The organism is uncultured Merdimonas sp. (assembly GCF_963929015.1).
GTDB lineage: Bacteria > Bacillota > Clostridia > Lachnospirales > Lachnospiraceae > Merdimonas.
The window spans coordinates 57,672-173,014 of the sequence record NZ_CAWVHE010000012.1 but is presented as its reverse complement, the minus strand read 5'-3'; the positions used below and the strand labels follow the sequence as shown (position 1 = coordinate 173,014).

The 115,343-nt window shown below is 51.3% G+C and carries 81 protein-coding genes (2 of these 81 cut by a window edge); 8 read left to right on the top strand and 73 right to left on the bottom strand.

The window, feature by feature from the left end:
• Positions 1-1,298 carry the 5' portion of an S-layer homology domain-containing protein gene (locus ABGT54_RS06920; protein ID WP_346663422.1) on the bottom strand. Its footprint begins 568 nt before the window's first position, so only the first 1,298 of its 1,866 coding nucleotides appear in the window; its start codon is at positions 1,296-1,298; its stop codon lies off the left edge, out of view.
• Positions 1,299-1,513: 215 nt separating this feature from the next.
• Here ABGT54_RS06920 and ABGT54_RS06915 point away from each other — a divergent pair, with 215 nt between their 5' ends.
• On the top strand, positions 1,514-3,367 hold the full coding sequence (locus tag ABGT54_RS06915) for an SGNH/GDSL hydrolase family protein (protein WP_346663421.1): 1,854 nt from the start codon (positions 1,514-1,516) through the stop codon (positions 3,365-3,367).
• 79 nt (positions 3,368-3,446) lie between these two features.
• Here the strand turns inward: ABGT54_RS06915 and ABGT54_RS06910 are convergent, their stop codons facing one another.
• The 24 genes from ABGT54_RS06910 to ABGT54_RS06795 form a co-directional block, all read right to left on the bottom strand.
• Complete coding sequence (locus ABGT54_RS06910; RefSeq protein ID WP_346663420.1) at positions 3,447-6,251, bottom strand: leucine-rich repeat protein; 2,805 nt, start codon at positions 6,249-6,251, stop codon at positions 3,447-3,449.
• A gap of 98 nt (positions 6,252-6,349) precedes the next feature.
• Positions 6,350-9,298: an Ig-like domain-containing protein gene (locus ABGT54_RS06905; protein WP_346663419.1), complete on the bottom strand. Its 2,949-nt coding sequence runs from the start codon at positions 9,296-9,298 to the stop codon at positions 6,350-6,352.
• Positions 9,299-9,464: 166 nt separating this feature from the next.
• A complete protein-coding gene (locus ABGT54_RS06900) occupies positions 9,465-13,133 on the bottom strand; it encodes an S-layer homology domain-containing protein (protein ID WP_346663418.1) in 3,669 nt (1,222 codons plus the stop codon).
• A 226-nt stretch (positions 13,134-13,359) separates the two neighbouring features.
• Positions 13,360-15,810: a hypothetical protein gene (locus ABGT54_RS06895; RefSeq protein ID WP_346663417.1), complete on the bottom strand. Its 2,451-nt coding sequence runs from the start codon at positions 15,808-15,810 to the stop codon at positions 13,360-13,362.
• Positions 15,811-15,846: 36 nt separating this feature from the next.
• Positions 15,847-16,614 carry a hypothetical protein gene (locus ABGT54_RS06890; protein ID WP_346663416.1) on the bottom strand — a complete coding sequence of 256 codons (768 nt, stop codon included), beginning with the start codon at positions 16,612-16,614 and terminating at the stop codon, positions 15,847-15,849.
• A gap of 516 nt (positions 16,615-17,130) precedes the next feature.
• A complete protein-coding gene (locus ABGT54_RS06885) occupies positions 17,131-19,029 on the bottom strand; it encodes an S-layer homology domain-containing protein (RefSeq protein ID WP_346663415.1) in 1,899 nt (632 codons plus the stop codon).
• A gap of 319 nt (positions 19,030-19,348) precedes the next feature.
• The gene (locus ABGT54_RS06880) at positions 19,349-20,554 is read right to left on the bottom strand and encodes a glycosyltransferase (RefSeq protein ID WP_346663414.1); all 1,206 of its coding nucleotides are present in this window, start codon (positions 20,552-20,554) and stop codon (positions 19,349-19,351) included.
• A gap of 5 nt (positions 20,555-20,559) precedes the next feature.
• The gene (locus ABGT54_RS06875; protein WP_346663413.1) at positions 20,560-21,573 is read right to left on the bottom strand and encodes a rhodanese-like domain-containing protein; all 1,014 of its coding nucleotides are present in this window, start codon (positions 21,571-21,573) and stop codon (positions 20,560-20,562) included.
• A 41-nt stretch (positions 21,574-21,614) separates the two neighbouring features.
• Positions 21,615-22,493: a nucleoside hydrolase gene (locus ABGT54_RS06870; protein WP_346663412.1), complete on the bottom strand. Its 879-nt coding sequence runs from the start codon at positions 22,491-22,493 to the stop codon at positions 21,615-21,617.
• The gene (locus tag ABGT54_RS06865) at positions 22,474-23,526 is read right to left on the bottom strand and encodes an ABC transporter ATP-binding protein (protein ID WP_346663411.1); all 1,053 of its coding nucleotides are present in this window, start codon (positions 23,524-23,526) and stop codon (positions 22,474-22,476) included. The genes ABGT54_RS06870 and ABGT54_RS06865 overlap by 20 nt, the downstream gene beginning before the upstream one ends.
• A 73-nt stretch (positions 23,527-23,599) precedes the next feature.
• The gene (locus ABGT54_RS06860) at positions 23,600-24,415 is read right to left on the bottom strand and encodes an ABC transporter permease subunit (RefSeq protein WP_346663410.1); all 816 of its coding nucleotides are present in this window, start codon (positions 24,413-24,415) and stop codon (positions 23,600-23,602) included.
• Entirely contained in the window at positions 24,412-25,287 is an 876-nt protein-coding gene (locus ABGT54_RS06855) for an ABC transporter permease subunit (protein WP_346663409.1), read from the bottom strand. Before ABGT54_RS06855 ends, ABGT54_RS06860 begins: the two co-directional genes overlap by 4 nt.
• 30 nt (positions 25,288-25,317) lie before the next feature.
• Positions 25,318-26,586 (bottom strand): ABC transporter substrate-binding protein, encoded by a 1,269-nt coding sequence (locus ABGT54_RS06850; RefSeq protein ID WP_346663408.1) that lies wholly within the window; start codon positions 26,584-26,586, stop codon positions 25,318-25,320.
• Positions 26,587-26,677: 91 nt separating this feature from the next.
• Entirely contained in the window at positions 26,678-27,685 is a 1,008-nt protein-coding gene (locus ABGT54_RS06845) for an aminoglycoside phosphotransferase family protein (protein ID WP_346663407.1), read from the bottom strand.
• Between the two features lie 70 nt (positions 27,686-27,755).
• A complete protein-coding gene (locus ABGT54_RS06840; protein ID WP_346663406.1) occupies positions 27,756-29,159 on the bottom strand; it encodes a TIGR04283 family arsenosugar biosynthesis glycosyltransferase in 1,404 nt (467 codons plus the stop codon).
• On the bottom strand, positions 29,160-29,588 hold the full coding sequence (locus ABGT54_RS06835) for a C-GCAxxG-C-C family protein (RefSeq protein ID WP_346663405.1): 429 nt from the start codon (positions 29,586-29,588) through the stop codon (positions 29,160-29,162).
• A gap of 85 nt (positions 29,589-29,673) precedes the next feature.
• Positions 29,674-30,741 carry a (Fe-S)-binding protein gene (locus ABGT54_RS06830; protein WP_346663404.1) on the bottom strand — a complete coding sequence of 356 codons (1,068 nt, stop codon included), beginning with the start codon at positions 30,739-30,741 and terminating at the stop codon, positions 29,674-29,676.
• A 283-nt stretch (positions 30,742-31,024) separates the two neighbouring features.
• Positions 31,025-33,520, bottom strand: coding sequence for a L,D-transpeptidase family protein (locus ABGT54_RS06825; RefSeq protein WP_346663403.1), 2,496 nt, complete (start codon positions 33,518-33,520; stop codon positions 31,025-31,027).
• A 27-nt stretch (positions 33,521-33,547) separates the two neighbouring features.
• A complete protein-coding gene (gene rfbB / locus ABGT54_RS06820; protein WP_346663402.1) occupies positions 33,548-34,627 on the bottom strand; it encodes a dTDP-glucose 4,6-dehydratase in 1,080 nt (359 codons plus the stop codon).
• Positions 34,628-34,719: 92 nt separating this feature from the next.
• A complete protein-coding gene (locus ABGT54_RS06815; RefSeq protein ID WP_346663401.1) occupies positions 34,720-35,559 on the bottom strand; it encodes an NAD(P)-dependent oxidoreductase in 840 nt (279 codons plus the stop codon).
• Positions 35,560-35,564: 5 nt separating this feature from the next.
• On the bottom strand, positions 35,565-36,428 hold the full coding sequence (rfbD, locus tag ABGT54_RS06810; protein WP_346663400.1) for a dTDP-4-dehydrorhamnose reductase: 864 nt from the start codon (positions 36,426-36,428) through the stop codon (positions 35,565-35,567).
• Between the two features lie 82 nt (positions 36,429-36,510).
• Complete coding sequence (locus ABGT54_RS06805; protein WP_346663399.1) at positions 36,511-37,530, bottom strand: acyltransferase; 1,020 nt, start codon at positions 37,528-37,530, stop codon at positions 36,511-36,513.
• A 31-nt stretch (positions 37,531-37,561) separates the two neighbouring features.
• The gene (locus tag ABGT54_RS06800; RefSeq protein WP_346663398.1) at positions 37,562-37,963 is read right to left on the bottom strand and encodes a GtrA family protein; all 402 of its coding nucleotides are present in this window, start codon (positions 37,961-37,963) and stop codon (positions 37,562-37,564) included.
• Between the two features lie 7 nt (positions 37,964-37,970).
• Complete coding sequence (locus tag ABGT54_RS06795) at positions 37,971-39,545, bottom strand: glucosyltransferase domain-containing protein (protein WP_346663397.1); 1,575 nt, start codon at positions 39,543-39,545, stop codon at positions 37,971-37,973.
• Positions 39,546-39,718: 173 nt separating this feature from the next.
• Between ABGT54_RS06795 and ABGT54_RS06790 the strand changes: the two genes are divergently transcribed.
• Positions 39,719-40,660, top strand: coding sequence for a glycosyltransferase family 2 protein (locus tag ABGT54_RS06790; RefSeq protein ID WP_346663396.1), 942 nt, complete (start codon positions 39,719-39,721; stop codon positions 40,658-40,660).
• A 108-nt stretch (positions 40,661-40,768) separates the two neighbouring features.
• Here the strand turns inward: ABGT54_RS06790 and ABGT54_RS06785 are convergent, their stop codons facing one another.
• The 32 genes from ABGT54_RS06785 to ABGT54_RS06630 all read right to left on the bottom strand — a co-directional run bounded on the left by ABGT54_RS06785 (position 40,769) and on the right by ABGT54_RS06630 (position 87,138).
• Complete coding sequence (locus tag ABGT54_RS06785; protein WP_346663395.1) at positions 40,769-41,944, bottom strand: S-layer homology domain-containing protein; 1,176 nt, start codon at positions 41,942-41,944, stop codon at positions 40,769-40,771.
• 100 nt (positions 41,945-42,044) lie between these two features.
• Positions 42,045-44,183: an S-layer homology domain-containing protein gene (locus ABGT54_RS06780; protein ID WP_346663394.1), complete on the bottom strand. Its 2,139-nt coding sequence runs from the start codon at positions 44,181-44,183 to the stop codon at positions 42,045-42,047.
• A gap of 155 nt (positions 44,184-44,338) precedes the next feature.
• The gene (locus tag ABGT54_RS06775) at positions 44,339-46,378 is read right to left on the bottom strand and encodes an S-layer homology domain-containing protein (RefSeq protein WP_346663393.1); all 2,040 of its coding nucleotides are present in this window, start codon (positions 46,376-46,378) and stop codon (positions 44,339-44,341) included.
• Between the two features lie 252 nt (positions 46,379-46,630).
• Entirely contained in the window at positions 46,631-51,808 is a 5,178-nt protein-coding gene (locus ABGT54_RS06770; protein ID WP_346663392.1) for a leucine-rich repeat protein, read from the bottom strand.
• 183 nt (positions 51,809-51,991) lie between these two features.
• Complete coding sequence (locus ABGT54_RS06765; protein ID WP_346663391.1) at positions 51,992-53,776, bottom strand: S8 family serine peptidase; 1,785 nt, start codon at positions 53,774-53,776, stop codon at positions 51,992-51,994.
• A gap of 48 nt (positions 53,777-53,824) precedes the next feature.
• Entirely contained in the window at positions 53,825-55,168 is a 1,344-nt protein-coding gene (locus tag ABGT54_RS06760) for an S-layer homology domain-containing protein (protein WP_346663390.1), read from the bottom strand.
• A gap of 211 nt (positions 55,169-55,379) precedes the next feature.
• Positions 55,380-57,344, bottom strand: a complete 1,965-nt coding sequence (locus ABGT54_RS06755; RefSeq protein ID WP_346663389.1) for an S-layer homology domain-containing protein — start codon at positions 57,342-57,344, stop codon at positions 55,380-55,382.
• A 25-nt stretch (positions 57,345-57,369) separates the two neighbouring features.
• Complete coding sequence (locus ABGT54_RS06750) at positions 57,370-58,569, bottom strand: glycosyltransferase (RefSeq protein ID WP_346663388.1); 1,200 nt, start codon at positions 58,567-58,569, stop codon at positions 57,370-57,372.
• On the bottom strand, positions 58,562-59,671 hold the full coding sequence (locus ABGT54_RS06745) for a polysaccharide pyruvyl transferase family protein (protein WP_346663387.1): 1,110 nt from the start codon (positions 59,669-59,671) through the stop codon (positions 58,562-58,564). Before ABGT54_RS06745 ends, ABGT54_RS06750 begins: the two co-directional genes overlap by 8 nt.
• A gap of 68 nt (positions 59,672-59,739) precedes the next feature.
• Positions 59,740-61,611 (bottom strand): sulfatase-like hydrolase/transferase, encoded by a 1,872-nt coding sequence (locus ABGT54_RS06740; protein ID WP_346663386.1) that lies wholly within the window; start codon positions 61,609-61,611, stop codon positions 59,740-59,742.
• A gap of 102 nt (positions 61,612-61,713) precedes the next feature.
• Positions 61,714-62,802, bottom strand: coding sequence for an InlB B-repeat-containing protein (locus tag ABGT54_RS06735; protein ID WP_346663385.1), 1,089 nt, complete (start codon positions 62,800-62,802; stop codon positions 61,714-61,716).
• A 111-nt stretch (positions 62,803-62,913) separates the two neighbouring features.
• Positions 62,914-63,669 carry a glycoside hydrolase family 25 protein gene (locus ABGT54_RS06730; protein ID WP_346663384.1) on the bottom strand — a complete coding sequence of 252 codons (756 nt, stop codon included), beginning with the start codon at positions 63,667-63,669 and terminating at the stop codon, positions 62,914-62,916.
• 104 nt (positions 63,670-63,773) lie between these two features.
• The gene (locus ABGT54_RS06725; protein WP_346663383.1) at positions 63,774-64,037 is read right to left on the bottom strand and encodes an HPr family phosphocarrier protein; all 264 of its coding nucleotides are present in this window, start codon (positions 64,035-64,037) and stop codon (positions 63,774-63,776) included.
• 40 nt (positions 64,038-64,077) lie between these two features.
• Entirely contained in the window at positions 64,078-65,334 is a 1,257-nt protein-coding gene (locus ABGT54_RS06720) for a CdaR family protein (RefSeq protein WP_346663382.1), read from the bottom strand.
• Complete coding sequence (gene cdaA / locus ABGT54_RS06715; RefSeq protein WP_346663381.1) at positions 65,312-66,196, bottom strand: diadenylate cyclase CdaA; 885 nt, start codon at positions 66,194-66,196, stop codon at positions 65,312-65,314. Before cdaA ends, ABGT54_RS06720 begins: the two co-directional genes overlap by 23 nt.
• A 44-nt stretch (positions 66,197-66,240) precedes the next feature.
• Positions 66,241-67,281 carry a hypothetical protein gene (locus ABGT54_RS06710; RefSeq protein WP_346663380.1) on the bottom strand — a complete coding sequence of 347 codons (1,041 nt, stop codon included), beginning with the start codon at positions 67,279-67,281 and terminating at the stop codon, positions 66,241-66,243.
• A gap of 24 nt (positions 67,282-67,305) precedes the next feature.
• On the bottom strand, positions 67,306-67,707 hold the full coding sequence (locus ABGT54_RS06705) for a hypothetical protein (protein ID WP_346663379.1): 402 nt from the start codon (positions 67,705-67,707) through the stop codon (positions 67,306-67,308).
• 58 nt (positions 67,708-67,765) lie between these two features.
• Positions 67,766-68,473: a ComF family protein gene (locus tag ABGT54_RS06700; protein ID WP_346663378.1), complete on the bottom strand. Its 708-nt coding sequence runs from the start codon at positions 68,471-68,473 to the stop codon at positions 67,766-67,768.
• Positions 68,470-70,680 (bottom strand): ATP-dependent RecD-like DNA helicase, encoded by a 2,211-nt coding sequence (locus ABGT54_RS06695; RefSeq protein WP_346663377.1) that lies wholly within the window; start codon positions 70,678-70,680, stop codon positions 68,470-68,472. The genes ABGT54_RS06700 and ABGT54_RS06695 overlap by 4 nt, the downstream gene beginning before the upstream one ends.
• Entirely contained in the window at positions 70,680-71,669 is a 990-nt protein-coding gene (locus ABGT54_RS06690) for a rod shape-determining protein (protein ID WP_346663376.1), read from the bottom strand. The genes ABGT54_RS06695 and ABGT54_RS06690 overlap by 1 nt, the downstream gene beginning before the upstream one ends.
• 123 nt (positions 71,670-71,792) lie before the next feature.
• Positions 71,793-74,633: an excinuclease ABC subunit UvrA gene (gene uvrA, locus ABGT54_RS06685; protein WP_346663375.1), complete on the bottom strand. Its 2,841-nt coding sequence runs from the start codon at positions 74,631-74,633 to the stop codon at positions 71,793-71,795.
• A gap of 78 nt (positions 74,634-74,711) precedes the next feature.
• The gene (gene uvrB, locus ABGT54_RS06680; protein WP_346663374.1) at positions 74,712-76,691 is read right to left on the bottom strand and encodes an excinuclease ABC subunit UvrB; all 1,980 of its coding nucleotides are present in this window, start codon (positions 76,689-76,691) and stop codon (positions 74,712-74,714) included.
• The gene (locus tag ABGT54_RS06675) at positions 76,673-77,212 is read right to left on the bottom strand and encodes an NADAR family protein (RefSeq protein WP_346663373.1); all 540 of its coding nucleotides are present in this window, start codon (positions 77,210-77,212) and stop codon (positions 76,673-76,675) included. Before ABGT54_RS06675 ends, uvrB begins: the two co-directional genes overlap by 19 nt.
• 198 nt (positions 77,213-77,410) lie before the next feature.
• Positions 77,411-78,406 (bottom strand): virulence RhuM family protein, encoded by a 996-nt coding sequence (locus tag ABGT54_RS06670; RefSeq protein WP_346663372.1) that lies wholly within the window; start codon positions 78,404-78,406, stop codon positions 77,411-77,413.
• A 302-nt stretch (positions 78,407-78,708) separates the two neighbouring features.
• The gene (locus ABGT54_RS06665) at positions 78,709-79,035 is read right to left on the bottom strand and encodes an alpha/beta hydrolase (protein WP_346663371.1); all 327 of its coding nucleotides are present in this window, start codon (positions 79,033-79,035) and stop codon (positions 78,709-78,711) included.
• An 87-nt stretch (positions 79,036-79,122) separates the two neighbouring features.
• Positions 79,123-80,271: a sporulation integral membrane protein YtvI gene (gene ytvI, locus ABGT54_RS06660; protein ID WP_346663370.1), complete on the bottom strand. Its 1,149-nt coding sequence runs from the start codon at positions 80,269-80,271 to the stop codon at positions 79,123-79,125.
• Positions 80,272-80,275: 4 nt separating this feature from the next.
• Positions 80,276-80,878: a ribosome biogenesis GTP-binding protein YihA/YsxC gene (gene yihA / locus ABGT54_RS06655; protein WP_346663369.1), complete on the bottom strand. Its 603-nt coding sequence runs from the start codon at positions 80,876-80,878 to the stop codon at positions 80,276-80,278.
• Positions 80,868-83,216, bottom strand: coding sequence for an endopeptidase La (gene lon, locus ABGT54_RS06650; protein ID WP_346663368.1), 2,349 nt, complete (start codon positions 83,214-83,216; stop codon positions 80,868-80,870). Before lon ends, yihA begins: the two co-directional genes overlap by 11 nt.
• Before the next feature lie 84 nt (positions 83,217-83,300).
• Positions 83,301-84,560, bottom strand: coding sequence for an ATP-dependent Clp protease ATP-binding subunit ClpX (gene clpX, locus ABGT54_RS06645; protein WP_346663367.1), 1,260 nt, complete (start codon positions 84,558-84,560; stop codon positions 83,301-83,303).
• Between the two features lie 28 nt (positions 84,561-84,588).
• The gene (gene clpP / locus ABGT54_RS06640; RefSeq protein ID WP_346663366.1) at positions 84,589-85,170 is read right to left on the bottom strand and encodes an ATP-dependent Clp endopeptidase proteolytic subunit ClpP; all 582 of its coding nucleotides are present in this window, start codon (positions 85,168-85,170) and stop codon (positions 84,589-84,591) included.
• Positions 85,171-85,203: 33 nt separating this feature from the next.
• The gene (tig, locus tag ABGT54_RS06635) at positions 85,204-86,490 is read right to left on the bottom strand and encodes a trigger factor (RefSeq protein WP_346663365.1); all 1,287 of its coding nucleotides are present in this window, start codon (positions 86,488-86,490) and stop codon (positions 85,204-85,206) included.
• 99 nt (positions 86,491-86,589) lie between these two features.
• Positions 86,590-87,138 (bottom strand): DJ-1 family glyoxalase III, encoded by a 549-nt coding sequence (locus ABGT54_RS06630; RefSeq protein WP_346663364.1) that lies wholly within the window; start codon positions 87,136-87,138, stop codon positions 86,590-86,592.
• Positions 87,139-87,255: 117 nt separating this feature from the next.
• Between ABGT54_RS06630 and ABGT54_RS06625 the strand changes: the two genes are divergently transcribed.
• Both ABGT54_RS06625 and ABGT54_RS06620 read left to right on the top strand, forming a co-directional pair.
• Entirely contained in the window at positions 87,256-87,699 is a 444-nt protein-coding gene (locus ABGT54_RS06625; protein WP_346663363.1) for a CYTH domain-containing protein, read from the top strand.
• 132 nt (positions 87,700-87,831) lie between these two features.
• Positions 87,832-88,236, top strand: coding sequence for a helix-turn-helix domain-containing protein (locus ABGT54_RS06620; protein WP_346663362.1), 405 nt, complete (start codon positions 87,832-87,834; stop codon positions 88,234-88,236).
• Here ABGT54_RS06620 and ABGT54_RS06615 read toward each other — a convergent pair.
• The 10 genes from ABGT54_RS06615 to ABGT54_RS06570 all read right to left on the bottom strand — a co-directional run bounded on the left by ABGT54_RS06615 (position 88,233) and on the right by ABGT54_RS06570 (position 101,047).
• Complete coding sequence (locus ABGT54_RS06615) at positions 88,233-89,441, bottom strand: aspartate kinase (protein ID WP_346663361.1); 1,209 nt, start codon at positions 89,439-89,441, stop codon at positions 88,233-88,235. The two genes, ABGT54_RS06620 and ABGT54_RS06615, sit on opposite strands and share 4 nt — an antisense overlap.
• Positions 89,435-90,646: a cofactor-independent phosphoglycerate mutase gene (locus ABGT54_RS06610; RefSeq protein WP_346663360.1), complete on the bottom strand. Its 1,212-nt coding sequence runs from the start codon at positions 90,644-90,646 to the stop codon at positions 89,435-89,437. Before ABGT54_RS06610 ends, ABGT54_RS06615 begins: the two co-directional genes overlap by 7 nt.
• A 15-nt stretch (positions 90,647-90,661) precedes the next feature.
• A complete protein-coding gene (locus ABGT54_RS06605; protein ID WP_346663359.1) occupies positions 90,662-91,891 on the bottom strand; it encodes a homoserine dehydrogenase in 1,230 nt (409 codons plus the stop codon).
• A 28-nt stretch (positions 91,892-91,919) separates the two neighbouring features.
• Positions 91,920-93,027, bottom strand: a protein-coding gene (gene prfB, locus ABGT54_RS06600; protein ID WP_346663358.1) for a peptide chain release factor 2 whose coding sequence is annotated in 2 segments (ribosomal slippage) — positions 91,920-92,951 and positions 92,953-93,027 — 1,107 coding nt in all. Because the reading frame shifts where the segments join, the coding sequence is not laid out codon by codon here.
• A gap of 44 nt (positions 93,028-93,071) precedes the next feature.
• Positions 93,072-95,639, bottom strand: coding sequence for a preprotein translocase subunit SecA (gene secA, locus ABGT54_RS06595; protein ID WP_346663357.1), 2,568 nt, complete (start codon positions 95,637-95,639; stop codon positions 93,072-93,074).
• A 90-nt stretch (positions 95,640-95,729) separates the two neighbouring features.
• Positions 95,730-96,521, bottom strand: a complete 792-nt coding sequence (gene hisA, locus ABGT54_RS06590; RefSeq protein ID WP_346663356.1) for a phosphoribosylformimino-5-aminoimidazole carboxamide ribotide isomerase — start codon at positions 96,519-96,521, stop codon at positions 95,730-95,732.
• Between the two features lie 48 nt (positions 96,522-96,569).
• Positions 96,570-98,522, bottom strand: a complete 1,953-nt coding sequence (locus ABGT54_RS06585; RefSeq protein WP_346663355.1) for a fructose-1,6-bisphosphatase — start codon at positions 98,520-98,522, stop codon at positions 96,570-96,572.
• Positions 98,523-98,557: 35 nt separating this feature from the next.
• Positions 98,558-99,316, bottom strand: a complete 759-nt coding sequence (gene dapB, locus ABGT54_RS06580; protein ID WP_346663445.1) for a 4-hydroxy-tetrahydrodipicolinate reductase — start codon at positions 99,314-99,316, stop codon at positions 98,558-98,560.
• A gap of 21 nt (positions 99,317-99,337) precedes the next feature.
• Positions 99,338-100,228 (bottom strand): 4-hydroxy-tetrahydrodipicolinate synthase, encoded by an 891-nt coding sequence (gene dapA / locus ABGT54_RS06575; protein WP_346663354.1) that lies wholly within the window; start codon positions 100,226-100,228, stop codon positions 99,338-99,340.
• Positions 100,229-100,414: 186 nt separating this feature from the next.
• A complete protein-coding gene (locus ABGT54_RS06570; RefSeq protein ID WP_346663353.1) occupies positions 100,415-101,047 on the bottom strand; it encodes a single-stranded DNA-binding protein in 633 nt (210 codons plus the stop codon).
• 157 nt (positions 101,048-101,204) lie between these two features.
• Here ABGT54_RS06570 and typA point away from each other — a divergent pair, with 157 nt between their 5' ends.
• The 3 genes from typA (at position 101,205) to raiA (ending at position 104,095) form a co-directional block, all read left to right on the top strand.
• Entirely contained in the window at positions 101,205-103,031 is a 1,827-nt protein-coding gene (gene typA, locus ABGT54_RS06565) for a translational GTPase TypA (protein WP_346663352.1), read from the top strand.
• Complete coding sequence (locus tag ABGT54_RS06560) at positions 103,028-103,438, top strand: hypothetical protein (RefSeq protein ID WP_346663351.1); 411 nt, start codon at positions 103,028-103,030, stop codon at positions 103,436-103,438. Before typA ends, ABGT54_RS06560 begins: the two co-directional genes overlap by 4 nt.
• 123 nt (positions 103,439-103,561) lie before the next feature.
• Positions 103,562-104,095, top strand: coding sequence for a ribosome-associated translation inhibitor RaiA (gene raiA / locus ABGT54_RS06555; protein WP_346663350.1), 534 nt, complete (start codon positions 103,562-103,564; stop codon positions 104,093-104,095).
• Between the two features lie 70 nt (positions 104,096-104,165).
• Here the strand turns inward: raiA and ABGT54_RS06550 are convergent, their stop codons facing one another.
• Positions 104,166-104,831 carry a YigZ family protein gene (locus tag ABGT54_RS06550; RefSeq protein ID WP_346663349.1) on the bottom strand — a complete coding sequence of 222 codons (666 nt, stop codon included), beginning with the start codon at positions 104,829-104,831 and terminating at the stop codon, positions 104,166-104,168.
• A gap of 145 nt (positions 104,832-104,976) precedes the next feature.
• Between ABGT54_RS06550 and ABGT54_RS06545 the strand changes: the two genes are divergently transcribed.
• Positions 104,977-107,691, top strand: a complete 2,715-nt coding sequence (locus tag ABGT54_RS06545; protein WP_346663348.1) for a PBP1A family penicillin-binding protein — start codon at positions 104,977-104,979, stop codon at positions 107,689-107,691.
• Positions 107,692-107,853: 162 nt separating this feature from the next.
• Here the strand turns inward: ABGT54_RS06545 and ABGT54_RS06540 are convergent, their stop codons facing one another.
• The 5 genes from ABGT54_RS06540 to ABGT54_RS06520 all read right to left on the bottom strand — a co-directional run.
• On the bottom strand, positions 107,854-108,783 hold the full coding sequence (locus tag ABGT54_RS06540; protein ID WP_346663347.1) for an ROK family glucokinase: 930 nt from the start codon (positions 108,781-108,783) through the stop codon (positions 107,854-107,856).
• 32 nt (positions 108,784-108,815) lie between these two features.
• Complete coding sequence (gene hprK, locus ABGT54_RS06535) at positions 108,816-109,742, bottom strand: HPr(Ser) kinase/phosphatase (protein WP_346663346.1); 927 nt, start codon at positions 109,740-109,742, stop codon at positions 108,816-108,818.
• Positions 109,743-109,784: 42 nt separating this feature from the next.
• The gene (gene uvrC, locus ABGT54_RS06530) at positions 109,785-111,629 is read right to left on the bottom strand and encodes an excinuclease ABC subunit UvrC (RefSeq protein ID WP_346663345.1); all 1,845 of its coding nucleotides are present in this window, start codon (positions 111,627-111,629) and stop codon (positions 109,785-109,787) included.
• Between the two features lie 66 nt (positions 111,630-111,695).
• Positions 111,696-113,597 carry an ATP-dependent zinc metalloprotease FtsH gene (gene ftsH / locus ABGT54_RS06525; RefSeq protein ID WP_346663344.1) on the bottom strand — a complete coding sequence of 634 codons (1,902 nt, stop codon included), beginning with the start codon at positions 113,595-113,597 and terminating at the stop codon, positions 111,696-111,698.
• Positions 113,598-113,909: 312 nt separating this feature from the next.
• Positions 113,910-115,343, bottom strand: partial view of a DUF1846 domain-containing protein gene (locus ABGT54_RS06520; RefSeq protein ID WP_346663343.1) — the 3' portion only. 60 nt of this gene lie beyond the right edge of the window; 1,434 of the gene's 1,494 nt are visible here — the last part of the coding sequence; the start codon falls outside the window, past its right edge; its stop codon occupies positions 113,910-113,912.

Here is a 115,343-nt window from a genome sequence, read left to right as displayed (position 1 = left end):
TCGGCAGGCGCAAGACTGTCAAGATCCACCGGCGCAGCTATCTTTTCTCCCTCCATCCAGGGATCCTGTTTGATCATATATTCCAGCGTCCCACCGGAAATGTGGCTTCCATATACATAACCGTCACTGGTATCCGGCCGGTAGACCAGCGTATTGCCGGCCCCGTTCAGCGCCATTTTGCGGATCTCGGTACTGGTATTGTAATACAGCTCTCCCCTGTAAATGGAGAGCCCTGACTGAGGTTGTTCGTACCATCCGTCTGACCCCCATGTGTTCCAGATTCCTACATCTGCCAGCTTCTGCTCCCGGCCATTGGACAGATCTCTTCGATAAACACCGTCTGTCTTCATATAATAGGAACTTCCGTCCAGCTGGATTACTCTGGAAAACGCCTGTTTCCAGTACGCATTTTCATACGACTTGCTGGTACAGGGGAGCATGGTCAAGTCCCAGCCTGTATGAACCTGGCTGGTAGCCTTTTCATCTTGCATCGTTTCATCGCTTAATAGAAAATACTGATGACTGACCGCTCCGAGGGTATCTTCTACCGGGTCATCCCAGGTGCAGTCCACATGATAATAATTTCCGTCCGCCTTTACAATATTCCAGGCATGCCCCATTTCAGGACTGTTGGCAAAATAGCACTCTATCCCCAGCTTATTCATAATGTACAGATATCCATAAGCATAAGCCTGGCACACGCCGGTCCGGTTGCGGAAGATGCCTCCGCACTGGTAGGCTTCTTCTCCTTCTCCTCCGTAGAGATCATAGGCAAAATCCGCCACAAAATAATCATGCACAGCCAAAAGCTTTTCTGCGTCTGTCATATCGTCCGTTACCCAGGAGAGAATATCTGCCACCTTGGCGTCCGCCTCCTCCACATGGCTGTTCCGCTCTTCTTTCGACAAGTCCGTGATAATCTCAAGATCCGAATAATAAGAACCGTCATACCAGATCTGAAGCGTCACATCACTATTGCAGTAGGGCGAGATGTATTTCAGTTTATTGATATAATCATCCCTGCCCACCTCCAGCTCCATGCCAGTGAGATCAACAGATATCTCCTCATCCTCCGCATCCAGCAACACTTCCCGCACTGTCTGGTCCAGCTCCATCAGGATCTCATTTTGTTCTTTCAAATCTGCAGCAGAAATGTCCTGTATCTCTTTCCCCTCCCAGGGCCGCGTCTGAGACGCCTGCAACAGCTCCCGCTCCGGCTCCGCCGCGATCGCCATCTGCGGCAGCAGAAGCGCCGCCGTCATAACCGCCGCCAGTCCTCGTTTCATCTCCTTTTTCATGGTCTCTTCCCTCCTCTTTTCACACGTTACCGACCTTGCAAAGTTATTCGTTTGTACAAATAATTATACCAAACTATTGTATATTATACCATTTATTTTACTACTATTTCACAATATATTTTCAAAATCCAGATTTCCTGAACCCTCATGGACAAATAGCTGCCAGCGTGTTACCATATGGTCTGGAATATTTTTTAACAAAGGAATGACTGACATTGCAAACAAAGCGAACTACACATCTAAGAGTACTATTCGGAGCCTTTTTTATCTGCTGCCTTCTTGGACTTGCACTTCCGGTCCGCACGGCCCTGGCAGCGGAGACTATTCCGGCAGGAGAATGCGAAGACGGATTCTCTGCCGCAGATCCAGCAGGAGCTGCTCCCGCGGAAGATCATGCAGGAGCTGATTCTGCGGATCCCGCAGGAGCTGATCCCACGGAAACGCCTGACGAGGCTGACGCTCTGGATCTTTCCGGCATCTCACTTCCTTCCTGGATGCGCCAGGGGGATTCCTCTGTGCCGGACAGAGAGACAGATTCCACTTCTGGAAAGAAAATTGTTTCTATCCTGGGCGACAGCCTGGGAACCTTTGAGGGATATAACAGTCCCTGGAACCTTTACTACTACTATTACTGCGAGGACTACATGCGGGTCTTTGAGACCTGGTGGATGAGTTACATTTTAAATAATGACATGCAGCTTGGCATCAACGATTCTCTGGGCGGATCCAAGGTCGGCTGGTGGGAAGGCGACCCAAGCGGCTACAACAGTAAACAGTGTATGGCTGCAGAAGAACGCATTGTCAGGCTGGATGACAATGGCACGCCTGATGTGATCCTCTTCTTTGGCGGAACCAACGATATCGCCAGTACCAAACTGGGCGAGTTTCGTCCCGGCGAAGGTATCGGAGACGTCTCCACCTTCTGCTCCGCGTACCAGACTGCTCTGGTACGCCTAAGAGAACACTATCCGCAGGCAGAGATCATCTGCCTGACCCCCTACTACAGAGACATCAGTTCCTGGAGTAGCACTACCGATAAAGATGTTGATCTCTACGCCGACAGTATCCTGGAAATCTGCCAGTACTATGGCATCCGAACTGTGGATCTGCGGCAGGCGGCCATTGACGTACGAAAGGACATGTGTGAGCCGGATTATCTCCATGTAAATGAAACAGGCCACTATAAGATCTGGCATATGCTCCAGTACGGCGCCCCGGCCCTCTCCTCCCAGGGGATCCGGCTCCTGCAGAACAACACTTCAGAAATCCGCGCACGGTACCAGGTGGCAGGCCAGACGTCCGATACCCAATACCAGTGGCAGGTCTATGACTGCAGTAAAAACACCTGGATCTACGCTTCTGAATGGAGCAGCGACGACACATTTTCCTATCAGCCGGAAGCAGGCGGCTCTTACTGGCTTTACTGCGCTGCCAAAAACGCAAGAGGAGAACAGGCATCCGACATGATCACCGTCTCCGTAGGAGCGCCCTCCATTTCCCTGGACGGACTTTGCTGGATCACAAAAGAAGAGGAGATCCAGGTGGGCGCGGCGTATTCGGGATGGGAATCCGCGCCGGAATTCCGGTGGACGTCCTACAACCTGGACACAAAAAAATGGGACCTCATCGACGACTGGCGTCAGGGAAACTGGTCCTCCTGGCAGCCAAAAAAGGGAAACTACTGGCTCCACGTCGAGGCAAGAGATTCCAGCGGCAACATCGTTTCACGGACCATCAACTTCGCAGTGGGCCGGAATTACCCGGTCTACATCAACGGGAAATACCAGGGGCCCAATCCCTATGGGGAAGGCTGGCTGATCGGCGTCAGCTCCAATATCAATCCACAGCAGAAATACCGCTACGAACTGCTGATCCTGGACTGCAATAAATATCTGGCAGGCGATCCCCACCCGTGGATCTATACCACCAATCCACAGGCCCTCTCCGCCGGAAATACATTCTGGACCACCTGGACGCCGCCCCACAACGGATATTACTGGACATATTTCCGCATCTATGATGAAAATGGGGATATTGTGGAAGACCAATGTTATGGCGCAGTATTTTAACCGAAATGGGGACGGGGGATTTCTGAAAATCCCCCGTCCCCATTTCGGTTCAATTTGCTTTTATCCACATTTTCCACATTTATTTTCCGTACTTTTCCACGAACCGCATTATGATCGTCGCACATTCAGCTCTGGCTGTATTGCCCAGCGGATCCAGCCTCGTCGGATTCTCTTTTCCGGTAACGATGCCGTTGCCCACTGCCCAGCTCATGGAATCTTTGGCAAATTCCTGAACATTTGCCGCATCCGGATAACTGCTGTAGTCCGCTCCGCCTTCCAGGGAATATTCCTGATATTTTGCATAGCGGTACATCATAGTCGTGATCTCCTGGCGGTTGATCTCTTTGCCGGGCTTAAATGTGCCGGTATCTGAGTATCCGGTAACGATGCCTTTCTCCTGCGCCCAGATGACGGCGTCTGTATACCACTGTCCATCCGGCACATCCGGGAAGATATCTTCATACGCCACTTCCGGCGAGCCGCTCAGCCGGTACAGGATCACGGCCAGCTGTGCTCTTGCCAGGTTCTCTCCGGGGCCAAAGGTGGACTCATTAAGACCGGTCATCAGGCCGTTGTTATAGACATACTCAACAGAGGAATAATACCAGCTGGACAGTCCGACGTCCGAGAAAGGCAGCTGGGAGCTTCCCACCATCACTTCCGCAGAAGCCGTATAATACCCTTCTTTGGTCTTTGCGGTGATGGTCACTTTTCCAGATTTGGACATCGTCCGAACCATGCCATTTTCTACAGTGGCTATCTCCGGGTCGCTGCTCTCCCATATCAGCGAGTCGTCATTCAGGATCATACTCATATCAGCTGTTACATCCACCAGATAAGCATGGAACTGCGTATGCGTATTCAGCCCAAGCTGCAGAAGTGGCGCCTGGATCCCCAGTTCATAAGAATAAGTAGCAACCTCTCCAAAAATAACGTCTGAAGTATTTTGCCCCTCCTCAAAGACCTCTGTCGCTATGGCAATCTGTTCCGTCACCGCCTGATCCGCAGGTTTGCTGCAATCAACGCTTCCTTCATCGGTCCCGAAGCACTGTACCCAGTGGTATCTTCCGCCTACTTCCACACAGCCAATGCCAATAGACGTGTACCCGTCTCTAAGCATATTTTCCCTGTGTCCGGGCGACCTCATCCAGGAATCTACCACACCGGCCACCGTTGACTGGCCGCATGCAATATTCTCCCCCCTCATCTGATCATTCAGATCAAAGCAAAGAGAACTGTCCGGACGGGTGTGAGAAAACAGAATGGCAATCTCCGCCGCTCTTTGCATGGCAGTCTCCAGCAGGGACTCATTCATCACCAATTTGCTCCGTCCGTTTTGTGCGCGGATCTCATTGACGCTTTCCAGCACTTCAAATGCGTTGTTGTAACTGCGCCGGGCGGATATCGCCACTGTGTCAAGTTCCCGGTATCCATTGATGCCGTAGGCATCCATAGCAGGATTCAGGCAGGTAATCTTTGTCTCCTCCGGAAATGCGATGGAGTGCACCAGCTTCACCGACTTCGGAAGCTGCACCTCTGCCAGAGAAGTACATCCCAAAAAGGAAGCTCTCGCGATCTCCTTCACACCTTCATTCAGCTGAAGCGTTACCAGCGAAGAATCATTTAAAAATCCCTGGAACGGAATCATCGTAAGCCCCGCCGAAGTAAAGGTGGTCAGCTCACTGCAATTTCCAAAAACCCCTGATCCAAGCTCTGTAATATTGGCCGGAAGGGATACCTCCTTCAACGCACTGTTATTGGCAAAGGTGCGGCTCCCAAGGGCGGTCAGCCGGCTGCCAAAATGAATGTCGCTAAGATTCCAGCACTTTTCAAACATCTGATAAGAAGTCGATGTCAGTCCATTTCCAAATGTCAGGGACTGAAGGTTCCTGCAACTGTAGAAAGTATAATCACCCACTTCGGTCACGCTATCCGGAATCGTCACCACCCGAAGCCCGTTACATTCCTGGAAAGCAGACGCTCCCAGATGTGTCACCTGATTTCCTAAAGAAATGTCTGTCAGATTGCTGCTCTGTAAAAAGGCACCATCTCCAATCTTCGTCACGCCGTCCGGAATGGTATAGGAAGCGTCCGTCCTCCCTGCCGGATAGGCAAGCAGCGTCGTTCCCTGGTCGGTAAACAAAACGCCGTCCTTTGCCTGATAGACCGGATTGCCCGCCTCCACCTGATAAGCAGTAACCGGCGTCAGATAAAGGGCTATTCCGGACAGAGAAGTCAGTTTACTGCTGACTGTAAATGTGGTAAGTCCGGTATCCTGAAAAGCATAGTCCTCAACTGTGGTCACTCCCGGCATGGTCACCGACGTAAGCTGATAGCACTGATAGAAAAGCCCTGCAGGCAGAGTGGTCACACCTGCCGGGAAATCCACCTGTTTCAAAGAGCTGCAGTTATAAAACGCCGCCTGCCCCAGACTGGTGACAGTATCCGCAATCTGGATTGTTTCCAGATTGGTGCAGTTCAAAAATGCACATGCGCCGATGGAAGTCACACCATCCTTAATTTCTACAGATGAAATGCTGTTTCTTTCCGCATACCAGGGCGCCGGTTCACTACTGCTGTAGTCCGGCATGGCGCCGGATCCGGAAATCGTCAGGACTCCTCCTTCCAGGTTCCAGTTCAGATTCCCGGTGGATGCGTCCAGCCCTCTGTCTTCCTGAGGCGCCACATATCCGGACGGAGCCGCAGGCTTTCCATCCTCTCCCTGTAATACCGCGTCTTCCTCACTACGCTCAAGCGCCCCATCCTCTGTTGTCTGCACTTCTGTATCTTCTGCGGCCCTTGCCGGCGCTGCCGGCAGGACTGCAAATCCAATCAAAAGGATCAGGCCCAAAATGCCTGTTTTTACATAGCTTGCAATTCTCATTTTTCAGTATTCCTCCTGACTCGTCAAAATCTTTTGTCTCACTTTTCCGCCACAGCCTGCCTCACAGGCCAGGCGATCCCCCGGACTATTTCCAGGAACTATTCCCCGTACTTTTCCACGAACCGCATCATGATCGTCGCACATTCAGCTCTGGCTGTATTGCCCAGAGGATCCAGCCTCGTCGGATTCTCTTTTCCGGTAACGATGCCGTTGCCCACTGCCCAGCTCATGGAATCTTTGGCAAATTCCTGAACATTTGCCGCATCCGGATAACTGCTGTAGTCCGCTCCGCCTTCCAGGGAATATCCCTGACATTTTGCATAGCGGTACATCATAGTCGTGATCTCCTGGCGGTTGATCTCTTTGCCGGGCTTAAATGTGCCGGTATCTGAGTATCCGGTAACGATGCCTTTCTCCTGCGCCCAGATGACAGCGTCTGTATACCATTGTCCATCCGGCACATCCGGGAAGATGGCTTCATATGTCACTTCCGGCGAGCCACTCAGCCGGTACAGGATCACTGCCAGCTGTGCTCTTGCCAGTGGCTCTCCGGGGCCAAAGGTGGTATCGTTAAGGCCGGTCATCAGGCCGTGTCCATAGACATACATTACCGAATCATAGAACCAGTCCCCTTCTCTTACATCTGTATAGGCCGGGTGATCCGGTTCCGGTGTGGGCTCCGGTTCCGGCTCTGGCTCAGGCGTGGGCTCCGGTTCCGGCTCCGGCTCAGGCTCCGGTTCCGGTGTGGGTTCCGGCTCAGCCTTAGCAGTGACTGTCACCTTGCAGGAAGCGCTCTTCCCATTTGCCGTAGTTACGGTAACGGATGCTTCGCCTGCGCTCACTGCTGTTACCTTGCCCTGGGATACCAAAACCACTTTTTCATCACTGCTCTTCCAGCTTAGTTCCTTGCTGTCTGTGGTATTCTCCGGTGTGATCGTGGCTGTCAGCTGATGGCTCTCTCCCTCGGTCAGAGTAAGTTCCTGCTGATCCAGCGCTACTCCCTGGATGGGAACCACCTTTTTCTTTACCGTTACTTTACATAAAGCTTCCTTCCCATTCTCGATGCCTGCATAAATATCTGCCGTACCTTCTGCTACAGCCGTCACATTTCCTTTGCTGTCCACAGTGGCAACCTTCTCGTTACTGCTTCTAAAAGTCACGGCGCCATCATAAGTATCAGGAGTGATGGTCCAGCTAAGCTGTGCTGTCTCCCCTTCTGTCAGGGTCAACGCACTCTGGCTCAGAGCAATGCTGGTTTTGTCCCGGATATCCACATCAAGGTAAGTGTAGATATCTCCTGCCACATGCCTGTTCATTCCCGTGCTGTAGTGAGCAATGCGATCGTCCTGGCTGATGAACATAATTACCGGCGTTGTCACAGATCCTGTAATTCCCACCTGCGACAGATAATTCCACATGACGCTATTGGCTTTATAACAATATGTCATGCCCTCCCGGCCATATTCGTCAAAAAACGGTTCTGCAGCTTCCGGGGTGTCCGATTGAATGTCACAGACATAAACGTCCACTCCATCCATGCTAAGCCCTTTGTCCTGGAACGTCCCCATCACTGTCTGACAGTTGTAGCAGGTGGGCTTGATAAAAATCAGCACCTTCGGTTTTCCTTCTGCACTGGTAGTCACAGTCTTTCCATCCAGTGTGGTCAGGGTATACTTCGGATTCCCGGGATCCAGCGACACCGGCGCGGTCTGCACATCGGAAGCTTCTTCCGGCTTCCACTTAAGTACATACTGGAGCGCGCCGTCCGTGATCCGGCTGCCAAACACATTTCCATACTGAGTATCCGGCTGGTAAACGACTACGTCGCCTGTGCCATCGGGGAAAATGCTCCTAAGCTCCTTGCTGGTGTTATAATACAGCTTCCCATTATACAGGGACAGGCCGGAAAATGCGCCGACATAAAAACTGCTTCCAGATGCGGGCCAATGTCCCAGATCTTTGATCTTTCGCTCTGCACCGGTCTGGGAATCTCTCGCATAGATCCCGGATCCCATACTTCCCTCATCTTCTTTGATATAGTAAGCCTTCCCGCCGGTCTGAACCACCGGAGAAACCGCCCCGCTCCAGTAGGCATCCTCATAAGCCTTGCTGGTGCAGGCCAGATCCTGAAGATCCCAGCCTGTATAATAGCCGTTCCCCATTTCCATTTTCCGAATGGTTTCATCACTTAGCAGGAAAAAGTCATGATAAGCTCTTCCCACCTGATCCACCAGCGGATCATCGGAAGTGCAGTCCACATGGTAATAGGCTCCGTCGATATTTACGATATTCCAGGCATGATTCATAACCTCGCTGCTGGTCACATAACACTCGATGTCCAGCTTATCCAGCAGATACTGATAGCCATAGGCATAAGCCTGGCACACGCCGGTTCCATTCATAAAAAGACCGCCGCTTCTGTAGGAATCATCCGGAATCTTTCCTGCCGTATAGTTATCCACATCGTAATGGAACTGGCTCACCAGATAGTCATGGATAGCCAGCGCTTTGTCTGCATCCGCAGTAAGGCCATCCGCCTGGGACAAAATGGAGGCCACCTTCCGATCCACTGCGTCAAAGTATTCTTCCGTTTCTGTAACAGACATCGGATTGGATATCCTGGCCTCCAGGTAACTGCCTGCAGAAGAAGTAATCATATAAAACTCGATCTGGATCCCGTTGCTAAAATACGGAGAATAATAGATAAGAGATGCGATCTGGCCGCTCAGACCTGTGGATATCCCATCTAAAACCACCTGGGACTCCCCTTTTAACAGAGCTTCCTTTATGGTGGTTTCCGCCAGATTCCACAGCCTGGTCTCATTTTGCAGGGACTGCGCGGAAACGCTGTCTGCGTCCCTCTGCCTGATCTCTCCCTTCTCCACATCTGCCGTTTCGATCTGTCTGACAGCATCCGGCTGTTCTGCCGCCTTGCTGTTCCCGCCGTTTTCTCCGGCGTCAATTTCTCCGGCACAGACGCCCTGCGGGAGAAGCAGCATGGCTGCCGCCAGGAGAGCGAGCCATCTCTTCCTTTGCTTCTTTTTCATCCCGATCCTCCTTTCCTGATTCTGTTGTAATCCTGTTGTAATCCTGTTAGGAACCTGTTACGGGGACAGCCCCATAACAGGTGCTTCCCTGTTCGCGCGCCTGCTGGCATGCGATTCTCAAAAGGAGCCTCAGATTACTCTGAGGCTCCTTCCTTTGGTCTACCTGTTACTTACCAAATTTTTCCACGAACCGCATCATGATCGTCGCACATTCGGCTCTGGCTGTATTGCCCAGCGGATCCAGTCTCGTCGGATTCTCTTTTCCGGTAACGATGCCGTTGCCCACTGCCCAGCTCATGGAATCTTTTGCAAATTCCTGAACATTTGCCGCATCCGGATAACTGCTGTAGTCCGCTCCGCCTTCCAGGGAATATCCCTGATATTTTGCATAACGGTACATCATAGTCGTGATCTCCTGACGGTTGATGTTGTTGCCAGGCTTAAATGTGCCGCTATCTGAGTATCCGGTAACGATGCCCTTCTCCTGTGCCCAGATGACAGCGTCTGTATACCATTGTCCATCCGGCACATCCGGGAAGATGTCTTCATACGTCACTTCCGGCGAGCCGCTCAGCCGGTACAGGATCACCGCCAGCTGTGCTCTTGCCAGGGGCTCTCCGGGGCCAAAGGTGGTATCGTTAAGGCCGGTCATCAGGCCGTGTCCATAGACATAGATCACGGAATCATAGAACCAGTCTCCTTCTCTTACATCTGTATAGGCGGGTGCGTCGGATTCTTCGTCAAACACAATCACATAGGCAGATGCGTGACTGAAGTTCAGGGACAGTTTGCCGTCCGCTGCAATCTCTCCGGCATTCATAAATACCAGTTTGCCTTCACTGTCATAATAGTACAGGTTGCCGTACTTGCCGGTGTGCTCGGCTCCCACATTCAGCGTCAGTTCTGCCTGGAATCCGAAGTCTCCTTCGTAGGCCAGATCCAGCTGTGTGGTCGGGTTGTCGCCTGCAATCTCTTTGATCACATCCGTTGGGATCACTTCTGCATCCATCTTGACTGCAAGGTTTACATCTTTAAGCTCGGACGCGTTGATCTTCTCGCCACTGATAGTCCAGGTGTAGTCGCCCATGTTCAGCTGGACTGCTACATTTTTCCCTTTGGCTGCTTCCAGGACTTCTTTGGGAACCACGGTAGCTTCGCCCATATCCACCTGGATCTTTTCGCCTGCCTGTGCATTGGTCACCGTCTCAACGATGGTGTTGATCTGCTGCTCCGGAAGCGGAGTCCCCTCATCTGTGCCGGGCTGCGGCGGATTGACAACCGGACCGTTCAACTCGCCTGTTAAGGAAAAGCTATCCTCGAGCACCACTTTGCCACCCTCCGGATAATTGTACCAGACAACATCTTCAAATCCTTCCACGGTCTCCGGGAACTCTACGGTCTCGCCCTTTTCTGCCACATAGCAGTCCAGGTATGCAATACTTTCCTCGCTTTCCGAACCATATCCAACTCCAGGCTCCCAAATTACAGTCCGCACCATACAGTTGGAATAATTTGCACTCACATAATAATAGGAACCGCTCGTTTCAATGGTTAGGCCATCAATATAGCCGCTGCGCTCCCAGGATTCAAACTTCAGTCCTTCAAAGAACTGGGGCAGTTCCATCGCCTCCAGCTTTTCAAAAATAGTTTCGACCGGAGTTCCTTTGTCTACAATATATGGCTCCATATCAAATACATGGTAGCCTTTGGCATCAAAATAATCTCTTTCACCGATCGCCACACATTTATCACCATAGTCAGCGGTAAAATACAGATGACTCCAGTCCGTAACCAGCTCATCTTCCAGATAGCCGCCAGTAGGGATCCATTCCTTCAGGCTCACTTCCCCGGATAAATCAGACGGGGTATATTTCAGTCCCTCATCATACAGATCTCCGTATGTGACGCCCTTTTCCTTTTCAAAAAGCAGCGGCGTCCCTTCCGATGTTTTCCACTTTCCTTTGTCATTCAGGTATGTATAACTGCCAAAAGCAACGCCCTTATCATACTCTGCATACAGAGTCACATAAGTAGTCGCAGAAACAGGCGCATCCGGATTTTGATATTGACCAACGCTCCATCCCTGGAAAGTCAGTCCCTTATAGGTGCTCTCCGGCGTATACTGATCGCCCACATATTCCAGAACATCCGCATAGGTAGTTCCTGCCTCAAAAAGCACAGACTCTGCAATCTTTTCATTTACCTGATTTCCGTTTGCATCGACAGATACTCCCATAATCGTGACAGGGGTTTTGTCATAGGTGGCATATACATAAAATGTTCCGTAAGAACCTAAGATCTGAGTATTCTCATCAATCTTTTCCTGCTCATAGGTCGCCCATCCGGTCTGGGTAACGCCCGGATATCCATCGGTAATCTCCGGGAATACAACGCCTGCTTCCTTAAAGGTAGCGCGCTTTGGCACTTCTTCCTCCTGGAAAAGGGAAACCTGCTTGTACTGTCCGTTCTCGTCCAGCGCATAGAAATAGATGTTCAGATCCATGGTCTGCTGCACAAAGTTGTCCCCAATGACTACATTGACATACCAGGGATAGGTGCTGTAAAAGTCCTCATCAAAGTCAGTAATACTGGCATAATTATTCTGGGCATCCCGGATCGTGACACTGCCAATATGCCACTCGCAGGGATAGGTATCCTCGGTAACTGTAAAGACGCCCTCAAAGGTGTCGGTCTCCTCATTGTAGATAAGCTCAACATATTCGCTGCCGTTATAAATATCTGCGTCTGCCTCCATATACAAATACGCACTCTCTGTATCCAGAGCCACGTTATCCTTTGCCTGAATGCGGATATTTATCTGATCGCCGGGACGTACGATTTCCCCATTCTTGTCCATCTCAATGGAGGTGATCACCGGAGCTTCCTGATCCTCTGCCTGCGGCAGTTCCTCTACGTTGAACCAGTAATCTGCGGCATTGATCTGATCCAGCTGGATGGGAACGCCGTTGATCCGCAGATCAAACTCCATCCGGTCAAGTACCCATTTCCCTCCGCTCATGGAAGTGCTGGTCGTCGTATAGGCTGTATAAGTATTTCCTTCCTCATTGTAGAACCAGAAGTCATCATCTTCACCGGTCTCCTCATTCTTAAACCAGACGTAGACTCCGCTACTGTTCGTAGCTTCATAGATCTTGTCCACAGACAGGCTCATCTGCAGCTCCCCGCCCGCCTTGATCGTCTGATGATTCTGGGTGATGTCAAAACTGGTGGCATGATACTCGCCCACTTCCTGTGCCGCTACGCTAAAAGTGTACAGGTGGCCGCCCTGTTCACTCATACAATTCCAGGACGCATAATTTCCTCTCTGGTCAATGACTTTGATCTCTCCGATATAGCCGTCTGTGTCGCTGATCTCATACAGATCAAGCGTTCCCACCCAATAACCGGACTCCTCATCGTAAGAAAAATCAAACCCGAAGCCACTATAATACCCGTCAGCCTCGTCATAAAAGTAAGCGGTGGACCTTACGTTTGCGATCCCGCTGTCACTGTCGTAGGCCTTCACCCGCAGCTCCAGGGTGTCGTCCCAGGTCATCTCCTTGCCATTCTGATCAAAGATCACTTCTTCGATCACCGGCTTGTTCACATCATACTGGTCGTCCGCCTGCAACTGTACATCAGACTGCGCGGGCTCCTGCGGCGCCGCTTCGTCCTGCGCTTCCGCCTGGACTGCCGCCTCGCCCTGCGCTTCCGCCTGAACTGCCGCCTCACCGCCAGTCTCTTCCGGCTCTGCCGCATAGACTCCCATAGACGAAAACAGCAGCACAAAAGCCGTCAGAATGGCTCCTCCTCGTTTCCAAAACTTCTTTTTCAAATAGCTCTCCTCCTTTCGTCCTGTCATAGACGTAATATCTAAAAATAATTATAATCAATTCAGACGAAATGTACAATGATTTATTTTTGACACTTTGTATTTTATGCAAAATATACAAAAATTTAACATAAAATTAAAACAGGGTACAGGGTAAAATGCGATTAGGTACAGGGCAAAATGGAAATTGGGACGTAGTCCTTTTGCATTTTACTACGTCCCAATTTAGCTATCTGTTCTTTCTGCGGTAAATTCCCGCGCCTGCCAGCACTGTTCCCATAGCCAGGACTCCCACAAGCCAGATCAGCGGGTTGCCGTCATCGCCTGTGGCCGGGCTCTTTGCGGGGGGCGCATCCGGGTGGTCTTTTACGCCGCTGGGAGCGCCGGTGCCTGCCGGTACTTCCTGTTCCGGCTTTTCACCTCCAGCCGGTGGATCCGTCTCCGGTCTTTCTATGACTGGCGGATCGTCCTGGTCGCCTGTGGCCGGAATCTCTACCGGATCTTTGGCATATCCGCAGACCTCGCATTCCTCATGCTTTGCGCCGGGCTCTGTGTCGGTCGCTTCCTGGTCTGTTACCCACACGAAGCTGTGTGCTGCCTTATTGAATTCTTCTCCACATTCGCAGGTATTCCAGTGGCTGTTCGCATCAAAGTGCCAGCCTGTCCCGTCAGCGGCGTGCTCCGGCAGTTTCGGAACTACCGTATCCTCAGATGCGATCTCTTCTGTACCCGCTTCGTCGCTGAAATATTTCTTACAGCCATCGCAGTACCAGTATGCCGTGTTTCCTTCTTCCATATGAGTCGCCGGTGTTTCTTCTGTTTTCACAAGGTTTGTATGATGATCAGGATCTAATTCCCCGTACAGGCTTCCGCACAGTTCGCAGACTGCATACTGTGAACAGGTGGCTTTCCCGCCGCTGTGGACACACGGGTAATTGCAGACCGTACATTTCCCGTCTGCCCAGATATGTGCTTCCTTTTCTCCTGCGTCCGCGCTGCAACAGCTGTACACCTGCTTATGTGCATCCGGAGTCTGCACCCAGACCAGGTCTCCGGTGTGGTGATTTTTGTCTTTCTCGCCGTAGGACTGCCCGCATACCTGGCAGACTGCCTGCGCCGTACAGGTGGCCTCCCCGCCGCTGTGAGCGGCTTCATTGATTTTCACACCACATTCGCAGATATTCCAGTGGCTGTTTGCATCGAAGTGCCAGCCTGTGCCATCCGGAGTATGTTCCAGCATCTCCAGTTCTTCGTAAGTGGAATACTCGCATCCGGTACAATAATCATAAGCTTTCCATCCCACCTCCGTGCAGGTAGGGTCTTTTGCCTCAACATGACTTAACGTATGATCTTCATAATTTGCAGTCACCGTAAAATCTGTCGGCGGGATCGTAACTGTTGTTGTCGCCTCATCGGCAGATGCCAGGATCGTACCCTTATAGCCAGTGACGCTCCAGCCCGCAAAATGACCGTCTGTATTGTAGGTTTCGGCAGAAATCTCTACTTTTTCTCCGGCCATATAAGAGCCGCTGCCCTCCCCGTTTTCCACCGTCAGCGTATACACTGCGTCAAGCGGCTCAATTCTTACATAGGAATCTTCCTGATTGTATACATAAGGAGTCACTACGCTGCTGACCGGCTTGCCAAGCTCTGTATTGGTCCACTGATACCAGTTCTGTCCGCCAAAGCTTAGCTCGCCGCCATCCTTCGATACATAAACCGCTTTGCCGCCATCCAGGGTGATCGTCCCGCCGGTGAACTCGATCTTTCCATTCGACATCATGGCGCGTGTTGTCGTATTTTCACCGCCTGTAATCTTTGCCGTCAGCTTTCCTCCGCTGACAGAAACGCCCTGATCCGCAAAGACCGCGGCCATCACGGATTCATCTGGATCTGCGCTTATGTTCACATCAATCGTCCCATCCTCAATGTTGATCCTCTTCCCGTTAATAAACCAGGCTCCCGTCGCTTTTACTTCCGTATCCTTGCCCTCAAACAGCAGCGTTCCCGCCTTCGCCATGATTGGACGGTCTTGTGCGTCAACGGTTACTTTTGAATCGATGACGGAAAGGTTGTTCCAGGCATAGAGCGGTTCAACCCCGGTTATCTTTAGCTCGGAGTTTTGAATGGTGACATCATTTTCTGCATTGACAGCAAGATCTCCGTTCAAAGTCAGCTTATTACAGTTGGTGAACGATATATCATCGCCGTGACTGTATATGCTTGAACTATCGTCGCCATCCTTTGCAAGAATCTTTCCCGCAACATCCTCAAGGGTGATCGTATTTCCGCTGATCCCATTGGCGCCGGTTATATCAAGTATCGTATTCTCGTTGATATCGAGGTTTTTATATGCCCATATGGCAAAATCATCTGTTGCCCCGGCCGTAATCCTGCTGCCGGAAATCGTAATATCCGAATAATCCGAATACAGAGCTGGGTATTTTGTTTTCCCTGTAAACGTGCTGTCAGACACCTTGATCTCCCCGTCGTAGGCAAAAACACCATTGCTTTCGTCAGCATTCGCCGTTACGTTGCTGCCCTCGGATATGAAAACATTATCCATGGCATACAAGGTTGGATAATCACCGGTGGATGTCCCCATAAACGTACTGCCGGATATCGTAATATCACCGGTATCCGTATAAATATTATTACTGATGGTATCGTGGACGGTCACTTTGCTGCCGCCTGATATGGAGACTTCCTTTCCGGCCTAGATGGCTGGGTCTCCATATTTCGACGCAGTGCTTGTGTCAATAACTGAATTGGTGATGGTGATACTATTATCAGAAACAATGGCCTGATAACCTTCTGTCTCCGTTGCATAGGCATTTACCGTACTGTCCGAGATATAAATGCCCGCATTTCCATTCACCCCTGTATCATCTCCTGTCGCTTCCACAGAAGCGCCGTTTTTAATCTGCAGACTGCCTTCTGCCTGGATCCCTGTTCCTGCGAAGCTCCCCTCTCTGGCCACATCAATATCCAGCTTTGCTCCGTCAATGACAATCTCTGCCTTGCCGCCGCCCTGTGAACTGTTGATGCCGCCTTCTCTGATCCCGAAATACTTCGCATCAATCTTTAATGTCCCTTCTCCTGTTACCGTCAGGGTTCCGGCATCTGTGCTGACGATCCCGCAGGCGTCGGACTGAATGGTATTGTTCCCATTCAGAATGATATTGAGATCGCCGTCAAATTTCACCGCTCCCTGATCATTCACACTTTCCTGCGGACTCCCCTGACTTGCCTGCGTCAGCTCTGCATTCGTCAATGTCAGTGTATTGTCTGCCGGATCATAAACTGCCGTTCCCTTGCCGCAGGCCAGCGTGTAATCTTCTGCTGCCAGAATATCTTCTCCGTTTACGAGAATCTCTGTCGGCCCGGCTGCCGATACAGTCGCCGGGATCATCTGCCAGATCATGCAGAACACCAGCAGCCCAGTCAGCAAATGATGTTTTTGCCTTTTCTTTTTATGTAGCATCCCTCTTCCTCCGTTCTGACGTATTTATCTATAATAAAAAGGCGTACTCTGCCACATCATAAATGCGGCAAAATACGCCTTATAAACCAATATCATATTTCTGTTCAGGGCACCAAAATCAGACAGACAAACTATTGCCTGCCTACCTGCGTGCGTGCGTAAGGATTATGCGCCCTCTATCCATCCCTGTCTAAACTGTACCCATAAAAATGGACACATCCCTTTCATTTATTTCCAGTTTTCGGACATTTTTCGATTTCAGGATCCCTTTTACCGGACACTGAATTTCGATCACATCCCCGTTTTCTGGACGCGGTATTTTCTGTCTCTATAACCTTATCATAAAATCAGCCTGTTTTCAATCTGGCATCCTGCATAAAGCCCGGGATCACTGCGGAAATTTGCTCCCCGCGTTCAGACACTGAACCGTTTCAAGAAAAAAAGAGTTCCATTAGGTACAGGGCAAAATGCAAATGGGGACGTAGTCCTTTTGCAATTTACTACGTCCCCTGTTAATTATTTACCAAATGCTTCTACAAAACGCATCATGATTGCCGCGCACTCGGACCGGAAGGTTACTCCCTGTGGATCCAGGCTGACCGGATCGGTCTTGCCGCTGATGATGCCGTTGCCCACTGCCCAGCTCATGGCTTCTTTTGCAAATTCTGCAACCATTCCTGCATCTGGATATTCGTCAAAGTCTGTTCCGCCTTCCAGAGAATATTCTTTATATTCTGCATAGCGGTACATCATTGTCGTGATCTCCTGACGGCTGATATCTTTGTTCGGTTTAAATTCGCCGGTGTCGGTGTATCCGGTTACTACGCCGGTCTGCTGTGCCCAGATAACCGCGTCTGTATACCAGATTCCTTCCGGAACATCGGAGAATACATCCGTATACTCTACTTCCGGAGATCCGCTGAGACGATACAGGATAACTGCCATCTGTGCTCTTGCCAGTTTCTCATTTGGTCCGAAGGTTGTCTCATCAAGACCGGTCATCAGACCATTTTCGTACACATAAGCAACATAGTTATAGAACCAGTCAGCTTCTGCTTCCTCTGTACCGGCATTTACGTCTTCAAAGGGAAGCTCTTCCCCGGGTTCTTCTGCAGGTGTTACCACAACTACTACATCTTCGCCAGTGTACGCTTCCCCGTCAACGGTAACAACGTATGTGATCTCTCCGTCATAGCCAAATACAACTTCTACCGGTGTTTCGCAGGTGTAGCCGCTGTCTTCGGCAGGAAGAATCTCATAGAAGTCTTCTTCCATCTCGGATTTGTTATCGCATTCGTAAACAACTTTGCCGTCTTTATCCGTTGCCTCTTTAAGCGCAATGTCGCCGTACTCTTCATTTACGGTGGCTCGCAGGTAGAGCTCTACTCCTTCTACCGGTTCGCCGTCTGCGTCTTCTACCTTAATGTTAAGTGCAGTCTGAACTTCTGCAGGCTCTTCCGGCTCTGGTTCTTCGGCATCTTCGCTCTTAACCACAACGATTTCAATCTCTTCGCCAGTGTACGCTTCTTTATTTACGGTTTCAATGTAAGTAACATCTTTCTCGAAATCAGCTCCAAAAGCAACTTCTGCAGGCTCTTCGGTGGTGTAGCCGCTGTCCTCTGCCGGAAGCAGCTTGTAAGAAGCATCCTGCATTTCCGGACGGTTTCCGTTGTCGCACTCATAGGCAGCTTTGCCGTCTTTATCAGTAGCTTTTGCAAATACCAGATCCATCTGTCCGTCGTATTCTGGATACTGGAGAATGAACTCTACGCCCTCAACAGCTTCGCCTTTCTCATCCACTGCTTTTACATTCAGGATGGTCTGATACTCAGGCTCTTCGGGAGTTGTGCCCGGCTCGTTGCCCTCGCCGGTCTGATCATCGCCTGGCTCTGTTCCGGGCTCTGTCTGGTCGTCGCCACTCTCATCACCGGCATCCTTTGCCTGCACTTCAACAACAATTTCTTCGCCGGTATATGGTTCATCGTTGACAGTGGCAATAGAAACAGGATCCTCATTAAAAGTTACCACGACTGCCTCGTCAACTAACGTATAATTGCTTTCCTCAACAGGAAGCAGCTCATAGGCATCGTCACTCATCTCCAGGTTTCCTTCAACGCCACATTTGTAAACAGTCTTTCCATCTTCACCGGTAGCTTTTTCAAAAGAAAGATTGGCATCTTCTACACCTGCATATTCCGTAGTAGACTGCAGATAAAACTCCACTCCTTCTACCGGTTCGCCCTTCTCATCCACCGCTTTTACGGTCATTTCCGTATAAACCTTTGTGTCTGACTGGCCGTCATCACCGCCTGTAGTGTCATCACCTGCTGCAAACGCCAATGAACTGATATTCAGAGACAAAATTGCCGCTAACACAAAGGCCATCGTCTTTTTGAAAAACCTTCTTTTTCTCATTGATTTACCTCCCAAAAAAATATTTATTTCATGTCCCTCTTGTCCGTTTCTTCTCCAAGTATATCCTCCTTTCCTTTTTCCGGACATCAGAACATAAAATTCTTCCCGCATCCAATCTATAGAATATTACTATATACATTATAGCTTTTCTCTATCATAGCACTTCCCACTCCCCAATTCAATATGTGTCACCCTTTGCAGTCACCCGTAAATATTACTCCAAAAAAAATCGGGTACAGGGCAAAATGCAATTAGGGACAGGGCACAACGCAATTGGGGACGTAGTCCTTTTGCATTTTACTACGTCCCCATTACGCATCTATCGACGGCGCTTCCTCTGGCGGATTACCTTCCCGGCCTTGCGGACCGGAGCGGTAAGCTTCCAGCTTTTTGAGTTTTCATAAGCTTCTACGGCCTGCCGGAGCTGTGCCTGCTCTAGGCGTAAAAGCTTCATGGCCTGTTCCATCGTCCGGATCTGATCGGCCTGATTTTTCCGGATCTCTTCTGCTGTACCCACCTTTTCCTTCTGGACGGGATCATAATAGCAGCGGTTCTGATTCCATGCGTAAACCTCCTGAAGAGAAAGACCGAAATGCTTCTCCAGCACTTTTACAGCCCCTTCTCTGCGAAGCAGTTCTTCCAGTTTCTGCAGGCCCAGGATCCGGAAGTCCGGATCTCCTGCCACGCATTTCATCAGCAAAAATGCCCGCTCAAACTCCAGCTCCAACGGCGTATGGGAATCTGGATTTTTAAAATCCGACTGAAAATACATCGTCAGTTTTTCGTCGTCCAGTCTTTCAATCAGCTGACGGCGGATCATCATCTGCTCATTAAAGGTGCGGATGGTGTGTCCTTCGGTCACACTGCTGACCTGATCATGCTTTTTAACGTCCCAGCGGAAACGGATCAGTTTCTCCGGCAGCACATAGATCGGATAATCGGTGACGATCCGGATCCACAGGTCAAAGTCCGCCAGCTGGCAATACAGGAGATTGAACCCTCCCACTTGATCCATCACTTGCTTTCGCACCACCGCTGTGGGATGGCACAGGGAGTTCCCGTAATAAAAGAACAGATGCATCCAGTTGCGCTGATCGCTGCAGCAGTTGGCAAAAAGATCCGCCATATCCTGACATTCTCCGGTGATATCTTTTCCGTCATTGTCGATCAGCGAAGCGGCGGAGAAGCAGGCTCCCGCCTCCGGGTGTGCTTCCAGATAAGCCACTTGTTTTTCCAGTTTGTCCGGCTGCCATTCATCGTCGCTGTTCTGAAAAGCGATCAGATCGCCCTTACACTTTTTCAGGCCAAAGTTTGCCGCATAACAGTAGAACCGGTTTTTCTCCATCTTATAATAGTGGATCCGGGGATCTGTATAGGCGCGGACCAGCTCTTCGGTGTGATCCGTGGAGCCGTCATCTACCAGGATCAGCTCCCAGTCTGTATAGGTCTGGGCCAGGACACTGTCTATGGCCCGGCCCAGATAGTTTTCTCGATTATAAGTACACAATACGATACTGACCGTCATTTTCTCTACTCCACTTCTCCAACGACTGCCCAGCGCCAGAAGGACTGGTCGTAATTCCAGGTGTGTTCATAGCCGCACATTTCCAGCACCATCTGGGTGTAGGCAGAACGGATGCCTCCTGTACAGTAGCTGACAACTTTGTCGTCTTTTTCCACACCCGCCGCCTCGAACATGTCGATCAGCTCATCGTTGGGTTTCAGAGTCCCGTCCTCCTGGAAGAGATCCGTATAGCGTACATGAATGGCGCCTGGCAGATGTCCGCCCTGTGCCTCATTGTAAAGCACTGCGCCGTCATATTCCTCATCGGTACGCACGTCTATAATCGTGTAATCTTCATAATTTTCCTGCAGTTCTTCCGTGGTCATAACGTGGGTCTCGTCGATGCTGTCAATGGTCACTTCTCCCGGAGATGCACTGGATGCCAGCAGCTGTGTCTCGATCCCTGCATTTTTCGCAGCCTCATACCCGCCGTCGATCAGTTTGACGTCCTCATATCCGGCAGCCAGAAGCTCCCAGGCAATTCTGGCGTCATCGCCCCATCCGGTCAGCGTATCCGCAAATAAGATGATCTCTTTGTCTTTGGTGATGCCAAGCTCTCCCAGACGGCCTGCCAGATCGTCCGGCTCCGGGATCTTGCCCCAGTTCTCGTCTCCTTCCTTGCCCTCCTGACAAGTACACAGATCCTGCCAGGTCGTGGCGATGGCGCCTTTGATGGTGCCAAGGACCGCTTTCTGCCAGCCTCTGGCGTCTATAAACAGCACATTTTCATCGCCCACATGCTCTTTTGCATATTCTGCGGTTACCATATATTCTCCGTGGAAATGTCCGTCGTCCGGGATCTCTTCTTCTGCATCTCCTTCTTCATCCGCGGCGTCGCCGGTATCTGCCTTCCCTTCTTCTTTCGCGGCAGGATCTGCCGGTTCCGTCTCTCCTGCGCCGCATCCTGCGGCAAGAAGCAGCATGGATGCCGCCAGCATCAGTACTGCCAGGATGTTTTGGATCTGTTTCCTCTTTTTCATAAAATACCTCCTTTGCTAGTTGCGCCTGTTTCTCTGTTCTTTTAGCGGATCCCCGGCACCGGCACCCGCATCCAGTTCGCATAGATGTTGTCCTTAAAGGCCTGTTCTTCTCCGATCTGCGGAAGATTCAACCGGGTCGTTCCGCCCGCCTCTCTCCTAAGGAAGCCGGTCTGCAGATCTTCTTCGCTCAATTGCAGCGTTTCCCTGTGATCCGTAAATAACTCCGGATGCATCAGATAAACAGCTGCCGTTACGTCCCAGTTATAGAATCCGGGAATGCCGTAATCCTCTTCGTTGTACCCGAACCAGTAATCGGTACGGGTGCGGATATAAACAGCTCCCTCCCGGTCAGAGGAAAAAAGCCGGTCCCTGTATTCCTGCCTGGTAAACAGTACTTTCAGGCAGTGATTCCCTGTCACAACCGATACTTTTTTCCCCAGGGTCAGAGTAAGATAAGTGGCGTGGGGATCGCAGGAAAAGTTCAGCTCATCCATCACTTTCTTTTCAAACACCAGCGGTTCTGTAATCCCGCCCATCAATACGATTTCTTTAATGTTTTCAAAGAAACGGGAATCTTTCTTGTATGCCCCGCAAAGGTTGGTCAGGGATCCGGTAGCAAGGATGGACACCTCTCCGGGAAAACGAGCCGCCGTTTCTGCCAGAAAGGAAGCGGCCTCGCTGTCATAGTCCCCTTTTGCCGGCCCTCCTTTTTTCAGCGGGATGTCTTCTCTCCCAAGTTCTTTTAGCATCTTTCGGCTGGTATCATATACCGTATCCAGACAGTTATTGCCGTAAGTAGCAGTAACGCCCAACAGCTCCGCCTTAGGATCTCCCAGCAGATAGAGAAGAGCCAGACCGTCGTCTACGTCGCAGTCCGGCACACCAAACGTGTTGTCACAGTCAAATAAGATCTTCTTCATCTTTTCCTCCTTTTTGCAGTACGGGAAAGAGCCAGGGCTCCCCGGAAAGGATCTGGATCCCGGCCGTTTTTCCAGGCGCAAATCGTTCTTCCAGGCCTTGATCTGCCGATGTCTGGCAGATCAGGCTGCCTGCCTGTGTATCTGCCACTACTTCCGCCAGTTCTCCCATAAAGGTGACTTCCCGGATCTTTGCCTCTCCTTCCGGCAAAAGGTTTACCTGGAAGGGGCGGATCATGGCGTCGTAGCAGCCATCCGGCATGCGGACATTTGCCGTAAAAAGCCTGCTTTCAAAGCGCCCCTCTCTGACCTCTCCCCGGATGTAATTGCATTTTCCAAAATATTCTGCCGCATAGCGGGAAACCGGATGGAAATAGATCTCCTGCGGCGTTCCATGCTGCAGGATCTGGCCGTCTTTCATAAGGGCGATCCGGTCTGACATCTGCAGGGCCTCCCGTTTATCATGAGTCACCAGGATGGTGGTGATCTTCCGTTCCCTGTGAAGCTTCTTTACCAGCTGTCCCATTTCCTGCCGAAGTCGTTCGTCCAGTCCGGAAAAGGGCTCGTCCAGCAAAAGGATCCCGGGATCTGCTGCCAGGGCTCTCGCCAGGGCTACCCGCTGCATCTGACCTCCGGACAGTTCCCGGATCTTCCGCCTGCCGTAACCTTCCAGCTGTACCTCGCCCAGAAGCTGTTCTACCCTCTTTTTCTGCACGTCTTTTGGCGTCTTCTTTAATTCCATGGGAAAGGCGATATTTTTCTCCACCGTCATATGAGGGAACAGGCGAAGATCCTGGAATACGATCACCGTTCCCCGCTTTTCCGGCGCTTTTTCAAGCACCGATTCCCCATGGATGCGAATATCTCCTTTTTGTACCTCCAAAAGACCGGCAATGCTTTTTAACAGTGTGGTCTTGCCGCACCCGGAGGCTCCAATGAGAGAGAGAAACTCTCCTTCCTCCATATGGAGCTGTATCTTATGCAGGATTTCTTTTCCCTGCAGAGCTACCTGTAACTGATCAACTGTCAGACTCATGTGCTGTACCTCTTTGCTTCTGTATTCTTCCGATTATCTGTGTTCTGTCTGCGATGAACATTTTTCCTGTCCTCTATGTATAATAGTCTCCGCCGGTGTTCCTGATCCACCGGCCGGCCAGCAGTTCAAATACCCAGAAAACGATCAGGGTCACGCCCAGGAAAAAAGCGCTGTAAATGCAGGCAATGTTCCGGTCTCCGCCGGAAAGATAGGGCACCATCACAATGGTGAAGGTACGGACATTGCCTCCTCCGATCAAAAGGGTCAGGAAATACTGGCTGAATGATACGATGTAGGACATGCTGGCTGCAGAGAGGACCACCGGGGCAAGCATCGGAAGGGTCACGCGGAAAAACGCCTTCCCCGGGCCCGCGCCCAGAACTCTTGCCTGCTCTTCCAGCTTCTGCCCCACGGCCTCTGTACCATCCTGCAGCAATCGCACCGCGTAAGGCAGAGAACAGATCAGATGAGCAAGGATCACACCAGTCACCGTATTGTTCAGGCCCATACGGATAAAGGTAATCTGGATCCCCATGGCAAATACAGTGGCCGGAACCATAAATGGCAATACAGTAAAAAACGACATGATTTTCTTGCCAAAGAAACGATAAAACACCAGCGCTCTGGATGTCATGATACCAATCGTCACCGACAGCAGAGCCACAGCCGTCGAAATCAGGATGCTGGACACAAAGAGCCTGGCTGTCTCTTCTTTTCTCCCCAGGATCTCCTTCAGGGCCCGCAGAGAAAAGACCTGGGGAGAAAGATCCGGCCACGCCCACCGCTCGGTAAAGATCCAGATCAGCATAATGGCCGCAGGCACAAGGATCACTGTCGAGACAAGAAACAGGATCAACGGGCCCATCCGGTATGTTTTCTTCTTTCTCATACTTCCTCACTTTTCCTTACTTGCTTTATATTTTTCTCCATCAGTATAAAATACACTGCCGCACAGGCAAGAGAGATCAGGATGATCACTCCGTTCAGCGCCATGGCATACGGCCTGTGTTGAAGATCCGGGTGGGTGTACTCCTGGTAGGCCAGGATCGGCAATGCCTTTGGCACGGTCGCTCCCAGCAGGAACGGCATCTCATAGGCTCCCAGCGCAAATACGAAAATGATCAGAAATCCACTGCAGATGGTATTGCGGCAGAGCGGAAGGGTCACCCGGAAAAACGCCGTCCATCTGCCGGCTCCCAGGTTGATCGCCGCCTCTCCCAGACTGCCGCTGACATTGGCCATCAGCGCCGCAGTAAAAAAAACGATAAAAGGCAGTTCCTTCCATACATAAGCCAGGATTACCCCCACTCCATTTCCATCGTAGATAAGAAGGGGAAATTCCTGCTGATCGCTGATCAGTCCAAACAAATACGCGATCCGCGCCAGGATCCCGTTCTGAGACAGGATGTTGATCACAAACAAAGCCACCACCACATGAGGAACAATAACGGGCAGTTGGACGATCCGCATCACGCCTCCTCTGGTCTTTTTCTCCATCACGCACAGGCCGCACAGAAAAGTGCCTCCCACAGTGGCCAGCACCGCCGAGAAAAGAGAGATCCTCAGGCTGTAGAGAATAGAGCTTACCATATCCGGCCTGGAAACTATTTCTTTGTAATAAGCAAGCGTAGGCTCTGTAAGACCGAACGCAGGAACCACCCCCAGGCTCTGGGTGATCCCTGTGATCAGTCCGGTCAGAAACAGAACCGTAAGCAGGATCTGCGGCAACAGCAGCAGATACGGCGTCAGTTTCTTCTTCATATATCGTTTCCTGTCAATTTCTGTTCGTTTTTACTGTCCTACAACTTCCTCGGTCCAGATTTCCTCAATGATCGGCACAAGCTCTGCCGGCATCTCCGGAAGTCTCTTAGAAAGCATTTCATCCTGAGGGATGGTTCCTGGTCCGAGATCTACGCTGTCGAATGCTGCTTTCTGATCCTCGGACAACTTTTCATTATCCAGTACAGGGATGACCTTCAGCTCTTCATATCTGCTTGCCTGCATTTCCGGAGACAGCATCTCATTGATGGCTACCATGGCGCCTGCCTTGTTGCCGGAGTTTGCCGCAATGGCCATAAAGTTCGTGTTTCCGATCGTTCCTTTGTCAAACTGGAAGGACTGGGTCGTCTCGGTATAAGTGCCGTCTGCAATCTTGATGCCGGTGGTGTAGGCGTCATAAGTCATGTTCAACACCACTTCTCCGTCCGCAAACATATTGTCCAGTGTAGTGGAAGAATCCGGGAATGTCTTGCCTTCATTCCACAGGTAAGGATTCAGGCCTCTTAAATATTCCATGGCAGGCTCGACTGCTTCCCGTACAGTCTCTTTGTCCGCTTCCATATCCAGGAACTGCTCATAGCCGCAGATTTCATAGATAATGTTTCTCACAAACGCGCTGCCTGTGAAATCCGGAAGCGCCGGGTAGGTCACTTTGCCCGGATATTTTTTTACAAATTCTTCCAGAGCCTCCGCGCTGGTGGGAAGATCCGGGGTTACTGCCGTATCTGCGATCAATACGACCTGGGCCTTTCCATAAGGAGCCTCGTACCCTTCAATGGGATACGCAAAGTCCAGAGTCACATCCTCGGACTCGGCGTCTACATAGTCGTTAAAATTAGGAAGCTTGTCGGTAAATGGTCCGTAAAGCATGTTGTTTTCTTTGGCAGACTGGAAGTTTTCGCCATTGATCCAGATCATGTCGATGCTGCCGTCCTCCTCGCCGCCTTCTATCTCGCCGGAGAGCTGACTTAACACCTGCTCAATATCCATGGGCACGCGCTCCATGGTAATGTCATATTTTTCTTTCATAGTGGGAGCAAATACATTGTCCAGCCACTCATTAAGGGCTTCGTCTCCGCCCCAACCGTAAAAGGTAACGGTAGAACCTTTGGCTTCTTCTGCCATCTCCTCAAAAGACATCTCTTCCAGGGAATCCCCGGAAGCCTCTGTCTCTGTGTCAGCGCCATTTCCTTCTGTGCTCTGGTCGCTTCCGCCTCCGCAGGCCGCCAGAGAAAGGGTCATGGCCGCCGCAAGCATTGCTGTTACAATTTTCTTCTTCATGTTCTTTTCTCCTTCTATTTTTTTACTGCTGTCTTAAGTGATGATGCATGATGCTCTGTCACCCGTGGACTTCCTTTGGAATTTGCCGCTCTTAGGCGATATCATTCTGCTCGATCCGATCCAGAAATTCTGTGCTTAAATATTCCTCCAGCTTCCTGGCCGTGGACGCGTTAGTAATCTTTCTGTCCGGATCCTGGTACTGGATCCAGGCCATGGCGCACCAGGTGATGCCTCTTAGACAGGTCACCGGAATATATACCATCGTCCGTTCCATCAGATTTTCCGTGTCAAACCTCCCCGCCACGCAATTGATATATTTCTCAACAAACGATTTCATTTCTTTTTTTGTCAATATCACATCTGTTTTCCAGAAAGTGGTCGTAGGCGCCAGAAAATGTCCCAGATCCTGAGCCGGCTCCCCGTACAATGGCTTCTCCCAGTCAATCAGATAGTTTCCTTTTCCCGCCCCGTTAATCAGAAAGTTGGTGGAATTCAGTTCTGTGTTGATACAGCACCGGTAAGACGGCGGGCTAAGCGCATCCGCCTTCTTCCACACCAGATCCAGCATCCTCCGGATCTGCCGTTTTTTTGCCCCGTCGCCTGCGGAAGAAGATTCATAAACCGCAAACATTTCCTCACATTCTTCCAGGATGGCCCGCAGCTGATTTTCCGGGGCGATCAGATGGGTATCCGGCGAAACCTCCAGACTGTGGATGTCTGCCATACACTCTGCAGCAAAAGGAAGCTCTGTGTGATAATCCAGCACATGTCCCGGCAGGAACTCCATGACCATCACACCATAAGGCAGATGCGCCAGGCTGCCGTCCACATAGAGGGGTCTTGGCGTCCTTCCGGAAGGTTCCAGAAGCGCCAGGGCCTGATATTCATAGCCAATCTGATCCTCCAGGTGCATCTGGCTTCCAAAGTTCACCCGAAACAGCAGTTTCTGCCTGGTCACCGGATGAGTAAACAGATAATTGCGGTTGTATTCGCCCTGTGCCAGCATCTCATATTGTTCCGTTACCTCCGGCGGAAGTCCCAGAGCCTTCCGGTATTCCGGAAGCGCGGCATATGCACGGATCCTGCTTTCTTCGCTCATCGTTTCTTTCCTTTCTTCGCTTATCTCTTCTCTTATCTTATCTCTTATCGTTTTTCGACCTGCCGGTATGCTAGCGCACGTCCCGGTACTGATCTGCAATGATCTCAATGGGCACATGATCCCGGTACATTTTCCGAAGGCGGTTCATTTTCCACATCAGCCGCAGTTTCGGGATCGTGCCGGGAGGAAATCTCCGGTCCGAGGTGCAGATCCGTTTTCTGGTCATCCCCAGGCGCACCCTTCGTTCTTTTAATGTCAAAGACAACTGATAGTCTTCCATTACCGGGATCTCCGGGAACATTCCCACTTCAAAAAAGAGCTCCCGGTCGATAAAAATTCCCTGATCGCCGAACATCACTTTCCGGTCTTTGACCCTGTGGTTGGAGATCACCCTGCAGGTAAACATGAAGAAATTCCGGGAATGAAAGGCAATCCCGAAACATCCCGCCTCATAATCCCGCATGACCTCCCGGATCTGCTCCAGAGGGTGCGCCGGCAGTTCGCTGTCACAATGAAGAAAGAATAATATGTCGCCGCTGCTTGCCAGCGCGCCGGCATTCATCTGTGCAGCCCGGCTTTTTTTTGCCCGGACCAGCCGGAACTCCGGCGACAATTTTTCCAGTGTGCCGTCTGTACTTTCACCATCTACAAAAATAATCTCACATTTATCTTTGAGCGGCCACAGCTGACGTTGCAGCTGTTCGATAGTAGTCTCTTCATTATATAAGGGTATAATAATGGAAATCCGGCTTATGGCGGCCAGAAAGCGGCCGGTATGTGTATTCTTAAAGCTTTCGTCCGTCCGCATGCGTCTGCGGCAGGCATTGAGATCCTCCGGCGTATCCATATCCTGCAAAGTGGCTGTATAACCCACGGAAATCTTCTCTGCCTCCAGTCTTTTCAGGGTATCCGCAAACACAGTGGAGACACCGTAAGTCTCCAGACCAAAGGCTTCCTTCCAGGGCTTCTTCATCCCCACCAGATAATAACCGCCGTCCACCGTCCGGCCAAATACCAGATCCGTCTCCTCCAGCACCTCAAAGGCCCGCCTGAGATGTTCCGGCCGGATCTCCGGAATGTCAGTGCCGATCAGGACACAGCTCTCATACCCTTTGAAGAGCACTGTGCGGATGGCGTTGTACATCCGCTCTCCCAGCGTATCTCCCTCTTGGGGAAAGTACCCTGCCTCCTGCCCGAAGATCTGCACCAAAGCTTCTGCCCGACGTCCTTCCGGACTTACATTCTTCCCGTATCTTTCCGGACTTAGATTCTTCCCGGATTTTTCCGGACTTGCATCGCACCCTGTATAATTCACAAACAAGTCTGCATCCGTTTTTTTGCATACCCCGGCAATGTCCCGCAGAAAGCAGGTATGAAGCCTGGCGCACTGTTTCCCTGACAAAGCAGGCATCATCCGCGTCTTGGTCTTGCCCGGAACAGGAATCCTGGTAAACACAATAATTGCCTGTTTCATTTACAACACCTGCTCCAACGCGTCAATCGCCGCATTTACCACATGCGGGCAAAAGTCCATCATCAGCCCTTCTTCCAGTACTTTTTCCAGTTCTCCGGGCTGTCCCACATCATGTCCCAGCAAATCTTTACACATGCAGGACGGATATTTTTTATGAAAATGTTTTTTAAACTCCGCCACCTTGGCCATCATAATATTTTTCTGCTCCAGGTCTCCCTCCTTACAATGGCCGTACTTCATGCCGATCACCATCAGGGCTCCTGTCACCGCTCCGCAGGTCTCCCCGCACATCATGCCGCCGCCAAAACAGGCGGATACCTTTCTGGCCTCTTCTGTCGTCATTCCCATTTCCTGTGCAAAATGACCGGCCACCACCTGTGAGCAGTCGATTCCCTGAATAAATAATTGCCGGATCTCTTCTTTTTTCATTGTATGCTCCCTTTCTTACATATTTATATTGGTCAAATCCATGCGATTCCTCTGTCATAACAGCTCGCCGTAAGAAATGTTTTCGTCATACCGGTATTTTGCGGATCGCGCTGAACTTCTCTCGATTCTCGCGGGCATGAACCGCGTCCGGAGTCTCCTGCAAGCCCAGGATCTGAACCAGCAGATGCCCCGCCTGCCCGTACCCCTGCCTGGCGATATTGCCTGCACAGGATGCACAATAGGTATCCACGTCACGGACCGGCGCTTTCCCCTGCTTCCCTTCTGAATAATTGCCGCACATGATCTGTCGCAGCATCTCTGCGGCAAGCTCTGGTTCTTTGCGCCCCGCGCAGCCTCCCAGCCCGCAGCACTGAACGTCCAGAATCAGCTCCGGCTCTTCGACAAGAAATGGACGAAGGCTTTTTAACACGGTTCGGCTCTCTCTGTCAGGACAGGGAAGAAAAATGTTCCGTTTCCCCGAAAGGGGTTCTCCCAGCCCGAACTCCTGCAGCTTTTCGTAGATCATGGTCACCTTTGCTTCCAGTCTGCCTTTTAAATACGCATAACAATTCGGGCAGACCATGACCACTTCCGTTGCCGAAAGGTCCCTAAGCTTCCGGTTGATCCCGGCGATCATCTCCCCGGCCTCATCTGCAAGCCCAAGCTCCGAGACCGGCTTGCCACAACAGTCAAACACCGTTTCAATTCCAGCTTTCTCCATAAGAAGCTTTGCAAGCATCTCTGTCGTTTTCGGATAGTAGGAAGGAAAATTGCAGCCGACAAACAATACCACATTTCCAGATCCGCTCTGTCCTCTGCCCTTCTGTTCCTGCTGTTTCCGGTTATAATCATAATTCCGGTAACGATACCCTACCTTTTCATCCAGCAGGCCTTCATAGCCCGGTTCCTGCAGACGGCCTCCATGCTCCGCCACCTGGCTTCGCCGCATATCTAATAAAATCTGCTTTCCATCAATGCCCTCCGGACAAACCTCCGAACACCTTCCACACAAGAAACAATGATACAGCAGAGAACTCATCCGGTCCGCATCACCAATATCCAATCCATATTTTTCCAGAAAACTGCAGCTTTCCCTGCACTTATGACAATGCACACAGGCACTCGGGTCTGTCATCCGCATATATTTCCCCATAAATCCTAACTCCTGACACTATCCCTTCTATGATATTCTATCCGTCCACACAACCCTTGTCCAATTGATAACAGAAATATGATATATAGATAATATCTATAACAAGGCGTGGGGGATGGGGACGGGGGATTTCCAGAAATCCCCCGTCCCCATCCCCCGCGTAAGCATAGTAATCCCCCAAATGTGGATGATTCCTGTGAATTACATGTGGAAAATGTGTGGAAACCCCGATACCCATCAAAAGGGGACGGGGGATTTCTGGAAATCCCCCGTCCCCTTTTGATTAGTAAACCACCACTGTGGTTCCTGTTGGAATATTGTCATAAATCCATTTTGCGTTGTTGATGTTCAGCCGGACGCATCCGTGGGATAACGCCATGCCAAGTCTTCCGTCTGCCAGTGCTCCGGTGTACTTGCTGTACAGTACGGAATGGAACAGATAATTGCCGTAGAACTGGGTGTACCAGTAGCATCTTGAGCTTCCCGAATCAAAGTAGTACCCTCTGGTTCCTACCCGGAAGGTGCCTTTTACGGTTGGCGTAGCAGGCGCTCCGTTTGTGCAGTCCCAATAATAAACCGGCGTCCAGTTGCCTTTGAATCCCTGGAAGATGCCCACTTTATGAGTGGTACAGTTGACCAGGATCAGGTACGGCGTGGAGCTGGAATAAGCGTTTGCCAGATACATCATGCTTTCCAGATCCGCCGGATAGCGGTTGACGGTATATCCCATTGTATAGGTTTTTACGATGCCGCCATGGATCTTTGCCTCCACATGCAGCCAGTAATATCCTTCTTTTGGCGCGTTCCATGTGGTGGAATTGGAGTTGCTCCAGTCGCTGATCGTAAACCACTTACCAGTAGCCGGCTCATAGTACAGGAAGCGATACTGCGCGGCGTTGTCGTTGGTCTTTGCAGACGCTGCCAGCGCATACTTCATAGTACCGTCTTTCCGCACATAAATGCCGCTGATGTTCATATAGGGCTCTTCGATGGAATAACTGGTAAAGGACTGCTCGATCAGTTTGCCGTCTTTGTTGTAAATCTCAAAGCACAAAAGATAGCTTCCCACCTTGCCGGGCGTCCACTTTGCGCTGCTGCCTTCCTGCGAAAGCTCCGTCCAGTAGGAGCCGTTGTATGCCAGATACCGGCAGGATCCCACTTCTCCGATCAGATCCTGATAAGTGCCCTTTAAGGTGATGGTACTGTCCGTCCATCCCGGAGACTTGGGGCTTACCGTAAAGGATGTGATCTTGGCTGCGGATACGCGGTATCCATACACCTGAGTCTTGATCTGGCCGTCGCCGGTCCTTGCTTCCACATACAGCCAGTAATCTCCGGATTTTTCCGGCTTCCAGGAGGCCCAGTTGCTGGCATTCCACTCAGAGATCTGAAACCATTTGCCCAGCGAGAGGTCATATAATTTCCACTGAAATTCAATATTCGGATCGTTGGTGGTATAAGCCACGCCCATATCCACCTGTGCAGGCTGCGTGATCACACAGATCCCATTCAGGCTTAACTGATAGCCGGCGTAATGATACCCAAGCGTCTGGGTCTTTACATTGCCATCGCTGTCCTTTGCCTCTACATGCAGCCAGTAATCTCCTGCCTTCTTCGGCGTCCAGGTCACCCAGTTGCCGGACTCCCACTTGGAGGAGATCTGCGTCCATGCACCGGCGGCCACATCATACTGGAGCCAACGGAACTGCAATCCCGGATCATTGCTCTTGTATGCAACGCCTACTTCAAAATGATCTTTCTTATCTAAAAGGCAGATGCCGTTTAAGCTGACCTGGATCCCCTTATAGTGACATCCATATACAGAGGACGCCGTCTTGCCGTCTGTGGTGCGGGCCTCTACATAGATCCAGTAATCTCCTGCTTTCTCCGGCGTCCAAGTCGCCCAGTTGCCCTTATACCATTTGGACACCTGCGTCCACACGCCTGCAGCCAGGTCATACTGAAGCCAGCGGAACTCTACGTCCGGATCATCCGACTCATAAGATACGCCTACTTCATATTTATTTCCCTTGTCCAGCACACAGATGCCGTTTAACTTCAGGGTAAATCCTTCGTCCTGCAGTTCCAGATCCTCTGCATCTTCTGTATCAGCGTCTTTTGCATCGGCACCTTCTGCGTCATCCGCAGGAAATGCTCCCTCGGTATAAAGGAACTCAACGGCTCCTGTCCCCGCCAGCTGCTCTGCAAAGGCTTCCATCGTCTCTTCAGAGTCAAACACGCTCTCCCTTGCGTCCAGCTTTGTCAGCGCCGGGAAGAGACGGGTCAGCGTTTCCAGATCGTTCAGGGAAATCCGATACTCCCCGGCCGTCTTAAGCTCCAGCGTCAGGATATCGGCATACCCGCTGATATCTGTCTGCTTTTCCGCATAGGAAGACAGACTTTCCGACAATTCGATGGCAAGCTCTGTCTGTACTGCTTCTGTCTCCGGCGCAGCCTGTGTCACATCTGCGGCAGGCGCGCTCTCTTCTGCTCCCTGTGCAGGCACATTTTCCCCTGCATCCTGCACCGGAGCGCTCTCTTCTGCGTTCTGTACCGGTGCGCTCTCTTCTGCGTCCTGTACCGGCGCACTCTCTTCTGCATCCTGTACCGGCGCTGCGGTTTCCGGTCCTTCCGGCACATCCGCAGGCGCCGCCCCGGTCTGCGCTTCTGCTGTGGCGGTCTGACCTGCCGCATCCGCCGCATAGGCCGCGCAGGGCTGGGCGATCATACAGAGGGCAAGCACTGCCGCTGTCAGAGCTTTGGCATATCTCTTTTTCATACTTATTCACCTTCCTTAGACAGGAAATTATTTCTCATACATTTCCTGATAATACTCCTGATAAGCGCCGCTTGTTACATGCTCCATCCACTCTTCGTGCTCAAAGAACCACTGGATGGTCTTTCGGATGCCTTCTGCGAACATGGTGTCCGGCACCCAGCCCACCTCAGCCTTGATCTTGTCCGGAGCGATGGCATAGCGTCTGTCATGACCCTTGCGGTCCTCCACATAAGTGATCAGATCTTCACTGACCAGCGCCTTCCTCGGATCATCGTCCGGCAGCATCTCCTGCAGGGTATCCAGGATAATGTGGATAATCTCGATGTTCTGTTTTTCATTATGTCCGCCGATGTTGTATGTCTCAAACAGCCGGCCCTTTTCCTGCACCATGTCGATGCCCTTGGCGTGATCCTCCACATACAGCCAGTCGCGCACATTTTTGCCATCCCCGTATACCGGCAGTTTCTTGCCGTGCAGCGCGTTGTTGATGATCAGAGGGATCAGCTTCTCAGGGAACTGATAGGGGCCGTAGTTGTTGCTGCAGTTGGTAATATTGGCCGGAAACTTATAAGTGTCCATATAGGCCTTTACCAGCATATCGGAAGAAGCCTTGCTGGCAGAATAGGGGCTGTGGGGATCGTACGGAGTCGTCTCATAGAAATACTCGTCCGGATTCTCCAGGGAACCATACACCTCGTCTGTGGACACATGAAGAAACTTTTTCCCTTCTATAAAAGTACCGTCCGGCAGCTCCCAGGCAGCCTTTGCCGCATTCAGCATAACCAGTGTTCCCAGCACATTGGTCTTTACAAAGACCTCAGGATTGCGGATGCTGCGGTCAACATGGCTTTCCGCTGCGAAATGCACCACCCGGTCAATGTCGTTCTCTTCAAAGATCTGATTGATCTTTTCCGTGTCACAGATATCGGCGCGGATAAAGGTATAGTTCTCTCTGTCCTCAACATCCTTTAAGTTTTCCAGATTGCCGGCATACGTCAGCTTATCCACATTGATGATGCGGATCTCATCTCCGTATTTCTTAAACATATAGTGGATATAATTGGAACCGATGAATCCGGCCCCTCCTGTTACCAGATAAGTTCTCATGAATCGTTTCTCCTTTTATTTTCATTTTTTGTTTCTGATCTCTTCTGCAGATCTCCCACCGGAGTCCGCAAGTATTCTCCCGTGTGTACGGCTTACTGTCTGTGCATGATCTTGTTGATCTTCTCTGCATCTCCCCATACGCCCGGCGAGTCGTAGGGACGATCCGGAAATGCTCCGTATTCCGGACGGATCTTAAACCCGTGGTCTTTGATAAACTCGTCCACCTTATCTCCCAGAGCCACCGGATTGCCGGTACAGCAGTTGATCACACCTGTGATCTCCTCCTGGGTAGAAGCAGCGGCGATCTGGGCAGCCAGCTCATCTACGGTGATGAAATCATATTTATTTTTCCCGGAGTTGAACGGGAAGGTCTCTTTGCCTTCCTCCTCCCAGCCTACGATCTTGGCAAAGAGAGAGTTGCTCTTCTTGTCATCGCCCAGGATATAATAAGCCCGAAGCCACATCACTTTGGTGTCTGTCCCGGATGCCAGAAGATACGTCATCTGGCGCAGGGCGTTTTTGGCAATTCCATACAAAGAAGTAGGGTTTGCCGGGGTATCCTCTGTGATCGGCCCCTCCCAGTACCCGATCTCATGCATGGTTCCCATAACAGACAGCTGCGGCAGGCCTCCTGCGATCATATTTTTGATAAACGTATAGTGATCCGGCAGATCCATCAGATGACTCTCCGCATTGTGGACAAAGCCGTTTCTCCAGGCCAGATGGATGCACGCATCCGGCTTTCCCATCTGCTCATAGATATTTTCATCCCCGCTGAAAATAGGCGCTTCGATCCGGGTCGCTCTTTCATCAACGCCGTCAAAGAAAAAGTCAGCCGCCAGCACCTCATGGCCCGCTTCCAGAAGGGCGCTTACCACATGTCTTCCGATATAACCGTTCGCTCCAGTTACCAATACTCTTTTCTTATTCATTGACTCTATTGCTCCTTTACTATTAACTTTCGATCTGTCAGATATTTCTTCAGCGCGTCCTCCCAGTCCGGCATATGATAGCCGAACCGTTCCTCCAGCCTCTGGTTTTTCAGCACAGAATTCTTGGGCCGCTTCGCAGGCGCCGCATATTCTTCTGTGGACACCGGGATCACTCTGGTGGTCCTGCCGCACAGTTCGTAGATCTTCTCCGTAAACTGCGCCCAGCTGCAGACGCCGTCGCAGCTGGCATGGTAGGTGCCGTACTGTTCGGACCGGCACAGAAGGTCGATCACCTTCACCACTTCTTCCGCGCTGGTGGGGCCGCCGAACTGGTCGTTGACCACCCGCACCTCCTCATGGGACTCGGACAGTTTCAGCATGGTATTGACAAAGTTCCTGCCTTCGCCGTACAGCCACTCCGTCCGGACCACAAAGTATTTCTTTGCCGTCCTGCGGACCAGCTCTTCCCCCTCCAGCTTGGTCCTGCCGTAGACAGACTGGGGATGAAAGGGATCTCCCTCCACATAAGGGCCTTCTTTCGTCCCGTCAAATACATAGTCCGAAGAAATGTGGACCATGACCGCGTCCGTCTCATTTGCCGCCAGACTTAAGTGGTAAGGGCCTGCCGCATTGATCTGATACGCCCGTTCCTGATCGGTCTCGCAGGCGTCCACCTGGGTATGGGCCGCACAGTTGATGATAATGTCCGGATCCATCTCGCGGACTTTCCTTAGGACCTCTTCCCGGTCGGTAATATTCAGTTCTCCTACGTCGGTGTTGATCAGCCGGACCTTCGGATCTGAAGCGTAAAAATCATTCAGCGCCCTGCCAAGCTGACCCTGACAACCTGTGATTAATATTGTTTTCAAAGGTTTCCTCTCCGTTCTTCTATACATTTCAGTCTTCATTTCTTACTATTCTACTCTAATTGGCTCCACATTGCAATGCCGGTTATTTCTTAAACAATGTCGGGATCTGTTTCATAATGAGGCGGTGAACCTGAAACAACAGCCAGGCAAAAACTGCGATCACCACGCAGGTGCAGGCAAATAAGAGATAGCTCTTTGCCACGGAAATCTGCACAAGATCAAAGTGCTGCATGATCTCTGCAATGATCACATGGTGGACCAGAAAAATTGCATAGGAATATTTACTGATCACGCTGCAGAACTTTTCGCAGACCGGCACCTTTACATAATAAGAAAGGAACACCAGAAGGAGGAAGGATGCGATCCCCACATAGGTGGTCTGCAGCATGTCCGGCAGCGCCGGAGCAAGTAATCCGTTTGCCACAAGGAGCACAAGGGCCACAAGAGCCGCTTTCCAGTCCACTTTTCTCCCCCAGCGGACAAAGTACATCCCAAAGGCGATCTCCGGCAGTCTGGTCAGTACCACAATGCTGATGTTGACCTGTCCCTGCAAAAGGAACATGGCGGCGTAAATGACCAGGATGGCCGCAGCAGTAAGCGCCGGCTGTTTCTCTACCCCCAGCCGCAGCAGGGGAAAGAGAAGATACATCAGAATGATCGTTCCAAGGAACCACTCGCCCAGAATATAAAAGGTAGGAAGATAGGCGGCGAGCATTCCGTCCATCCCAAGGATGGTAAAGAGAAAGTTCACCTTCGGCGTCCCTGCGCCGGGGATCACATGATTCCTGGCATAGAGAAAAGCGAATGCCACGATATACGCCATCCAGAACATGGGATAAATAGACAGGAATCGTTTTTTATAGAATGTTTTCAGGTCCAGCCTGTCCTGATACACATACATCAGAGCCGCGCCTGAGATAATAAAAAACAGGGATACGCCCCAGTTCCCGATGTAAATATTGCTGACCGTGGTAGTGATCACCGCCTTCTCAGGCATGGGAGGCACCAGGTACAGATATCTTGCGTTAAAATGAGTCAGCAGGATGGACACAACTGCCACTGCCCGCACAAAATCAAGGTAGAATAACCGTTCCTTTTTCATAGTATCCCTCTGTCTTTCTTTTTCTTTCTTTTTATTTCTTAAATATCCAGAACTTGCTTGCCACATAGTTGATGATGATCACAAGAATATTGGAAAGGATCTTGATCACCAGATCCGGGAATCCCGCCATATCCACCAGGAGCCACATCAGACCTACATCCAGCGCCCCGGAAAAGAGCCGGCAGCTTACAAACCCGGCTACTTCCCTGCCAATGGCCCGGATTCCCCGGGTCTTGCTCTCAAAGACATAGATGCGGTTGGTCACATAGGCAAAGATCACGGAAAGGATCCAGGCCAGCACAGTGGCCGGCACCACCGCCATGGAAACAAAGCGGGTGGCCGCCGCATAGGCCAGGATATTGACCAGAGTGGTGCATCCTCCAAAGAACAGATACAATATCATTTCTTTATATTTTAAAATCCACTGTTTCATCGCTTTCTTATCCTAACTTTACAATGATGATCCCGTCTTTTTCTGCCACACTTCCCTGGGCAGGCCAGGATGGCATAGCTGCCGCAAGCTGATCCGCCTTTGCAAAGTCCTGATCATCTCCAAACACATAGGGATAGCCAAGAGAAGTCATAAAGTTCCGCATCACCCAGGTGCCATGACCTGTGCCGTAAGAAATCGCAAAGAAGGATTTTCCGATCAGCTCCAGTTCATCGTCGCTGTAGCAGACTGCATTTTTAAGTGGCGTCCTTGCCCCTACAAAGACTACCGGCTCCTCCGGGATTTCTCCCAGTCCCAGCGCCTCGATGCGGTCACTGATCTTCTGCGCCACCCGTACATCCTCCTGATACTGGATGTACTGCGTATAATAAAGTCTGGCCGCATCCATACTCTGCTGAAGGCAGAGCACACCGGTCAGGCACAGCGCCGCCACATAGAGATACCTGCAGAGTCTGAAGCGCTCTTCGCGGATCGTGACCACCAGATACTGAAGCGCAAACCCCGCCACAAAAGGCAGCAGGATCTGAGTGCGGACCGTAGGCTCCGCTCCCATCAGTATCGTCATCAAAAACGGACTGATCAGCACAAAGGCAGCAGCCGCAAGATACAGGATCCTGCAGGGTTTTTTCACAAACAGCTGCCGAAGCATGCAAAACAGCATGCCCACATAGGCGATCAGATGCAGGCTGGTGTAAAAAATCCCCTTTCCTGTCATCGCCTTGTAAATATGCAGATAAATGTTGTTAAGACCTTCCTCCAGGCTGATCTTTCCCCACTGGATCTGGTCTGTGATATAGGATGTAGTCTCCAGATGAAGTCCTGCAAGCACGAAATGGTTGATACCATAGTACAGGAAAAGCGAAGCGGCAAAGATCACGATCAGTCGCAGGATCGTCCCCAGACAGAACCCGACGCTTACCTCCTGCGCTTCTACTTCCCGGTTGGTATAGACCAGAAGAAAACAGATGGCCGCCGCAGCCGCGAAAAGAGGCACAAAAGACTGATACACTGAAAACGCAAAGATACAGCACGCCACCGGCGCCAGGTAATAAGGGGAATAAAACTTTCTCCTGGTAAGGATGGCCCTAAACCCGCAAAGAAGCGCGGCTCCAAGAAGGAGGAGCGCCACATTTATCTCATAGGACTGGAGCAGGAACCCGGACTGCTCTGCCATGATCATGGATGTAAAAAAAACAACCGGGAAGATCCAGCTGCTAAAGCCGTCCTGCCACTTTTTTCCACCCAGCCAGGCAAAGAGATAGCCCCATAGGATCACGTTCAAAAACATGGCCACAACCATAAGGAAAGAGGCTGCGTAAGGATTAAACTCATAAGTGCCCAGCAGCCGCTTCAGAACCACCAGACCAAAACGCCCCATAGTGTACCAGCTTTTGTACAAATTAAAAGGCGCCGCGATGGCCGCCTCCGTATCATGGGATATGCTGACGTTAAAGATCTTGATCCCATACACGATCAAAAGAAATACACCGGTCAGGGCAAAGGTCAGACGGTTCTTTCTGTAATACTCCCCGAAAGGAAGCCAGTTCCATTTCTTTTCTTTCACAATCCTTATCCTTTCTACTCCATTCTCCGAAACATACGAATCCATACGAATCCTTTTGAATTTTATCTGTTTCTCGAATGTTTGTCAACATTCCAGGCACGGCATTGATTTTTTTATCTGAATTTTTTATAATACAACTATCGGTGTAAAACTGCAAATGAAAGGATGTTATTATGTCTGACCTGATTTCCATCATCGTTCCCTGCTACAACGAGGAGCCCTCGCTTCCCTATTTTTATGAAGAGGTCTGCAAGGTCTTCTCCTCAATGGAACAGAAATACGGTGTAAATTTTGAATTATTATTTGTAAATGACGGTTCCCGGGATCAGACCCTGTCTGTGATCAAACGCTATGCCGGATCAGATCCCCGGGTAAAATACATTTCCTTTTCCCGCAATTTCGGGAAAGAAGGCGCCATCATCGCAGGCCTCACCCATGCCAGAGGCGATTATGTGGCCATGATGGACGCAGACCTTCAGGATCCGCCTTCTCTGCTTGATGAGATGTACACAGCCATCAAAGAAGAGGATTACGACTGCGTAGGCACCCGCCGGGTAGACCGGAAGGGAGAGCCGCCGATCCGCTCCTTCTTTGCCCGCTGCTTCTACAAACTCATCAATCAGATTTCCAAAACGGAGATTGTAGACGGGGCCAGGGACTTCCGCCTCATGACCCGGCAGATGACCGACGCCATCCTGGACATGCCGGAATATAACCGGTTCTCCAAAGGCATCTTCGGCTGGGTCGGCTTTCGCACCAAATGGCTGGAATACGAAAATGTAGAGCGGGTGGCCGGGGATACCAAATGGTCCTTCTGGAAACTATTCCTGTACTCACTGGACGGGATCATCGCCTTCTCCACCGCGCCACTTTCCATCGCCTCAGTGCTGGGGATCATCTGCCTCTTTATCTCGGTTGTGATCATCCTCATCATCATCGCCAAGACACTGATCTGGGGCGATCCGGTGGCAGGCTATCCCTCCATGATGTGCGTCATCTTCTTCCTGGGCGGCCTGCAGCTATTCTCCATCGGCATCCTGGGCCAATACCTGGCCAAGACTTACCTGGAGACCAAACGCCGGCCGGTGTATATTATCAAAGAAACCAACTGCTAATCAATTGGGGACGGGGGATTTTCAGAAATCCCCCGTCCCCAATTGATTTTATCCACATTTTATCCACCGACTTTTCCACCCGGTTTTCCACAATGTGTTTATTATTCTTTAGTTTCCATATTTTTCACAAAATCTCATAATGATCGTGGCGCACTCTGCCCGGTTGGCATTTCCCTGGGGATTCAGCCGGGTTCCTTCATCGGTGCCGGTGATGATCCCGGTTCCTACCGCCCAGGACATGGCTTCTTTGGCAAATGTATTGACATATCCGGCATCCGGATATTTGCTGTAGTCTGCTTTCTGGCTGACGTCGTATCCTTTATCCTGTGCGTAGCGGTACATCATGACCGCCATCTGCTCCCGGTTGATGTTGTCGGACGGACCAAAGTTTCCGGTGTCACTATAGCCAGTCACAACGCCTGTATCCGCCGCCCAGAGAATGGCGTCCGTATACCACTGTCCGGCTGCCACATCCGGGAATCGTGTAGTGTATGTCACCTCCGGCTCCCCGTTCATCCGATACAGGATGACGGCAAACTGAGCGCGGGCCAGGTTTTCTCCCGGGCCAAAGTTTCCGTTGCTTAAGCCGGTCATCAGCCAGTTCCTGTGTACATAACGCACTGGTTCAAAGAACCAGGCGTTTTCCGGAACATCCGGGAAAGGAACTTCGCCAAAGTCTCCCTGGGTCCAGTTGATCCATTCCCAGTCCGTTACTCCCTCATTGGAAAGGCTGACATAAAAAGTATACCATCGCCTGTTCGCTTCTTTCATATAACTGGCCGACTGACTGTTTGCATGCCAGGTATACCAGCCCTCTTCTCGCATGACATGATCTACGGTCTCCCTGGAGACTCCGCAGGAAATACCGTGATAGCTGGCTCCGTCATCTGTGGCGGTAAAGGTTATCGGAAGGACTGCATTCCATGAGCTTCCGGTATCTCCGTAATACTCCAGAAACAGCCCTTCTTTTTCATATGCGATCCCGGCCTCCCCGAAAAACCGGGTGGCAGCAGGATCCATATCCAGAAGTTCTGCCACGACTTCCGGCTTTTCCTCATCCAGATACTGTCCTATTTCTATATCTTTCACTTCAGAATCCATTTCCGCAGCCGCTTCTTTCACCTGCATCGCTTCCAGACCCATTTCCGCAGCCGCTTCTTTCACCTGCATCGCTTCCGGATCCATTTCTGCAGCCCTTACATTTGGCGCGGCCAGCTGGCCGGACGCTGCCGCAAACAGCAGCGCCAGAACCAGAGAGATTCTTTTCTTTCCAGTTTTCTTCATACCTCACACCTCCATGGATGCTTCTGAATGATTCCATGAATGATTTCATGAATGATCCCATGAATGATTCCATGAATGATTCCCGGAATAATCTGCCGGATTATTCTTCCACTTTATCCAGATATCTTGTGATAATGGTAGCGCATTCTGCACGGTTGGCGCTTTTCTGCGGACTTAAGTTTCCTTTATCTCCGGTAATGATGCCTTCGGCCACGCACCAGGACATGGCTTCTTTTGCGAATACGTTGACACTTGCATGATCCGGGAAGGTATTCAGATTTGCCTGTGCGCTGGTGTCATATCCTTTATACTTTGCGTAGCGGTACATCATCACTGCCATCTGCTCCCGATTGATGTTGTCAGACGGCCCAAATTTTCCGGTGTCACTATATCCGGTCACAACGCCTGTATCTGCCGCCCAGAGAATGGCGTCCGTATACCACTGCTCGTCTGCCACATCCGGGAACTGTGCGCTGTATGTCACTTCCGGCTCCCCGTTCATCCGGTACAGGATGACGGCAAACTGGGCGCGGGCCAGATTTGCTGTCGGACCAAATGTAGTGTCATCCAGCCCGGTCATCAGCCCCTTCTCATAAACATTTCCTACATATTCATAGAACCAGGTTTCCTTACCCACATCATTATAGGGAAGGTCTGTGCTCCAGCATGCGGTAAACGTATAATCTGTAAAATATCCGTTATACGCGCGTTGTGTGGTATTTTCGTAACCATCGGCCACATCATTTCTCTTCCATCCAAGGAAAACAGATCCCTTTTTCGTCGGATTCTTTAAGGTCACCGGATCCTCGCCGGCCCGGTAAGAAGTGGGATTGGCCGGATCATTGGTTCCTCCGTCCAGGTTATAGGAAATCTTGTAAGTATTTCCAAGATAAAATTCCACCTGGCTTGGCGCAATCTCCAGTCTGTCCGCCAGATCCTCCGCTGAATTTGAATACGGCACCTCGCTTCCAGCCACCAGTCTTACTTTAGTGAAACCAGTATTCTCCAGAAAGCTTTCTCTTGGAGTCGCTATCGTATCATCAGAGTCAAAGTAAAAGCTCGGATTGATATTTTCCGGGAAGGTAATGGTATCAAACTTGCACGAATCAAACGCGTACAGGTAAATACACTTCGTATTCTCCGGAACATCGTAGTTGCCGGCCTGACTCTTGCCCGCCGGATATGCGTAGAGATCGTCATTCCACCATAAAACTCCGTCCTCTGAGTGGAATTCTCCATTCGGATCTGTCACATAAATCCCGGTAAGATTGGGGCAGTTGATAAAGGCATCTTTCGCATTGCCAGAGCCGCCTTGCGGCAACTGCAGGGTAATGGATGTAATGCCACTGTTCTTATAAGCATCTGTAATAGCTGTCACACCTGCATTTACTGGAATACGCAGATTCGGGCAATTTTGGGTAGTCGTTACAATAATCTGGCTGATTGGCTTCGGACAATTCAATGCGGAAAGTTTCGGTGAATTTCCCCAGCCGAAGCGCTCGATGCTGGCCGGCAGATTAATTGTGGTTAATTCTGCATATGTAGAAAGGCCGAAATACGGTGTCCCATTTATCTGGGTTACACCATCATAATAGGTAATGGTTTTCAGACTGTTGCGTAGATCTTCATGATCCAGTGAATAAACATTTGCATACACGGTTTCAATCTTAGTACATCCCGAAAACGGATTGTTCCATGCATCAATTCCGTCATATCCCGTATTATCCGGAAGATATACGGTAGTAACATTCGTAAACTGCGAAAAAGCTCCATCCTCAATAAAGCTTACGGTATTGGGGAATTTTACCGTGGTGATTACCCCAGGAGACATTATGCTAAAACCATCCAGATAACCGCTCACACCGACAACCGTATATTTCCCTACCTTTGCCGGGATCTCCAGCGTCTTCGACGACGCCCAGTCAAGGGTATTGCTTCCCGTCAGGACGACGGTATTGTCCTCATTGTCAACCACGCCTTCCCACTCTTTGTTGTCACCGACATTAATAGCATCTCCTCTGTTATACCAGGAAAGCTCCCGATCCGGAGCCTCGGCCGCTTCCTCTCCGGCTGCTTCCTCCTGCACCTGGGCCGCTTCTTCGCCGGCTGCCTGCTCCTGCACCTGGGCTTCCGGAGCGTCCGCCTCTGCTTCAGAAGCAAAAGCCACGGACCCGGACGGCACAGCCATCAGAGCAGCAAGAGCCACCGCCGCCGTTGTCTTCCATACTTGTTTCCTCATAAAATAAGCACCTCCTCATACTGCTACATTTTCAGATATATCATATCACAAACAGGGCTGACATCCAACTTTTTTCGCCGGATGTCAGCCCTTATTTCAGTCTCTGTTTCAGTCTCTATTTCAGCCTCTGTTTCAACTCTTATTTCTCTGACGGATTACATTCCGTATTTCTCTGTAAATCTCATAATGATCGTGGCGCACTCTGCCCGGTTGGCATTTCCCTGGGGATTCAGCCGGGTTCCTTCATTGGTGCCGGTGATGATCCCGGTTCCTACCGCCCAGGACATGGCTTCTTTGGCAAAGTCCTGCACATTTGCAGCGTCCGGATATTTGCTGTAGTCTGCTTTCTGGCTGACGTCGTATCCTTTGCTCTGTGCATACCGGTACATCATGGCCGCCATCTGCTCCCTGGTAATCTCATCCGACGGACCGAACAGGCCTGTGTCCGTGTATCCGGTCACGATTCCCTCATTGCTTGCCCAGAGCACTGCACTGGTATACCATTCTCCAGGACCGATATCCGGAAACTTCTGTGAAAATGACACTTCCGGCTTTCCATTCATCCGATGCAGGATGACGGCAAACTGGGCGCGGGCCAGATCATCTGCCGGCCCGAAATGCTGGCTGTCAAGGCCGGTCATCAGACCTTTGTCATTGACATACATCACCGCCTCATAAAACCACTGGGCGGAGCTTACGTCCTGGAAGGGGGAATAGGAAATGCCGCCGCTCCCCTTGGAGGCCACATAAACGCTGCCTGTGGGAATGTAGGCGTACATGGTGCCGTAGTGATAATTCCCCGTTGCATTGGTAACCGCTGTCCTGCCGTCTGTCAGCACTCCATCGCTCTGGATCTTGTAAAAGCCGCCGGACGGATTCTCATCCAGGATCAGCATCGCATAGCAGGACGCCTTGCCTGTTTCGTACAGCAATGTCGAAGACGTGCTTGCCTCCTTATATACATTCAGGCTGTTGTGAGCCGGGGAAATCGTATCCTTTACACCGATGGTATATCTCTGGTAATCCTGATTTCCCTGCAGCTTGTCCAGGGCATAGACCAGGTTGGCGTTCCGCTCTCCCCAGTAAGGATCGGAAGCATATTTTACTCCCAGTCCGCTGGCTTTATTTCCCAGAAATCCGCCGCAATACCGGCTGTCCCTGGGATAGAGATACCCTTTGGAAAGCCATCCGTTTGCGAAATCATTGATGCACGCCTGGACGCTTTCAAATACACTGGCATTTTCGCCCGGATTGGCGTCTGTGGCATTCAGGCCAAAGAGATTGTTTTTCGTCTGGGCGATATTGCTGGTGCCCCAGGCGCTTTCATTGGCCGCGATACCAGTCATCAGAAGCGCGTTGACGCCGTAAGTATTCTGTGCATTGACAAAATCACTGCCCCGGTTGGACATCAGGGAATGGTTGTATGAAGACGTCTTCTGATTGATCATGGAGCTCAGTGTATCTGCGCTGTAGCTGGTGACGCTGCGGAACGGCAGATACTGATAATAATTGTAATAAGGCGTATTCGGGTTCACCGAGTTGGCCCTGGTATTGTTCTGGTAATCCTTCAGCATGACGGAATAATCCTGATAAAAATAATGGCCGTCATAACTGTAATATTTCACATCTGCCTTCAGATAAGAAGGAGCCGCTCCATTATCCAGCTTCGTCCGGTAACCGGGAGTCGTCATGTCGTGAACCACGCCGTGGATCAGCCGGCCATTCTCCACATGGTATCCGCTGACCACCGCAGCCTGGGACACCTCTATGACCTGCACCTCTGACGCATTGACCCAGCCCACCACGCCGGACATCATAAACTTCACCTTTCCATTGCTTTCGCCAAGAAACGCAGCGTCCGCGCCATAGTCGCCATTGGTATAGCCAAGATTGCCCGTACCGTCCTCAGTGTAATTCGTCACCTGATTATTTTTCGTATTAAAATTTACAATCTTCGTGGTAGAAGACTGCAGCGTCCGGTCTCCTCCGGACTTTGTGTTCCCGCTTCCCTCATCAATGATCCCTTCCGAATCGCCAATCTCCGTAATATTGCCATATTCGTCCATGGCAGTCACGGTCTGCTGCCGGTACGGATTCATGTCCTGGAGCTCCTCCGCGTGCGCTGTCAGGCCAAACACCCCGGAAAACGCCAGACACCCGGCGGCCAGAAGCAAATTTCTTGCCCCTTTGTTCATAATCAATATACTCTCCTTTCTGCCTCACAAGTCATAATTGCAATAGTCGCCTATATTATAGCGCATTTTTTGCCGCTTGTCGAATGGGGACGGGGGATTTCCAGAAATCCCCCGTCCCCATTCGACGTCAACTTTCATTTTCCACACAATTTTAACACGCTATCCACACCAACTATTCACATTCGGGGGATAACTTCCCGCTTTAAAGCATTGGGGACGGGGGATTTTTAAAAATCCCCCGTCCCCAATGGATTATTCGAATGCTTCCGCGAATCGCATGATGATCGTAGCGCACTCGGACCGATAGGTTTCTCCCTGTGGATCCAGGCTGACCGGATCGGTCTTTCCGCTGATGATGCCGTTGCCGACCGCCCAGCTCATAGCCTCTTTGGCGTAGTCTGCAACCATTGCCGCATCTGGATAGTTTCCGTAGTCTGCTCCGCCTTCCAGGGAATATCCCTTATATTCGGCATAGCGGTGCATCATAGTTGTGATCTCCTGGCGGCTGATGTCGTTGCCGGGCTTGAATTCACCGGTGTTGGTGTATCCGGTGACAATGCCATTTTGCTGCGCCCAGATGACAGCATTGGTATACCATTCATTCTCCGGCACATCCGGGAAGATATCGTCATACTCCACTTCCGGAGAGCCATTGAGACGATACAGGATCACGGCCAGCTGTGCTCTTGCCAGCTTTTCGTTTGGTCCGAAGGTCGTATCATCAAGACCGGTCATCAGGCCGTGCTCATAAGCATACTTCACTGCATCGTAGTACCATTCGCCGGCGCTTACATCCTCGTAAGGAAGCCCTGTCTCCTCATATACATAAACGATCTTGTGAGAAGCGGAATCGCCGAACTTCAGATGGTCTTTATTGGAGGTATAGCATACCACCACATGGTCGCCGTTGGTTCCGGCATTGCCGTAGAACGGCTCCTCGCCCATTTCTTTTAAGCTGGACGGAAGCTCTACGCTCTCCAGATATCCTTCCTTGAAGGCATATTTTCCGATGGACTCAATGCCCTCTTCCAGGGTCAGTTTCTTTAATGTGATGGCCTTAAAGGTTCCTTCAAATGCGGACTCGCCGATCTCCTTTACATTGCCCGGAATGGTAAGCTCGGTCAGATGATGGAGATGGAAGGCCTTTCTTCCGATCTTCTCTACGGAAGCCGGAATCTCCAGGCTAATCAGTCTTGCGCCTGCAAACGCCATCTCTCCGATCTCGGTTACGGTATCCGGGATCGTCACCTGCTCCAGGCGGATGTTCATGGAAAAGGCGCCCTGCGGGATTACGGTCACGCCCCTGGATAAGGTCAGGTCCGTAATGTTGTTCTCGGAAAATACGCCCGCTCCCAGTGTAGTTACCGTATCCGGGATTACTACTTTCGTCAGCTTGTTGCCGTGGAATGCGCTTTCTCCGATCTCAGTCACTGCAGCGCCAAAGGTCATCTCTGTAAAATTATTGTACTCAAATGCTTTCTTTCCAATCCTGGTCACGGTATCCGGGATCACTACTGTCTCCATGCCATTGGGCGAGGAAACGCTGTCTTTGAGCTGCTCGATCTCTTCATCCGGGATCTTGAACGCATTCTCACCGATCTCTGTGATCGCCTCTCCGGTCTCGGGATTTTCTGCCGGCAACACCAGGTTCTTGTTTGCAAGACGGGTCTGATTGCCCTGCTCTGACCAGCCGGTCACTACAGAACCATCAAATGTAAAGTCGTCATATTCCCAGCCAGTTCCGATCAGGTTGGTGTAGATCACCTTGTGTCCGTCACTTACCGGGATAAACGTCGGCGTCTCTTTTTCATGCTCTTTATTTTCCGTGTACAGGATTACCTGTCCCTTTGCGCCGTCCTGGAAAGCGTCTTTATCAAGCTCTTTCAGCGTGGACGGGATATTAACAGTCGTCAGATTACTCTTGCGGAATGCCGCAGAAGCGATCGACTCCAGACCTTCGTTTAAGGTCAGCTTCTCCAGGGAAGAAGGACTGGTCTCCGGATACTGTGAAAATGCGCTCTTTCCGATGGATTTCACGCTTGCCGGAATGATCAGCTCTGTCAGATGGTTTGCGTAAAATGCCTGATCGCCGATCTCGGTAACGGTATTGGGGATCACCAGTATCTCTACCGGCGCTCCGTTAAATGCCATTCTTCCAATGGTCGTCACACCCTCTGGGATCAGCACTTCTTTCAGCGCTGTGCCACTAAAGGATGCCTGCTCAATGGAGGTAATCCCCTTGGGAAGGGTAACGCTCTCAAGAGACGCGCAACTGGTAAATGCACCGGATGCGATGCTTGTCACGCTGTCCGGGATCACCACTTCTGTCATCTCATTGGCGCGGAAGGCTGCGGTTCCGATGGTCTGCAAAGCCTTCGGCAGCTGCACTGCTGTGATGCCGCTGGCTGCGAACGCATTGTTACCGATCGCGGTCACATCTTTGCCGTCCGCGGTCTGATCCGGGATCCGAAGGTAGGTGTCAAAGGTGAGCCTTTCCTTCCCGGCGTCAGATAATCCGGTGATGGTGGTACCGTCATAGGTAAAATGTACCGGATTCCAGAACTGCTCCGCCGGCTCCTGTGTGCCGATCACCAGCTTCTGGACGTTGCTCTTTCCATTGTCTATATGGTCGATCAGCGCTTCCGATGCCAGAGCCTCCGGGCCGTACATGTAGACCACGCCGCCCTTCTTCTCTGCAGCAGTTCCTGTTGTCACTTCTTCCTTACCGGTATTCTGGATAAATACCCATTTATTTAACTTCTCCACACGGTCCGGCAGCGCGACAGACCGGATTTGGTTGCCCATAAATACCTGGGCGTCCATATTCAACTTAAAGTCGCAGGTGGTCGGGAACTGCACAGTGTGGATCGCGTTCGATGCAAACGCTCCCTGCTCCAGCCACCAGATGGTCTGCGGCAGTTTCACATAGGTCAGTGCATTCTTTGCAAATGCCTGACGGCCTACGCTTAACACGCCTTCCGGAAGGACAACCTCGGTCAGTCCCTGTCCGTAAAATGCCATGCTAAGAATGAGGAAATTTCCTCTCTCCGTCTTCTGGCTTAACGCTCCCTGATAGGCAGTCTTTACATTTTCCGGGAAGGTCACAGAAGTAATCTTCTGCGCCATAGTGTCCTCGTCGTACTTAAAGGCATTGGCTGCCACTGCGGTAACCTGGCGTCCGTCCGGGTCTTCTGACGGGATCACAATCTCGGGATTCACGGCCAGTTTCTTCAGGCCATTTTCAGAAAAGCCGGTAACTGCCCAGCCCTCCACCTTAACGGTCTCGGTCTTATTTACATCATAATATTCTGCTTCCACTTCCCCATAGGTAAAGTCGTGAGCATCCCACACTGTATTCTCCGGGTCATAACGAAGAACCAGCGTATGGTACTGGGACTCCGGGAAGTTCTCCTTGTCGGCGATCTGCGCCGCGCTGACATAGACGGTCGTCACCATCGCCTGGGTATCGTCGGAATACTCTCTGGTGAATACATTCGCCGGCAGCGCCTCTACGCTTTCCGGCAACTCCAGTGTCTCTACGATCTTGTTGCGGAACGCATATTTTCCAATGGTGGTCAGACCTTCCGGCAGGGTGATCGTACACACGGTATCCTTCAGATAATTCTTGGTGGAGAAGGCATAGTCTCCAATCTCCTTCACAGTAGAAGGAAGGTTGATCTCTGTAAAGTTATTGCCTGCAAATGCGTTGTTTGCGATCGTCACTACGCCTTCCGGGATCTCAATGCTGGTCAGGCCAGCCATCCACTCATCTGCAGTACTGCATCCAAACGCGCCTGCCGGAATCTCGGTAAGGCCTTTGGAAAGAACAATCTGGGTAAGCTTCGGATTGGTTCCGAATGCGCCGCCGCCAAGCGTAGTCACGCTGTCCGGAAGCACAATGCTGGTCAGCTCATTTCTCTGGAACGCGGCAATCCCGATTTCTTTTAAGGTATTGGGGAACTTCACAGTCTGAAGGCCGCTGTTGCAGAATGCCCGGTCGCCGACCTTCTCCAGGTAAGTGGGAAGTGTTACGGACTCGAACTTCTCTTCCTCCGTAGCAAACAGGCCGGTATCACTGGTCGTAGATGCAACCTCTGTGATATAGTCGCCGGTTGCATTGCGGTCGGGAAGGATCAGGTTTTTATCCGTTTTTCGCTTCTCAGCTCCGGACTCGCTAAGACCGGTAATCGTGGTTCCCTCAATGGTAAAATCCTCAATCGTCCAGGTAGCTTCCGCATTGGGATCCTGTCCCACGATCAGCTTCTGATGCCAGGATTTCTGGGACTCAGCGGTGCGGTCGATGGTATGGATCCTCTCCTTATTCAGCAGATCCTCGTTGTCGGTGTACATATACACCACGCCGCCCAATTCTTTTTCTTTCTCTGGCGCGTCTGCCGGGCACTCCTCCATACCCGGATTCCAGTAGAAGGCCTTCTTTTCCACTACTTCCGTGTAATCCGGAAGCCTTACAGACTTAATCTGGTTCTGTGCAAATGCCAGTGCATGGATCTGCAGCTGGAAATCACAGGTTCTCGGGAACCCTACTGTCGTAAGCTGATTGGTGGCAAACGCCTGGTTCTCGATCCACCAGATGGTGTGAGGCAGGGTCAGCTCTGTGATCTGATTCTTGGAAAATGCCATGGGCATTACCGCGATCACGCCCTCCGGCAGGTAAACCTTTGTCAGGTTATTGCCGTAAAAAGCGCTGGAACCGATGACAAAGTTTCCTCTTCTTGTTACAACATGGGTCACCGTATCATCGTAATCCACCATCATACCGGTGGGGAATTCCACAGACTCCAGTTCCATATTCTTAAACGCGCCTTCCGCTACACCAACCAGCGTTTCGCCGTTGTCATCCGTGGAGGGCAGTACCAGATGCTTGTTGGTCTTTACCTTCTCCAGGCCATACTCGGAAAATCCTGCAATCGCTTTTCCTTTGATAGTAAATTCTCTGGTGTAATCACAGCCGTTTAAGGTCTGTTCCATCGTGGTATACACGAAGTCTTCGGTACTCCAGATGCTGTCGTCAACAGACTGGACCACTGCCTCTTCCACACTCTGGGTGTCTCTTGCGGCAGAGTCGTTCTGCGCTGCACCGGCAGCCTCTTCTGCCGTCTGTGCCGCAGCTTCTTCGGAAGTCTCCTGCGACGTGGCAACATCCTCCTGCGCCGAAGCCTGTTCTTCTGACGCTGCATCTGACACATCTTTCGACGCATCCGCAGACGCATCTTCAGACGAATCTTCCGACGAATCTTCTGATCCATCAGAAACAGTCTCCTGATCTACAGGAGCTGCCAGGTTCTGGTCCGTTTCTTCCGCCTGAACCTGGACGGTTTCCTGCGGGACTTCAGCCGCAAAAGTAGGCATTGCCATACAAAGCGACAAAAGGATCGCAAGAAAACATGCAAATAAACGTCTCCTTTTCATTTTCATCCTCCTCTCTTCGTCATTAAATAAGCGCTGCCGCAAAAGCGACAGCGCTTTCCTGACTCTTATTTTATCAGAGGCTTTTTGCCACGTCTAATCAATATACCCGATAAAAGACTCGTTTTATCGGGTATATCTATAAATCACAAAATTCCTCGAAACAATGGATATTCGTTGCTGCTCCTACGCTCCGTAGTATTCCAGAAACCGCATGATGATCGTAGCGCACTCGGCGCGGCTTGCCTGGCCTAAGGGATCCAGAAGGGTCTGGTCGTATTTTCCGGAAATGATGCCAGTCCCTACTGCCCACTGCATGGCTTCCCCGGCAAAATCATGGACAAGCGCAGCATCCTGATAACCGGAAAAATCTGCCCTCTGCCCCACGTCATAGCCCCGGCTCTTCGCATAGCGGTACATCATCACCGCCATTTGTTCCCGGTTGATCTCATCCCCCGGTCCAAAGTTTCCGGTGTCACTGTATCCGGTCACTACCCCTTCGGCTGCCGCCCAGGAGACCGCGTCTGTATACCAGGTTCCGGGACTCACATCCGGGAAATCTGCCGTTCCTTCCACCGCAGGCTCCCCGTTCATCCGGTAGAGGATCACGGCGAACTGTGCTCTTGCCAGCGCTTCTACTGCTCCAAAGGTGGTCTGGTTCAGTCCGGTCATGATCCCTTTTTCAAAGACATACTTTACCGGATCGTAATACCAGGCGTCCAAGGGAACATCCTGAAATGCCAGAAGGCTTTCTGCCTCTTCCACGGCCCGGCCAAGGTCGATAAGCCCTGCCCCGTAATAGTCGTCTCTTCCGGGTGTTCCTTTATCTTCGGCTGTTTTTTTCAGGATCTGCTCCACCTGAACGGCCGTCAGATCCGGACATCTCTGTTTCAGCACCGCCGCAGCTCCCGCCGCGATAGGCGCGGCAAAGGAAGTGCCGGAAGCGCTGACATAACCGCCGGTTCTTCCCGTGGTCACAACCTGCTGCCCGGGGGCGCACAGATCTACCCGGGAATTATAATTGGAAAAATAGGCGATCTCCTCTGTACGGGACACGGCTCCCACCGAGATCACGCCGTCGTAGGAAGCCGGATAATTGTATTCCCCGGTTCCCCGGTTTCCGGCAGACGCCACCACAATCTTGCCTGCGTTCAGGACTCTTTGGATGGCCGCCTCTTCCAGGGCGTCCGGCTCGGTTCCTCCGATGCTTAGATTCACCACCTGGATGTCCTGCCTAAGCCGGATCTCTTCCAGAGCCGCGATCACATAGGAGAGACGGACCGCCTCATCGGAAGGATCTTCCCCTCCTGCCCGGTAGGCCACCACCCGTACCGGAGCGGCTCCGGCCGTCCCGGCGATCCCGACGCCATTATTGGCTGTGGCCGCGATCACGCCTGCGATCTGCGTCCCGTGGCCGATCAGGTCCGTCATAGACCGGTCGGAACCGGAAATGTAATCATAGCCGATCTCACAGCGCCCGGCCAGATCCTCGTGTTCTGTCATCACGCCGGTATCGATCACCGCCACCTTTACCACGGCCGCGCCGGGAGACGTATCCCAGACCTGGTCTGCTCCAATAGATGTAAACTGCCAGGCAGCGCCATTTTGCACATAGGGGTCATTGGGAAGGCTGTGAAGGGGGATCTTCCTGTCTCTTCCCACAGCTGCCACCTCCGGCCTGTCGGAAAGCGTCTCTATGACCGCATCGGCGTCGGCGTCCTCTGCCACGGTCAGCACCTCCACGGTTCCGCCCAGTTCCCTGGCGTCTCTGATCTCTTCGCCATACAGTTCCTGGATCCTGCGGCTGCCGGACTCCTGGCTTCTGGCATCCTCATACAACACAATGATCTGGCTGCCGGACTCCTCTGTTTCCATATCCGCCTCCGAAGCATGGAGAAGCTCCGGACCGGATAAGATCCACAGAAACAGGCAAAGACCTGCCGCCTGCAAAAATTTCTGTAATCCTTTCATTCGCCCCTCTTCTTTCTGAAGCGGATCCTTTCATCCGCTTTTTCTACGCTATACACCACAGGTGGTTACAAACCGGTTGATGATCGTAGCACACTCGGCGCGGTTGGCATTTCCCCTGGGATCCAGCCTGGTCCCATTATCTTTTCCAGTGATGATCCCGGTTCCGACCGCCCAGCGCATGGCTTCCACTGCAAATCCATCCACCTGGGACGCATCCTGATACCGGCTGAAATCTGCCTTCGTGCTGGTGTCGTATCCTTTTGCCTGTGCATAGCGGTACATCATGACCGCCATCTGCTCCCGGTTGATCTTATCCCCCGGGCCAAAGTTTCCGGTGTCACTGTATCCGGTCACTACCCCTGTATCTGCAGCCCAGAGAATGGCGTCCGTATACCACTGACCATTTGCCACATCCGGGAACTGCGGGCTATATGCCACCTTGGGTTCTCCGTTCATCCGGTGAAGAATAACGGCAAACTGCGCGCGGGCCAGCGGATCGGCCGCTCCAAAATAGGTATCATTCAGACCGGTCATCAGCTCCAGCGCATAGACATACTCTACATATCCGTAATACCAGCTGCTGGTCGTCACATCGCTAAACTGCATAGGCGGATAGGAAAAGATCTGCAGGGTTGTGGTGCATCCGTTGTAGGAAATCGTAATGTCCTGGATGGCATTCACCGCATCCTTATCATACCCGCTGCACATGGCGTCGATCAGGGGCAGATAAGAGGTGCCGTGATCGCACTGTACTTCCACAGCCAGCCCCAGAGTATCAAAGGAAGACCCTGCCGGCATCAGCAGGATCCGGCCTTCCAGGCCCGGCAGCCGGATACTCTGTGTGGTACATCCACCGGCAAAAAGCTGCACCCAGTGATGGGTATAACTAGTGCCAGGGCCGTAATAATAGCCTACTCCCATGTGATTATAGTCAGACAGCATGTTCGCCTGATGCCCCGGACTGTTCCACCAGGCATTGATCACTTCCCAGGCATCCGTCTGGCCGGCGGCAATATTTTCTCCCGCAGTCAGGTAGGAAATCCCCTGCTCCTGCAGGGCAGTCAAACAGTCTGTCCCGTTTGGCCTGGTATGGCTGAAAAGGGCGACAAGCTCCTGCGCCCGCACGTCGCAGGCCGCCTGCAGGGCATTAAAGGTAGACAAGGGCTGCAGTCCGTTTCCCATCCGGATGGAATTGGTGTAATACAGGACTCCAAACTCCTGCTCATTCAGGTTCAGATCCACTGCCTGAAGCCCCCGAAGCTCCTCTGCCTCCACATAGGCTGATACGACCTCCTTTTCATTCTCCGCCGCATACCCGGTCTCGTTCGCCCCTGCAAATAAACTGCAGCTTAAGATCAGTGCCAGCGCTGCTGCGATGAATCTTCGTTTCATAACTTTCACTCCTCTCTTTTGGTTCCGATTCTCTCGTCTCTACCACTATTCTATCCCCTATTTCCGATAAGGGCAAGAAAAATGTAGCCGGTCCTTCCTCTTCTGCCGCCAAAAAAAGACGCCCGCCGGATGAAGCCTGTCCTGGCTTCATCCGGGGACGTCCCGTTTTCTTTTTTCCCCGGATCCCTGACGTCCGGTTGGAGTCCTCTATCTATCTGACTGCCCGCAGATACCGCATCAGCATGGTGGCACACTCCGCCCTGCTGGCATTCTTCTGAGGGCTTAAGTTTCCATTGTCGCCGGTGATGATCCCTTTGCCCACGCACCAGGCCATGGCTTCCCGGGCAAACGCATTGACCGCGGCATTGTCCGGATATACGGACAGATCCGCTTTTTCACTGACGTCGCATCCGGTCAGAGAAGCGTATCGGTACAGCATGGTGGCCAGCTGTTCCCGGTTGATCGAATCCCCCGGTCCAAAGGTGCCCGTTGCTTCGTATCCGGTGATCACACCATTTTCATTGGCCCAGGTGACCGCATTGGTATACCACTCCCCTTCCGGCACATCCGGAAAGATCTCCTGATACGTTACCGCAGGCTCTCCGCTCATCCGGTAAAGAATGGTGGCAAACTGCGCCCTTGCCAGGTTATCTCCTGCAGAGAAAATATTGTCCTCAGTTCCGGTCATCAGAGAGGAGAGATAAACAAGCGCCACATCTTTTGCATACCAGGCGTTGTACGGCACATCTGCAAACGGCTCCAGGAATCTCTGCAGCAGCACGGCATATTCCGCCCTGCTGGTGGTTCCCTGGGGATCCAGACGGGCGCCGTCCTCTTTGCCCTTGATCAGTCCTCTTCCTACGATCCAGGCCATGGCATCCGCCGCAAAATCACTGACCCATCCTGCATCCTGGTATCCAGACAGGTCTGCCTTATCCGTGGTCAGGCATCCCTTGTATGTCACATAATTATAAACAATCTTTGCCAGCTGTTCTCTGGTCACCGTGTCGTCTGGACCGAAATTGCCGTTGGAATAGCCGTTTACAATGCCGTTCTCACTTGCCCAGAGGACGGCGTCTGTATAACTCTCTCCCGCGCTCACATCGGGGAACCTGGAAGCGTCGGTGGCCCTTGGCTTTCCTTCGATCTGCCACAGGGATGTCACCGTCTGGCTCCTGGTCAGTTCCTCATAAGGACCGAAAACTGTCTCGGACAATCCATCCATTACTCCAGCTTCCATCATCAGATCCACAGCTCCAATGAACCACTCATCTCCGGTGAGATCCTGATACTTGCCCTGGTAGGGCACCCCGTGATCTTCCGGGTAGCCGATCAGGTAATTCATGTCCACTCTTCCGGCAATTCCCGGCACTTCGCCGGTGTCGGAATACTGCCAAAGGGTGTATTCGCCGGTATAAGTACAGGTGGTATTCCACTGCGCCACCCAGGTGTACCACTGGGAGAAGCACTCTGCCGTCAGATACTCGTTCAGCCAGCTTAAGTTGGCGTAGACGCCTACCGGATATCCCGCCTCCTCAATGGCCGCACAGAACGTTTCTGCGATCTCTGCCAGCCGCTTCTGCGTGGCCTGGATATCCACACCATTGGAAACCGGATTGCGGACCAGCGTACTGTTGTCTTCCATATCAAAGAAAATGGGATAAGCCAGATGGTGTCCCTCCACCAGACGCAGCACATGCGCCGCCTCACTTCTGGCTCTTTCTGTGTTGGTTGCATAAGAATAAATATAGACGCCATAGGGAATGCCCAGGCGCTCGCACTCAGAGACATTTCTCTCAAAGTACTTGTCATCCTGTCTTTCGTCGTCTCCGCCGTACCCTACCCGGAGAATGGCAAAATCAATACCGGATTCTTTGACCTGCTCCCAGTCAATCTCCCCCTGCCACTCGCTGACGTCAATCCCTTTTCTGGTCGCGTTCTCATGATAGGCTTCTGTGTTCAGGTCTCTGGTTCCTTCCGCCTCCTGCCGGACGGGCTGGCCGTCCTGGTACCGGAAGCTGTTGGCCTTCAGACCCTGATCGATCTCCGGGATCAGCTCTTCTGTCCCTTCTGTCCCGGTCTCCGGCTCAGCCGCAAGTGCAGCCGTGCCATTTGTAGCAAGCATTCCCGCGATCAGCGCCGCGCAAAGCCATCGTTTCATCTTTATCCTCTTCATTCGCGTCCTCCTGTTTTCGCTGTTGTTATCCTTTCCGCCGGATCACGCTGCCCATCTTACGCACGGGCCTGGTCATTTTCCAGCTGGTAGAATTTTCCATGCTTTCGATCTGCCTTTGCTGCTGGTCTTTGACTGCCATCAGAAGATCAATGTGATCCTGCTGATGCTTTGTCTTCTCGGTCAGATCCTGCACCTTCCACTCCAGTTCCCGCAGCTTCTGATGCAGTTCATAAGTATAATACAGATTCTTCTTTGTTTCCTGATAAAAGGATTTGGGCGTAAACCCGTATTTTGTCTCCAGCGTTTCCCGTATCTTCGGATCATTCAGAAGCGTTTCCATCTTCTCCAGCCCAAGCACCGGGTTGATCCGGTCGAACCCCACAGTCTCCATCAGAAGAAAGGCCTGCTCACACAGCAGTTCCTCATGAGAAGACGCCTCCTTATTCACAAAACATTCCCGGAATGTGCCGACAAACAATTCATCGGAAAAATCATCAAAGAAATGGCGCCGGATGCTCATATGCTCATTGAAGAACCGAAGATCATTCTCCGGATTGACCGCGCTGTTCTGCTCGGTATTTCTCCGGTATTTCAAAAGCGGTTCCTCCAGGAATCCAAATTCATAATATTTTGCAGCCCTGACAAAGTAATCAAAGTCATGAGCCTGCACATAGGCCAGGTTAAAGTCTCCCAGATGATCCAGAACCTCTCTTCGCATCAGAAGCGAAGACTGGATCAGGGAATTGCCGTAAAAGAAGAAAAACCGAAGCCATGCCTCCCTGGATTCCTGCCGGTTGTCATAAAGATTATAAAGATCAGGCAGGTCTTCTCTTGGCACTACTTTACTATCCGGGCCGATGATCTCCAGCCGGGTAAAACAAAGCCCGATGTCCGGATGTGCTTCCATATACGCCACCTGATGCTCCAGCTTGTCCGGCCTCCAGACATCATCGCTGTCCAGCCTTGCCACATATGCGCCGCCGACTCTGGAAAACCCGGTATTGGTCGCCACGCAGATATGTCGGTTCTTCTCCAGGTAGACCGGTTTTATCCTCGGATCCTGAAAGCTGCGGATGATGTCCCCGGATCTGTCTGTGGATCCGTCGTCCACCAGGATCAGCTCCCAGTTCTGATAGGTCTGTTCCAGGACGCTGGAAATGGCTTCCTGCAAAAAGTCGTCGTGATTATAATTTACCATCACAATACTGACCAACGGACTATTCATGTGCTCCTCCCCATTCTTCTGCCAGCTGATCGAAGGCTGCAAACTGCTCTTGTGCGCCTGCGATCAGCCGGTCCACCTCGCGGTCTTCTAATCGTTCTATATGCTCCAGCTGATCCGTCCGGAAGGATTCCAGATCCTCCAGGCGGAGATAATTGTTATAGTGAAGATCCTCCAGGGTATTCTGGATCTTTTTATCATACACAATGGGATACACCTGTTTCCGGTTCAGCCACCCCATGACCAGACTGTGGAACCGGGTGCCCACCACGATCTGCGCTTCCGCGAACAGATCCAGCGCTTCCCGGAGATTGTCCCGATAATGGAACACCGGGATCCGGCCTTTTTCCCCGGTTTTTTCCAGCACTCTTTCCATGGCTCTTGCATCTCCCTGTGCTTCGCAGAGAGACAGAAATACCACCTCATACCCGCGGGCAAGAAAATATTCCAGGATCTGACCCAGCACCTTTTCATAGGCGTCTGTATAGCTGCAGAGCGGATATTTTCCTCCGCGTTCTTTCATGTCGATAGCGGAGATCAGAACCATCTTCTTTTCCTGCTTCCGGGAATGGTACTGCAAATTATAGGCTACGTCCGGCGCCCACCGGACGTTGTCAAGATCCCGGAACAGCCCGTAAGAGTAACTGTCACGGAAGCAGATCGCGTCATAAGTGGCAAACAGCCGGTGATAAGACGTATAGTAGTTCTCATCGGTGTAAGGCCCGAAATTCGAGCCGATCAGATACATCTTTTTTCCCAGTCTCCGCAAGGTTCTGTCACTTTCCAGAAATGGCCCGAAGTCTTCACTGTGCTGAACAAAGGAGCTTCCCCCGATGTGGACCACCCCATCGGAAAAGCGGATCAGCATCTTCCAGAATCCATTGTCTGTTTTTTTCAGTTTCTTCCACAGATGATCCCAGAACCTGGCAGTCCTGCTGTTGTAATCACAGACTTCCAGATTGGGAAGTCCGGCAAATGTTTTTTTATAAGAGCTGTCCGCAAAGATCCGGAAGCGGATCTTTGGGTATCTTCTGCACAAAATATAGACAAACAGGTCGTCCCCGAAATTTCCTGCCAGATAGGCATGGACAAATATGCGTTTCATTTTTTATCCTTCTCCTAAACGTCTATAGTATAGCATAGAATCTTCCGGGACAAAACCTTTTTTCAAAATCAGGATCTATTTGCAGTCATACCCTGCTGCCCGTCCTGCATAAGCGCCGCTTTCTCACCGATAAAGTACGAGGTCCCTTCGTCGTCCAAAAGGAAGATCTGCATACGGACTACAGCGGACCGGTCGGCAAAGGGAAGGGTGTTCAGATGGATTCCGTAGGTGCCGTCCTCATTTTCTGTCAGCTGGGACCACTGGGCGTCGCTCTGGTCCTCTTTGGTCCAGGCGCATACCACAATGGATCCTATGTCATTTTCCACGTTCTGGATATCGCTTACAATGATCGGGATGGTAGCCGTCTGGGATTCATAGATTCCCACACTGACTGTTGCCTGAGGCGTTTCTTCTGCCTCGTCATTTCCCTGTAATTCCGGCACATCCTCGTCAATATCCGCCAGGCGGTTCAGCATCCGGGACTTTTTTTTCAGCTCCCCGTTCATATAGTCCTCCCCATAGGTTTCCGTCAGAGTTTCTTCCATAGAAAAGAGGTTGGTGCCAAGTCCCAGCCTGTCGCCTTCAATGTCTGCCCCCAGGGCCGCCAGCGTGGTAGGGAAGAGGTCAAAGGTGGTGTAATCTCTCGCCTCACTCTTCTGTGTCTGCTGCGCGGCGTTGATATAGGCAACATAGGTCTTCCGGTCATAATCCCCGGATACATTTTCGCAAAAATCACTGTCCATGGTCAGATGATCTCCCGCCAGGACAATGGTCGTGTTTTCGTAAAAATCCTGCTCCTGGATCCAGGAGATAAACTCTGCCACCTGCTGGCTGGAGCATGCCATTACATTGGCGTACTGGTTATCTCCGAAGGTATCCGGACATTTTTCGCACAGATACCCGTCCTCAAAATGGGTGTCCACCGTCAGCATGGTCAGGTTAAAGGGGTTGTCCTGGCTGCTTAATTCCAGCAGCTTTTCTTTGGCAAACTGGAAAAGTTTCTCATCTTCATAGCCCCACCACACCGAATAATCTTCCGGGATCATGCCGTTTTTGCGGGCATACTCGTAGTCCACCATGTCATAATCCCCGTGCTCGGTAAAGTAGAGTCTGCGCCCTCCAAAGGTAGCGTCCGACCCCAGGAGCAAGGTCTGCGAATATCCTTCCTCACTTAAGATGTCGCCCAGAGTCGTCGCTCCGGCAAAGAAACTGTCCTGTGTTCCCATGTCGTTCTGTCCGATGGGAATGTTCAGGGGCAGACCGGAGGTATGTGCGAACATGGCTCCCATGGTCCAGGTGGTCCCTTTCATGGCATGAGCGCCGTTTATGGAGGCCCCGAAACCGGAAAAGTCTTCATTTTCCTCTGCGATCTTTGTCAGCTCCGGGATCACGTTTTCTTCAAAGGCTCCGCCGGACGCGCCATCTGCATAAGTCGTCTCCATGGATTCCAGGAAGATATAGATCAGGTTCCTCTTCTGCTCCGGGAACGTAACAGAGGTCTCTGCCGGATCCACATAATTCGAGTCAATAAATCCGGAATAACTTCCCTGGGAATCCACATAATCCTCCAGTTCCAGTCTGTTGGCAGTCACATACAGGGCGCCAAGGCACACCAGGATCCACACCAGCAGGAGTACGCCGGTTATCAGATAAAAGAATCTTTTTTTCCGCAAAAGGAAGAGCACAACGAGTATCACTGCAAACACCAGAAGCGCGGGAAGCGCGCACTGGATCAGGTATTCTCTGACCATATCTGAATTCGTCCCCTCCAGGGGTCCTGTCAGGTGGAATACCAGCTCGTCCATGGTCAGCTGATTCCAGGTCCGGAACATCCAGAAGACGCTAAACAAAAGAAGCGGCGCTGCCAGAGAAAATATGGCGGTCAGCACTACTTCCAGGATTGCCGCTGTTTTTATCAAAATAGCTTTTACTTTGTTCATTTATGTTCTCAACTCCTAAAAAATCCTAGCGTTTATCATAACACATATCTGTGTTTCACGCTAGGATTACTTTAAAATTGTGTAAAATTGGTAAAAAACAGGTTAAGCCGCATCGGCTGTATACCAGGCGGGCGCAGCGATCACTTCTCCCGACATAGCGTACAGCACGCCTCCTTCACTGTAGCAGACGGGATTGCCCGGCTCCGCCTCGATGTACATCAGGTTCGTCAGACCGTCAAAGGCTCCGTCGGCAATATAAGTGATATTGGCAGGAATAAAGATTTCCATGACCTGGTCTGCAACTTCCGCCAGAGCGCCGGCCTCGATCCCGGTACAGGCCGCGTCCGCAGGCAGCGTAAGGATCCCGTCCAGCAGACCGTCCCCGGGTGTGCAGGCTGTGATATGTCCCGCGTCATCACAGACAAATCCGGCAAATTCTTTCCAGCCGGCATACACTTCCACCTGCGCCGCTCCCTTTTCTGTACCGGTAAATGGGATGGTACAGGCTTCGTCCAGATACCAGCCGTCGAATACTTTTCCCGGACGGAAGGGAATCTCCCATGTCTCCGGTGAGAGCGCTTCTGCCTCTGCAGTGATCTGCGTTCTTGCGGGCTCTCCGCCATTTCCATTCAGCCAGACCGTCACCACAGCCGGAAATACCGCCGCATCCTCTGATATGATCCCTCCGGCAGATTCTCCAGGAGCCGTCGTCTCCCCAACCGCCGGGAAACTTCCTGCTTCTGACGTTACCACATCTTCCGGTGAAGGGCGCACCTCCTCTCCCGGCAGAGGCTCTTCCTCCTCTCCCGGAACGTTTCCCTCTCCCGGCAGTGGCGTCACCTCCACTCCCGGAATGATCCCTGCTCCAGGCAGGGGGATTGCCATCCCGCCTGTGGGTACAAACAGTTCCGCAGCTTCCTTTGCCGCAGGTTCCTGCAGTCCACTCTCAAGCTCAGCAGACACCGGAAGCGCCGGACAATTCTTTGCCGCCGAAAGTCCTTCCTCCCCCACAGGCGCTTCCTCCGCTGCAAGAGGGATCCGATACTCCCCGGACGTCCGGGTTGCTTCAAACCTTTCCGCCGCTGTCATTAAAACGATCGTCAGCGCAAGCAGGAGCAGGATCCCTGTCACCCTTCTAAGGATCGCTCTCATATCCGCACCGCTCTCGGATAACACCAATACCATTTCCATGTTTTATCCCACCTCACTTTATGGAATCCATTATAAAAGGGTTCCTGTGCAAAATGAAGTGACAGGGAGTGGCAACTTGACACATTTTGTTATCATTTTCTGAAAAAACGTCTACTTTTTCTTCAGCTCGATATTCAGATCCACATTTCCCTGGATCCCGTCCACCTGTCCCTTTTCAGTGTACTGCCAGATCTGGAAATGATAAGGCGTCTGGGGCTTTGCTTCGTAGTCCGCGTACCAGATCGGATACGCTTTCAGTTCTCTTAGATCAAACTCAAAGGCTTCCCAGAGCATATTGCTGTAGATCATGGCCTGGTATCCTGCTTTTTCAATCTCCTCACAGAAAACCTTTGCATTCCTGGTGAATTGCTTTCCTGTTACATCCTGGGTCCTGGACTCTTCTCCCACAATATGTTCCGGATCATAGACCACAGGAAGGTCCAGTTTCTGTCCTTTCAGATGCTTCAGCACAAACCTGGCTTCTTCTTTTGCCTCTTCTTCATTGACCGCCTGGGCGAAAAAGTAGACGCCAACATCCAGTCCGGCAGCCTTGGCGCCCCGAAAATTCTGTTCATACTGTTCATCTACATGAAGATTTCCTTCTTTTCCATATCCCCGGAATCCCAGCCTTATAATGGCAAATTCGCAGCCGTCCGCCCGGACTTTTTCCCAGTCGATCTGCCCCTGGTAAAAGGAAACATCCACGCCCAGCCGGTATCCGTATTTTTCCTGGTCTGTATATGCCATCCGGTCCCCGTTGATCTGAAAGGCCTCCGGATCATAAGGATTTTCATTTATTTCCGGATCTATTTCCATGGTATGCTCCTCTCCGTGAGCATCCACAAACGTCTGTTTTTCTTTTTTCAACAGAAAGGGCTGCTTCTTCCTTTCCCTTTCCGAAGCAGCCCAGCATTACTGCCGCAAGCAGTAAAAAACCGATCATAAGTCTTTTTTTTGCTGTCAATTTCTGATTACTCTCCTAATCCATCGGCAATGGCCTGCAGCATAGCCTCCATTGCCTCTTCTTCGTCTTCCCCCTCACAGATCAGGGTGATCTCATCTCCCTTTTTGATACAGGCGCCAAGTACGCTAAGTACGCTTTTGGCATTTGCTGTCACATCGTCGTATTCAAAGCAAACACGGCACTTATATCTGCTGGCCACATTGCAAAACATTCCCGCCGGGCGAAGATGCAGCCCGGTCGGATTGTGGATCGTCACTGTCTGCCGGATCATGGTCGTACCTCCTGTATGGTTCTTATTGTTCAGCTCTATCTTATTCTTCCTGGTCCCCAGAGATTTTCTTCAGCACGATCTCTACCTGGACGTCGTTTACCAGACTACAGCTCTTGGGAAGGTCTACCTTTACCGGCACTGTATATGTGCCGGGGCTGGTACATTCCTTTAAATCAATGGACACCTTTTTTGCCAGTGAAAGCCCGGACAGCGTCTCCTGCGGTCCGCGGATCTGAAATTCCAGATCCACAGCCGTCCCGTAGCTGACCTCCAGGTCCTCCGCCAGGTTGCTGACTACAATTGCGTTTGTCGCCACTTCAAACACCTGGGCTCCCGGCTGGTTCACCGTGATGGTGACTACCACGTTGCTGGCGTTCGGATCTACCAGCGTCACGCCCTCAGGCAGGTATTCGGTAATATCCACCGTATGTTCCGTCCTCTGGGTCAGTCCGCTTAACTCCAGCTCGCTCTCGGGGATCTCAACAGCCACCAGATCACGAATGGTATCTTCGTCTCCGGACAGCAGCACATCCTGGGGTTCGCAGGAAATATTACTGATACTGTACCCTTCTGCCGCTGAAATGCCGGAATCATCGATGCGGATCGGCACGTCCTTGGTCTGGTAAAGTTCCACTTCTACGGAGAGCCCTTCCTCTCCCAGGTTGTTGACCAGAAGCGTCTGGTCGATCACGTTGTTATTTACATCATAGAGTACCAGATTTGCCTCTAATTCTTCGCTTTCTGACAGGCCGGAAACATCCACCTCGGCGCATACCCGGTTGATACTGTTCAGCACGCTCTTGGGCCCTCGGATGGTAATCCCCGTAGGATCTGCTTTCAGATTGCCGATCACATAACCCTCCCGGACCGTTCCAATGGTCGTGGGCGTGATCGGGAAGTTATTTCTTGCCTCTTCCTCAATCCGCACCTGCAGATTGCGCGGCGTGGAATATGCCTCTTCGTAGGTATGGCCTTCCACAGTGACCTGGATCGGCACCTGGGTGCCAAGCGTCAGCTCACGCATATCCGCCACTGCTTTGATATCGTCTGTACTGATCCGGCTAAGCTCCCTGCGGGTCGCCGTCACAGTCACGCTGACCTGAGAGGTACCGTCTATGATCTGATATGTGCGGTTGCTGTCCGTCACGATATCATCGTTGATCACCGTAACCGGTATATTGCTGAAGGTACGGTCTGTAACCGGATTGTCAATATTAACCACCAGGAACCACAAGGTAACTGCGGCCAGGAAGGCTAATATTTTCAGGCCGAGATTATTCATCAGTTTTTTTCTCATTCTTATGCCTTCCTTTCCAAAAGATATGAAATTTTCCTGGTTCTTTTTTGGGCGCCTGGATCTCTGTCAGCATCCTGCGAAGTTCCTCTTCGCTGATATCCCGGTACAGTGTTCCGCCAAGAGCCGCAGAGACGGCTCCTGTCTCCTCGGAGACCACGATCACCAGGGCGTCGCTGACCTCGCTCATGCCCAGGGCTGCCCGGTGTCTGGTGCCCAGATCCTTACTGATACTCATATTGTCAGAAAGAGGCAGGTAACAGGTCGCCGATACGATCCTGTCTCCCCGCACGATAATCGCGCCGTCATGAAGCGGCGTGTTGTGTTCAAATATATTGATCAGCACCTGGCGGGATACCAGACAGTCCATCTGGATGCCTGTGCTCTCATACTCTGTCAGATGGATCGCCTGCTCGACAACGATCAAAGCTCCCGTCTTGACTCTGCCCATGGCATAGGCCGCGCGGATCATACTCTCTCTGGTTTCCTCGCTGAAATGGGCCTTTTCTTTATTGCCTTCAAAAGGAACCACAGAGACCAGATATTTTCTCTCGCCAAGTTTTTCCAGCGCTCTTCTAAGTTCCGGCTGAAATACCACGATCGCTGCCGTAGCCATTACAGTCACCAGATTTTCCGCAATGAAAAGAATCGTGTGCATATTAAAAATAGCGGCAAGCAAAATGAATACTGCCAGGACAAGAATCCCCCTTAGCAGCATCCATGCCTTGGTATTTTTGATCCACACCATGATCTGATAGATCAGAAAGGTCAGAATGAATACTTCGATGACGTCCGTGATCTGTACGCTCGGAAAATACAGGGATATCGCGTACTTATCCAGCAACCCGCCAATCATCTGTCTCATTTTTCCACCCCTCTCTTTTTCTTTCTATGTATGTGTTTCCCCTTTTATTTCATACCCAGGTCATCTTTGAGGCTCTGTGTCAGAAGCACTTTATCCACGTCTTTGACGTCTTTTCTCTTTCTGGCCTTCCTTCTGACTTCCTCCGCATCAATGATCTCTGTCTCCTGCCGTTCATTGATCTTTTTTACGGTTTTTTCCGGCGTAGCGATGGAGATCTTCGGAACAGCCTTTACATAATAGTAATACTCGTCATCCTCATACTGCAGGTTTTCGCTTCTGGAATAATCCACTGCAAAGAAGAATATTTCCAGGATCAGCCCCAGAACGATGGCGGCAATGCTTCCGCCCACCAGCGATCCATAGGAAGTATGCACCCCAAACGCGATATCCCCTGCGGCGATCACTACGATATTCACAACAGCCCCTGCCACGATGGCTATCTTCCAGGCATGGTCCGCCGCCTGCCGGCGCAGAGTATATACCACAAAACAGCAGATCAGGAAAGCCACGATCACGATCCACATTTCCTTATTCTGAAACACCTGCTGCAGATACGAGATCACCTGGGTCAGAAGATCTGCGCTTCCTTCCAGCGCCGACGCATTCTCTCTTACATATTCCAGCATGTAAAAGGCGATGCCTCCGCACACAACCGCTACCATGCTGACCGGCGAGAGCAGCAGTCCGCACGCTACCGGGATGGCATATGGGATCTTCAGGAAAAATGCCAGCGCCGTTAAAAGCACCAGAAGCGACATCTTCGGCGTCAGCCTCAGATAAAAAATATACATAACAAGAAACACCACTGCCGTAACCAGCAGGATGCCCAGCGAAACCGCCGCCAAATGGGCAAGGATCAGCGCCGTTGCCACGATGACGGTAAAAAACAGCGGCAGAAAGGTGCAGATAATCGCAAGCCCCAGAGCCGCCACTGGCGAGGCCAGGGCTCCCAGAAATCCCACCTGATGATTGATCAGGGCAAAAGCGGCAAAGGCCAGGATAAACTGTCCCGCCTTTTCAATGATTCTGGAATATCTGGCGTATAGTTCCTGTATGCGTTCACGAAAAACATATATGGTGTCCATGTGATCGGTCTCCTTTTCTCTTCTCTATTCCCGCGCGCTCCGGCCTGCATACATTTTCAGCAGACGGGTAAGATCGTGATTGTATTTTTTCACTCTCTGCCGGGCGTCTTTGTGTTTTTGATTATACATATGATTTGCGATCAGAAGATATATGATCACAACTGCCAGCCACCCTACAATGACCATGCCGCCCACCAGCAGCATGACCGACGTGGACATGTGTCCCATCAGGCTGTCAAGCCCTGCAAGGATCAGCAGCGCCACCAGGCACACATACCCGACCGTCACCCAGATCAGAGAGCAGAGCATGTGAAGGCTCACATAATCCTTGCGGTAATATGCGCTGATCTTAAAATCTTCCGTCCCCTGCGTCTTTTCATAAAAAGCCATCCGGGTCATCAGTTTTACCTTTTTTTCATCTAACATAAAAATACCTCGGGTCATTTCCTGCTTCTAAACATCATTTTCAGTATAACAAATATCCTTATCCTTGTCCAATACTTATCGTTAAAAAGTAGACTTTTTGAACACCGGCCTTTTTCAATACCGCAGCCGCCGCGTCCATTGTATTTCCTGTGGTATAGATGTCGTCGATAAGAAGGACTGTTGAAACCGGCACGAAGTCCGCAGACACTGCAAAAGCATTCTGCATATTTCGGATCCTTTCCTGTTTGCCCAGCATTTTCTGAGCCGTAGTACTTTTCCGGCGGACCAGACCAGAGGGATCCACCGGGATCCCCAGACGCTCCCCCAGTTCTTCTGCCAGCAAAAGAGCCTGGTTATAGCCTCTCTTTCGGTATCGTTTCCTGTGCAGAGGGATCGGAAGGATCCGTTCCGGCGCCCACCGGCGCACCTGTCCCGCAAAAGCCTTTGCCATTGCTTCTCCATAATAATATGCAAATCTTCGCTGATTGTGGTATTTGAACTGATAGACTGACCAGCTGACCGGTTTTCTGTGAAGCCACAGACTGCAGCCCTGATCGTAAGAATGCCCGGATGCTCTGCAGTCGTGGCAGTATTCCTGCTCCGCATAGCGGACAGGCCTGCCGCACTGCATACATCTTGGCTCCTGTATAGTGAGTTTTCGTAACTCTTCTTTACATGTTCCGCAGATCCCCGCGGCGCTGGCCTTCCCGCAGAAGGGGCAGATTTCCGGCCAGAAGGTTCGTAATAGAAATGATATTATTTTCATAGAAATTCCTGAATTTTCTCTGCCAGGCTGGTATTTCGCTTCTGATCCTGGTTATTGCGGATCATCTCCTGAAAAACCGCCTCGCTCCCCACCAGTGTTACACACTTTTTTGCCCGTGTGACTGCCGTATACAGAAGATTTCTGTGGTACAGCTGCCTGGGTCCCTGTAAAAGAGGGACCACCACCGCCGGATATTCGCTTCCCTGGGACTTATGTACAGTAATGGCGTAAGATAGCTCCAGTTCATCCAGCATCGTGTATGGGTAAGTCACCAGCCTGTGTTCATCGTACTCCACGGTCAGAGTCTCTTCATAAGCATTGATCGTCCGCACAATGCCCATATCTCCGTTAAAGATCCCCTGTCCTTTGTCAATCACAAGTCCGTACTTTGTACGGATTTCCCATTCCAGCTGATAATTATTTTTGATCTGCATCACCTTGTCCCCTTCCCGGAACAGATGATCCCCGGACTCTCTTTCATTTTTCTCAGGCCCCGGCGGGTTGAGATACTGCTGCAGGATCTTATTCAGGCGCTCCACGCCCAGAAGCCCCTTTCGCATCGGCGTCAGCACCTGGATATCATATGGAGTGGCCCCTACATACCCCGGCAGTTTTTTCTGGATCAGCGTCAGGATCACGCTGATGATCACATCCGGCTCCTGGCGTTTCAGGAAAAAGAAATCCTGACTTTTGTTATCCAGCAGCACCGGTTCTCCCCGGTTGATCTTGTGGGCATTGACCACGATGTCGCTCTCCCCGGCCTGCCGGAAGATCCTGGTCAGCATGACCACCGGAAAACAGCCGGAATCAATAATGTCTTTCAATACACTGCCCGGCCCTACGCTTGGAAGCTGGTTCTGATCCCCAACCAGGATCAGACGGGTGCCTGGAACCACCGCTTTCAACAGCGCATTCATCAGTGGCAGGTCTACCATAGACACTTCATCGATGATCAGCACGTCTGTATCCAGAGGATGTTCCTCATTTCTCTGGAAGCCTCCGGACGCCTCTTCCTCTGGGCCTCCGCTTACCTCCAGAAGCCGGTGGATGGTGGAAGCCTCGTATCCGGTGGTTTCTGTCATCCGCTTTGCCGCCCTTCCGGTGGGCGCAGCCAGAAGGATGGTCATCCCTTCGCTTTCAAAAAAACGGATCATGGCATTGATGGTGGTAGTCTTGCCTGTTCCCGGTCCTCCGGTCAAAACCAGGATCCCCCGCTTCACTGCCTCTGTCACCGCTTTTCTTTGCATCTCATCCAGGATCAGCCCGGTGTTATCCTCGATCTTTTCCAGCCGCTCCAGGATCCTTTCTTCCGGCACCTGATCCGATATATTCAGGTCGTGCAGCATTTTTGCCACATTCAGCTCCATATAATAAAAATGCGCCGCATAGACCCGGCCCCCGTCTTCGCCTTCCTTGAGCACCACTTTCTTTTCCATGGCAAGATCCATAAGATAAGTTTCTATATGAGAGATCTCTACTCCCAGCAGTCTGCCCGCCCGCCAGAGCAGTACGTCCCGGGTCAGGTAGACATGTCCCTCCGCGATGCTCTGCATCAGGGTATAGAAGATGCCGCTGCGGATCCGGAAGTCTGAATCCGCATGGATCCCCACCCTGGCCGCAATCTCATCGGCAGTCTGAAACCCCACGCCCGCCACATCATCGGCCAGACGGTAGGGATTTTCCTCAATCACCCGGTAGACGCCTCTTCCATACCTCTGACAGATCTTTACAGCTAGTGCAATGGAGATGCCGTATTTCTGAAGATACAGCATGATCTCCCGCATTTCCTTTTTTTCTTCTGCCTGAACTGCGATCTCTCTGGCTTTCCTCTCGCTGATCCCTTTGATCTCCGCAAGTCTTTCCGGCTCTTCCTCGATGATCCGGAATGTATCCTCCCGGAACTTTTTCACAATGCGGCCCGCCAGCGCCGCGCCGATCCCTTTGATCGCTCCGGAACCCAGATACCGCTCAATGGAAGCCAGATCCTCCGGTTCGCAGACTCTGGCCGTTTTCGCCGCAAACTGGAGTCCATAAAGTTTATGCGTGGTATATTCTCCTTCCATCTCCAAAAGCTCGCCTTCCTCGATGAAATGAAAATTTCCCACGCAGGTCACTTCTCCGTCTTTGTTATTCAGATGAAATACCGTATACCCGTTGTCGTCGTTCCGGTATACAATATGCTCTACAAATCCTTTGATTTTTTCCATTAGTATTCTTTTCGCCCGCCTGTAAACTCTACGAACTGCCCCGTGCCGATAGCTACCACCTGCATCGGTTCGTCCGCCGTCATGGTGTTGATACCCGTTTTCTCTTCGATCAGCTCTTCCAGTCCTCTGAGCATGGCTCCTCCTCCGGTCAGCATGATCCCCCGGTCCAGAATATCTGCAGACAGTTCCGGCGGAGTACGTTCCAGCACGCCGATCACAGCCTCCACGATCTGTCCCGCAGGCTCTCGAAGAGCCTCTTCTGTCTCCGACGAGGTAATGGTCACCGTCTTTGGAAGGCCGGTTACCAGATTTCTCCCCCGGACTTCCATGGATTCTTCTTCGATCAGCGGATAGGTTGTCCCGATCTTGATCTTAATGTCCTCCGCCGTCCGCTCTCCGATCAGAAGATTATGCTTTTTCCGCACGAAGCGGACAATGGCTTCATCAAAATCATCCCCCGCAAGCTTCAGGGATGTGTTCACTACCGTACCGCCAAGAGAGATCACTGCAATATCCGAAGTGCCGCCTCCGATATCCACGATCATGTTGCCACAGGGTCTGGAGATATCGATCCCCGCTCCGATCGCAGCCGCTACCGGCTCCTCGATCAGGATCACTTCCCGGGCGCCTGCCGCATATGCGGCCTCCTCTACTGCCTTGCGCTCCACCTCCGTTACGCCGCTTGGCACGCAGATACTGATACGGGGCTTTTTAAAGGTCCGTTTCCCCAGAGCCTTCTGTACGAAATATTTGATCATTTTTTCTGTCACGGTATAGTCCGAGATGACGCCCTGGCGCAGCGGACGCACCGCGATAATATTTCCCGGCGTTCTCCCAAGCATGAGCCTTGCTTCTTCGCCGATGGCTCTGATCGCTCCCGCATCCCTGTCATAAGCCACTACAGACGGCTCTTTTAAGATCACGCCTTTTCCTTTTACATAGACCAGTACGCTGGCAGTCCCCAGATCAATCCCGATATCTGCTGACATCCTTATTCCCCTTTCGTCTTGCTGTCTTGCTCTCTTTTGTGCACGTTCCATTATAATCAAATTTCAAAAAAATGGAAAGACTTATTTCCTTAATTCTTTTGAAAGCGTCAGCGCAGTTCGACACTATTTTTTCAGGGCCGCGCCAATGTATTTTCCGGTATAGGAGACCGGATTTTCCGCCACTTCCTCCGGCGTTCCTGTGGCGATGACAGTGCCGCCCTTTTCCCCACCTTCCGGACCGATATCTATGATATAATCGGCCGTTTTGATCACATCCAGGTTGTGCTCGATGACGATCACAGTGTTGCCGTCTGCAGACAGCCGGTGAAGGATCTCCGTCAGCTTGTGTACGTCTGCAAAATGAAGACCGGTAGTGGGCTCATCCAGAATATAGACCGTCCTTCCGGTGCTGCGCTTGCTAAGCTCCGCCGCCAGCTTGATCCTTTGCGCCTCTCCGCCGGACAGGGTAGTGGAGGGCTGCCCCAGGCGGATGTAAGACAGCCCCACATCATACAGGGTCTCCATTTTCCTCCGGATCGACGGCACATGTTCAAAGAAATGCAGAGCCTCTTCCACCGTCATATTTAATACATCATAAATACTTTTCCCTTTATATTTCACTTCCAGCGTTTCCCGGTTGTACCGCTTTCCCTTACATACCTCGCAGGGCACATATACATCCGGAAGGAAGTGCATCTCAATCTTTAAGATCCCGTCTCCGCTGCAGGCTTCACATCGTCCGCCTTTGACATTAAAGCTGAACCGGCCTTTCTGATAGCCTCTTGCTTTGGCGTCCGGCGTGGCCGCGAACAGTTCCCGGATCAGGTCGAAAACTCCGGTATAGGTGGCCGGATTGGATCTGGGCGTCCGTCCGATGGGGGACTGATCAATATTGATGACCTTATCTAACTTTTCTATCCCCTGAATGTCCTTATGCTTTCCCGGGATCACTCTGGCGCGGTTCAGGTCTCTTGCCAGTCGTTTGTAAAGAATTTCATTTACAAGTGAAGATTTCCCTGACCCGGATACGCCGGTCACACAGGTCATAACCCCCAGCGGGAACTTGACATCAATATTTTTCAGATTGTTTTCTCTGGCCCCTGTCACCTTCAGCCAGCCGGTGGGTTTTGCCCGGTGGTCCGGCACCGGGATCTTGATCCTTCCACTTAGGTATGCGCCGGTAATGGAATTTTTATTCGCCATAATATCTTTTGCCGTGCCTTCTGCCACCACTTCTCCGCCGTGCTCGCCAGCGCCCGGGCCGATGTCCACGATATGGTCCGCTTCCAGCATGGTATCCTCGTCATGCTCTACCACGATCACGGAATTGCCCAGATCCCGCAAATGCTTCAGGGTGGCAAGGAGCTTATCGTTATCCCTCTGGTGAAGACCAATGCTTGGCTCGTCCAGAATATACGCCACGCCCACCAGACCGGAACCAATCTGAGTGGCCAGGCGGATCCTCTGTGCCTCTCCGCCGGAGAGGGTGCCAGTGGCCCGGGCCAGGGTCAGATAATCCAGGCCCACATCCATGAGAAACTGAATCCTTGCCTTGATTTCTTTCAGGATCTGGCCGCCGATCATCATCTGGTGCTTATTCAGCTTCAGCTTATCCAGGAATCTCTGCAGACGTTCCACAGAAAGAGCCGTCACTTCCGCAATATTCTTGCCGCCCACCGTTACCGCCAGAGCGCCCGGCTTCAGTCTCTGCCCTTTGCAGGCATGGCAGGGCGTGATCCGCATGAATTCTTCGTATTCTGCTTTCATGGTCTCGGACGATGTCTCCCGGTAACGCCGCTCCACATTTTTCAGCAGGCCTTCAAAGGCCACGTCATAGACGCCTTCTCCCCGCTGCCCCCGGTAATAAACCTTGACTTCTTTCCCGCCGGTGCCATGTATGATCACATCCTGGATCTTTTTTGGGTATTTGCCAAATGGCGTGTCCAGGGAAAATTTGTATTCTTTACTCAGGGCGTCCAGGATCGCATAGGTAAAACTCTTAGGATCCGTACAGGACTGCCAGCCCATTACCGTAATGGCGCCCTCCCGGATACTTAAAGATTTGTCCGGGATGATCAGATCAATATCGAATTCCATTTTATACCCCAGGCCGAAACACTCCGGACAGGCGCCAAAGGGGTTGTTAAAGGAAAAGCTTCTGGGCTCGATCTCTTCAATGCTGATGCCGCAGTCCGGACAAGAAAAGCTCTGGCTGAACTGGATCGGCTCTCCACCGATCACATCCACGATCAGCAGGCCTTCCGCCAGTCCCAGCACTGTCTCAATGGAATCGGTGAGCCGCTGTTCAATGCCTTCTTTTACCACCAGACGGTCTACAATGATCTCAATGTTGTGCTTGATATTTTTGTCCAGCTGGATCTCCTCGGACAGCTCATAGAGATTGCCGTCCACCCGCACCCGGACATAGCCGCTCTTCTTGGCCCGGTCCAGAAGCTTGGCGTGGGTTCCTTTCCGTCCCCGGACAACCGGCGCCAGCAGCTGGATCCTGGTCCGTTCCGGCAGTTCCATGATCTGATCCACCATCTGATCTACGGTCTGCTTTTTAATCTCTTTACCGCACTTCGGACAGTGGGGAATCCCCACTCTGGCATAGAGAAGGCGGAAATAATCATAGATTTCCGTCACTGTCCCCACCGTGGACCTGGGATTGCGGTTGGTGGATTTCTGATCAATGGAAATCGCCGGAGGCAGTCCTTCAATGCTCTCTACGTCCGGTTTTTCCATCTGTCCCAGGAACTGTCTCGCATAGGAAGACAGAGACTCCATATACCGCCTCTGTCCTTCTGCATAAATCGTATCAAACGCCAGAGAAGACTTGCCGGAGCCGGACAGCCCGGTCAGCACCACCAGTTCTTCTCTGGGAATATCCAGATCAATGTTTTTCAGATTGTGCTCGTTGGCCCCTCTGATCTTGATAAAATGCTTTTTCTCTGTATCTTGCATGTGTAATCCTTTCTGTTCTGACATTCTCATTTCTGTATGATTTGTCTGTGTTATCCGGTCTGTGTTATCCGGTCTGTATTATTCTGCCATCTTTTTCTTGATTTCAACCATCTTGTCACGCAGCTCGGCCGCTGCCTCGAAGTTCAGCTCTGCGGCAGCCTTCTTCATCTGTTTTTCCAGATCTTTTGCCAGTTTCTCCAGCTCTTTTTTGCTCATGGATTCTGGATCTTTCTCCATCCGCAGCTCTTCCGCCGCCACTTTCTTTGAAATGGAGATCAGATTCCGGACGCTCTTTTGAATGGTGGTTGGCGTAATGCCGTGTTCTTCATTGTAGGCCATCTGCACGGTGCGCCGGCGCTCCGTCTCCTGAATGGCCAGACGCATGGAATCCGTCATGGTATCCGCATACATAATGACGTGACCTTCTGAGTTTCTGGCTGCACGTCCGATGGTCTGGATCAGAGAGGTCTCTGAACGCAGGAATCCTTCTTTGTCCGCATCCAGGATGGCTACCAGGGTGATTTCCGGAATATCCAGTCCTTCCCGCAGAAGATTGATGCCCACCAGTACGTCGAACACATCCAGGCGCATGTCCCGCACGATCTGTGTCCGTTCCAGGGTATCGATATCCGAATGGAGATATTTCACCCGGATGCCGACCTCACGCATATAATCGGTCAGGTCTTCTGCCATCCGCTTAGTGAGCGTGGTGACCAGAACCTTATGTTTCTTCGCAGTCTCCCGGTTGATCTCCCCGATCAGGTCGTCGATCTGTCCCTCCACCGGACGTACTTCCACCTTCGGATCCAGAAGGCCGGTGGGCCGGATCACCTGCTCCGCCCGCAGAAGTTCATGCTCTTCTTCATAGGGGCCCGGCGTAGCGGATACAAACAGGATCTGATCGATCCGCTGTTCAAATTCATCAAAACTTAAGGGCCGGTTGTCCAGAGCAGAAGGCAGCCGGAAGCCGTAATCCACCAAAGTCCGCTTTCTGGACTGGTCTCCGTGATACATGCCGCCGATCTGCGGGATCGTCTTATGGGACTCGTCAATGATGATCAGAAAATCATCGGGGAAATAGTCCATCAGGGTGTGAGGCGGCTGCCCCGGCTGTAACCCGGACAAGTGTCTGGAATAGTTCTCAATGCCGGAACAAAATCCGGTCTCTTTTAACATTTCAATATCAAAATGGGTCCGCTCCGCGATCCGCTGGGCCTCCAGCAGTTTGTCTTCGCTTTTAAAATACTGAACCCTTTCTTCCAGCTCTTCTTCAATGGCGTCCGCCGCCCGGCGGATCTGCTCTGCCGGCACGACGTAGTGGGAAGCCGGAAAGATGGCCACATGCTCCAATTCGCCTTTGATCTCGCCGGTGAGCACGTCGATCTGGGTGATCCGGTCGATCTCGTCTCCGAAAAACTCCACCCGCACGGCAGTCTCCGCCTCATTGGCCGGGATGATCTCCAGCACATCTCCCCGCACCCGGAAAGTGCCCCGCTTAAAGTCCATCTCATTGCGGTCGTACTGAATGTCGATCAGCTGACGCACCACCTCATCCCGGTCTTTTTGCATACCCGGGCGCAAGGAAACCATCATCTTTTCGAAGTTCTCCGGTTCACCCAGACCATAGATGCAGGACACGCTGGATACGATGATCACGTCCCGCCGCTCGATCAGAGAGGCCGTGGCAGACAACCGGAGCTTGTCGATCTCCTCGTTGATGGAAGAATCCTTGGCAATGTAAGTGTCTGAGGAGGGGACGTAAGCCTCCGGCTGGTAATAATCATAGTAGGAGACAAAGTACTCTACAGCATTATTCGGGAAGAATTCCTTAAACTCGCCATAGAGCTGGGCCGCCAGGGTCTTGTTGTGGGCGATGATCAACGTCGGTTTATTCAGTTGCTGGATGACATTTGCCATCGTGAAAGTCTTACCCGAACCGGTGACGCCAAGGAGGGTCTCACACTGGTTACCTTCCTTGAAGCCTTTGACCAGGTCGGCGATGGCCTGGGGCTGGTCGCCGGTGGGGGCGTATTCTGATACTAATTCAAAATGATCCATGATCTATTTTCTCCTTCTCCCGATGGAAATATCTGGTTCCCTTTATTTTGATGCCTGATATCTTCTCTCACTCGCATCAAAATTCTGCCCAGCAGATTCTGTCCTCTCCATTTATCAATGCTGAGTCTGTCATCATCTTTCATGGAAAGTCCAATCCCCCAGATCCGGTCTTTCACAGCGCACTCTGCAATGATTTCTTCCCCTGTCTTTTCCAGTTTTTCGGCAAGCTCAGGATTCTGGCGGAATTTCTCTAACACACCATTGTAGACAATACCTTCTCTTTCTTTTGTCCAGATTTTGTCATCAAAATTTTGCACAGTCCTTCCCAAAGCTTTTATTTCCGCCACATCATCCGTCTGCAATATCTTTTCTGCAGTTGTCTGATCTTTGAACAAAATCGCCTTTTCATACATCATATATTGCTCCATAGAAGAAAATGTAATACCGCAAACTGTGAATTCAGATAGAAACCAATTGCTCAAATAGCCATTTTCTTCGTCCGGGTTGTGAAAGCATATCATAGCCGCACCTTCTTCCTGTAGCACTCCAAACTCATTTTCTTAATCCTCTTCACCAGTTATCCTGATTTTTCGAATATCTAAAAAAATCCGTGATCAAATTTACTTTTTTATCTCCATTGTACCAAAAAGTTTCCCCTATTCCAGTTCCAATAACTCTGATATTTTTGAACTGCTGAGTTTTCCTCGGCAGTTTAAATCTTATTTTATATCTTCTTCTAGCCCCTCTAACTCATTTATACTATCAAGGAAATGTTGTTCTACTGAGGATAGCGTATTTTCCTCACTTTTCTTATATTTCTCGTATTCTACATGAGCTTTTTCAAGCGCCTGCTTATGCGTTACACTTCCTTTAGTCTTAAGTATATCTCTTCTTGTCATTTTCAAGTAATCATCTATGGTTTCCAGCCAGTCTTTCATATACATCGGCTCATGATTTAGTGCATGTACCTCCGCAATATCCAGATAAGCAGTAACAATTTTATTTAATGCATCCAATTCGTTTTTATTCAAATAATTTTTTGCAACTTCTACATCTGTTCTTTTTATGGATTTTCCCTGCCAGGAAGTTAATCCCATATGTTCTTTCTCGGCATCCGCTCTTTGATATATCACTTCTGCCGCTGTATGCTTATGTGCCGCCCAATGCATCTTGTTCTGTACCTGTTTAAAGAAAAGAATAGAACTTTCAGCTCTTGGATCATAATCAATACTCGTTGCATAAATCTCCAACACTTTCCGCCAGAAAACCTTTTCTGATGACCGGATATCACGAATACGTTCTAATAATTCGTCAAAATAATTTCCACCACCTAAGCGTTTTAAGCGATCATCATCTAAAGCAAAACCTTTTTGCATATATTCTTTCAAAATATTCGTTGCCCATATTCTAAACTGGGTACCACGCAAAGATTTTACTCTATATCCCACAGATATAATCACGTCTAGATTATAGTAATCCACTTGGTAGGTTTTTCGATCATCGGCAGTATGGGCAAATTTTGCCCATACTGATTCCTTTTTCAATTCTCCCTCTTTAAAAATGTTCCGTATATGCTTTCCTATAACACTTCTGTCTCTTTGAAACAACTCTGCCATCTGCTCTAGAGAAAGCCATACCGTATCGTTTACAAAAGTCGCCTCAATTTTTGTTAAGCCATCTTCTGTAGTATACATTAACAAATTCGATTCCTGCATTCATACTCACCTCTTATTTAGCTGTGCAATGACATTTGCCATCGTAAATTCCCCATGCTTACAAACAAATGTTCTTCTCTCATTTTATCTTATATACTTCATGCCGTCAATCCAATAAAAATCATATTTTGACGGCTGGAATTTCACTTTTTAAAATCCTATCCGTATTTTTGCCGGCCAAAACACCGAGGCAGAGCCGTTTTTAGCCACAGAGCGGTATTTCCGGCAAAATTGCACAACTGAAGAGATTTCCTTCAAACGAAAAAGGCGATCAATCATAATGATAATTAACCGCCTTATAGCTATTCAAAAAAACTATCTAATTTCTCACCTAATTTAGAAGGACAATCTATATTTACTTCATGCCCGGCTCCTAATATAGTTATAAATTCTGCATCAGGTATCAATTCTGCTAATTGCAGGGAAGCATGCCTGTTTGCCCTGTCTTTTTCTCCACATACGACTAAAACTTTACAGCAAATATCTCTTAATTGATGTGAAAAATCTAAATCCATCATTGATTTGCAAAGACTGATAAAATCTGATTTTTGAAATCCCATCTTTGAAAATTCAGAGTCAGGCATGAGATGAAATAGTACATTTTGCAATTTCAACAATCTTCTGGGCATTTTGTATTGTGTTCCTATCAGCACTAAGGATTTCACTTTTGAAGTAATATATAGCTCAATGCTTTTGCTCCTGTACTTTTTTCGTATTTATTCTTTTCTCCGCAGGCTCATGACGCCGTCCGCCAGGATCTTTACATCATCCAGGATGTAGTCAAAGGCGCCTGCTTTATACAGGTTGATCACGATCATTCCCACGGGAACGGCGAAGATCATGCCAAGCACGCTGCCGATCCTGTAACCTACATACAGAAGCACCAGGGTCAGCAGAGGATTCAGTCCCATGCTGTCTCCCACCAGTTTTGGCTGGATTAGCTGGCGTACCAGCTGGGTCACCCCGTACAGGATCAACAGTCCGATCAGCATCCGGTAATCGCCGGTCACCAGCTGGTAGACCGCCCAGGGGATCAGCGCGGTTCCTGTGCCAAAGAAGGGCAGGAAATCCAGGAATGCGATCAGAAGCGCCAGTAAAAAGGAAAAGTGCACATCCAGGATGGCGAACCCGACCACCAGAAGGATGTAGACCACGAACATGATCTTAAACTGGGCTTTGAAGTAGCCGCCCACTGCATATTTCAGGTTGGACATCACCATGCTCATCCGGTGCACCAAAGGATCCGGGGATACCTTTTTGGCCAGGACGATCAGATCTTCTCTCTCGGCTATGAAAAAGTACGCAGAGATGATCATGACAATGGCGCTGATCAGCCAGGAGGGAATCCTTTTTGCTACATTGCCGGCTGCAGTCACCGTCGGTTCGCTTAAGGATGCCATGAGATTTCCCACGGATTTGTCCAGGTCTCCCATGATATCCCGCCATCCGTTCTGGATGCCTTCCGGCAGCATCTGGAAAATGCCCGCCAGGTTTTTCCCTACCATATCCAGTTCTTTTTCCAGTTCCGCATACATATCCGGCATATTCTGGATGAGAGAGGCCACTTCCCGCCAGATCCTGCTGCCCACAAAATAGATCAGAAAGATCACCAGCGCAAGCACCAGGATGATGATCAACGCTGATCCCAGTTTTTTCACGATCTTCAATCGTTTCTCCAGCCAGTTGACCAGCGGGCTTGCGATATAGGCGATGAACCATCCCACTACAAACGGCATGAAAAATCCCAGAAGCCGTACCCCCACATAGATAAATAAAATCGTTCCGATCAGACTGATGGCCAGGCTGATGATCACTTTCCAGTATGGCCGGTTGTCCTGAAGCTGTTCCCTGAAATTCGTTTTCATTTCCCTACTCCACCTCTTTTTTCCCCAGATACTCTGTCTCTACCAGTTCCCAGATCTCATCTCTTCCCTGTTTTGTCATGGCAGAAAACGGGATGATCCTGGTTCCCGGCACCAGGCCAAGTCCCGTCCGGAGCATTTTCAGATGTTTGTCGATCTGGCTTCTTTTGATCTTGTCAAGCTTTGTGGCAATGATGATGGGCTGATACCCCTGCGCCACTACCCAGTCGTACATCATCTTATCGTTCGCGGAAGGATCGTGGCGGATATCGATCAGCAAAAATACTGCTTTGAGCTGGCTGGAGCCGTGCAGATATTTTTCGATCAGCTGTCCCCACTTCTGCTTTTCCTCCTCGGATACTTTCGCGTAGCCATATCCGGGAAGATCCACCAGATACATTTCCTCATTGATATTATAAAAATTAATGGTCTGCGTTTTCCCCGGCGTGGCGGAAATCCTGGCATAAGATTTCCGGTTCATCAGCGCGTTGATCAGCGATGATTTTCCCACATTGGACTTTCCGGCAAATGCGATCTCCGGCAGGGTATTGTGGGGCAGCACACTGGTGATCCCGCATACCGTTTCCAGATTGACTGATTTAATGATCATGCGAACCCCTCCTTTTTGCCAGCGCCAGTTTCAGGACTTCTTCCATCTGGGAAACAAATACGATTTCCAGACCTCTTGTGATCTCTGAAGAAATCTCCTCCACATCCACTTCATTCTCCTTTGGCACCAGCACCATTTTGATACCCGCATTCTTTGCGGCAAGCAGTTTTTCTTTTAATCCGCCGATGGGGAGCACTCTTCCCCGCAACGTGATCTCTCCGGTCATGGCCACGTCCGAGCGCACTTTGCGTCCCGTAATAGCAGAAAATATGGCCGTTGCCATCGTAATGCCGGCTGAGGGTCCGTCCTTGGGAACTGCGCCCTCGGGAATGTGGATATGTACGTCATGCTCTTTAAAGAAGTTTTCCGCAATCCGGTGCTTTTTACTCACGGAACGGATATAACTGATACCGGTTCTTGCAGATTCTTTCATTACGTCGCCCATCTGCCCGGTCAGAAGGATCTCTCCCTCACCCGGCATTACGTTGACCTCAATCTGAAGCGTGTCGCCGCCCACACTGGTCCAGGCCAGTCCCCGGACAATCCCCACTTCGTCAGACTCATTGGCCATCTGATAGGTATATAATTCCTTTCCCAGATAAGACGCCAGATTTCGTTCTGTAATGCGTACTGTCTGTTTCTTTCCTTCCAGGATCTCTTTTGCTGTTTTACGGCAGATATCTCCGATCTTCCGTTCCAGCTGACGCACCCCTGCTTCTTTGGTATAATTTCTTGCCATCTTCCACAGCGCTTTCTTACTGATCGTCAGCTGGTCTTCCGTAAGTCCATGTTTTTCCAGCTGCTTGGGGATCAGGTGTTCCATGGCAATGTGCATTTTCTCATTTTCCGTATAACTGGATACTTCGATCACTTCCATCCGATCCAGAAGGGGCCTTGGGATGGTCTGCAAAGTATTGGCCGTGGTAATGAACAGCACTTCCGACAGATCAATGGGCACCTCCAGATAATGATCCCGGAACTTACAGTTCTGCTCGCTATCCAGAACCTCCAGAAGAGCCGAGAAGGTATCCCCTTTATAATCGTTGCTCACCTTGTCAATCTCATCCAGCAGCATCAGGGGATTCTTCACGCCAGCGGCCTTCAGCCCGTTTGCGATCCGTCCCGGCATGGCTCCTACATAGGTTCTTCTGTGACCTCGGATCTCGGCCTCATCCCGGACGCCTCCCAGGGAAATCCGTACATAGGGCTTTTTCAGGGCTCTGGCAAGAGACCTGGCGATGGAAGTCTTTCCGGTTCCCGGCGGTCCCACCAGACAGAGGATCGGCGTCTCGCCCTTCCTTGTCAATGCCCGCACTGCCAGGAACTCCAGCACTCTTTCTTTTACTTTCTCCAGTCCGTAGTGATCTTCTTCCAGCACCTGACTGGCATAGGCAATGTCTTTGTGTTCTTCACAGGTCTTGTCCCAGGGCATTTCCAGAAGCGTCTCGATATACGTCCGGATCACCCCTGTTTCAGCAGGACTATTTACAGTGTTCCGAAATCTTTTAATTTCTTTGTTAAGCTTATCTTTTACTTCTTCCGGCGCCTGCAGCTGATCCGCAGCCTGTTGGAACTCATCAGCGTCCGAGAGCATGGTGTCGTCTCCCAGCTCTTCCCGGATCCACTTCATTTCTTCACGGAGGATGTACTCTCTCTGATTCTTATCCACCCGCTCTTTTACTTTTTTCTGGATCTCTTCCTTTACATTCAGAACCTGGATCTCTTTTACCATCTTATACACCAGAAGCTCATACCGGCTGGTCAGGTCTGCTGCCTCCAGAAGTTCCTGTGTATCCTCCCATGCCAGAGGCACGTTCGCCGCGATCAGATCCACCAGAAGTTTCAGGTCTTCAGTTCCTTCCACCTGTGTTCCAATCTCTTTGGACACTTTTACTTCTTTTGTCGCATATTCTTTGAAAACATCCTGAAGCCCGCGCAGCATCGCCTCACGTCCAAGTCCCTGATCCTCGTCCGCAGCCGCATCCTCTGTGTCCGGGACTTCCGTTACATTGGCCCGCAGATAAGGTTCCTCAAACTCGATCGTATTGATGGCCGCCCTGGTTTCTCCGCAGATCAGCACCCGGCTGATCTGCTTTGGCAACTTGACAATCTGACGGATGGTGGCGATACAGCCTGTCTGACAGACGTCCTCTGCTTTCGGATCTGCCACCTCAATATCCTTCTGGGCCGTCAGGAAGATCCGCTGATCACCCTGTACCGCTTCGTTCAGGGCCAGCAGGGATTTCTCGCGGCTCACGTCAAAATGCCGCACCATTCCTGGCAGGACCACCAGTCCCCGCAATGCAACCATGGGCAGACTACTTGTCTCTTTCTTCATGTATCTTCTCCTTTTTCTGCTTTTCATTTGGAACAACGAATATACAAAAAGGCAGGCGCAAATCCTCTTGCACCCGCCCTGATCTTATGCACTCTCACTTCTGACAGAATCATGCTCCAGCATAGGCGGCTGACCGCCTCTTACTACCTCTTCTGTGACCCGGCATGCCTTTAATGTCTCATCAGACGGAGCCTTATACATAATATCCATCATAATATTTTCCATAATGGCTCTTAATCCTCTTGCCCCGGTCTTCCTCTTAAGGGAAGTCTCCGCAATGGCTTCCAGCGCTTCCTTATCAAACGTAAGCTCCACGCCGTCCAGCTCCAGCATCTTCTGATACTGTCTGGTGATCGCATTCTTCGGCTCGGTCAGGATACGCATCAGCGCCTCTTTGTCCAGCATCTCCAGGGATACGACAACCGGCACACGTCCCACCAGCTCGGGGATCAGTCCATATTTGACCAGATCCTGCGGCAGTACCTGTTCCAGAAGCTTATCAATGTCATTTTCATGCTTGTCTGCGATCTCCACATTAAATCCGATGGATTTCTGATCGATCCGCTTTTCAATGATCTTGTCAATTCCTTCAAAAGCGCCGCCGCAGATAAACAGAATATTGGTTGTATCGATCTGGATCAGTTCCTGATGCGGATGCTTGCGTCCTCCCTGAGGCGGCACATTGGCAATCGTTCCTTCAATGATCTTTAGCAGCGCCTGCTGAACGCCTTCGCCGGACACATCTCTGGTAATGGATGGATTTTCCGACTTTCTGGTAATCTTATCAATCTCATCAATGTAAATGATCCCATACTCCGCCCGTTCAATATCTCCGTCTGCCGCCTGGATGATCTTCAACAGGATATTTTCCACATCCTCTCCGACATATCCGGCCTCTGTCAGGGCAGTCGCATCGGCAATAGCAAAGGGAACATTCAGGATCTTGGCAAGGGACTGCGCCAGCAGCGTCTTTCCGCAGCCGGTCGGCCCCAGCATCAGGATATTGCTCTTGCTAAGCTCCACCCCAAGATCTTTCTGGGCCATGATCCGTTTATAATGATTATAAACGGCAACAGACAATACTTTCTTTGCCTCATCCTGGCCGATCACATACTGATCCAGAAACTCTTTAATCTCTGCCGGTTTCAAAAGATTGATATCAGAAAATGGATTCCAGCTTCTGCCATCCTCATACTCAAACTCTTCTTCCAGGATCTCGGTACATACTTCGATACACTCGTCGCAGATATACGCGCCGTTTGGTCCGGCGATCAGTTTGCGGACCTGATTCTGGGTCTTGTTGCAGAATGAACACCTGATCTGATCATCGTTCTTTCCTATCATACTACTTTCCACCTCATCTGCACAGCCATTAGCGGCGGGTGATCACTTCGTCGATCAGTCCGTATGCCTTTGCTTCCTGTGCAGTCATAAAATTATCCCTCTCCGTATCTGCCTGGATCACTTCCAGCGGCTGTCCGGTATTTTCCGAAAGGATACGGTTCAGATTCTGCTTTGTACGCAGGATATGTTCTGCAGCGATCTGGATCTCCGTCGCCTGTCCCCGGGCTCCGCCGGAAGGCTGATGGATCATGATCTCCGCATTTGGCAGCGCCAGGCGCTTCCCTTTTGCGCCGCCAGCCAGCAGAAAGGCTCCCATGCTGGCTGCCATTCCCATGCAGATCGTCTCCACATCACATTTGATATACTGCATGGTATCATAGATCGCCATACCGGCAGTCACAGAACCACCGGGGCTGTTAATATAAAGATGAATATCTTTTTCCGGATCTTCTGCTTCCAGGAAAAGAAGCTGAGCCATTACAATATTGGCAGACACATCTGACACTTCTTCTCCCAGAAAAATAATCCTGTCTTTCAAAAGTCTTGAATAGATGTCGTAGGAGCGTTCTCCCCTGCTGGTCTGTTCAATGACATAAGGTACTAAACTCATGCAAAACGCCTCCTGTTTACTTCTTTGGCCGACTTATTTCTCTACAGCATTCTCTACCAGGAACGTAATGGCTTCCTGAACCGCCATATCTTCCTTCATCTGCTTCTTCTCATTCTCACCCATAAACTCTTTGATCTTCTCAACTTCCATCTTATAGGTGTCGGCCATCTTCTGAAGCTCTTCGTCCAGCTTCTCCTCGCTGATCTCGATGTTCTCTGCTTTTACGATCGCCTCCAGCACAAGACGTGTCTCGATCTGTTTTACAGCCTGAGGTCTTAATTCTTCCATCATCTTTTCTGCAGTCATTCCGGTAAACTGGAAATACTGCTCCATGGTAAGTCCCTGAGACTGCATACGCTGTGCAAAATTATCCGCCAGCTGGGAAGCCTGGGTGTCGATCATGGCATCCGGGATCTCGTAGGAAGCGTTCTTCACCGCCTGCTCTACCACCTGATCCTCCTGCTTTCTCTTGCCCTCGGAAGCTTTCTCTTCTTTGATCTTTGCCTTAATATCAGCCTTGTATTCCTCTAAGGTATCAAATTCAGACACCTCTGCCGCAAACTCATCGTCAATCTCCGGCAGTTCTTTTGCCTTGATCTCATGAACGGTACATTTGAACACCGCGTCCTTCCCCTTCAGATCCTCTGCGTGATAATCCTCCGGGAAGGTAACCTTTACTTCTACTTCTTTCTCAGCCTCAGCGCCGATCAGCTGATCCTCAAATCCCGGAATAAAGGATCCGGAACCGATGGTCAGCGGATAGTTCTCTCCCTTTCCGCCTTCAAATGCTTCTCCGTCTACAAATCCTTCAAAATCAAGGATGATCTCGTCACCGTCCTGAACGCCGCGGTCAGTAACAGTAACGGTTCTTGCGTTCTTCTCAGCCTCTTCCTGTACTCTTGCGTCTACCTCTTTCTGCGTTACCCGTGTGGACACTTTATCCACCTCAAGGCCTTTGTACTCGCCAAGGGTTACTTCCGGCTTCACAGCCACTTCTGCAGTAAAGATAAACGGCTTGCCTTTTTCGATCTGTACCACATCAATGCTTGGTCTGGAAACGATCTCCAGCCCGCACTCGTCATAAGCCTGTGCATATGCCTTCGGGATCAGTTCATTTGCAGCGTCATCATAAAAAATCTCTGCTCCGTACATCTTCTCGATCATCGGACGCGGAACCTTACCCTTGCGGAATCCCGGAAGGGAAATTCTGTTTTTCTGCTTCATATATGCGTTCTGCATCGCTTTTTCCAACTCTTCAGCAGAAACCTCGATGGTAAGCTTCGCCATGTTTTTCTCTAAATTTTCCACCTGTAAACTCATTGTACTATTTCCTCCTGATTCTGTCCTGCCCGCCTCCAGAGCGCAGACAGGCATGTTACGTTAAAAAAGTATAACACAAACCCCTGCAAATATCCAGTATTATTCGTATAAAATCCCTTCCTGGATCTCCTTTGCCTTCTCTGCCCCGGCCAGCACTTCGATCAGCTTCAGGGCAAAGTCTATGGCGGTTCCAGCTCCCCGTCCGGTAATGATATTCCCGTCTGCCATCACCGGCAGCCTGGTAATAACCGCCCCCTGGATCTGAGTCTCCACGGTCGGATAGCAGGTGATGCGCTTTCCTTTCAGGATCCCCAGGCCGGCAAGAACCGTCGGAGCCGCGCAGATGGCCGCCACATACTTTCCTTCCTCAAAGAAATCCTTCACCACTCTGCGTACGCCGGCGTGTTCATTCAGATGCGTGGTCCCCGGCATCCCGCCCGGAAGCACGATCATATCCGACTCCACAAAATTCACTTCCTCAAACAGATCCTCTGTCTGAACATTGATGCCGTGGGCGCCGTGTACGGTATATTCCTCTGTCGCAGAAACAGTATCCACAAAAATCTGGGCCCGCCGCAGCAGATCCACAACTGTCAGGGCTTCGATTTCCTCAAATCCATCCGCCAAAATCACACTCACTTTTTTCATTTTTGAATCATCCTCCTGTTTTTTCATATTATCATCGTTTACATCAAATGTAAATTATATTAGAATAAATGCACAAGACTGCAACAGTCACTCATCCAATCCCAAGGAGGTCTTTCCATGGAAATCGAGCGAAAATACCTGGTCTTACATGTGCCGGAACATCTGGAACAATACCCCTTTCGCCTCATTGAACAGGGGTATCTGAATACGGACCCTGTGATCCGCATCCGCCGGGACAATGACCGCTATGAACTTACCTACAAATCCAGCGGCCTGATGGTCCGGGAAGAATATAACCTTCCGCTGACAGAAGCGGCCTACCGCCATCTGATCGCCAAAACCGACGGACGCCTGATCCGGAAAAAACGCTATATGATCCCGCTCTTAGACGGGCATACCGCAGAACTGGACGTCTTTGAAGGAGATCTCGCTCCCCTGATCCTTGCCGAAGTCGAATTTTCTTCCGAAGAGGAAGCAGCTTCCTTCTCCCCGCCTCCGTGGTTTGCAGAGGACGTCACCTTTTCCGGCAAATATCACAACAGTTATCTTAGCCGCATCTGACAAGGTGTGGCAAAATCCGAAACAGCAACATTTTGTTGCTGTTTTTGCTTTTGAAACGTTTCGTCGCATATTCTCCTTTTATCTGGACAAATTGCTATACTACAAGAAAAGACCAGCAGGAGCAAAAACATCATGGCGAATATTCAACTTGCATCCAATTTAAAAACGCTTCGAAAAAGACACCATCTGACCCAGACGGACTTAAGCCGCATGCTGAATGTATCCAGACAGGCTTATTCCAACTATGAGACCGGCAAACGCACGCCGGATCTGGACTCTCTGATCTTCCTGTCCCGGTATTATCAGGTCAGTCTAAGCATGCTGGTACTTGGTTCTGTATCCGGCAGCATCGCTTCTTCCGAAACGATGATGGAGGATACGGTTCCCTATCTTTGTTCTTCCGATGAAAAAACCGGCCATTCTATCTATCTTAGCGAGCAGGAACTGGATTTTATCCTTGCTTTCCGCTCACTGTCCGAAGAGAACAGACAGATCGTTGCCGGTTTTCTCAAATCTGCCGCAGCGCCTGCGGATTAATCACCTGTCGCAAACGCATCATGAACAGCGTTCATGGCTTTTTCAATATCGTCTTTTGCAACCAGGACCGTAATACGGATCTCGGATGTGGAGATCATCTGAATGTTTACCCTGCTGTTATAAAGGGCCTCAAACATTCTGGCCGCCACACCGGGGTTGCTCATCATACCCGCGCCTACGATCGACAGCTTGGCCACATCTTCATTCCAGGTCACGTTCTGGATAGTCAGGCGCGCTTTATTTTCTTCCAGGATGCGGATCGCTTCTTCCATATCGTCCGAAGCAACGGTAAAGGAAATATCCTTGGTCCCGTCCCGTCCTACAGACTGCAGGATAATATCTACATTTATATTATTCTTTGCAAGTGTATCAAAAATCTGAAATGCAATGCCCGGCTTGTCATCCACGCCGATCACCGAGATCCTGGCCGTATTTTTATCAGCCGCCACACCTGTTACCAGTAATTTTTCCATATTAGAAGCCTCCTTGACTACGGTTCCCTCTGACCGGTTCAGACTGGAACGCACCACTAATTCTACGTTGTATTTTTTTGCCATTTCCACCGAACGGTTGTGAAGCACTTTTGCGCCCAGGCTGGCAAGTTCCAGCATCTCATCGTAGGTGATCACATCCAGTTTCCTGGCGTTTTTCACGACCCTGGGATCGGCGGTAAAGATCCCGTCCACATCGGTATAGATCTCGCACTTATCTGCATGGAGCGCCGCAGCCAGCGCCACTGCAGTGGTGTCCGATCCTCCTCTTCCCAGCGTAGTGATATCGTCGTATTTGTTGACTCCCTGAAATCCGGTGACGATTACAATCTTGCGGGAATCCAGCTCATGCTGGATCCTTTCTGTATCCACCCGCTTAAACCGGGCGTTTCCATAGCGCGAGGTGGAGTGCATCATGACCTGAAACGCATTCAGGGACACTGCAGGCACATCCAACGCCTGCATGGCCATGGCCATCAGCGCCACAGACACCTGTTCGCCTGTAGTAAGCAGCATATCCATCTCTCTTTGCTTTGCCTTCGGGTTAATGTCTTTTGCCTTTGCGATCAGTTCATCCGTAGTGTCTCCCATAGCGGACAACACTACCACCACGTCATTTCCTTCTTTATAATCCTCAATACAGCGTTCTGCAACACGAAAGATCCTCTCTTTATCCGCCACAGAACTGCCGCCAAATTTTTTTACAACTAACATAAGTCCTCCTGCAGTAAATGTTCGATCAGCCGAAATCCTTCTTTCCATTCCCTTCCGGTCCCGGCAGCGGTTTTTTCACAATAGGTATTCTCTCCCGGCAGTTTTCTTCTGCTGTCGTACAAAAGATAGGGCACCGGTTCCGCAGTATGCGTCCGGACCTCGACCGGAGTCGGGTGATCCGGAAGGATCAGCAACCTGTAGTCTTCTCCTGCGCTCTGAAGCTCACGAACCAGAGTTTTTACCACCATTTCATCGATCTGCTCAATGGAGCGGATCTTGTCTCTGGCACTTCCCTGGTGTCCCATCTCGTCCGGCGCTTCCACATGGATATAGGCAAAATCGTATCCGTCTCTTACCAGCGCCTGCACCGCTGCCTGCGCTTTTCCTTTATAATTTGTATGAAGGCCTCCGTTTGCCCCTTCCACGAGGATCCGGTCCATCCCCGCGCAGACGGCGATCCCCTTCAGAAGATCTACTGCCGAGATCATCACCGCTCTTTTTCCCGTTTTTTCCTGAAATCCCGGAAGCTTCGGCTTTGTCCCCGCTCCCCAGAACCAGGCGGCGTTTGCAGGATGCAGGCCGTCTCTTCGTCTCTTCTGGTTCAGCGGATGGCAGGAAAGGATCTCATAGCTTTTTTCCATCATTGCCCGCAGCGCCGGATCCTCCGGCAGGAAGGGCCCGATCTTCCTTCCCAGGATATCATGGGGAGGCGTAAGCTCCTGCACGCGCCCTTTTTCCTGCACCAGCAGATGACGGTAACTGGTTCCTGCATAGAATCTCCAACCGTCTTTTTCCAGCTCCCCGCGGAGCGCATCTATCAGAATCGCTCCATCCCTGCTGCTGATCTCGTCTGCGCTGTGGTCAAGAATGGTCCGTTCTGCGTAATCCCCCTCCTCTTCGGACAGGGTCACAAGATTGCAGCGAAAGGACACATCCGTTTCTTTCAGATCCACTCCGATACTCATGGCCTCCAGCGGTGATCTTCCGGTGTAATACCGCTTCGGATCATAGCCAAGGACGGAGAGATTCGCTGTGTCGCTTCCCGGCGCCATCCCCTCCGGCACCATAGAAGCCATTCCAAGTTCCGCTTCTTTTGCCAGCGCATCCATCGCCGGAGTCATGGCAGCCTCCAGCGTGGTACGCCCGCCAAGTTCCCCAAGCGCTCTCCCTGACATACCATCGCCTAACACAATGATATATTTCATACGCCTGCTCTCCTGTTATCTGTGTTCTTCTATCCGGATCATGTGCAGGATCTGATCCTCATACAGTCCGGCTCTGGTCTCATAATCGCCTTCCATCATGACCGGAGTGACAAACCCGAATTCTTCCGGAAGTTCCGGAAGGGTTATCACTTCCACCTGACCGAAGGAATCTTCAATCTGCGGGAGCATCTCCTGCGGTTTCCCCTTCATCCGCACGAAGAATCTGCGCTTTGATCCCGCCTTATCCTCCAGTTTCAGCTTCTCCTGCTTCCACATGGTCATAATATTCCGGTTCAGGTGCTTGGCCGCGTCTACCACATCAGCCACCACTGCGCTTGCCGTAGGCAGCTTTCCTGCGCCGCTTCCATAGAACATGGCGTCGCCCAGCACATTTCCGTGTACAAAGATGGAGTTAAACACTCCGTTGATATTGTAGAGCGGATGATCCGGATACAACATACAGGGAGCCACGATGGCGTGGATCCGGTTGCCCGGATAACGCTTGCTGGAAGCCAGCAGGCGGATGACCGTCCCCATCTTTCTGGCATACATCATATCCTCTACCGTGATCTTTGTGATCCCCTCACAGTAGATATCTTCAAAATCCACCTGCTGCCCGGAGATCAGAGAAGACAGGATAGCAATCTTGCGGCAGGCGTCATAGCCTTCCACATCCGCCTCCGGATTGCGCTCGGCAAATCCGTTGGCCTGCGCCTCCTTTAACACGCTGTCATAATCCGCGCCCTCATAAAACATTTTGGTCAGCATATAATTCGTGGTCCCGTTTAAGATCCCGGTGATCTCCTCGATCTCATCTGCGGTCAGGGAAGAATTCAGCGGACGTATAATGGGGATCCCGCCGCCGACACTGGCCTCAAACAGGAAGTTGATATTTTGCTCCTTCGCAATGGACAGAAGCTCTGCCCCATGCTTTGCCACCAGCGCTTTGTTGGATGTGGCCACACTTTTCCCCGCCAGGAGGCAGCGTTTCACGAAGGTATAGGCGGGTTCGATCCCTCCCATCACTTCTACCACGATCTTTACATCCTCGTCCCCGATAATGGTCTCAAAATCATGGACGATCTTTTCCTGCACCGGGTTCCCCGGAAAATCCTTTAGATCCAGGACATACTTGATATTCAGTTCATCCCCGATCCTCTGATTGATCCGGGCGCCATTGGTGTCAATCACTTCTACTACGCCGGAACCTACGGTTCCATATCCCATAACCGCTATGTTGATCATATACTTCCTCCCTTTTTTCCGGTAACTCCTACTTGTTCGCTGTTTCCTTCAGATATGCGTTGATAAACGGATCAAGCCCCCCGTCCAGCACGCTGGTCACATTGCCGGTCTCCATACCGGTCCGGTGATCCTTGACCAGTGTATAGGGCTGCATCACATAGGAACGGATCTGGTTGCCAAAACCGATCTCCTTGATCTCTCCCCGGATGTCCGATACTTTTTCCGCCTGTTCCTGCTCTTTGAGCATCTTCAGTTTCACCTTCAGCATCTGCATGGCCTTTTCCTTGTTGTGATGCTGAGACCTTTCATTCTGACACTGCACCACGATCCCCGTCGGCAGATGGGTGATGCGGATGGCCGATGAGGTCTTGTTGACATGCTGGCCTCCGGCGCCGCTGGCCCGGTAAGTATCGATCTTCAGATCGTCTTCCGCGATTTCAATATCGATCTCATCTTCAATGTCCGGCACCACGTCACAGGATGCAAACGACGTCTGCCGCTTCCCGGCGGAATTAAACGGAGAGATCCGCACCAGCCGGTGGACGCCTTTTTCGGACTTCAGATACCCATAGGCATTTTCCCCTGCAACTTCAAAAGTAATAGCCTTGATCCCGGCAATATCTCCATCCAGAAAATCCAGCACCTGGATCTGAAATCCTTTGCGCTCCGCCCATCTGGTATACATCCGGTACAGCATCTCCGCCCAGTCGCAGGACTCTGTCCCGCCTGCTCCGGCATGGATGGTCACAATGGCGTTGCAGGCGTCATACTCTCCAGATAAAAGCGTCTGGATCCTCAGCTCCTCAAATGCCGCGGAAAACTGATCCATATCTTTTCCTGCCTCCTCCGCGATCTGCGGATCATTTTCTTCATATCCCATCTCGATCAGCGTCTGGATATCTTCAAAAGAACGGTAAAGACCGTGGATCTTTTTTACCAGTTCCTGCAGGTATTTTAACTCTTTCATCAGCTTCTGGGATTCCTCCGGATTCTCCCAGAATCCCGGCTCTTCTACTTTGCGCTCCAGTTCTTCTACTCTGCGCTCTTTGCCGGCCAGGTCAAAGTGAATCCCTCATTTCGGCAAGAGGTTCTTCGTATGCGTTCAGACTGCTTTTCAGCTGATCTAATTCAACCACTTTCCCACCTCGATTCTATTGTTTTCTTTATTCTCTAAGCGGTACTACGCTTTTCTGCCGCAGCACTGCTTATACTTTTTGCCGCTTCCGCAGGGGCAGGGATCATTGGGGTATACCTTCTTCTCTGCCCGTTTCTTCGGAGCCCGCACCGCAGAATCGTCCTTGTTGGTGCCCGTCACCTTGGCCACCTGCTCTCTCTCCACCTTCTGCTCCAGTCTTACCCGGAAGAGCGTGCGGACCGTATCCTCTGAAATACTCTTTGTCATGGCATCGAACATGTCGTATCCCAGCATCTTGTACTCTACCTTGGGATCTCTCTGCCCGTAAGCCTGGATGCCGATTCCCTGACGGAGCTGATCCATATCGTCGATATGATCCATCCACTTGGCGTCGATCACTTTGAGAAGCACCACCCGCTCGATCTCACGAATGTGCTCCGGCTCCGGAAACTCCGTCTCTTTTGCTTCATATGCCTTGGCAGCCCGCTCTTTTAACAGATGCTTCAGCTGTTTGGGGCTCATATCCTTTACGTCTTCTTCTGTAACCGCAGCCATCGGGATCGTACCCTGGATCGAAACATTCAGCTCGGTCAGATCCCATTCCTCATAATCCTGGTCTGCCCCGATCACTTTATCCACTACGTTTTCCACATAATCGTTCATCATATGGAAGATAGCGTCTCTCATGTTTTCGCCGTCCAGTACCTTGCGACGTTCTTCGTAGATGATCTCCCTCTGTTCGTTCATTACCTGGTCATATTCCAGCAGATTTTTACGGATGCCGAAGTTATTGCTCTCGATCTTCTGCTGTGCCTTCTCAATGGCGCTTGTGAGCATCTTGTGCTCAATCTGCTCGCCTTCCTCCACGCCAAGCGCATTGAAGATATTCATCAGACGCTCGGACCCGAAGAGACGCATCAGATCATCTTCCAGGGAAATATAAAATCTGGACTCACCCGGATCTCCCTGACGTCCGGAACGTCCCCGCAGCTGGTTGTCAATTCGTCTGGACTCATGGCGCTCTGTTCCGATGATCTTTAATCCTCCGGCGGCTCTGGCCTCATCGTCCAGCTTGATATCCGTACCACGTCCGGCCATGTTGGTGGCAATGGTCACTGCGTCATGCACGCCGGCCTGCGCTACGATCTCCGCCTCCAGCTCATGGTACTTGGCATTCAGCACATTGTGCTGAATCCCCCTGCGCTTCAGCATGCCGCTTAACAGCTCGGAATTTTCAATCGTGATCGTACCTACCAGCACCGGCTGATGCTTTGCGTGAGCCTCCTCGATGGCGTCGCAGACCGCACGGAACTTCTCTTTCTGTGTCTTATATACCGCGTCCTCCAGATCCACACGCTGTACCGGCTTGTTGGTAGGGATCTCGATGACGTCCATCCCGTAGATCTCACGGAACTCTTTTTCTTCCGTAAGGGCGGTACCGGTCATGCCCGCTTTTTTCTTATATTTATTAAACAGATTCTGGAAGGTAATCGTAGCAAGCGTCTTGCTCTCTCTTTTTACCTTCACATGCTCCTTTGCCTCAATGGCCTGATGCAGTCCGTCTGAGTATCTCCGTCCCGGCATGATACGCCCGGTAAATTCATCTACGATCAGAACCTCGTCGTCTTTTACCACATAGTCCTGATCACGGAACATCAGATTGTGGGCCCGCAGAGCCAGGATAATGTTGTGCTGGATCTCCAGATTCTCCGGATCTGCCAGGTTCTCAATGTGGAAGAACTTCTCCACCTTCTTTACCCCGTCTTCTGTCAGGTTGATGCTCTTTTCCTTCTCATTGACGATAAAGTCTCCGGTCTCCTCGATCTCCTCGCCCATGATGGCGTTCATCTTGGAAAACTCTCCGCTTGCCTCGCCCCTTTGCAGCTGCTGTGCCAGGATGTCGCAGGCCTCATAAAGCCGGGTGGACTTCCCGCTCTGGCCCGAAATGATAAGAGGAGTTCTGGCCTCATCGATCAGGACAGAGTCCACCTCGTCGATGATACAGTACTTCATGCCTCTTTGTACCAGCTGCTCCTTGTAGATCACCATATTATCCCGCAGGTAATCAAAGCCCAGCTCGTTATTGGTGACATAAGTAATATCGCAGTTGTAGGCCTCCCGCCTCTCATCGCTGTTCATGCTGTTTAAGACCACGCCAACCGTCAGTCCCAGGAATTCATGGATCTGTCCCATCCACTCCGCGTCACGCTTTGCCAGATAATCGTTGACCGTAACGATCTGCACTCCCTCTCCGGTCAGCGCATTTAAGTAAGCCGGCAGCGTGGATACCAGGGTTTTTCCTTCTCCGGTCTTCATCTCCGCGATCCGCCCCTGATGCAGGATAATGCCGCCGATGAGCTGTACCCGGAAATGACGCATGCCCAGAGTACGGACTGCCGCTTCTCTCACAACAGCAAACGCCTCTGGCAGAAGATCATCCAGAGTCTCCCCTTCCTCCAGGCGCTTTTTAAATTCTCTGGTCTTATCCTTTAACTCACTGTCCGAGAGCTTCTGCATCTCCGGCTCCAGAGCCTCGATCGCGTCTACGATCGGATAGATTCTTTTTAATTCATTTTCACTGTGTGTTCCAAATATTTTCTGTATCAAACCCATATGTCAAAAATGCTCCTTGTCATGAATTTGCCATAAAATGACCACTCTATCCTCCCATTCTAGCACTATCTAAAATTCAATTCAACCAATTTATAAATCGTTCATAAACTGGTCACAAAACATTTTCAACTGCAGGTAAGGGATCGGCCCTCCAAAGAGATCCAGGGCGCTTCCGATGGTAAAGTCCACCCGGCCCCCGGTCAGCTGTGCAAACCTGGCCAGATCTTCCATACTCCCAATGCCCCCGGCATATGTGACCGGCCGCTTTGTGTGCGCCGCAAGAAGAGCCGCCAGCTCTTCATCCACACCGGAAGCTTTTCCTTCCACATCCACCCCGTGCACCAGAAACTCATCACAGTAATCCGCGATCCGATCCATCAGTCCGCCGGTCAGCTGCACATTGGTAAAGGTCTGCCAGCGGTTGGTCACGATATAATAACCGTCCTCTTTTTTCCGGCAGCTTAGGTCGATCACCACATGTTCCCTTCCCACGGCTTTTGCCAGACGTTCCATGGCGTCCCAGCGGATCTGGCCATCCCGGAACACATAAGAAGTCACGATCACATGACTGGCCCCAGCCTCCAGGTACTCCCCGGCATTGACGTCCGTGATCCCGCCCCCTGCCTGAAGTCCTCCCGGATAGGCGCGAAGGGCTGCCAGCGCCTGCTGTTTTGTGGCTTCGTAGTACTCTGAAGCAGGAGGGTTGAGCAAGATCACATGGCCGCCCGGGAGCCCGTCCTTCCGGTACAGACTGGCATATTCGGCAGCGCCCTTTTCAGATACATAATTTTCCCGCGCCCGGTCGCCGGCGTCCAGAAGACTGCCGCCTACGATCTGCTTCACCTTTCCGTTATGTATATCAATACATGGTCTGAATCTCATGTTCTGTCGTCTCCTTCCGGTATTTTTCTCCTCCCGGATCTGCCGTCCCTACAGCCGCTCGGCAATGCGCCCGCTCCGGTAAGCCGCAAGAAGGACTTCCAGATCCCGGATCTGCTCCTTGAGCTCCCGGCCCACGTCGGTATCTCCCACCAGCTTCCTTTCCAGGACCCGCTTCACCACAATGCTGTCGGAATGAATATCGCTTTCTTTTTCAATGGCAGCCTCTGTGGATTCAAAAGGTTCATGGGCCGCCAGGATCAGGCCGTAGGAATTATAGATCAGCGTATAGCCTGCAATCCCGGTCTCTTTCTGGTAGGCCTTGGAAAACCCGCCGTCAATCACCATAACTTTCCCGCCGCATTTAACAGGATTTTCTCCATTTTTTGACTTGACCGGCACATGGCCGTTGATGATGTGCGTCCCTTCCGGCGGCAGCCCAAATTCCGCCAGGATCCGGTTTACCACGGTCTCGTTTTCCAGCATCGAATAATAAGGATTCTTCTTTTCTTTGTGGGTTTCCTTATCTTCCAGGAAATACCGCTCAAAGGTGGCCATCTTGTCTTTGCCAAACAGAGGCGAACCTTCTCCCAGCCAGATATACCACATCATATCCCGGCCCCGCTCCTTCTCCTTTTCATCCAGCGCGTAAAATCCTTTCCGCACATAACTTTCCAGCTCTTCGTAAAGACCCCGGCCTTTATAAAAGCGGCCGTAGATCCGCACCGACATCAGCTCTCCGTCTGCGGTCAGAGGAACGCATCCGTGATACAGCAGGTTGTTATTATACACCTTGTATAGCCCGCCTTTGTTCAACAGGAACCGCATGTGGCGCTGCAGCTTCTCACAGTGGAGGAAGGCCTTCTCCAGCCGGTCCATGATCTCTTCTTCCTCTGGAGACAGGGCATAAGGATCTCCCGGATCCACAGTCGGAAAATGGGTATCCAGCATCGGATACTCTTTTCCTTCCACCTCCACCGTACCTGTCTCAAACTGAATCTTATGGAGCAGATTTCTGCTCTCCATCTGAAATTCCGGATTGTTCCGGATGATCTGCCCTTCTACTTTAAACTGGATCACAGAAATGGCCTTGTGCATCTTGATGTTCAGATTCGTCTCATCCGGGCTGCACTGCTGCTCTCCCCGCAGCTTAAAACAGGTACAGGGATCGTCCCGGTAGGTATTCATGGCAAAGTTGGCCAGGGGCAGCAGGTTGATGCCATATCCGTCCTCCAGAATATCCAGGTTGCCGTATCTGGCACAGATCCGGATCACATTGGCAATGCACCCTCTCTGCCCGGCGGCAGCGCCCATCCAGAGCACGTCGTGATTGCCCCACTGGATATCCACAGAGTGATACCGGATCAGTTTCTCCATAATGATATGAGGGCCAGGCCCCCTGTCATAAATATCCCCCACAATATGCAGATGATCCACGGTCAGCCGCTGGATCAGTTCACTTAGGGCGACGATCAGCGGTTCCGCCCTGCCGATGCGGATGATCGTGTTCACGATAGAATTGTAATAGGACTCTTTGTCTGTGATCTCAGCCTTCTCCGTGATCAGTTCCTCGATCACATAGGCAAAATCCGGCGGCAGCGCTTTTCGCACCTTGGATCTGGTATATTTGCTGGCAGCGCGCTTACACACCTCGATCAGACGGTATAGCGTAATTTTATACCAGTCCTCCATATTCTCTTCTTCTTTTTTGATCCGTTCCATCTTTTCCTTCGGATAATAAATAAGAGTAGCCAGGGACTGTTTGTCCCTGCTACTCATAGTATTCCCGAAAACATCATCGATCTTGCGGCGCACAGAACCAGAGCCGTTTTTCAGAACATGGGAAAACGCCTCATGCTCGCCGTGGATATCTGTCAGGAAATGTTCCGTCCCCTTTGGCAGGTTCAGGATCGCCTGCAGATTGATGATTTCCGTGGATGCTTTTGCGATGGTCGGATACAGCTGTGAAAGTCTCTCTAAATATCTGGATTCTAATTCTTTCATGGCCTTCCTCCCCGTGGTCACCTTCCGTCGGTCCCTTACAGCCGGATCACATCCGACATGTCGTATTTTCCCGCCGGTTTCCCGGCAAGAAACTTGGCAGCTTCTACCGCGCCCTTTCCAAAGACCGTCTTGGAATATGCCGTGTGCTTAAACTCGATTACCTCGTCTGTGCCGGCAAAGATCACTTCGTGATCCCCCACAATGGTCCCTCCCCGCACGGCAGAGATGCCGATCTCTTTTTTCTCTCGTTTCTGTCTTACCTTTGACCGGTCGTATACATAAGTATACTGGCGGTCCAGCGCCTCATTTACGGAATCAGCCAGTGCGATCGCCGTACCGCTGGGAGCGTCCACCTTCTGATTGTGATGGCGTTCCACCAGTTCGATGTCATATCCTGCAGGACCAAGCACCCTGGCCGCGTCTTTCAGAAGCTTTAAGAGCAGATTGATCCCCAGAGACATATTGGCGGATCGAAGTACCGCCGTCTCCTTTGCCGCCTCTTCCACCTTCTGAAGCTGCGCCTCCGACAGCCCGGTCGTACACAGCACAACCGGAAGCTTTCTTGCACAGCAGACGTCAAGCAGAGCGTCCACTGCGGAGGCATTGGAAAAATCAATGACAACATCTGCCTCCACGTCACATTTCTCCATACTTTCAAACACCGGGTAGTCGTTTGGCACGGCGGTATAAGTATCCACGCCGGCCACGATCTCAATGCCCCCGTCCTCACCGATCAGACCGGTGATCACCCGGCCCATCTTTCCATTACATCCATGCATGATCGCCCGTACCATATGTTCCACCTGTCCTTCCTCTTATGCCAGTGTAATGCCAAAATCTTTCATTGCCTGCGCCAGTGTCTTCTCATGCTCCGGCGTAAGCTCGGTCATGGGCATCCGAAGCGGTCCGCAGTCCCTGCCCATCAGCTGCATCGCCTTCTTCACCGGAATCGGATTCACTTCGCAGAACAGCTGATCGATCAGCGGGATCGCCTTGAGCTGAAGCCTGCAGCTTCCTTCCACGTCGCCTGCAAAGAACTTCTCACAGATCTCATGGGTCTCCTTTGGCGCCACATTGGAAAGCACGGAAATCACACCTTTTGCCCCAAGAGACAGAAGCGGTACGATCTGATCGTCATTTCCGGAATAAAGATCAATATTCCCATCGGTAAGCGCCATGATCTTTGCCACCTGGGAGATATTTCCGGAGGCCTCTTTTACGCCCACGATATTTTCCACGTGTTTTACCAGATATGCTACGGTAGCCGGTTCAATGTTGCACCCGGTGCGGCTGGCCACGCTGTACATAATGATCGGCGCTTTTGCTTCCTTTGCCACCGCGCTGTAGTGAGCGATCAGCCCCGCCTGGGTCGCCTTGTTATAATAAGGCGTTACCACCAGAAGTCCGTCCGCGCCGTAGTCCGCCGCCTCTTTCGACAGCTCCACCGCGGTTCTGGTACAGTTGGATCCTGTCCCGGCGATCACCGGGATCCTTCCCTTTGCACGGTCAATGGCGAACTTCACGCACTCCAGATGCTCCTCCTCTGTCATCGTTGCCGACTCCCCTGTGGTTCCGCAGATAATAATACTGTCGGTACCATTGTTACAATGGAAATCAATGAGTTCGTCCAGTCTATCGTAATGAATGCTTTCATCCTCATGAAACGGAGTGACGATGGCCACTCCTGCGCCTGTAAATATAGACATACCCATCCTCCTGACTTTTCTTTCTTTTTATGAATCTCTCATCCCGAAGCAAAAGCCCCGGGACCATGTTGCCTGGCTGATCCGCGCACGTTCGCAGTCCTGCCAGCTTAAACCTATAAAAATATTACCATCAAACCAGGGGGATGTCAACGACAGCCTGTACCTGCGCCCCGGGCCGGGGCAGGGCTACTTTGCATCCATACATTCCAGCTTGCTTACAGACACCTCGTAAGCCGTCCTCTTCTGTGTCTCTGTCTCTGAAAGTCTTTTTATGTACTCCCGGCTCTGGATCCGGCCGGTCACCTGCACATGCTCCCCCACCTCAAAGGAAGCGGCAAACCTGGCATTCCTTCCCCAGCAGATACAGGGGATATAATCCGATTTGCCATACGGCCGGTTGACCGCCAGAAGAAGATCCGCGATCTCCCTGCCAAGAGGCGTCTTTCTGTACACCGGCAGCTTGCAGATATACCCGTCCAGAAAGATCTGGTTGGTCTTTGCCCCGTCCAGCTCTTCTTCGACAAACGCCGCCTCCCGCACAAACAATGACAGGACCAGCCGGTTTTTCTGCTCTTCATGCCGGTTGTAAGACCGGAACTGGCCGCTGGCCATCAGAAATTCTCCGGTGTAATCCCTGGACACATCGATCAGACGCTCCGAGATCATCAGGGGGATCCGGTCCATAGAGTTACTTAAGCGGCGGACGTCCACACTCACCATATAAAATCCTTCCCCAAACACCTCGTGGCTGAAGGTAAAAGGCGTCGCCACTCTTCCCATTACTGTTACCTGGTTGTTTTCAATCATCTTATCTGACATGGTCTAACAATCTTCCTTTCTTCTGAATCGTATATTACATAGTGTATGAACGCTTTTTTCGATTTAGAACTAATACTTGTAAATATTTTGGAAAATATGGTACACTAGTAACGCTGCAGAAACGTGCACATTAAAATAAGAAAAGGAAGCGTTAATTATGAAAACCAGACGTGAAGATATCCGCAACATTGCCATCATCGCCCATGTAGACCACGGCAAGACCACCCTGGTGGATGAACTGCTCAAACAAAGCGGGGTATTCCGGGAAAATCAGGAGGTCGCCGAGCGCGTCATGGACTCCAACGACATCGAAAGAGAACGGGGCATCACCATCCTTTCCAAAAATACAGCCGTCTATTATAAAGGAACCAAGATCAACATCATCGACACTCCCGGCCACGCTGATTTCGGCGGAGAAGTGGAACGTGTCCTTAAGATGGTCAACGGCGTCATCCTGGTAGTGGACGCATTTGAAGGAGCCATGCCCCAGACCAAGTTCGTTCTTCGCAAAGCCCTGGAACTGAATCTTCCGGTCATCGTCTGCATCAACAAGATCGACCGCCCGGAAGCCAGACCGGATGAAGTCATCGACGAAGTGCTGGAGCTGTTCATGGACTTAAACGCCTCGGACGAACAGCTGGACTGCCCCTTCGTCTACGCCTCCGCCAAGACCGGCGTAGCCTCTCTTGATCCGGAGGAGGAAGGCACAGACATGAAGCCTTTGTTTGAAACGATCCTTAACTATATCCCGGCTCCCGAAGGAGATCCGGACGCCAGCACCCAGGTGCTGATCAGCACCATTGATTACAACGAATATGTGGGGCGCATCGGGATCGGCAAAGTGGACAACGGAACCATCCGCGTAGGCATGGACGCGGCAGTCGTAAACAAACACGACCCGGACCGCATGGAAAAGGTCCGCATCAGCAAGCTCTATGAATTTGACGGGCTCAATAAAGTTGACGTAAAAGAAGCCACCATCGGATCCATCGTTGCCATCTCCGGCATCGCAGATCTGTCCATCGGCGATACCATCTGTTCTCCGGAAGATCCAAAGGCCATTCCGTTCCAGAAGATCTCCGAGCCCACCATCGCCATGCAGTTCATCGTCAACGACAGCCCCTTTGCCGGCCAGGAAGGGAAATATGTCACCTCCCGTCATCTAAGAGACCGGCTGTTCCGGGAGCTGAACACAGACGTCAGCCTCCGGGTCGAGGAATCCGAGAGCACCGACAGCTTCAAAGTATCCGGCAGAGGAGAGCTTCATCTGTCCGTACTGATTGAAAATATGCGAAGAGAAGGCTACGAATTCGCGGTCAGCAAAGCAGAGGTGCTCTACAAAAAAGACGAAAACGGCAAGCTTCTGGAGCCGGTAGAACTGGCTTACATCGATGTCCCGGAGGAATTTACCGGAACCGTGATCGAAAAACTAAGCCAGCGCAAAGGAGAACTGCAGAACATGGGGGCTGCCAGCGGCGGCTATACCCGTCTGGAATTCCGGATCCCGTCCAGAGGCCTGATCGGTTACCGGGGAGAATTCCTGACTGACACCAAAGGAAACGGGATCATGAATACAGCCTTTGACGGCTATGCTCCCTACAAAGGAGACATCCAGTACCGCAAGCAGGGATCCCTCATCGCCTTTGAGACCGGAGAGTCTGTTACTTACGGCCTTTACAGCGCCCAGGAACGCGGCACCTTATTTATCGGTCCCGGAGAAAAAGTCTACTCCGGTATGGTGGTGGGCGAAAATGCCAAAACCGACGACATCGAAGTGAACATCTGCAAGACCAAGCACCTGACCAATACCCGTTCCTCAGGCTCGGACGAGGCCTTAAGGCTCACACCGCCCAGGATCTTAAGCCTGGAACAGGCTCTGGACTTCATCGACACCGATGAACTTCTGGAAGTGACACCCAAAAACCTGCGGATCCGCAAGAAAATCCTGGATCCCAAGATGCGAAAACGAGGGAATCGTTCATGAGAAAATATATTACCCTGATCTTTAAATACCTGACTTCTTTTCTGGAGTATTTTATCGCGTTTATGCTGGCCACCGGCATCATCCTTCTGTGCCTCCGGATGGCTTCCTCCCTGGGGAACATCCCGAACCTGGACGTATGGCCCAATTACGATGATCTCCTGGAAACCTGCTTTAACCTGATCATCGGCGTAGAGCTGATCCGCATGATGTACCATCACACGGCGGATTCCGTGTTTGAAGTGCTGCTTTTTGCCATTGCAAGGCAGATCATCATCGACCACTCTTCCATCTGGATCACCTTTGTGGGCGTCTGCTCCATCGCAGTCCTCTACGCCACCAGAAAATATCTGTTCTGCAGATTCCAGACCCCGGAATCAGAGGCGGACGACGACAATTCTTCCAATTAACAACAATACATGCTATACATTGTCCATTAAACATGCTATACTACATATATCAGATAGATTCATTCTTATAACATCAGTTATCAGACATTTTATCTGAAATCATGTCGCAAAGGAGTGGACAGCATGAAGTTTATCATTATCGGAAAAAACATCGACGTCACACAGGGGCTCAAAGAAGCCGTAGAAAGCAAGCTGGGCAAGCTGGAAAGGTATTTTACTCCTGATACGGAAATCCACGTTACCTTAAGCGTTCAGAAAGAACGCCAGAAAATTGAAGTTACCATTCCGGTCAAGGGCGGGATCATCCGCTCCGAGGAAGAATGTAACGATATGTATGTATCCATCGATCTGGTGGAAGAGATTATCGAGCGTCAGCTTCGGAAGTATAAAAACAAACTGATCGCAAAACATCAGGAGGGCGGAAATTTCAAGCAGGAATTCTTTGAAAAGGAAGACTCCGCCGAAAACGACGGCGAGATCCGGATCGTCCGCACGAAAAGATTCGGATTTAAGCCGATGTATCCGGAGGACGCCTGCGTACAGATGGATCTTCTGGGACATGATTTCTTCGTATTCCGCAACGCGGAGACCGATGAAGTCAATGTGGTCTACCGCAGAAAGAACGGAACCTTCGGTCTGATCGAGCCGGAATGCTAAGCTTCTGCACACAGGGTACATAAAAGAGAGGGGAACGCCCCTCTCTTTTTTTCTGCCTCTTTCTTCTTTTTTATGCAGGTCCCAGGATCACCGGCTCCTGGTCGACCAGCGCAAACACACAGGTTGCTTCCTCGGTCAGCTGCGCCGCTGCGCTGGTCGCTTCCGTAATCTCCTGCTCCGCAGCAGCCAGTTCTTTCTCCGGCACAAGCACGGTCAGTTCCACTGCCTCTGTATAACGGGACTCCAGCGTCTTGATCTCCCGCTTTGCCAACAGGTACTGGATCTTACCAAGACCTGTGTAATCCACCTTGATCCGAAGTTTTACCCCCCGCCTCCTGGTGATCATCACCGAGGCGTCAAGCCCTGCGCGGACTGCCTCCGAATAGGCCCGCACAAGCCCTCCTGTGCCAAGGAGAACGCCTCCAAAATACCGGGTAACCACCACGCATACATCGCTTAATGATTCTCCTTCCAGCACAGCCAGCATGGGACGCCCCGCCGTTCCCTGGGGCTCTCCGTCGTCGCTGCACCGCTTCAGAGGCATTTTGCTTCCATTTCCTATAATATATGCAAAACAATTGTGGGCAGCGTCCCAGTATTGTTTTTTCAGAGACTCGATAAATTCCAGCGCCTCTTCTTCTGTTTTCACCGGTTTTACAGTCGCGATAAACCGGGATCTTTTCTCTGTAATCTCCGCCTGTCCGCCTTCATAGACGGTACGATTTTTACTGTCCATGCTGTTCCTCCCCTGTTTTTTTCTTCACTAATAAATATAACGAATTTCTTAAGTTTTTCCTACTGAAATATGAACTTTTTATTTTTTTCTTTATAAAGCCCCATATCTCTGATATAATGACTTGGAATGAAGGAGGTCAAAATTCATGAATTATGGCAGGAAAAAAGCTTCTCAAAAGCAGAAGAAGATCACATCCAAGTCCACAATGCAGGGAAAGCGCGTAGGCGTCCGCCTGTTTAAGGCTTTTCTTCTCTGTCTGATCGTGATCGCCGTGGCAGGCGCTGCAGGCGTCGGCGTTTTTGCCATGCGTATCATCAGCAATGCGCCGGATGTAACCCCGGACGACGTCCGTCCCAAGGGATACGCCACTACCATCTACGCGGATGACGGCGCCACACAGATCGAAGAGCTGGTGACTTCCGGATCAAACCGTGTTTATGTAACCATAGATCAGATCCCCAAAGATCTTCAGCACGCCTTTGTGGCCATAGAGGACGAGCGTTTTTACGACCATAACGGCATCGATCTTCAGGGAATCGCCCGGGCTGCTGTGGTGGGCATCACTTCCGGAGGTTTTTCGGAGGGCGCCAGCACACTGACCCAGCAGCTGATCAAAAATAACGTGTTCCCGGAATTTGTCCACGAAGAAACCTTTTACGACCGTCTGGAACGAAAGCTTCAGGAACAGTTCCTGGCTCTCCAGATTGAAAAGCAGATGAATAAAAATGAGATCCTGGAAGCCTATCTGAACACCATCAACCTGGGCCAGAGCACGCTGGGCGTGCAGGCGGCTTCCGAGCGCTACTTCGGGAAAGACTGTTCTGAGCTGACTCTTTCCGAATGTGCGGTGATCGCCGGCATCACGCAGAATCCCACCCGGTACGATCCTGTGACAAACCCGGAGGAAAATGCCAAACGCCGGGAAAAAGTGCTTGGAAATATGCTGGATCAGGGATACATCGACCAGGCCGCCTATGATGAGGCCATGGCTGACGATGTGTATTCCCGGATCCAGAGCGTCAACACCACCCAGGCTGCGGACACGTCCTACAGCTATTTTGTGGACGCCCTGATCGAGCAGATCATGGACAACCTGACCACGCAGCTTGGCTATACCGAATCCCAGGCATACAACGCTGTTTACAGCGGAGGCCTTAGTATCTACTCCACGCAGAATCTTGCCATGCAGCAGATCTGCGACGAGGAGATGAACAACGACGCCAACTATCCGGGGCTTAAGGAATACGGACTGGACTATGCACTGACTGTTACCAGGGCGGACGGCACCGTGGAAAACTATTCCTCCGGCCACATCAAACAGTATGTACAAAATGCTTACGGCAACAGCCAGGGTCTTGTATACTCCAGTGAAGATGCTGCCAGAGCCATGGTGGAAGAATGGAAGACCACCATCGCCCGGGAAGGCGATACCTACGACGAAGTGATCAACATCACTCCACAGCCCCAGGCATCTGTTACCATCATTGACCAGGCTACCGGCCAGATTAAGGCCATGGTCGGCGGGCGCGGAGCCAAAAATACCAGTCTTAGCCTGAACCGGGCTTATACCGGTTCCAAGCGTCAGCCTGGTTCTACCTTTAAGATCCTGACCGCCTACGCGCCGGCCATTGACACCGGAGCAGCCTCCCTGGCCACCCTGATCAAGGACGAGCCCTACACCTTAAACGGCGGGCAGGTTCTCCGCAATGCCAACGGACGCTATACCGGCAACCGGACCATGCGGGAGGCCATCGAATGGTCCATCAACGTATGCGCGGTAAAGATGAGCGATCAGATCACCCAGCAGGTGGGATTTGATTATGCCGAGAAACTGGGCATCAGCACTCTGGTTGAGAGCAAAGAGATCAACGGCGGCACCTTTACCGACCTGACACAGACTCTTGCTCTTGGCGGTCTGACAGAGGGCGTGTATAATTATGAACTGTGTTCTGCCTTCGCGGCGATCGCCAACGGCGGCGTCTACAACGAGCCCATGCTCTACAGCAAGGTGCTGGATCACGACGGCAATGTGCTCCTGGACGGCACCGGAGAAACCCACGAGGCTATAAAAGCCAGTACGGCAGCCTGCCTCACCAGCGCCATGCAGGACGTTGTGAACAGCGGTACCGGTACCGCGTGCCGGCTGGACAATATGCCGGTTGCCGGAAAGACCGGTACAACGACAGATAACATCGACCTGTGGTTCTGCGGCTATACGCCTTACTATACCTGCGCGGTCTGGGGCGGATATGATGAAAATAAAGAATGCGGCTATGACACCAACTTCCGTTTCCGTCTCTGGAAAGGAATTATGAGCCGGATCCACAGCAACCTGCAGCCAAAGGAATTTACAATGCCTTCCACTGCTCAGGAACAATCCGTGTGCAGTGTTACCGGCCTGCTCCCGGGATCCAGATGTCCGCGGACTACCGAGCTGATCGGCGTGGACGTAACCACCACGCAGTGTGACGGAAACCACGGCGGTTTAAGCTCAGGCAAGGGCTCAGGCGGCAGCGGCACCCGGGGATCCGGATCTGGCGGCGGAGGCAGTACCTCCACCACACCGGATACCGATACTGGCGGCGGCAATACCACCGGTGGCGGCGACAATACCACTGGCGGCGGACAGACCGGCGGCGGTGGACAAACCGGTGGCGGTGATGCCGGCGGCGGTGGACAGACCGGCGGCGGTGATGCCGGCGGCGGTGGACAGACCGGCGGCGGCGATGCCGGCGGTGGTGGACAGACCGGTGGCGGTGATGCCGGCGGCGATGGACAGACCGGCGGCGGTGATGCCGGCGGCGGTGGACAGACCGGTGGCGGTGATGCCGGCGGCGGCACTACACCTCCTGCTCAATAAAACAGAGCCTGTCATGAGTTTTAGATAAGAAACGTGCGCCGCCAGGCGCACAATCCAAAAAGAGGAATCCTTATGCAGGATTCCTCTTTTCTCATCTCTTTTATGCTTTTACCTGTATCTGCTTTTTCTAAACCTCGCTTTAGGATCCAGTCCGCTTCCCTGTTACAGGATCAGCTTAGCCGCGCCGCAGATGCCGGCGTCATTTCCAAGCTGTGCCAGTACAAACCGGGTATCCTGGTTTGCGAAAAAAGCTTTTTCATGGAAATACTTTTCCACATATTCCAGCAGGATCTCCCCTGCTCTGGAAACACCTCCGCCGATCACGATCACTGCAGGGTCCGTGATCACTGCAATGGATGTAAGTGCGTAACCAAGATATCGGCCAAATTCTTCGACGATCTCTCCGGCAACTGTATCGCCCTCCTTTAAAGCATCAAAAACCGCTTTCGCACTTATCGCGGCTCCTCTTAAGGAAGAAGGACTGTCATCTTTCTCCAGCCGTCTTCTGGCCAGTCGGCTGATACCGGTGGCGGATGCATACTGCTCCAGGCACCCGGCTCTGCCGCAGCCGCACGCTTCTGTTTCCGCTTCATTCACACAGATATGTCCGATCTCTCCACCTGCGCCGTGGGCTCCCACCAGCGGTTTCCCGTTTACGATGATGCCGCCGCCGACACCGGTTCCCAGGGTGACCATGAGCATGTTTTTCCGGCCTTTTCCGGCGCCCAGCCACATTTCCCCAAGCGCAGCCATGTTGGCGTCATTGCCGGCTGCCACGGGAAGTCCGGTCAATTCTTTCATTTCCCGGGTGACTTCTTTATAGCCCCAGCCAAGATTTGCCGTCTTCTGTACCACGCCGTCGTCCATGACAGGCGCCGGGATGCCGATCCCGATCCCTTCCACTTCGTCCTTTGCGATGCCTCTTTCCTGCATCTTTTTCTCCAGAGACTCTGCCACATCCGGCAGGATGGCTTCACCATGATTTTCCGTGCGGGTCTTGATCTCCCATTTCTCCAGCAGATCTCCTTTGGTTGTAAAAAGTCCGATCTTAACCGTCGTTCCTCCAATATCCACACCAAAACAATACTTCATCTTCTCTTCCTCTCTTTTGCAACATTCTTTTCTTATTTTCTTGCCAGATTCTGCTGCACTCTCTTATACAGCTCCTGGGCGGCATTATACCCCATCTTTTTCTGTCTGTAATTGATGGACGCCGTCTCCACGATCACGGCCAGATTTCTGCCCGGACGGATGGGAAGCTGATGGCAGACCACTTTATTTCCCAGGAACTCTGTGTACTGCTCTTCCAGTCCCAGGCGGTCGTATTCCTTTTCCTTATCCCACTCTTCCAGAGTGATGACCAGATCAATGTTCTGGGTCTCCCGGACACTTAACACACCAAACAGCGTCTTCACATCCACGATGCCGATACCCCGAAGTTCAATAAAATGCCTGGTGATATCCGGCGCCGAGCCCACCAGCGTCTCATCACTGACCTTGCGGATCTCCACCACGTCATCGCTGACCAGACGGTGTCCACGTTTTACCAGCTCCAGCGCGGCCTCGCTCTTTCCGATGCCGCTCTCGCCCATGATCAGCACGCCCACACCGTAGACATCCACAAGGACGCCGTGGATGGAGATACAGGGAGCAAGCTGCACATTCAGCCAGCGGATGATCTCTGCCGTAAAGGCGGACGTCTTTTTCTCCGTAATAAAGATTGGCACATCCGCTTCTACCGCCATATCAAGAAGCATCTGTTCCGGAGGGAGGTTCCGGCAGAAAATGATGCAGGGGATCTTATAAGACAGAAGGGTACGGTAGACCTCTCTTTTCTTTTCCTCGTCCATCTTCTCCAGGAACGTATACTCCACATAACCGATGATCTGTACGCGCTCCGAATCAAAATGTTCAAAAAACCCGGTCAGCTGCAGCGCCGGCCGGTTAATGTCCGGCACTTCTACCTTCTTGTCGTTGAGTTCCACATCCGGCGTCAGGTTTTTCAGATTCATTTTTTCCACTATTTTCTTTAATTCCACTGTCTTAGCCATAGCTTTCTCCTTCTTCCGTTCTAATAGAACTATTGTACCACATCAGTGAAAAAATTTATATACATCCGCCGCCGCTTTTTCATTCATGGACGGCAGTTCCTTTAACTCTTCGATCGACGCGTTCCGGATCGCGTCGATATTTTCAAAATGCCGCATCAGATCCTTTCTTCTTGCAGGCCCTACGCCCGGAATATCGTCCAGGATCGAGTGGACCTGATTCTGGCTTCTAAGCTTGCGATGAAAGGTGATGGCAAAGCGGTGCGCCTCGTCCTGGATCCGTGTGATCAGTTTAAAGCATTCTGAATCCCGGTCAATGGGCAGCTCCTGGTTTTGATAATACAGTCCCCGGGTCCGGTGATTGTCATCCTTGACCATACCGCAGACCGGGATCGACAGTCCCAGATTGTCCAGCACCTTAAGCGCGATATTTACCTGCCCTTTGCCGCCGTCCATCAACAAAAGATCCGGAAATGCGGTAAATCCTCCCAGTTCTTTTCCTTCCTCCTGCTCCCGAAGTCCGTGGGTAAACCGTCTGGTCAATACCTCTTCCATGCTGGCATAATCGTCCGCCCCCTGGACGCCCTTGATCCTGAACTTGCGGTAATCGTTCCTCTTGGGCTTCCCTTTTTCATAAACCACCATGGAACCTACTGTGGCAAAGCCGCTGATATTGGAGATATCATAGGCCTCCATCCGGACAATGCCTGTGAGGCCAAGCAGCTTTTCCAGCTCCCTGACCGCCCCGATGGTACGTCCTTCCTCCCGCTTCAGCCGTTCCCTGTCGGTACTTAGCACCAGTCTTGCGTTCCTGGCAGCCAGCTCCACCAGCTTTTCTTTCGTTCCTTTCCTCGGCACTTTGATCTGTACTTTATGGCCCCGCTTTTTGGTCAGCCATTCTGCGATCAGCTCCTGATCGTCAATCTCTTCCGGCAGCATCAGCTCTGCAGGAATATAAGGCGTTCCCGCATAAAACTGTTTGATAAAACTGGAGAGAGTCTCCTTTGCCGACTCTTCTTTTGCAATCTTCAGATAAAAATGATCTCTTCCGATCAGCCTGCCGCCGCGGATAAAGAAGACCTGAACTACTGCGTCTTCCCCTTCCACTGCCATGGCCAGAATATCCCGGTCGTCTCCGGCGCCGGCGGCATCTGTGATCTTCTGCTTCTGGGCGATCTTCTGCACGCTGGAGATCAGCTCCCGGTATTCGATGGCCTTTTCAAATTCCAGAGCTTCCGAAGCAGCCTCCATTTTTTCCTTTAGCTGTTCCGTGATCCCTTCATAATTGCCGTTCAGGAATTTCAGAACCTCCTGCACAGACTTCTGGTATTCTTCTTCCGACACATATCCCTGGCAGGGCGCATTACACTGATGGATATGATAATTCAGACATGGACGCTCCTTTCCCACATCTCTCGGAAGCTTCCGGTTACAGCTGCGGATATAATAAAGTTTCCGGATCAACTCAATCGTGTCTTTTACAGCGCCCGCACTGGTATAAGGGCCAAAATACTTCGCCTTATCCTTCACCATCCGTCTCGTCATCATGATCCTTGGATAGGGCTCCTCTACCGTCACCTTGATAAAAGGATAGGTCTTATCATCCATCAGCATGGTATTATATTTCGGCCTGTGCTCCTTGATCAGGTTGCACTCCAGCACCAGCGCCTCCAGCTCCGAATCCGTCACAATATATTCAAACCGGCTGATGTGGGTCACCATCTGCTCAATCTTAACCCCTTTGTTGCGGCTGCTCTGAAAATACTGCCGCACGCGGTTCTTCAGGCTGATGGCCTTTCCCACATAGATGATCTCATCCTTCTCATCGTGCATCAGATAGACACCTGGCTTTCCCGGCAGCTTTTTCAACTCCTCCTGAATATCAAACATAGCAAACGCTCCTTACATATAAATGGGGACGGGGGATTTCCAGAAATCCCCCGTCCCCAGAAACATTTATATTTCTTCCACTGGATTCATCGTGATCCGTTCTTCTTTCTTTTTCTCTTTTGTTTCCGGATCAATACCTTCTACTTCATAGAAGATATCCATAAATTCTTTTCCGGTGATGGTTTCTTTTTCGATCAGGAAGTCCGCGATCTTATCCAGAGAACTTCTGTGTTCTGCCAGCAGACGTTTTGCTTCCTCATATGCGTTTTTCAGCATCTTCATCACTTCGTGGTCGATCTCGGAAGCTGTCTCTTCGCCACAGTTGGCGACCGGACGCCCGTCCAGATAGCGGTGCTGGATGGATTCCAGACCGATCAGGCCGAATTTTTCACTCATACCGTACTGGGTGATCATGGCTCTCGCGATACTGGTGGCCTTCTCAATATCATTGGACGCGCCGGTGGTCACAGTATCAAAGACGATCTCTTCTGCCGCCCGGCCTCCCAGCATGCCTACCAGCATAGCCTCCAGTTCTTTTTTGGTATTCAGGAACTTCTCTTCCTCCGGCGTCTGCATGACATAGCCCAGAGCTCCCATGGTCCTGGGAACGATGGTGATCTTCTGCACCGGCTCGGAATCTTTCTGCAGGGCGCTGATCAGCGCGTGGCCCACTTCGTGATAGGACACAATCCGGCGTTCTTCCTGGCTCATGATGCGGTCCTTCTTTTCTTTTCCTACCAGCACCACTTCCACAGCCTCAAAAAGATCCTGCTGGCACACGGCATTCCTGCCGTGCTTCACGGCATTGATGGCCGCCTCGTTGATCATATTGGCAAGATCCGATCCCACAGCGCCGGAAGTGGCAAGGGCAATGGCCTCCAAGTCCACCGTCTCATCCATCCGCACATCCTTGGAATGAACCTTCAAAACGTCGATCCGGCCTTTCAGATCCGGTTTCTCCACAATGATCCGGCGGTCAAACCGTCCGGGACGAAGAAGCGCCGGATCCAGGATCTCCGGACGGTTGGTGGCCGCCAGAAGAACCAGTCCTTTATTGCTTTCAAACCCGTCCATCTCAGCCAGCAGCTGGTTCAGGGTCTGCTCTCTTTCGTCGTTGCTTCCCAGCTGGTTGTCACGGCTCTTTCCGATGGCGTCGATCTCATCAATAAAAATGATACAGGGCGCCATCTGCTGCGCCTGCTTGAAGAGATCCCGCACACGGGAAGCGCCCACGCCTACATACATTTCCACAAAGGCAGAACCACTCAGGGAGAAAAATGGCACATTTGCCTCTCCTGCCACCGCCTTTGCCAGAAGGGTCTTACCGGTTCCCGGAGGTCCTACCAGAAGCGCGCCCTTGGGAAGCTTAGCCCCCACGCTGGTATATTTCCCCGGATTGTGGAGGAAATCCACCACCTCCTGGAGCGATTCCTTAGCCTCATCCTGTCCGGCCACATCCCGGAAGGTAACGCCGGTCTGCTTTTCCACATACATCTTGGCATTGCTCTTGCCAATGCCCATCACACCGCCGCCTTTGCTCATCTTTCTCGTCATCCAGACGATCATTCCTACCAAAAGCGCGATCGGCAGGAAGGTGGCGATCAGCTGAAAGATCATGGCTGATGTGGTATCCGGAATCTCCTGCTCATACTCAACGCCGGCTTTGTAGAGCCGGTCAGAAAGACCATCGTCCTCTACCCGCCCGGTGTAATATTCCCTGGCTATCGGCTCTCCGGCTTCCTTCTTCGCAGTAATCACGATCTGGCTGCTCTGGATCTCTACCTTGTCTACCTTGCCCTCATCTACCATTTTCAGAAATTCATTATAACTGATCTCCTGTTCTGCGCCGCCGCCCTGAAACTGATAAAGGGCCATCACAAGCAGGGTGGTGATCAGAGTCACGATCAGGACAAAAGACAGGCCTTGTCTGTTATTTCTGTTATTTTGATTATTATTCTGATTATCCACGTTTGTTCCTCCTAATGTTACTCTTCCATTATACGGACAGCCCTTTCTGAAATCAATAAAAACATGCTTTCTTCACCGTTTTTTCATGGTTTGGATACTTTTTTCTTTGTTTTTTTATATTTTGTCTGCTAAAAGGATCCCGCAATTCTTCTCCGGACAAAAAAACACCCCCTTTACCGGATTTCCCGATAAAGAAGGTGCGTATTATCTGCCTTTCAACGTACTTCAGCTCCGGATGAGTGATGACCAACTTTCATTCGGCGCTGTGAGCGTTGCCATCTGATCACATTCCGGGTAAATAATCCTTTTCGACTATACACCGGATTCTTTGAAAAACACAGGGCTGTTTTCATATTTTGCTTCAAAAGTCGCCTGGATGGACAGCTTCTTAAACTGCTTCTTATCTACCGAGCCGACCATAACCGAGGTATGTGCCTGGCACCCTGCCAGCTTAGGCAGCTGATCCAGGGCAAGCTGCGCGTTCCTGTCGGTGGCCGCGCTGACCGAAAGGGCGATCAGCACCTCATCCGTATGGAGTCTGGGGTTGCGGCTTCCCAGATATTTGGTCTTCAGGATCTGGATCGGTTCGATGGCTGCAGGAGAGATCACATGACATTCATGGTCAATTCCCGCCAGTTCCTTCAGCGCATTGAGAAGAAGAGCCGCACAGGCGCCCAGAAGATTGGACGTCTTGCCGGTGATCATCCGCCCATCCGCAAGCTGAAGGGCGGCAGCCGGGCCTCCGGTCTCTTCGGCGCGTTTTAACGCCACATCCACCACCGGACGGTCATGGACCGTGATGCCGGCCTGGTTCATCAGCATCTCAATCTTGTAGACCTCATCTTCCGCACAGGAACCGGCCAGGAAACGCCCCAGCGAGTCATAGTAGCGCCGGATGATCTCCTGCCTGGAAGCCTCGCGGCAGGCCTCGTCATCGCAGATACAGTTGCCGGCCATGTTCACTCCCATATCCGTCGGGGATTTATAGGGGCTTTCCCCGTAAATCTGCTGGAACATCGCATTTAACACCGGGAAAATCTCCACATCCCGGTTGTAATTTACAGTAGATTCCCCATAAGCTTCCAGATGGAAGGGGTCGATCATATTGATATCATTCAGGTCCGCGGTAGCCGCCTCATAAGCCAGGTTGACCGGATGCTTCAGCGGAAGGTTCCAGATGGGGAAGGTCTCAAACTTGGCATAGCCGGCCCGGACGCCTCTTTTATGCTCCTGGTAGAGCTGTGAAAGGCAGACGGCCATCTTGCCGCTTCCCGGTCCCGGGGCGGTAACCACGACCAGAGGTCTGGAGGTTTTGATATATTCATTTTTCCCGTATCCGTCATCGCTGACGATCAGCGGCACATTGGCCGGATATCCGGGGATCACATAGTGCCGGTAGACCTTGATGCCCATTTTCTTCAAACGGTTCCGGAATAAATGGGCGCTTTCCTGTCCGCCATATTTTGTAATGACAACACTGCCTACATAAAGACCATTCTGCCGGTAGACGCTGATCAGACGCATCACGTCCTTATCATAAGTGATGCCCAGATCCCCGCGGACCTTATTCTTCTCAATATCTTCGGCGCTGATCACGATAACAATCTCCGCCTGATCGGCAAGCTGCTTTAACATGCGAAGCTTACTGTCCGGCTGAAAGCCCGGAAGCACCCGGGAAGCATGGTAGTCGTCAAACAGCTTTCCTCCAAATTCCAGATACAGTTTGTTGTCAAAGTGACCGATCCG

Coding starts and splice junctions, on each gene's coding strand:
- ABGT54_RS06845 (WP_346663407.1), bottom strand. CDS start 27,685: ATGAGCGAAGAAAGCAGGATCCGTGCATATGCCGCGCTTCCGGAATAC.
- secA (WP_346663357.1), bottom strand. CDS start 95,639: ATGGGTTTGATACAGAAAATATTTGGAACACACAGTGAAAATGAATTA.
- ABGT54_RS06620 (WP_346663362.1), top strand. CDS start 87,832: ATGGCGAATATTCAACTTGCATCCAATTTAAAAACGCTTCGAAAAAGA.
- ABGT54_RS06905 (WP_346663419.1), bottom strand. CDS start 9,298: ATGAAAAAGAAGCAAAGGAAGAGATGGCTCGCTCTCCTGGCGGCAGCC.
- ABGT54_RS06780 (WP_346663394.1), bottom strand. CDS start 44,183: ATGAGGAAACAAGTATGGAAGACAACGGCGGCGGTGGCTCTTGCTGCT.
- raiA (WP_346663350.1), top strand. CDS start 103,562: ATGAAGTTTATCATTATCGGAAAAAACATCGACGTCACACAGGGGCTC.
- ABGT54_RS06735 (WP_346663385.1), bottom strand. CDS start 62,802: ATGGAAATGGTATTGGTGTTATCCGAGAGCGGTGCGGATATGAGAGCG.
- ABGT54_RS06865 (WP_346663411.1), bottom strand. CDS start 23,526: ATGAGTCTGACAGTTGATCAGTTACAGGTAGCTCTGCAGGGAAAAGAA.
- ABGT54_RS06860 (WP_346663410.1), bottom strand. CDS start 24,415: ATGAGAAAGAAGAAAACATACCGGATGGGCCCGTTGATCCTGTTTCTT.
- hprK (WP_346663346.1), bottom strand. CDS start 109,742: ATGGCTAAGACAGTGGAATTAAAGAAAATAGTGGAAAAAATGAATCTG.
- ABGT54_RS06855 (WP_346663409.1), bottom strand. CDS start 25,287: ATGAAGAAGAAACTGACGCCGTATCTGCTGCTGTTGCCGCAGATCCTG.
- hisA (WP_346663356.1), bottom strand. CDS start 96,521: ATGAGATTCAGACCATGTATTGATATACATAACGGAAAGGTGAAGCAG.
- ABGT54_RS06765 (WP_346663391.1), bottom strand. CDS start 53,776: ATGAAAGGATTACAGAAATTTTTGCAGGCGGCAGGTCTTTGCCTGTTT.
- ABGT54_RS06745 (WP_346663387.1), bottom strand. CDS start 59,671: ATGAAACGCATATTTGTCCATGCCTATCTGGCAGGAAATTTCGGGGAC.
- clpP (WP_346663366.1), bottom strand. CDS start 85,170: ATGAGTTTAGTACCTTATGTCATTGAACAGACCAGCAGGGGAGAACGC.
- ABGT54_RS06675 (WP_346663373.1), bottom strand. CDS start 77,212: ATGATATGCTTTCACAACCCGGACGAAGAAAATGGCTATTTGAGCAAT.
- ABGT54_RS06740 (WP_346663386.1), bottom strand. CDS start 61,611: ATGAACAAAGTAAAAGCTATTTTGATAAAAACAGCGGCAATCCTGGAA.
- ABGT54_RS06665 (WP_346663371.1), bottom strand. CDS start 79,035: ATGCCCAGAAGATTGTTGAAATTGCAAAATGTACTATTTCATCTCATG.
- ytvI (WP_346663370.1), bottom strand. CDS start 80,271: ATGAAAACGAATTTCAGGGAACAGCTTCAGGACAACCGGCCATACTGG.
- yihA (WP_346663369.1), bottom strand. CDS start 80,878: ATGATCATTAAATCAGTCAATCTGGAAACGGTATGCGGGATCACCAGT.
- clpX (WP_346663367.1), bottom strand. CDS start 84,560: ATGATAGGAAAGAACGATGATCAGATCAGGTGTTCATTCTGCAACAAG.
- uvrA (WP_346663375.1), bottom strand. CDS start 74,633: ATGCAAGATACAGAGAAAAAGCATTTTATCAAGATCAGAGGGGCCAAC.
- ABGT54_RS06545 (WP_346663348.1), top strand. CDS start 104,977: ATGAATTATGGCAGGAAAAAAGCTTCTCAAAAGCAGAAGAAGATCACA.
- ABGT54_RS06585 (WP_346663355.1), bottom strand. CDS start 98,522: ATGAAAGAATTAGAATCCAGATATTTAGAGAGACTTTCACAGCTGTAT.
- ABGT54_RS06695 (WP_346663377.1), bottom strand. CDS start 70,680: ATGGAAAAAATCAAAGGATTTGTAGAGCATATTGTATACCGGAACGAC.
- ABGT54_RS06550 (WP_346663349.1), bottom strand. CDS start 104,831: ATGGACAGTAAAAATCGTACCGTCTATGAAGGCGGACAGGCGGAGATT.
- typA (WP_346663352.1), top strand. CDS start 101,205: ATGAAAACCAGACGTGAAGATATCCGCAACATTGCCATCATCGCCCAT.
- ABGT54_RS06690 (WP_346663376.1), bottom strand. CDS start 71,669: ATGTCAGCAGATATCGGGATTGATCTGGGGACTGCCAGCGTACTGGTC.
- ABGT54_RS06870 (WP_346663412.1), bottom strand. CDS start 22,493: ATGAAGAAGATCTTATTTGACTGTGACAACACGTTTGGTGTGCCGGAC.
- ABGT54_RS06850 (WP_346663408.1), bottom strand. CDS start 26,586: ATGAAGAAGAAAATTGTAACAGCAATGCTTGCGGCGGCCATGACCCTT.
- ABGT54_RS06805 (WP_346663399.1), bottom strand. CDS start 37,530: ATGAAAAAGGAACGGTTATTCTACCTTGATTTTGTGCGGGCAGTGGCA.
- ABGT54_RS06700 (WP_346663378.1), bottom strand. CDS start 68,473: ATGAAAATAATATCATTTCTATTACGAACCTTCTGGCCGGAAATCTGC.
- ABGT54_RS06540 (WP_346663347.1), bottom strand. CDS start 108,783: ATGAAGTATTGTTTTGGTGTGGATATTGGAGGAACGACGGTTAAGATC.
- lon (WP_346663368.1), bottom strand. CDS start 83,216: ATGAAGAAAGAGACAAGTAGTCTGCCCATGGTTGCATTGCGGGGACTG.
- ABGT54_RS06775 (WP_346663393.1), bottom strand. CDS start 46,378: ATGAACAAAGGGGCAAGAAATTTGCTTCTGGCCGCCGGGTGTCTGGCG.
- ABGT54_RS06615 (WP_346663361.1), bottom strand. CDS start 89,441: ATGTTAGTTGTAAAAAAATTTGGCGGCAGTTCTGTGGCGGATAAAGAG.
- ABGT54_RS06910 (WP_346663420.1), bottom strand. CDS start 6,251: ATGAGAATTGCAAGCTATGTAAAAACAGGCATTTTGGGCCTGATCCTT.
- dapA (WP_346663354.1), bottom strand. CDS start 100,228: ATGTCTATATTTACAGGCGCAGGAGTGGCCATCGTCACTCCGTTTCAT.
- ABGT54_RS06670 (WP_346663372.1), bottom strand. CDS start 78,406: ATGCAGGAATCGAATTTGTTAATGTATACTACAGAAGATGGCTTAACA.
- ABGT54_RS06800 (WP_346663398.1), bottom strand. CDS start 37,963: ATGAAACAGTGGATTTTAAAATATAAAGAAATGATATTGTATCTGTTC.
- ABGT54_RS06760 (WP_346663390.1), bottom strand. CDS start 55,168: ATGAAACGAAGATTCATCGCAGCAGCGCTGGCACTGATCTTAAGCTGC.
- ABGT54_RS06815 (WP_346663401.1), bottom strand. CDS start 35,559: ATGAATAAGAAAAGAGTATTGGTAACTGGAGCGAACGGTTATATCGGA.
- ABGT54_RS06890 (WP_346663416.1), bottom strand. CDS start 16,614: ATGCTACATAAAAAGAAAAGGCAAAAACATCATTTGCTGACTGGGCTG.
- dapB (WP_346663445.1), bottom strand. CDS start 99,316: ATGGTACGGGCGATCATGCATGGATGTAATGGAAAGATGGGCCGGGTG.
- cdaA (WP_346663381.1), bottom strand. CDS start 66,196: ATGAGACAGATGATTGGCGGGTTGCTGGATAAGTACGCGATATCCCTG.
- ABGT54_RS06725 (WP_346663383.1), bottom strand. CDS start 64,037: ATGATCCGGCAGACAGTGACGATCCACAATCCGACCGGGCTGCATCTT.
- ABGT54_RS06785 (WP_346663395.1), bottom strand. CDS start 41,944: ATGAAGAAAACTGGAAAGAAAAGAATCTCTCTGGTTCTGGCGCTGCTG.
- tig (WP_346663365.1), bottom strand. CDS start 86,490: ATGAGTTTACAGGTGGAAAATTTAGAGAAAAACATGGCGAAGCTTACC.
- ABGT54_RS06625 (WP_346663363.1), top strand. CDS start 87,256: ATGGAAATCGAGCGAAAATACCTGGTCTTACATGTGCCGGAACATCTG.
- ABGT54_RS06825 (WP_346663403.1), bottom strand. CDS start 33,520: ATGAAAAAGAGATATGCCAAAGCTCTGACAGCGGCAGTGCTTGCCCTC.
- ABGT54_RS06790 (WP_346663396.1), top strand. CDS start 39,719: ATGTCTGACCTGATTTCCATCATCGTTCCCTGCTACAACGAGGAGCCC.
- ABGT54_RS06610 (WP_346663360.1), bottom strand. CDS start 90,646: ATGAAATATATCATTGTGTTAGGCGATGGTATGTCAGGGAGAGCGCTT.
- ABGT54_RS06605 (WP_346663359.1), bottom strand. CDS start 91,891: ATGATCAACATAGCGGTTATGGGATATGGAACCGTAGGTTCCGGCGTA.
- ABGT54_RS06885 (WP_346663415.1), bottom strand. CDS start 19,029: ATGAGAAAAAGAAGGTTTTTCAAAAAGACGATGGCCTTTGTGTTAGCG.
- ABGT54_RS06770 (WP_346663392.1), bottom strand. CDS start 51,808: ATGAAAAGGAGACGTTTATTTGCATGTTTTCTTGCGATCCTTTTGTCG.
- ABGT54_RS06755 (WP_346663389.1), bottom strand. CDS start 57,344: ATGAAGAGGATAAAGATGAAACGATGGCTTTGCGCGGCGCTGATCGCG.
- ABGT54_RS06830 (WP_346663404.1), bottom strand. CDS start 30,741: ATGGGGAAATATATGCGGATGACAGACCCGAGTGCCTGTGTGCATTGT.
- ABGT54_RS06880 (WP_346663414.1), bottom strand. CDS start 20,554: ATGACGGTCAGTATCGTATTGTGTACTTATAATCGAGAAAACTATCTG.
- ABGT54_RS06560 (WP_346663351.1), top strand. CDS start 103,028: ATGAGAAAATATATTACCCTGATCTTTAAATACCTGACTTCTTTTCTG.
- ABGT54_RS06570 (WP_346663353.1), bottom strand. CDS start 101,047: ATGTCAGATAAGATGATTGAAAACAACCAGGTAACAGTAATGGGAAGA.
- ABGT54_RS06840 (WP_346663406.1), bottom strand. CDS start 29,159: ATGAAACAGGCAATTATTGTGTTTACCAGGATTCCTGTTCCGGGCAAG.
- ABGT54_RS06835 (WP_346663405.1), bottom strand. CDS start 29,588: ATGAAAAAAGAAGAGATCCGGCAATTATTTATTCAGGGAATCGACTGC.
- ABGT54_RS06720 (WP_346663382.1), bottom strand. CDS start 65,334: ATGAGAAAAAAACTGATGAATAATCTCGGCCTGAAAATATTAGCCTTC.
- ABGT54_RS06630 (WP_346663364.1), bottom strand. CDS start 87,138: ATGAAAAAAGTGAGTGTGATTTTGGCGGATGGATTTGAGGAAATCGAA.
- uvrC (WP_346663345.1), bottom strand. CDS start 111,629: ATGTTTGATATTCAGGAGGAGTTGAAAAAGCTGCCGGGAAAGCCAGGT.
- ABGT54_RS06750 (WP_346663388.1), bottom strand. CDS start 58,569: ATGAATAGTCCGTTGGTCAGTATTGTGATGGTAAATTATAATCACGAC.
- rfbB (WP_346663402.1), bottom strand. CDS start 34,627: ATGAGAACTTATCTGGTAACAGGAGGGGCCGGATTCATCGGTTCCAAT.
- uvrB (WP_346663374.1), bottom strand. CDS start 76,691: ATGGATCATTTTGAATTAGTATCAGAATACGCCCCCACCGGCGACCAG.
- ABGT54_RS06705 (WP_346663379.1), bottom strand. CDS start 67,707: ATGTTAGATGAAAAAAAGGTAAAACTGATGACCCGGATGGCTTTTTAT.
- ABGT54_RS06710 (WP_346663380.1), bottom strand. CDS start 67,281: ATGGACACCATATATGTTTTTCGTGAACGCATACAGGAACTATACGCC.
- ABGT54_RS06875 (WP_346663413.1), bottom strand. CDS start 21,573: ATGAAAAAGAGGAAACAGATCCAAAACATCCTGGCAGTACTGATGCTG.